The 115343-nt window shown below is 69.4% G+C and carries 91 protein-coding genes and 4 pseudogenes (1 of these 95 only partly in view); 49 read left to right on the forward strand and 46 right to left on the reverse strand.

Translation table 11 applies throughout. From position 1 onward, the window contains the following. A protein-coding gene (locus ACF088_RS09370; protein ID WP_392374804.1) for a family 2B encapsulin nanocompartment shell protein crosses the window boundary here: on the reverse strand, nucleotides 1-1296 show its 5' portion. Its footprint begins 87 nt before the window's first position; the window shows 1296 of its 1383 coding nt (coding positions 1-1296); the start codon lies at nucleotides 1294-1296; its stop codon lies off the left edge, out of view. Between the two features lie 905 nt (nucleotides 1297-2201). Further along, nucleotides 2202-2582, reverse strand: a complete 381-nt coding sequence (locus ACF088_RS09375) for a peptidase inhibitor family I36 protein (protein WP_392374806.1) — start codon at nucleotides 2580-2582, stop codon at nucleotides 2202-2204. A 755-nt stretch (nucleotides 2583-3337) separates the two neighbouring features. Here ACF088_RS09375 and putP point away from each other — a divergent pair. The 4 genes from putP (at nucleotide 3338) to ACF088_RS09395 (ending at nucleotide 9257) form a co-directional block, all read left to right on the forward strand. Continuing rightward, nucleotides 3338-4840, forward strand: coding sequence for a sodium/proline symporter PutP (gene putP / locus ACF088_RS09380; RefSeq protein ID WP_392374807.1), 1503 nt, complete (start codon nucleotides 3338-3340; stop codon nucleotides 4838-4840). 238 nt (nucleotides 4841-5078) lie between these two features. Next, nucleotides 5079-5750, forward strand: coding sequence for a hypothetical protein (locus ACF088_RS09385; RefSeq protein ID WP_392374808.1), 672 nt, complete (start codon nucleotides 5079-5081; stop codon nucleotides 5748-5750). Further along, nucleotides 5747-7060, forward strand: coding sequence for an ATP-binding protein (locus ACF088_RS09390; protein ID WP_392374809.1), 1314 nt, complete (start codon nucleotides 5747-5749; stop codon nucleotides 7058-7060). Before ACF088_RS09385 ends, ACF088_RS09390 begins: the two co-directional genes overlap by 4 nt. Nucleotides 7061-7190: 130 nt before the next feature. After that, nucleotides 7191-9257 carry a SpoIIE family protein phosphatase gene (locus ACF088_RS09395; RefSeq protein ID WP_392374810.1) on the forward strand — a complete coding sequence of 689 codons (2067 nt, stop codon included), beginning with the start codon at nucleotides 7191-7193 and terminating at the stop codon, nucleotides 9255-9257. A gap of 168 nt (nucleotides 9258-9425) precedes the next feature. Here the strand turns inward: ACF088_RS09395 and ACF088_RS09400 are convergent, their stop codons facing one another. From ACF088_RS09400 to ACF088_RS09455, 12 genes and pseudogenes are all read right to left on the reverse strand, one after another. Then, a complete protein-coding gene (locus tag ACF088_RS09400; RefSeq protein WP_392374811.1) occupies nucleotides 9426-10070 on the reverse strand; it encodes a LysE family translocator in 645 nt (214 codons plus the stop codon). Nucleotides 10071-10219: 149 nt separating this feature from the next. Continuing rightward, nucleotides 10220-10504, reverse strand: a complete 285-nt coding sequence (locus tag ACF088_RS09405; RefSeq protein ID WP_392374813.1) for a hypothetical protein — start codon at nucleotides 10502-10504, stop codon at nucleotides 10220-10222. A gap of 297 nt (nucleotides 10505-10801) precedes the next feature. After that, nucleotides 10802-11173 (reverse strand): nuclear transport factor 2 family protein, encoded by a 372-nt coding sequence (locus ACF088_RS09410; protein WP_392374814.1) that lies wholly within the window; start codon nucleotides 11171-11173, stop codon nucleotides 10802-10804. 171 nt (nucleotides 11174-11344) lie between these two features. Further along, on the reverse strand, nucleotides 11345-11659 hold the full coding sequence (locus ACF088_RS09415; protein ID WP_392374815.1) for a muconolactone Delta-isomerase family protein: 315 nt from the start codon (nucleotides 11657-11659) through the stop codon (nucleotides 11345-11347). A gap of 94 nt (nucleotides 11660-11753) precedes the next feature. After that, complete coding sequence (locus tag ACF088_RS09420) at nucleotides 11754-13142, reverse strand: amidase (protein ID WP_392374816.1); 1389 nt, start codon at nucleotides 13140-13142, stop codon at nucleotides 11754-11756. Next, complete coding sequence (locus tag ACF088_RS09425; RefSeq protein ID WP_392374817.1) at nucleotides 13129-13338, reverse strand: hypothetical protein; 210 nt, start codon at nucleotides 13336-13338, stop codon at nucleotides 13129-13131. Before ACF088_RS09425 ends, ACF088_RS09420 begins: the two co-directional genes overlap by 14 nt. Before the next feature lie 282 nt (nucleotides 13339-13620). After that, on the reverse strand, nucleotides 13621-14694 hold the full coding sequence (gene sbnA, locus ACF088_RS09430; RefSeq protein WP_392374818.1) for a 2,3-diaminopropionate biosynthesis protein SbnA: 1074 nt from the start codon (nucleotides 14692-14694) through the stop codon (nucleotides 13621-13623). A gap of 85 nt (nucleotides 14695-14779) precedes the next feature. Continuing rightward, a complete protein-coding gene (gene sbnB, locus ACF088_RS09435) occupies nucleotides 14780-15817 on the reverse strand; it encodes a 2,3-diaminopropionate biosynthesis protein SbnB (RefSeq protein ID WP_392374819.1) in 1038 nt (345 codons plus the stop codon). Nucleotides 15818-15849: 32 nt separating this feature from the next. Next, a complete protein-coding gene (locus ACF088_RS09440; protein ID WP_392375010.1) occupies nucleotides 15850-16854 on the reverse strand; it encodes a TauD/TfdA family dioxygenase in 1005 nt (334 codons plus the stop codon). A 165-nt stretch (nucleotides 16855-17019) separates the two neighbouring features. After that, nucleotides 17020-19491 (reverse strand): annotated as a pseudogene (locus tag ACF088_RS09445) (amino acid adenylation domain-containing protein); the annotation flags it as partial. Next, nucleotides 19482-22028, reverse strand: coding sequence for a Pls/PosA family non-ribosomal peptide synthetase (locus ACF088_RS09450; RefSeq protein WP_392374820.1), 2547 nt, complete (start codon nucleotides 22026-22028; stop codon nucleotides 19482-19484). The pseudogene ACF088_RS09445 and the gene ACF088_RS09450, both read right to left, overlap by 10 nt. A 1189-nt stretch (nucleotides 22029-23217) precedes the next feature. Then, the gene (locus ACF088_RS09455; protein WP_392374821.1) at nucleotides 23218-23577 is read right to left on the reverse strand and encodes a PRC-barrel domain containing protein; all 360 of its coding nucleotides are present in this window, start codon (nucleotides 23575-23577) and stop codon (nucleotides 23218-23220) included. A 721-nt stretch (nucleotides 23578-24298) separates the two neighbouring features. On the opposite strand from ACF088_RS09455, the gene ACF088_RS09460 reads away from it, so the two are divergent. The 6 genes from ACF088_RS09460 to ACF088_RS09485 all read left to right on the forward strand — a co-directional run bounded on the left by ACF088_RS09460 (nucleotide 24299) and on the right by ACF088_RS09485 (nucleotide 31265). Continuing rightward, entirely contained in the window at nucleotides 24299-24706 is a 408-nt protein-coding gene (locus ACF088_RS09460; protein WP_392374822.1) for a DUF6303 family protein, read from the forward strand. Nucleotides 24707-24891: 185 nt separating this feature from the next. Beyond that, entirely contained in the window at nucleotides 24892-25779 is an 888-nt protein-coding gene (locus ACF088_RS09465; protein ID WP_392374823.1) for a DUF2268 domain-containing protein, read from the forward strand. Between the two features lie 469 nt (nucleotides 25780-26248). Then, nucleotides 26249-27448 (forward strand): CaiB/BaiF CoA transferase family protein, encoded by a 1200-nt coding sequence (locus ACF088_RS09470; protein WP_392374824.1) that lies wholly within the window; start codon nucleotides 26249-26251, stop codon nucleotides 27446-27448. 176 nt (nucleotides 27449-27624) lie between these two features. After that, the gene (locus ACF088_RS09475) at nucleotides 27625-29364 is read left to right on the forward strand and encodes an amidase family protein (protein ID WP_392374825.1); all 1740 of its coding nucleotides are present in this window, start codon (nucleotides 27625-27627) and stop codon (nucleotides 29362-29364) included. A 525-nt stretch (nucleotides 29365-29889) separates the two neighbouring features. Then, a complete protein-coding gene (locus tag ACF088_RS09480; RefSeq protein ID WP_392374826.1) occupies nucleotides 29890-30405 on the forward strand; it encodes a tyrosinase family oxidase copper chaperone in 516 nt (171 codons plus the stop codon). 41 nt (nucleotides 30406-30446) lie between these two features. After that, nucleotides 30447-31265, forward strand: coding sequence for a tyrosinase family protein (locus tag ACF088_RS09485; protein WP_392374828.1), 819 nt, complete (start codon nucleotides 30447-30449; stop codon nucleotides 31263-31265). An 869-nt stretch (nucleotides 31266-32134) separates the two neighbouring features. Here ACF088_RS09485 and ACF088_RS09490 read toward each other — a convergent pair. Together ACF088_RS09490 and ACF088_RS09495 are read right to left on the reverse strand one after the other, a co-directional pair. Continuing rightward, nucleotides 32135-32401: a hypothetical protein gene (locus ACF088_RS09490; protein ID WP_392374830.1), complete on the reverse strand. Its 267-nt coding sequence runs from the start codon at nucleotides 32399-32401 to the stop codon at nucleotides 32135-32137. A 377-nt stretch (nucleotides 32402-32778) separates the two neighbouring features. After that, nucleotides 32779-33105 carry a hypothetical protein gene (locus ACF088_RS09495; RefSeq protein ID WP_392374832.1) on the reverse strand — a complete coding sequence of 109 codons (327 nt, stop codon included), beginning with the start codon at nucleotides 33103-33105 and terminating at the stop codon, nucleotides 32779-32781. Nucleotides 33106-33294: 189 nt separating this feature from the next. Here ACF088_RS09495 and ACF088_RS09500 point away from each other — a divergent pair, with 189 nt between their 5' ends. From ACF088_RS09500 to ACF088_RS09515, 4 genes are all read left to right on the forward strand, one after another. Continuing rightward, the gene (locus tag ACF088_RS09500) at nucleotides 33295-34122 is read left to right on the forward strand and encodes an APH(3'') family aminoglycoside O-phosphotransferase (RefSeq protein WP_392374833.1); all 828 of its coding nucleotides are present in this window, start codon (nucleotides 33295-33297) and stop codon (nucleotides 34120-34122) included. Between the two features lie 738 nt (nucleotides 34123-34860). Next, the gene (locus tag ACF088_RS09505; RefSeq protein ID WP_392374834.1) at nucleotides 34861-35445 is read left to right on the forward strand and encodes a TetR/AcrR family transcriptional regulator; all 585 of its coding nucleotides are present in this window, start codon (nucleotides 34861-34863) and stop codon (nucleotides 35443-35445) included. Beyond that, a complete protein-coding gene (locus ACF088_RS09510; protein ID WP_392374836.1) occupies nucleotides 35442-37004 on the forward strand; it encodes an MFS transporter in 1563 nt (520 codons plus the stop codon). The genes ACF088_RS09505 and ACF088_RS09510 overlap by 4 nt, the downstream gene beginning before the upstream one ends. Before the next feature lie 580 nt (nucleotides 37005-37584). Next, on the forward strand, nucleotides 37585-37980 hold the full coding sequence (locus ACF088_RS09515) for a hypothetical protein (protein ID WP_392374837.1): 396 nt from the start codon (nucleotides 37585-37587) through the stop codon (nucleotides 37978-37980). A 260-nt stretch (nucleotides 37981-38240) separates the two neighbouring features. Here the strand turns inward: ACF088_RS09515 and ACF088_RS09520 are convergent, their stop codons facing one another. After that, nucleotides 38241-38402: a hypothetical protein gene (locus tag ACF088_RS09520; RefSeq protein ID WP_392374838.1), complete on the reverse strand. Its 162-nt coding sequence runs from the start codon at nucleotides 38400-38402 to the stop codon at nucleotides 38241-38243. A 1159-nt stretch (nucleotides 38403-39561) separates the two neighbouring features. On the opposite strand from ACF088_RS09520, the gene ACF088_RS09525 reads away from it, so the two are divergent. After that, nucleotides 39562-40380, forward strand: coding sequence for a glutamate racemase (locus ACF088_RS09525; RefSeq protein WP_392375012.1), 819 nt, complete (start codon nucleotides 39562-39564; stop codon nucleotides 40378-40380). A gap of 335 nt (nucleotides 40381-40715) precedes the next feature. On the opposite strand, the gene ACF088_RS09530 is transcribed toward ACF088_RS09525, so the two are convergent. Beyond that, nucleotides 40716-41288 carry a TetR/AcrR family transcriptional regulator gene (locus tag ACF088_RS09530; protein ID WP_392374840.1) on the reverse strand — a complete coding sequence of 191 codons (573 nt, stop codon included), beginning with the start codon at nucleotides 41286-41288 and terminating at the stop codon, nucleotides 40716-40718. A 141-nt stretch (nucleotides 41289-41429) separates the two neighbouring features. Here ACF088_RS09530 and ACF088_RS09535 point away from each other — a divergent pair, with 141 nt between their 5' ends. Further along, a complete protein-coding gene (locus ACF088_RS09535; protein ID WP_392374842.1) occupies nucleotides 41430-41714 on the forward strand; it encodes an antibiotic biosynthesis monooxygenase in 285 nt (94 codons plus the stop codon). Between the two features lie 64 nt (nucleotides 41715-41778). Beyond that, nucleotides 41779-42891: a M20 family metallopeptidase gene (locus ACF088_RS09540; protein WP_392374843.1), complete on the forward strand. Its 1113-nt coding sequence runs from the start codon at nucleotides 41779-41781 to the stop codon at nucleotides 42889-42891. A 144-nt stretch (nucleotides 42892-43035) separates the two neighbouring features. On the opposite strand, the gene ACF088_RS09545 is transcribed toward ACF088_RS09540, so the two are convergent. Further along, nucleotides 43036-43887, reverse strand: coding sequence for a maleylpyruvate isomerase family mycothiol-dependent enzyme (locus ACF088_RS09545; protein WP_392374845.1), 852 nt, complete (start codon nucleotides 43885-43887; stop codon nucleotides 43036-43038). 537 nt (nucleotides 43888-44424) lie between these two features. On the opposite strand from ACF088_RS09545, the gene ACF088_RS09550 reads away from it, so the two are divergent. Further along, nucleotides 44425-45009, forward strand: coding sequence for a short chain dehydrogenase (locus ACF088_RS09550; RefSeq protein WP_392375014.1), 585 nt, complete (start codon nucleotides 44425-44427; stop codon nucleotides 45007-45009). A 199-nt stretch (nucleotides 45010-45208) separates the two neighbouring features. Here the strand turns inward: ACF088_RS09550 and ACF088_RS09555 are convergent, their stop codons facing one another. Then, nucleotides 45209-46231, reverse strand: a complete 1023-nt coding sequence (locus tag ACF088_RS09555; protein WP_392374847.1) for an RICIN domain-containing protein — start codon at nucleotides 46229-46231, stop codon at nucleotides 45209-45211. Between the two features lie 330 nt (nucleotides 46232-46561). On the opposite strand from ACF088_RS09555, the gene ACF088_RS09560 reads away from it, so the two are divergent. Both ACF088_RS09560 and ACF088_RS09565 read left to right on the forward strand, forming a co-directional pair. After that, the gene (locus ACF088_RS09560) at nucleotides 46562-46933 is read left to right on the forward strand and encodes a hypothetical protein (RefSeq protein ID WP_392374848.1); all 372 of its coding nucleotides are present in this window, start codon (nucleotides 46562-46564) and stop codon (nucleotides 46931-46933) included. 209 nt (nucleotides 46934-47142) lie between these two features. After that, on the forward strand, nucleotides 47143-50337 hold the full coding sequence (locus tag ACF088_RS09565; protein WP_392374849.1) for an ATP-binding protein: 3195 nt from the start codon (nucleotides 47143-47145) through the stop codon (nucleotides 50335-50337). On the opposite strand, the gene ACF088_RS09570 is transcribed toward ACF088_RS09565, so the two are convergent. From ACF088_RS09570 to def, 3 genes are all read right to left on the reverse strand, one after another. Next, the gene (locus ACF088_RS09570) at nucleotides 50258-51049 is read right to left on the reverse strand and encodes an ABC transporter permease (protein WP_392374851.1); all 792 of its coding nucleotides are present in this window, start codon (nucleotides 51047-51049) and stop codon (nucleotides 50258-50260) included. The genes ACF088_RS09565 and ACF088_RS09570 overlap by 80 nt on opposite strands. Further along, entirely contained in the window at nucleotides 51046-52023 is a 978-nt protein-coding gene (locus tag ACF088_RS09575; protein ID WP_392374852.1) for an ATP-binding cassette domain-containing protein, read from the reverse strand. Before ACF088_RS09575 ends, ACF088_RS09570 begins: the two co-directional genes overlap by 4 nt. A 228-nt stretch (nucleotides 52024-52251) precedes the next feature. Continuing rightward, a complete protein-coding gene (def, locus tag ACF088_RS09580; RefSeq protein WP_392374854.1) occupies nucleotides 52252-52914 on the reverse strand; it encodes a peptide deformylase in 663 nt (220 codons plus the stop codon). Nucleotides 52915-53018: 104 nt separating this feature from the next. Between def and ACF088_RS09585 the strand changes: the two genes are divergently transcribed. Beyond that, entirely contained in the window at nucleotides 53019-53594 is a 576-nt protein-coding gene (locus tag ACF088_RS09585) for a helix-turn-helix domain-containing protein (RefSeq protein WP_392374856.1), read from the forward strand. A 166-nt stretch (nucleotides 53595-53760) separates the two neighbouring features. Here ACF088_RS09585 and dnaE read toward each other — a convergent pair whose 3' ends face one another. Beyond that, nucleotides 53761-57363, reverse strand: coding sequence for a DNA polymerase III subunit alpha (gene dnaE, locus ACF088_RS09590; RefSeq protein WP_392374857.1), 3603 nt, complete (start codon nucleotides 57361-57363; stop codon nucleotides 53761-53763). A 353-nt stretch (nucleotides 57364-57716) separates the two neighbouring features. Here dnaE and ACF088_RS09595 point away from each other — a divergent pair, with 353 nt between their 5' ends. Both ACF088_RS09595 and ACF088_RS09600 read left to right on the forward strand, forming a co-directional pair. Continuing rightward, nucleotides 57717-58769: a LysR family transcriptional regulator gene (locus ACF088_RS09595; RefSeq protein ID WP_392374859.1), complete on the forward strand. Its 1053-nt coding sequence runs from the start codon at nucleotides 57717-57719 to the stop codon at nucleotides 58767-58769. Between the two features lie 49 nt (nucleotides 58770-58818). Continuing rightward, complete coding sequence (locus ACF088_RS09600; RefSeq protein ID WP_392374861.1) at nucleotides 58819-59019, forward strand: transposase; 201 nt, start codon at nucleotides 58819-58821, stop codon at nucleotides 59017-59019. 72 nt (nucleotides 59020-59091) lie between these two features. Here ACF088_RS09600 and ACF088_RS09605 read toward each other — a convergent pair whose 3' ends face one another. Beyond that, on the reverse strand, nucleotides 59092-59832 hold the full coding sequence (locus tag ACF088_RS09605) for a class I SAM-dependent DNA methyltransferase (protein ID WP_392374863.1): 741 nt from the start codon (nucleotides 59830-59832) through the stop codon (nucleotides 59092-59094). A gap of 1105 nt (nucleotides 59833-60937) precedes the next feature. Between ACF088_RS09605 and ACF088_RS09610 the strand changes: the two genes are divergently transcribed. The 4 genes from ACF088_RS09610 (at nucleotide 60938) to ACF088_RS09625 (ending at nucleotide 63576) form a co-directional block, all read left to right on the forward strand. Continuing rightward, complete coding sequence (locus ACF088_RS09610) at nucleotides 60938-61603, forward strand: class I SAM-dependent methyltransferase (protein ID WP_392374864.1); 666 nt, start codon at nucleotides 60938-60940, stop codon at nucleotides 61601-61603. Continuing rightward, on the forward strand, nucleotides 61600-62130 hold the full coding sequence (locus tag ACF088_RS09615; protein WP_392374866.1) for a DedA family protein: 531 nt from the start codon (nucleotides 61600-61602) through the stop codon (nucleotides 62128-62130). The genes ACF088_RS09610 and ACF088_RS09615 overlap by 4 nt, the downstream gene beginning before the upstream one ends. A 558-nt stretch (nucleotides 62131-62688) precedes the next feature. Then, nucleotides 62689-63300: a nucleotidyltransferase domain-containing protein gene (locus ACF088_RS09620; protein WP_392374867.1), complete on the forward strand. Its 612-nt coding sequence runs from the start codon at nucleotides 62689-62691 to the stop codon at nucleotides 63298-63300. Nucleotides 63301-63339: 39 nt separating this feature from the next. Next, nucleotides 63340-63576, forward strand: coding sequence for a hypothetical protein (locus ACF088_RS09625; RefSeq protein ID WP_392374869.1), 237 nt, complete (start codon nucleotides 63340-63342; stop codon nucleotides 63574-63576). A 227-nt stretch (nucleotides 63577-63803) separates the two neighbouring features. Here ACF088_RS09625 and ACF088_RS09630 read toward each other — a convergent pair whose 3' ends face one another. After that, complete coding sequence (locus ACF088_RS09630; protein ID WP_392374870.1) at nucleotides 63804-65963, reverse strand: SpoIIE family protein phosphatase; 2160 nt, start codon at nucleotides 65961-65963, stop codon at nucleotides 63804-63806. Between the two features lie 1080 nt (nucleotides 65964-67043). Here ACF088_RS09630 and ACF088_RS09635 point away from each other — a divergent pair. The 6 genes from ACF088_RS09635 (at nucleotide 67044) to ACF088_RS09660 (ending at nucleotide 71954) form a co-directional block, all read left to right on the forward strand. Beyond that, on the forward strand, nucleotides 67044-67253 hold the full coding sequence (locus ACF088_RS09635; RefSeq protein WP_392374871.1) for a hypothetical protein: 210 nt from the start codon (nucleotides 67044-67046) through the stop codon (nucleotides 67251-67253). After that, the gene (locus tag ACF088_RS09640; RefSeq protein WP_392374872.1) at nucleotides 67250-67837 is read left to right on the forward strand and encodes a sigma-70 family RNA polymerase sigma factor; all 588 of its coding nucleotides are present in this window, start codon (nucleotides 67250-67252) and stop codon (nucleotides 67835-67837) included. Before ACF088_RS09635 ends, ACF088_RS09640 begins: the two co-directional genes overlap by 4 nt. 13 nt (nucleotides 67838-67850) lie before the next feature. Next, nucleotides 67851-68651: a hypothetical protein gene (locus tag ACF088_RS09645; protein ID WP_392374873.1), complete on the forward strand. Its 801-nt coding sequence runs from the start codon at nucleotides 67851-67853 to the stop codon at nucleotides 68649-68651. A gap of 389 nt (nucleotides 68652-69040) precedes the next feature. Beyond that, nucleotides 69041-69916, forward strand: coding sequence for a hypothetical protein (locus ACF088_RS09650; RefSeq protein ID WP_392374874.1), 876 nt, complete (start codon nucleotides 69041-69043; stop codon nucleotides 69914-69916). A gap of 403 nt (nucleotides 69917-70319) precedes the next feature. Continuing rightward, nucleotides 70320-71069, forward strand: coding sequence for an SOS response-associated peptidase (locus ACF088_RS09655; protein ID WP_392374875.1), 750 nt, complete (start codon nucleotides 70320-70322; stop codon nucleotides 71067-71069). Between the two features lie 102 nt (nucleotides 71070-71171). Continuing rightward, complete coding sequence (locus tag ACF088_RS09660; protein ID WP_392374876.1) at nucleotides 71172-71954, forward strand: phosphotransferase; 783 nt, start codon at nucleotides 71172-71174, stop codon at nucleotides 71952-71954. Between the two features lie 388 nt (nucleotides 71955-72342). On the opposite strand, the gene ACF088_RS09665 is transcribed toward ACF088_RS09660, so the two are convergent. After that, entirely contained in the window at nucleotides 72343-74172 is a 1830-nt protein-coding gene (locus ACF088_RS09665) for a hypothetical protein (protein WP_392374877.1), read from the reverse strand. A gap of 372 nt (nucleotides 74173-74544) precedes the next feature. Between ACF088_RS09665 and ACF088_RS09670 the strand changes: the two genes are divergently transcribed. Together ACF088_RS09670 and ACF088_RS09675 are read left to right on the forward strand one after the other, a co-directional pair. Beyond that, nucleotides 74545-76395 (forward strand): beta-galactosidase family protein, encoded by a 1851-nt coding sequence (locus ACF088_RS09670; protein ID WP_392374878.1) that lies wholly within the window; start codon nucleotides 74545-74547, stop codon nucleotides 76393-76395. 329 nt (nucleotides 76396-76724) lie between these two features. Beyond that, nucleotides 76725-76982 (forward strand): hypothetical protein, encoded by a 258-nt coding sequence (locus ACF088_RS09675; RefSeq protein WP_392374879.1) that lies wholly within the window; start codon nucleotides 76725-76727, stop codon nucleotides 76980-76982. Nucleotides 76983-77334: 352 nt separating this feature from the next. Here the strand turns inward: ACF088_RS09675 and ACF088_RS09680 are convergent, their stop codons facing one another. Together ACF088_RS09680 and ACF088_RS09685 are read right to left on the reverse strand one after the other, a co-directional pair. After that, nucleotides 77335-77535: a hypothetical protein gene (locus ACF088_RS09680; protein WP_392374880.1), complete on the reverse strand. Its 201-nt coding sequence runs from the start codon at nucleotides 77533-77535 to the stop codon at nucleotides 77335-77337. 140 nt (nucleotides 77536-77675) lie between these two features. Continuing rightward, the gene (locus tag ACF088_RS09685; protein ID WP_392374882.1) at nucleotides 77676-78020 is read right to left on the reverse strand and encodes an STAS domain-containing protein; all 345 of its coding nucleotides are present in this window, start codon (nucleotides 78018-78020) and stop codon (nucleotides 77676-77678) included. 778 nt (nucleotides 78021-78798) lie between these two features. On the opposite strand from ACF088_RS09685, the gene ACF088_RS09690 reads away from it, so the two are divergent. Continuing rightward, on the forward strand, nucleotides 78799-79812 hold the full coding sequence (locus tag ACF088_RS09690; RefSeq protein ID WP_392374883.1) for a hypothetical protein: 1014 nt from the start codon (nucleotides 78799-78801) through the stop codon (nucleotides 79810-79812). A 781-nt stretch (nucleotides 79813-80593) separates the two neighbouring features. Here the strand turns inward: ACF088_RS09690 and ACF088_RS09695 are convergent. The 4 genes from ACF088_RS09695 to ACF088_RS09710 form a co-directional block, all read right to left on the reverse strand. Further along, nucleotides 80594-81679: an ABC transporter substrate-binding protein gene (locus ACF088_RS09695; protein WP_392375016.1), complete on the reverse strand. Its 1086-nt coding sequence runs from the start codon at nucleotides 81677-81679 to the stop codon at nucleotides 80594-80596. Between the two features lie 569 nt (nucleotides 81680-82248). Then, nucleotides 82249-85149 carry a SpoIIE family protein phosphatase gene (locus tag ACF088_RS09700; RefSeq protein WP_392374884.1) on the reverse strand — a complete coding sequence of 967 codons (2901 nt, stop codon included), beginning with the start codon at nucleotides 85147-85149 and terminating at the stop codon, nucleotides 82249-82251. Nucleotides 85150-85488: 339 nt separating this feature from the next. Further along, the gene (locus tag ACF088_RS09705) at nucleotides 85489-86301 is read right to left on the reverse strand and encodes a class I SAM-dependent methyltransferase (RefSeq protein ID WP_392374885.1); all 813 of its coding nucleotides are present in this window, start codon (nucleotides 86299-86301) and stop codon (nucleotides 85489-85491) included. A gap of 289 nt (nucleotides 86302-86590) precedes the next feature. Beyond that, nucleotides 86591-87373, reverse strand: coding sequence for an Asp/Glu racemase (locus ACF088_RS09710; protein WP_392374886.1), 783 nt, complete (start codon nucleotides 87371-87373; stop codon nucleotides 86591-86593). 386 nt (nucleotides 87374-87759) lie between these two features. Between ACF088_RS09710 and ACF088_RS09715 the strand changes: the two genes are divergently transcribed. Together ACF088_RS09715 and ACF088_RS09720 are read left to right on the forward strand one after the other, a co-directional pair. Beyond that, nucleotides 87760-88614 carry an alpha/beta fold hydrolase gene (locus ACF088_RS09715; RefSeq protein WP_392374887.1) on the forward strand — a complete coding sequence of 285 codons (855 nt, stop codon included), beginning with the start codon at nucleotides 87760-87762 and terminating at the stop codon, nucleotides 88612-88614. Nucleotides 88615-88873: 259 nt separating this feature from the next. Further along, a complete protein-coding gene (locus ACF088_RS09720) occupies nucleotides 88874-89467 on the forward strand; it encodes a pyridoxamine 5'-phosphate oxidase family protein (RefSeq protein WP_392374889.1) in 594 nt (197 codons plus the stop codon). 191 nt (nucleotides 89468-89658) lie between these two features. On the opposite strand, the gene ACF088_RS09725 is transcribed toward ACF088_RS09720, so the two are convergent. Then, complete coding sequence (locus tag ACF088_RS09725; protein WP_392374891.1) at nucleotides 89659-90633, reverse strand: helix-turn-helix transcriptional regulator; 975 nt, start codon at nucleotides 90631-90633, stop codon at nucleotides 89659-89661. An 83-nt stretch (nucleotides 90634-90716) separates the two neighbouring features. Between ACF088_RS09725 and ACF088_RS09730 the strand changes: the two genes are divergently transcribed. Next, entirely contained in the window at nucleotides 90717-91460 is a 744-nt protein-coding gene (locus tag ACF088_RS09730) for an alpha/beta fold hydrolase (RefSeq protein ID WP_392374892.1), read from the forward strand. Between the two features lie 217 nt (nucleotides 91461-91677). Here the strand turns inward: ACF088_RS09730 and ACF088_RS09735 are convergent, their stop codons facing one another. From ACF088_RS09735 to ACF088_RS09760, 6 genes and pseudogenes are all read right to left on the reverse strand, one after another. Beyond that, nucleotides 91678-92850 (reverse strand): FAD-dependent oxidoreductase, encoded by a 1173-nt coding sequence (locus ACF088_RS09735; protein WP_392374894.1) that lies wholly within the window; start codon nucleotides 92848-92850, stop codon nucleotides 91678-91680. 143 nt (nucleotides 92851-92993) lie between these two features. Next, on the reverse strand, nucleotides 92994-94688 hold the full coding sequence (locus ACF088_RS09740; protein WP_392374896.1) for an APC family permease: 1695 nt from the start codon (nucleotides 94686-94688) through the stop codon (nucleotides 92994-92996). A 369-nt stretch (nucleotides 94689-95057) separates the two neighbouring features. Next, on the reverse strand, nucleotides 95058-95816 hold the full coding sequence (locus ACF088_RS09745) for an Ig-like domain repeat protein (RefSeq protein WP_392375017.1): 759 nt from the start codon (nucleotides 95814-95816) through the stop codon (nucleotides 95058-95060). Then, a complete protein-coding gene (locus ACF088_RS09750; RefSeq protein WP_392375028.1) occupies nucleotides 95813-96211 on the reverse strand; it encodes a hypothetical protein in 399 nt (132 codons plus the stop codon). The genes ACF088_RS09745 and ACF088_RS09750 overlap by 4 nt, the downstream gene beginning before the upstream one ends. Before the next feature lie 139 nt (nucleotides 96212-96350). After that, nucleotides 96351-96416 (reverse strand): annotated as a pseudogene (locus ACF088_RS09755) (hypothetical protein); the annotation flags it as partial. A 154-nt stretch (nucleotides 96417-96570) separates the two neighbouring features. Beyond that, nucleotides 96571-96948 (reverse strand): annotated as a pseudogene (locus ACF088_RS09760) (IPT/TIG domain-containing protein); the annotation flags it as partial. A gap of 22 nt (nucleotides 96949-96970) precedes the next feature. Between ACF088_RS09760 and ACF088_RS09765 the strand changes: the two are divergent. From ACF088_RS09765 to ACF088_RS09785, 5 genes are all read left to right on the forward strand, one after another. After that, complete coding sequence (locus ACF088_RS09765) at nucleotides 96971-97507, forward strand: restriction endonuclease (protein WP_392374898.1); 537 nt, start codon at nucleotides 96971-96973, stop codon at nucleotides 97505-97507. Nucleotides 97508-97804: 297 nt separating this feature from the next. Further along, a complete protein-coding gene (locus ACF088_RS09770; RefSeq protein WP_392374899.1) occupies nucleotides 97805-98560 on the forward strand; it encodes a (5-formylfuran-3-yl)methyl phosphate synthase in 756 nt (251 codons plus the stop codon). A gap of 8 nt (nucleotides 98561-98568) precedes the next feature. Further along, nucleotides 98569-99975, forward strand: a complete 1407-nt coding sequence (locus ACF088_RS09775) for an aldehyde dehydrogenase family protein (protein ID WP_392374901.1) — start codon at nucleotides 98569-98571, stop codon at nucleotides 99973-99975. Continuing rightward, entirely contained in the window at nucleotides 99975-101078 is a 1104-nt protein-coding gene (locus ACF088_RS09780) for an NAD(P)-dependent alcohol dehydrogenase (RefSeq protein WP_392374903.1), read from the forward strand. Before ACF088_RS09775 ends, ACF088_RS09780 begins: the two co-directional genes overlap by 1 nt. 289 nt (nucleotides 101079-101367) lie before the next feature. After that, nucleotides 101368-102285 (forward strand): class I SAM-dependent methyltransferase, encoded by a 918-nt coding sequence (locus ACF088_RS09785; protein WP_392374905.1) that lies wholly within the window; start codon nucleotides 101368-101370, stop codon nucleotides 102283-102285. A gap of 41 nt (nucleotides 102286-102326) precedes the next feature. Here the strand turns inward: ACF088_RS09785 and ACF088_RS09790 are convergent, their stop codons facing one another. The 5 genes from ACF088_RS09790 to ACF088_RS09810 all read right to left on the reverse strand — a co-directional run bounded on the left by ACF088_RS09790 (nucleotide 102327) and on the right by ACF088_RS09810 (nucleotide 107786). After that, the gene (locus ACF088_RS09790; RefSeq protein ID WP_392374906.1) at nucleotides 102327-102677 is read right to left on the reverse strand and encodes a UBP-type zinc finger domain-containing protein; all 351 of its coding nucleotides are present in this window, start codon (nucleotides 102675-102677) and stop codon (nucleotides 102327-102329) included. Further along, nucleotides 102674-104158, reverse strand: coding sequence for an ATP-binding protein (locus ACF088_RS09795; RefSeq protein WP_392374908.1), 1485 nt, complete (start codon nucleotides 104156-104158; stop codon nucleotides 102674-102676). The genes ACF088_RS09790 and ACF088_RS09795 overlap by 4 nt, the downstream gene beginning before the upstream one ends. Beyond that, nucleotides 104155-105831, reverse strand: a complete 1677-nt coding sequence (locus tag ACF088_RS09800) for an FAD-dependent oxidoreductase (protein WP_392375019.1) — start codon at nucleotides 105829-105831, stop codon at nucleotides 104155-104157. Before ACF088_RS09800 ends, ACF088_RS09795 begins: the two co-directional genes overlap by 4 nt. A gap of 779 nt (nucleotides 105832-106610) precedes the next feature. After that, nucleotides 106611-106913, reverse strand: a complete 303-nt coding sequence (locus tag ACF088_RS09805) for an NUDIX domain-containing protein (protein ID WP_392374909.1) — start codon at nucleotides 106911-106913, stop codon at nucleotides 106611-106613. An 18-nt stretch (nucleotides 106914-106931) separates the two neighbouring features. Next, nucleotides 106932-107786, reverse strand: coding sequence for an ABC transporter ATP-binding protein (locus tag ACF088_RS09810; RefSeq protein ID WP_392374910.1), 855 nt, complete (start codon nucleotides 107784-107786; stop codon nucleotides 106932-106934). Between the two features lie 43 nt (nucleotides 107787-107829). Here ACF088_RS09810 and ACF088_RS09815 point away from each other — a divergent pair, with 43 nt between their 5' ends. From ACF088_RS09815 to ACF088_RS09835, 5 genes are all read left to right on the forward strand, one after another. After that, nucleotides 107830-108435: a hypothetical protein gene (locus ACF088_RS09815; RefSeq protein ID WP_392374912.1), complete on the forward strand. Its 606-nt coding sequence runs from the start codon at nucleotides 107830-107832 to the stop codon at nucleotides 108433-108435. A gap of 1254 nt (nucleotides 108436-109689) precedes the next feature. After that, nucleotides 109690-109896 carry a hypothetical protein gene (locus ACF088_RS09820; RefSeq protein WP_392374914.1) on the forward strand — a complete coding sequence of 69 codons (207 nt, stop codon included), beginning with the start codon at nucleotides 109690-109692 and terminating at the stop codon, nucleotides 109894-109896. A gap of 624 nt (nucleotides 109897-110520) precedes the next feature. Further along, nucleotides 110521-110706, forward strand: a complete 186-nt coding sequence (locus ACF088_RS09825; RefSeq protein ID WP_392374915.1) for a hypothetical protein — start codon at nucleotides 110521-110523, stop codon at nucleotides 110704-110706. Between the two features lie 169 nt (nucleotides 110707-110875). Further along, nucleotides 110876-112870: an ATP-binding protein gene (locus ACF088_RS09830; protein ID WP_392374917.1), complete on the forward strand. Its 1995-nt coding sequence runs from the start codon at nucleotides 110876-110878 to the stop codon at nucleotides 112868-112870. A gap of 1530 nt (nucleotides 112871-114400) precedes the next feature. Further along, a complete protein-coding gene (locus ACF088_RS09835) occupies nucleotides 114401-114868 on the forward strand; it encodes a GNAT family N-acetyltransferase (protein WP_392375021.1) in 468 nt (155 codons plus the stop codon). On the opposite strand, the pseudogene ACF088_RS09840 reads toward ACF088_RS09835, so the two are convergent. Further along, nucleotides 114869-115341, reverse strand: a pseudogene (locus tag ACF088_RS09840) (transposase); the annotation flags it as partial. It abuts the gene before it with no gap. Nucleotides 115342-115343: the final 2 nt, after the last annotated feature.

Below are 115343 nucleotides of genomic sequence, written 5' to 3' on the forward strand. Positions count from 1 at the left end.
CGTCATCAGGTACGACGTGACGCCCTTCTGGTCGACGCCCATGTTCCGCATCGACAGGCCGGGTTCCACCTCGTCCTCGACCTTCGCGGGCCGCAGGCCCACCACACCCTGCTCCGCCTCGCCGGTGCGCATCAGCAGGATCTCGGTGGTGCCGATGCCGGCACTGCCGGAGAACCGCACCTTGTCGGAGGGGAGCAGCGGGACGCCGCGCCAGGACAGCAGCGGACTGCCGAAGCGGTTGTCGATGACCGGGGGCACACCCCGGCGGGTACATTCCCGGCCGAATGCGGCGATGGCCCTGGGGTGTGCGAGGAAGAAGCCGGGCTGCTTCCAGACCCTGGTCAGCAGTTCGTCCAGGTCGTCGGGGGTCGGGGAACCGGTGCGCGCCTGCACCCGCTGTCCGGGGGCCACATTGTTGAAGAGGCCGAATTCCGGGTGGTTGAGCAGCGAGGCCTCCTGCCGCTCACGCAGGGCGTGCACGGTCAGGTTGGACTGGGCGCGAGTCTGGTCGATGGGCCCGTTGTAGAGGTCGGAGACCCGGGTATGGACGCGCAGCACCGTCTGGGCGAGGGTCATGTGGTACTCGCGGGGTGTGTCCTCGTAGTCGACGAACGTCATGGGGAGTTCCGGTTCGCCGATATGCCCGGCGCTGAGATCGACCGGTACCTCGGCGCCCGGCAGAACGCCGTCCGCCGAGAGGTAGGCATCCATCGCTCCCCGTACTGCCGTATTGCGGTCGCACAGCCCGGCGAGCACGCTCCGTTCGACACACAGGGCCACACCGGGGGTGAGCGCCCGGACGCGGTACGGCAGGGGCTCGGAGCGGGTCCAGGCGTCGAGATCGAAGAACTGGCCGTCACCGATCACTTCGAGTACGGCGTCCTCGCCGTAGCGGCCGCTGACCCGCTTCTCGGCGCGCCCCTGGGCGATGACCCACAGCTTGTCGTGCGCGTCACCGTCCTGGGCCAGCATTTCTCCGGCCTCGAAGGTGACTTCCGTGAAGGAGCCCGCCAGTTCGGAGAGCAGCGCGTCGTCGGCGTCCCGCAGGTACGGAAGCTCCCGCAGGTCTCCCGGAATGACGCGGGGCGAACCACCGTCGGTGTGGGTGCTGATGCGGTCGTCGCCGAGGACGTACGTGCGGCGTCGGTTGACGCGGAAGACACCCGATTCGACATCCACCCAGGGCAGGGCGCGGAGCAGATAGCGCGGGGTGATGCCGCGCATCTGCGGGGTGGTCTTGGTGGTGGTCGCCAGTTGCCGTGCTGCATCCGGGCTGAGACTCGTCTGGTTGTTCACAGGACCTCCTCGACGACGGGCGTGTCGGGTGGCCGGCACTCGGCCGAGCGACACGCGGGAATCTGATCGTGTTGTCGAGGCCCGTCACCCGCAACCAGCCGCTTGACGGTGCTAGGCCGGAAATATTCGCTGTACGAACTTCGCAATTACGGATATACGTGCGATTGCTTGGCCTTGAGGTGCCGCTATGGTGCGCGCCCATTCCGGAATCTTCGGAGCCGAGGCATCCCGGTCGCTTTTCCCTGCTCCTCTCGATACCGGATATGCGACGTGATTTGCTCTCATAACAGTCCTTGGTGATTCTTCAAGGATGGCTTATGCAGGGGGAGTTGACCCTCTTTGACGCCGCGTCAAACCACTCACGGGCTCTTCTTTCTGCGGTATCTCGCTGCCCACCGTGATGCCTGTGCCGGGTATCCGGGGCGACCTCCGCTCGCTGCGCCCCAGGGTGTCTCGGGGCGCCTCGGGCACGTGCGCCGTGGGGGGGGGCGGCGGTGGCGCAGCCGTGCAGCACGGGCAGGGTTCCCTGTGCGGGCGGGGTTCCCTGTGCGGGCAGGGCTCCCCGCGTGTTCACGGTGATCGCCCGCAGTGTGCCGGCCGCGGCGATGCGCAGATCGCCTGCCTCGGGGCGGGGTGTCGTGCCGGCTGCGCAGGGCAGGGGCGGCGCATCGCGCTCGTGGCACCAATTCGCCCCGCCATGACGTGCGTTGAGGTCGAATCGCCGGGCAAGGCGTCCGGCCTTTCGTGGGGCAGCCCGGGGTGCGCGGCCCGCTGAAGGGGCGGGTCCGGACCCGGGTCAGGGCCGAGTACGTGCCCCCGAGCAGATGCAGGAGCCGCCTTCCCCGCGGGCCGACGGGCCGCGGGGAAGGCGGCTCCTGCGCCGCGCCGGTTCCTCCTGCCGGGGCCTACTGGGGCTTGAAGGAACGGATCTGGTAGTTGCCCTGCAGGTTGCCACCCGCACCGGAGGGCGTGGACCCGACGCGCGCGTGGTAGTTGGTTTGCGTGTAGTACTGCACGCGGTGCCTGGTGTTGTTCCATACGGAGCGGACATTCTGTCCCCGCTGGATGAAGGAACAGTCGTCGGCGGTGTTCGCCTTGCTGGACTGTGACCACTGGCAGCGGGTTCCCCCGCCGTTCCAGTCGCTGTAGATGCAGAAGTACCCGGAGGTGCAGTGGAAGGCCGCCGGGCGGGCGGACGCCGTGGGAGTCGCGGTCGCGGTGGGTACGGTCCCCAAGGCGGCGGCCAGGGCGGCCGCGGCGACGATGAACGAGCGAAGACGGCGCATGGGAAGAACTCCTTTTCCTCGATGGTGGCCGGAGAGGGGCAGGGTCGCTGCGGACCGGCCGGGAAGGTCGCGTACGAGCAGGAAGGCCACACCACGCCGGACCGGCGGCAGCGGGCGGTCGGCTGCGAAGCGTCACCAGTATGGTTCGCAGTCGTGATGCCCACTCAGGGCATTTCTGGCCTCACCAGGGCCTGTTGAGGCGCGACGGCGCAGGCACCGGGCGTACGCCGCACGCACCTCCGCTCGTGCGAAGCACACTCACGCGGAGAGCGCACCCACGCGAAGAGAACGCCCACGCGAAGAGCGCACCCAGGCGAAGAGAACACGGCGTCGCCGGCCACCACCTTCACCACACCGGGGTTCGCGTCCCCTCGCTCGCAGTGCACGGGGGCGGCACCACCGCTGCCCATGCCACGCGGTTCGCAGTCGGCAGGCCCGGCGTCTGCGGGCGGACTTGCCGGAGCGCAGCCCTGTTGGCCCGGATCACCGAGTTCATGGGCGGTTGACGGGTTTTGCGTGTTGTGGGGACGTGCGCCCGGGTATGGCCCCGGTGCCCGGACCGCCGCAGGCCCGTGGGGCCTTTGATTGCAAGGGACATCCGGCCAAAGGGGTGCCGCTCCCGATGGCTGCTCCGTATTGTCAGCTCGCGCCGGAGCCTTCCCGTCCGGAATCTCCGTGTGGGATCCCTACGGGCCCGCGACACCTGGCAGCGCCTGCACCGAGGAGCAGTGGTGACACCCCTGATCGTACCGGTCATGATCATATTTGGAATATTCCTGCTCGCCATGGTGACCGTGGGCATCTGGACGTACCAGGACACCTTGACGTTCTCCGACTTCGCGCTGGGCGGGCGTCGGTTGAGTGCACCACTGGCGGCCCTGTCCGCGGGTGCCAGTGATATGTCCGGCTGGCTGTTCCTGGGGCTGCCCGGGGCCGTGTACGCGGCCGGGATCGGCGCCTCGTGGATTGCCGTCGGCCTGGCCGTCGGTACGTATCTCAACTGGCGTCTGGTCGCACCGCGTTTGCGTACGTACACCGAGCTGGCCGGCGACGCCAAAACACTGTCGGCGTACCTGGAGGAGCGCTTCGAGGACGGCAGCAGGATGCTGCGCCTGGTCTCGGCAACCGTCATCGTCGTGTTCTTCACCGTCTATGTGGCCGGCGGCCTCCTGGCCGGGGGAGTGCTGTTCGAGGAGATCTTCGGCGGCGGCTTCGAATTCGCGCTCACCGTCTTCGCCGTGGTGATCGTCGTCTACACCGTCCTGGGCGGCTTCCGCGCGGTGAGCGTGACGCACTCGGTGCAGGCCACGGTGATGTTCTGCGCGGCCGTTGCGCTCCCCGTGATCGGTATCGGGCTGCTCGGGGGATTCGGCGCGATGCACAGGCTGCTCGCCGACAAGACGTCGTCCCTGCTGGACATGGGAGCCAAGGCCCACTTCGACGGCACCCGGTGGACGTCCGGTCAGCCGCTCGGTGCGGTGGCCATCATCTCCCTGCTCGCCTGGGGACTGGGCTACTTCGGCCAGCCGCACATCCTGGCCCGCTTCATGAGCATCCGCAGCACCCGTGACATTCCGTTGGCCCGCCGTATCGGCGTGGGCTGGGTGGTCGTCTGTCTGGCGGGTGCCTCGCTCGTCGGGCTGCTCGGGATCGCCGCCCTCGACCAGCCGCTGGACAATCCGGAAACCGTCTTCATCGAGCTCTGCGCCCAGTTGGTCGATCCGTGGGTCGCGGGCATCCTGCTGGTCGCCGTGCTCGCCGCGATCAAGTCCACGGCGGACAGCCAGCTGTTGGTCTCGGCGATGGCCCTCACCGAGGACTTCTACCGGGCCTTCGTCAAGCGGCGGGCCTCGGACGCGTCGATGGTGCTGGCGGCTCGTGTGACGGTCGTGGTCGTGGCGCTGGTGGCCTACGCCATCGCACTCAGCGGCGGCGCCGTACTGGATATCGTCGCGTACGCCTGGGCGGGCTTCGGCGCCGCCTTCGGCCCGGTCATCCTGCTGTCGCTCTACTGGCCGCGCATGACGCGGGCCGGGGCGATGGCAGGCATCGTGACGGGGGCGGTCACCGTCGTCATGTGGAAGCAGATCGACCCGCTCCTCGGGCCGCTCCGGTCGGGCATCTACGAGATGGTGCCCGGCGTGCTCGCGGCCACCGCGGCGGCGCTGCTCTTCGGGAAGTTCCTCGGCCGCCCTCCGCGCCGCACCTGGGCGGGTCCCATGGAGAAGCAGGCCGCCGCTACGGTGCCGGCCGGCTGAGTCCGCGGGGAGGCGGCTGGGCACTGCGCCTGGTTCCGCGTCCCGGCCCGAGCGGCCCACCGGGCCCCGCCGGCCCCACCGGCCCACCGGGCCCCGCCGGCCCACCGGCAAACGCCCCCGGGGCGCACCTGTGCCGGCAGTGTGTCGCGCGCCTTATGATCCAAGAGGCTCAGCGTGCACCACGACGGGAAAAGATGTGCCTCTCCACCGTTCCTTGTCGCCCCCCGGGCTCCTACGGATGACGTCGTCCGCTCTGGCGGCGACGGGCCTGGTCGTGCTGTTGAGCAGCTGTACGCAGAGCGGGGAGCCGCTGAGCGCCGGCCACACGTCGGCCGCCTCCGCCCCGGTGCGGCTGTGGCCCGAGCGGAAGCCCGCGCCACAGCCCGAGCGCGGAAGGGGGGAGAACCTTCCCGCGGCGGTTCCGGGGGTGCCGCCCGTGCCGTCCGGGGACATCCGCAAGGCGAATCTGTTCACCGTCGTCACGGCACAGACCGCCGCGGGTTCCGCGCTCGGCGGCGGGCCGCAGTTCGATTCCGCCACCACGAAGAAGATCAACGACTGCGCCACGAAGCCGGCCCCCTGTCCGGTGCGAAAGCCCCAGTACCGGGATCTGACGGGCGACGGCAAGGCCGAACTCATCGTCGGCATCGAAGCACCGGACCGCTCCCTGGCACTGTGGGTCTTCACCCTCGACCACGGGCGGGTCACCCGGATCATGGACGCCGGCACGACACCGCTGTCGGTGGAGATCGCGAACGGCGATCTGATCCTGCGGGAGCCCACCGGCACGCCCGGCTACGACACCCGCACGGTCTACGCATGGGACCCGCGGACGCAGACCATGGCCCTGCGGTCGATGGAATTCGATCAAGCGCACTCCGCCACCCCCGCCCCGGAGCACACACCATGAGCGGCGGCCGGACCCGGACGCGGTTGCGCCTGCCCGCCTGGACGACGACGCTCCATGGGAAGTTCGCCGTCTTCGTCATCGTCATGTGCTGCGTCCTCGCGACGGTCGTCGGGGTCCTGGTGCACGTCCTGGTCGGCCGGCAGGCGGAAAGCCAGGCCCGCAGCACGGCTCTGTCGCAGCTGCACTCCGTCGGGGAGGCGTACGTCGCAGGGGAACCCCTCGGCCGCGACGCCGCGGTGAACCCCGCGGATCTCCCCGCCCCGCTCCGCGCCATGGCACTGCGGGGCGAGCGCGGCACACAGCTCGCCGACCACCAGGGCCGCCCGGCGATGTGGGCCGTCACCCCCGCCGACGGCAAGGCGCTGGCCGTCCATCTCGACTACACCCAGCGAGCCGCCGCGATCCGCGGACTGGACCGGGCCATCGTCGGCTCCTCGGCCTTTGCGATCGCCCTCACCCTCGCCGTCGGACTGTTCGGCGTCTCCCGTATTACCCGTCGGTTGCACCACACCGCCCAGGTGGCGCGCAGAATCAGCACCGGCGATCTCGACGCCCGGGTGGACGACCCCCGCGTCCTGTGTGCGCCCTATGCCCAGGACGAGACCGCCGCCGTGGCGGCCGCACTCGACGCGATGGCCGCCACACTGCAGTCCAAGCTGCACAGCGAGCAGCGCTTCACCGCCGACGTGGCTCATGAGCTGCGCACCCCGCTGACCGGCCTGCACGTGGCGGCGGAGCTGCTGCCACCCGGCCGCCCGACCGAGCTGGTGCGGGACCGGATCCGGACCATGAGCCGGCTGACCGAGGATCTGCTGGAGATCTCCCGCCTCGACGCGGAGGTGGAGCAGGCCGATATCGAGGTGCATCAACTGGGACCGCTGGCCGAGCGTGCGGTGCTGGCCACCGGGCTGCAGGCCGAGGTCCGTACCGAGCGGGACATCTGGGTGGAGACCGATCAGCGCAGGCTCCAGCGCGTGCTGGGAAACCTCGTGTCCAACGCCCACGGGCACGGCCGCCCGCCGGTGCTGCTGACCGTCGACGGCCGCGTCATCACCGTGCGGGACCACGGGGACGGCTACCCCGGCCGCCTCCTCGACCAGGGCCCCCAGCGGTTCCGGAGCCGGTCCGGAAGCAGCCGGAAGACCGGCCATGGCCTCGGGCTGACCATCGCCATGGGACAGGCCCGTGTCCTCGGTGCCACGCTGCGGTTCTCCAACGCGCCGGACGGCGGAGCCGTCGCCGAACTCGTCCTGCCGCCGTCGGTCCCGGGGCCGCCGCTCTCCCCGTCTACAGGGACCGGCGGCTCTTAGGCGGTGTCTCCCTGGCACCCGGCCCCCGCCGGAGTGTCCGCGCCTGGGCGACAAGCGCAGAATGAAGAGAGCCGCTCTGCCGTCCGGCGGGCGGCCCACCACGGTGCGCGGCGGGTGGAAGGGAAACCCGGTGCCAGCAGATCGGCCGAGCGACGCGAGGGCTCGTGGTCCGCTCTGGTCCGAGCCCGGTTCGCTGCTGGAGCATGTGGCCGTCGCCGTATTCGGCCTCGATGACGACAACCGGATCTGCTACTGGGGCCCGGGCGCCCGGGATCTCTTCGGCTACCACGCGGCGGAGGCCCTGACGAAGCCCGGCGCCCTCCTGCTCCCCGGGCCGCCCGGGGGAGAACCCGACGCCTGCGCGCGTATGGCGGAGCGGGGCCGGACCCTGGGGTACTGGCGTGGCCGCCTGCCTGCCACGCATCAGGACGGCACGGTTCTCGACTGCGGGTTCCGTGTCTTCCCGGTGACCGGCGTCGCGGGACGCTCGGTGATCATGGCGCTGGCGAGCCGTGGCGACGAGCTGGACCGGGTGAAGACCAACCTCGCCTTCCTCGACGCCCTCTTCGAGACCTGCCCCATAGGCCTGGCCATGTTCGACGCGGAACTGCGCTACCTCCACGTCAACCAGGCGCTCGCCGACATGAACGGACTCCCCATCGAGGAGCATCTCGGACGGCGCGTCGCCGAGATCATGATCACCTCGGACGGCGGTGAGTACGAGCGCATGCTGCGCGCCGTCGCCGCGGAGGGCAAACCCGTCACGGGCGTGCGGGTGGGGATGCGTACTCGGGGCCACCCGGACCGGGACAAGGTCCTCTCGGTGAGTTTCTTCCCGCTCACCCAGGCCGTGGGCACCCACCAGGGAGTGGGCGGCCTGCTGGTGGATGTGACCGACCGCGAGCAGGCCATCGTGGAGGCAACCGCCACCCGTCAGCGGCTGGCACTGCTGAACCGCGCCTCCGCCCGGATCGGCACCACCCTGGATGTGCAGGTCACGGCCCAGGAACTGGTCGAAGCCGCGGTTCCGGACTTCTCCGACGCGGCTGTCGTGGAGCTCGTGGAGTGGGGGGACGAGCATGCGGCGTTCGACCCCGCCCTGCCGGTGGACACCCGCCGCATCGCCTACGGCACCGTGCTTCCCTCTCCCGCGACGGAGCTGGTGAGCGGGGTGGAAGTCGTGCATTACCCGCCGGGCTCCGCCATCCATCAGATGCTGCGGACCGGCCGCCCCCTCTGCGTAGCGGTGAACCAGGAGTTCATGGTCCGCACCATGCTGAACGAAACCCGCGCCCGGCTGCTGGCCGACAGCGGTCTGGCCTGCCTCCTCCTCGCTCCGCTCATCGCCCGGGGCACGGTCCAGGGGATCGCGGTCTTCGGCCGGTCCGCGGCCAGACCGGCCTTCACCGAACAGGACCTCAGCCTGGCCGGCGAGCTCGCCTCCCGGGCGGCGCTGTGCCTGGACAACGCCCGGCTGTACAACCGGGAGAGAGACATCGCGCTCACCCTCCAACGGGCCCTGCTCCCCACCGCTTTGGTGACCGGCCCGTACCTGAGCATCGCTCACCGCTACCTGCCCGGCAGCCGCGTCACCGAGGTCGGCGGTGACTGGTACGACGTGATCCCCCTGCCCGGCGGTCGAGTTGCCCTGGTCGTCGGTGACGTCATGGGACACGGAGTGTCGGCGGCTGCGGCGATGGGCAGGCTGCGTATCGCCGCGAAGGCGCTGGCCCGGCACGACCAGGAACCGGACGGGCTGCTCACCGAACTCGACCAGTGCGCCGAAGAGGCCGGCATCGAGCTCGCGACCTGCCTCTATATCCGCTACGACCCCACCACCGGAGGCACCCGGATCGCCAGCGCCGGCCACCCTCCGCCCCTTGTCCGCCACCCGGACGGCCGGATCCAGCTCATCGACGACGTGCTCGGAGTGCCGCTCGGCGTCGGCGGCTGTCCCTTCCGGACAACGGAGATCGAACTGCCCGACGCCGCCACCCTCGTGCTGTACACCGACGGCCTCATCGAGTCACGAGGCCATGACATCGACGAGGGCCTGAACATCCTCCGCACGGAACTGGGCCGGATCTCCGCCTCGTTGGAAGCCACGGCGGACCGCATTCTCGCCCGCCTCCTCCCGAGTTCGCCGGCCGACGACACGGTCCTGCTGCTCGCCAAAGTGCGCCGTGCGCAGCCGTGACGTCCCGAATCGACAGCGAGCGGAGACCGGCGGGGGCGCATCGCGGCCCCGGCCCGCCACCGGGGAGCGGGCGCCTGCCGCAGCACCATCGCACCCTCCGGCAAGCGGCATCCCAGAGCCTCGACGGCGCAGTGGCCGCAGGCCGGTTGTCCGGGGCCGGGCCCGCGGTCAGTCCGCGCGGCCGGTGGCCGCCACCGTCACGCCCAGGCCGATCATGGCGAAACCGCCCGCGCCACCGATCATCGACAGCCGGCGTTCGGAACGTGCGAACCAGGCGCGGGCCGCCGAGGCCGTGAGCCCCCACACCGTGTCCGTGATCAGGCTGATGCCGATCGGCACCAGGCCCAGGACGAGCATCTGGGCGGGCAGCCCGCCCGCCGTGTGGTCCACGAACTGGGGCAGCACGGCGGCGAAGAACACGATGCCCTTCGGGTTGGTGACGCCGACCAGGATGCCGTCGGCGATCGTTCGCAGATCACCGCGAGCGGGCTGTGCGGGCACCTCCGCGGCACCCATCTTCATCTCCTTGCGGTGCCGGAACGCCTGGACTCCGAGGAAGACGAGGTAGGCCGCGCCGGCCAGTTTCACGGCGAGGAAGACAGCGGCGGACTGCTCGACCAACGAGCCAAGGCCGAGTGCCACCGCGGCCACCAGCAGATACGAGCCCAACACATTGCCCAGTACCGTTGCCAGCGCCGTGCGGCGGCCGTGCGCCAGAGCCCGGCCGATCACGAAGAGCACGCTCGGCCCCGGGATCGCAATCACCAGCAACGACATCACCGCGAACGCAAGCAGCCGGTCGGTCGACACCATGTCTCTCACCTCGGCGACCATTCAATCAGCTGAGGCACGGTGCCTTGCTCCCTCGCCCTACGCCCCACTCCCTGTGCTCCCTCATCCTGCCCCGGTGGATCGCGGCCTCGGCCCCTTCCCGCTTCGGCCGCGAACCGTACGGAACAGGGCTATGCCACGACGGGCAGCAGGCCCGCCACCGGGGCGGCGAGGTCGGTCACCTGGTGCAGCTGGCCGAGGTCATGGAGGTGCTGAAGGCCGGTGAGCTGCCCGGTGACCGTGGGCATCTGGCCCTGGTATTTGGCAGGTACGGGCGCGACGCCGAGGCTGTCGAGTGTGCTGAGCACGGAGATTCCCGGCCTGGTCGGCGGGGCGGGCGGGGCCGCGGGCGCGGCCGAGGCGGACGACACCGCGAGGCCCGAGGCGCCGGCGGTCAGGACGAGTGCTGCATACATGCGTCGAGTGGAGATCACGCATTCACAAACGGCACCGGCGCCGGGGCGGACACGGCTCCTCGCCGACTTCACCCGGCCAGACCACCTGGGCGCGGGCGGCCCGCGTGGTGCTCACCTGCCGTTAACGTTCCGCTGACGCGCGGAACCTCGCGTGCTCTCACCTCCGAGCGGTCCGCCGTGAATCCAGCCGTCCGGCGAACTGACCGCCCCGGTGCCGGCCGGACGCCGTCGACCGCACTACATCCCCGGGCGCGGAGCCAAGCCGGTCTGAACGAAGCAATGAAGCGACGCAGCGGCCTAGTTGCGGCGGGAGACGTGATAATGGCTGATGTACCAGCCGTGCTCCGTTTGCTGTAGCAGCACGGTGAGGTTCACGGCGATCGTAGGCCTGTCGGTGAACGAGAAGTCCACGTCCAGATAGCCGAGTACGAGGTCGTCGGCGGGCTGCCTGGTTTCGAGAATCCGGTACTCGGCGGTCATTCCGAGCGGCTGGGAAGCGTAGTACTCGGTGATGCCCTGCCGCCCGACGCTGTAGGGGTGCAGTCCTTGGAAGATCGCGTCCTCGGTGAAGTGGCAGGCGGCCCGCCGCGGTTCATGCGCGTCGACTGCCGCCTTCCACCGGTCGAGCACGTCGCGCAGGATGGCCCCGCTGTCTTGTGTGCTGTTCATCAGGGTTCTCCTGTGGGGGCGGCGCGGCGGCGGACTGCGCAGACCCGGCTGGGATGGAGAGGGGGTGAGGCGCGGCAATTCCTCTCGGCTCGATGACCACACCGCGCCCGGTTGTCCGCCGCCGCAGAGGCACAACCGAGGCCGCCCTTCCGGAACCGAGGTGGCTGCTCCTCAACGGCCCGGGTCATTCGGGTGCGGGGACAGCGGCGTCACCGTGTCGTGCCGCCACACCCGCAGGGGCATCGACGCGAGCACCTGCTCCAACTGCTCCGCGCCGTCCGCGCTGAAAAGGCCCCAGGTGCGCCACTCACCAGGGGCGAGCGGCGGCCGCCACAGCCGCAGCAGGCTTCCCTGCGCGGCCAATTCCCGCGACCGTACCGCCTCCCGGGCCCGGATCTCCGCCACGGCCTCCTCGGACGTGCCCTCCGGAACGGTGGTCACCATGTCGACCAGGAACTCCATCAGCGGCTCTCCTCGCCACGTCATGCCTGACATCGGGAACAGTAACGTCGGCCCCGGCCTGTTGGTGATCATGCACGGGCACGGCGCGCCGACCCGCAACGACGGCCGTGGCGCGCGCTCATACCGGCGGTCTCATCCAAGGATGGGCGGTCTCGTACGCGTGCCCCGTGCGCAGCACCGCCGCTTCACCCAGGGGCCGTCCTACCAGCTGCATGCCGATGGGCAGGCCCGCATGATCGCGGCCGACCGGCAGGCTCAGGGACGGCAGCCCGGTGATGTTCGCCGGGGCGCTGAGGCGGACATAGGCATCGGAGACGCTTTCCGTGGTGCCGTCCGGCCATGCGACGGAGGGCTGGTCTGATTTCGTGGCGGTCATCGGCACGGTGGGCGCCGCGAGTACGTCGATCCGGTCGAACATGCTCAGCCACGCCTGGCGCATGAGGGTGCGGGAGCGCTGGGCCCGCAGGTAGTCGCCCGCCGAAACCAGCTCGCCGGCCTCCAGGAGGACCCGCACGTCCGGCGCGTACAGCTCGGGGACCGACCGCAGCGTACGTTCGTGCGAGGCGGTCGCCTCGGGGACCATCAGGCCCCACTGGGTCGCCTGAACGTAACGCGTCATCGGGATCTCGACCTCGATGAGTTCGGCCCCCATGTCCGCCAGCTGTGTGTGGGCCTCGCGCACGGCGGCTTCGACTTCGGGGGCCACGCGGTCGAAGTAGTAGTTGACCGGTACGCCGACACGCAGGCCCGTCAGATCACCATCCCCTGGGGGCAGCGAGTAGGCGGTCGGCGCCGTGCGGAGACTCGCCGGGTCCTGAGGGGTATGGCCCACCAGCGCGGACAGTACGAGCGCTGCGTCCCGCACGGTGCGGGTGAGGGGGCCGACGTGGTCCAGCGACCAGGACAAGGCGACCACACCGTGCAGGGGGAGGAGGCCGTAGGTCGGTTTGAGGCCGACCAGTCCGTTCAGTGCCGCGGGCACGCGGATCGAACCTCCGGTGTCCGTCCCCAGGGCAAAGGTGGCGGTTCCCGCCGCCACGGCGACCGCCGAACCACCGCTCGAACCGCCCGCAATCCGGTCCTGGTCCCAGGCGTTGCGCGTCTGAGGCGTCGTCAGTCCGTAAGCGAATTCATGGGTATGCGTCTTCCCGATCAGGACCCCGCCCGCCGCGGACAGGCGTCCGGCCACGGCGCTGTCCGCCTGCGCGAGGTGGTCCGCCCTGACCCGGGAGCTGGCCGTGGTCGGCATCCCGGCAGCGTCGATCATGTCCTTGAGTCCGAAGGGTATGCCGTGCAGGGGGCCGTGATACCTGCCCGCGGCGATCTCGCGTTCCGCTCGCGTGGCCGAGTCGCGCGCCGTCTCGCCGGCCAGGGTGACATAGGCCTGCAATCGTTCTTCCACGGCGTCGATCCGCCCGAGTACGGACTCGGTCAGCTCCACCGGGGAGGCTCTTCTCTCCTCCACGGCAGCGGCCGCCTCGGCAAGCGTCAGCTCAAAGAGCTCCATCGGCCGTCTCCCCATCGACGATGTAGGCGGCAGCGGGCGGCGTCTCTCCGAAGTCCAGCTCGCGCAAAGTGCGGATGACGCTGTGGATGTGGTTCGCGGTGGCGGCCACATCGGTATGGCGCTCGTCCGGCAGCGGGAGTCCGGCATGGAGCGCCCACCGGGCCACTTCTCCGGCGGTGAGTTCGACGGATGTCATGCATGTCCTTGGTGTGGGTGTGTGGTGTGTGCGTCGTCGGTGCAGTGGTGAAGCAGCGTCGCAAAGGAAGCTAACGCAACTTCTTTGCGTTAGCTTCAGGGTACGGGATGGCGCAGCTTAAAGCAAACACGTAGCTTTTGAGCTGGATGCCGGCCGGCCACGCCGCAGGACGACGCGACCCGGCCGGCCGGGCTGTACCGGCCGGCCGGATCGCAAGCCGGCTACCGCGGCCGGCTTCCGGAGCGCACGGGCCCGGACCCATCCGGAGTGCGCGGGCCGGGCCTAGATGTCGCCCGCCTGCTCCTTGCGCTGGTGGCGCGGATACGGGTCTTCTGCGCGCCTCGGCGGTGCGGGGCGGATCTCCGGAGAATGGGCCGAGGCCGCTCCGCCGGAGGCACCGTCGGAGTCGAGCATGTCCTCGCCGTACAGGTCCTGTACCCAGTTGGCCTGGTAGATGGTGTCGAGGTAGCGCTCGCCGAGGTCCGGGGCGATGGCCACCGCGGTGAGCCCCCGCGTGTCGTGCCGGGACAGCCAGTCCATCGCGCCGCTGACGACCGTGCCGGTCGAGCCGCCGAAGAGGAAACCGTGTCGGGCCAGTTGGTGGCAGGCACGGACGGTGTCCGCCTCCGGCACGCGTACCGCCTCGTCCACAAAGGACTCGTCGAGCAGCGGGGGAGGGACGCTCATGCCCAGGCCGGGGATCATACGGCGTCCCGGTGCACCGCCGAAGGTCACCGAGCCGACGCTGTCCACCGCGACGATCTGCACCGGCCGGTGCCACTGCCGGAAGTAGCGCGCACAGCCCATCAGGGTTCCGGTGGTGCCTGCCCCGATGAACAGCACATCCAGATGCGGGAACCAGCGGGCGATCGCCGGTGCCGTCGTGCGGTAGTGCGCCTGCCAGTTACCCGGATTGGTGTACTGGCTGAGCCACACCCAACGGCCGTCGGAGGCGCACAGGTCCCGGACGTAGTCGAGCCGTGCGCCGAGCAGGCCGCCGCCGGCCCCGTCGTCGGCGACGACGTGCACCTGACTCCCCAAGGCCTCCATCATCAGCCTGGTCGACAGATTGCAGCGGGAGTCCGTCACGCACAGAAACCTGTAGCCCTTGCTCGCCGCGATCATGCTCAGCGCCACGCCGAGGTTTCCGGACGAGGACTCGACCAGGACCGATTCGGGAGTCAGGACGCCCTCCCGCTCGGCCGCCTCCACCATCTCGGTCGCGGCCTTCAGCTTGATCGAGCCGGCGAAGTTGAGGCCCTCGCACTTGAGGAACAGGGACTGCCCGAAGATCGCCTCGAGGTCGACGTAGAGTTCTTCCTCGTTGAAGGCGTAGGGAACAGATATGACTGGCATGATGGGTCCCTCCTCTGGAGGCAGAGCACCTTCGGAATGTCCATCCGACTAGTGCGGCGGACTCCTCATTGCGCCGGTGCCGGTCTCATCCGTACCGGCGCAGTTCATGGAAGAAGTTGTCGACGACCTGCAGTTGGCCGGAGCGGACCACCTCGTCGTAGACGTACTTTCCGACCGCGAGATCGAGCACGCCGAGGCCGAACGGTGAGAAGACCGCGGGCCGGTCCGCCGGCACCGTCACCCGCCCGTTCATCACGTCGTCCAACGTGCCGTGCAGGAAGTCCCGGTTGCCCGTGAGCTGTTCGGCCAGATGCGGCGAGGTGTCGGCGGTGAGGCAGTGCTCGACGTCGTCGACGATATTGGTCGAGGCCAGCAGGATCTGCGGAGCGAGGTCGCGCAACGACACGTGCAGGACCACGGGGTGGTGTGCGAACCACGAGGGGTCGTGGACGTGCGGCTCACCGGCGACGGTGGCGAAGACCACCAGATCGCTGAGACGGATCAGTTCCTCGGCGCTGGGGTGCACGGTGATCCGGCCGGCGGTGCCGGTCTGCTCCAGGTACAGGCGGAAGCCGGCCGCACTGTCGGCGGACAGGTCGTGCACGCCGATCTCGTCGAACGACCAGCCGGTGCCTTCCAGGAAGGTGTGGATGTAGCGGGCGATCAGGCCCGCCCCGAAGAATCCGACGCGCATCGGGCGCGGGCGGCCGCGGCTGAGCCAGTCGGCCGCCGACGCCGCCGATGCGGCAGTGCGGGTGGCGCTGATGATCGAGCTTTCGAGGCAGGCGAACGGGTAGCCGGTGGCGGGGTCGTTGAGGATCAGCACGGCAGAGGCCCGGGGAATGCCGGACGCCACGTTCTCCGGGAAGCTGGAGATCCACTTCAGCCCGTCCACCTGCGCCTCTCCGCCGATCGAGGCGGGCAGCGCGATCATCCGCGAGGAGCGGCGGTCGGGGAAACGGAGGAAGGAGGACGGAGGGTTCACCGAGGCACCGGCACCGTGCAGCCGGTAGGTGTCCTCGACCACCTCCACGATGTGCTTCTCGCGTCCTTGCAGGGCGGTCTGGACCTGCACTCCTGAGATCACCGCGAACGGGGGCACGGTGAGCGGCGGTTTGGTCATGGCGGACTCCGTTGCACTGGAGCGGATGGTGTTCACGAGGTGGTCACCTCGACGGTCGGTGAGCAGTCGGCCAGGCGCAGCGGATCGGCCATCGCCACCACCACCTCTCGCGGTCCCTCGAAGGGTTCCCTGCTGTGCGCGGTACGGACGTTGTCGACGAGGAGCAGGTCACCGGCCTGCCAGGGCCGGCGCACGGTGTGGGCCTCGTAGACCTTGTTGAGCAACTGGACGGTGTCCTCGGTGAGGGGGTCGCCATTGCCGTAGCGGGTGTTGAACGGCAGCCCGTCGGCGCCGTACTCGTCGATCAGGTACTCCCGGACCTCGGGGGCCATCGTCCACTCGTTGAGGAACGCGATCTGGTTGAACCAGCAGCGTCGCCCGCTGACCGGGTGGCGCACCACGGCGCTGCGGCGCTGTCGTGTGCGCAGTCCGCCGTCAGGCTGCCACGCGAACTGGATCGCGTGGGAGCGGCAGTAACTCTCGATGGCGCTCCGGTCGTCGGTGCCGAACGACTCCGACAAGGAGGCCCCGATCTCGTCGTGGTAGCTGCGGGTGAGCAGCCAGCCCTCCCGCTCGAACCGCTCGGTCAGCTCGGGCGGCAGCGCGTCGAGCACCGCCGTGGAGTCCGCGACACCGGTTGCCCCGCCCTCGGTGGGTGCGCCGAGGCACGCGAACAGCATCAGGCCGGGGAATTCGAGCGTGTAGCTCAACTCGTGGTGCATGCACATCGGCTGGTTCGGCGGCCACTTGGAGGAGGAGTAGACGCCTTCGGAGTAGGTCTGCCGGGGGGCGAAGGATTCCTTCTCCGTCACCGGAAGGAGGTCCAGCCGCTGCAGTACCGCGCCGACCTCGGCGGCGTGCTGGAGCTCCAGGCCACGGACGAGGACCGCACCGTGTTCGAGGACGGCGGCGCGCACCGCGTCCCGGTGCTCGGCCGCCCAGCTCGCCGCGTCGGCAGTGGTGTCGAGCTGCAGCATCGGAGTCCGGCCGGATGCCGACTCCAGGTCCGGCAGCGAGGTCGGGAGTGAGGGTGCCATCGTGGTGTCCTTTCGCTCTGCGTCGGCGGGCAGCCGGCCGGTGCCCTGCACCGTGTTGTGGTCCTGCACCGTGTGGTGGTCCTGCAGCGCGTTGCCCCGCCCGGACCCCGGCAGCGTCCGCGGCGGATCGGAGCCGGCCGTGGAGCGGCCCTCGACCAGCCGGGCCAGGTCGGCGAGTACCGGGTGCTGCAGGAGGTCCTTGGGCGAGACCACACGATCCAGGCAGATCGCGACGCGTACGGCCGACAGCGAGGTGCCGCCGAGGTCGAAGAAGTTGTCCCGACCTCCGATCCGGTTCTTCGGGATGCCCAGAACCTCGGCCCATGCGGCGGCGAGCCGCTCTTCGGCCGGTGTGCCGGGCGGACGACGGCCGTCCTGGGTGCCGCTCTCCTCGGTGGCGCCGCTCTCCTCGGCGAGTGCGGCCAGCGCCTTCTTGTCGGTCTTTCCGTTGGCCGTCAGCGGAAGGCTCTGCCGCCAGTGGAAGGCCGACGGAACCATGTACGCGGGCAGTGACCGGCTCAGCTGTTCCTGCAGTGCGGCGGCATCCAGCGGGCGCAGACCGGAGTAGAAGGCCACCAGCCGCTGACCGTGGCCGCCTCGTGGGGAGACCACGACGGCACCGTCGCGGATTCCGGGCACCCCGAGCAGGGCGTTCTCGATCTCGCCCATCTCGATCCGGAAGCCGCGGATCTTGACCTGGGTGTCCTGGCGGCCGAGGAACTCCAGCTTTCCTTCCGGTGACCACCGGCCGTAGTCGCCGGACCGGTAGAGCCGGCTGCCCGTGCGGTGCGGATCCGCCATGAATGCCAGCCGGGTGCGCTCGGGGTCGTTGACGTACCCGCGGCCGACGCAGACTCCGGAGAAGACGATCTCACCGGGGGCGCCGAGCGGCACCGGTGACAGGTACTCGTCGACGAGGTAGATGTGCACATTGCTGACGGGGCGGCCGAGCGGGATCCGCTCGCCGTCCGGCACCCGGTCCATGACCTCGTGGTTGGTGTCGTCGCAGGTCTCGGTCAAGCCGTAGGCATTGACCAGACCGATCCGGGGCCCGGCCGCGAACCAGCGGTGGACGAGCTCCCTCTTCAGCGCCTCGCCCGTCACCGACACGCAGCGCAGGGAGGGGAGTTCACGGGGGTGCTGTTCCAGGAAGGACAGCACGACGTCGAGGTAGGAAGGCACCACCTGGAGCACGTTGACCCTGCCGCCCACGATCGTGTCGAGGAACCGCCGGACGTCCAGGACGGCCTCCTGCCCCACCAGCAGGGTCCGCCCGCCGGCCAGCAGCGCGGAGAGCAGTTGCCACAGGGAGATGTCGAAGCACTGCGGCGCGGTCTGGGCGACGACCTGTCCCTCGGTGATCCCCAAGTCGTCGATCTTGGCGTACAGGTGGTTGAGCATCCCCTCGTGCTCACACATCGCGCCCTTGGGCTCGCCGGTGGAGCCGGAGGTGAAGATGACGTAGGCGAGGTCGTCCGGGGCGACGGGGACGCAGGGGTCGCCGTCGTCGCGGCTCTCCTCGCAGGCCGCGTCGATGAACAGCCGCTGGATCCCGGGCAGCGACTCCAGGGCCCGGTCGAGGGGAGCGGTGCTGCCGGGTTCGGTCAGCACCAGCCCGCACGAGGCACGGGAGAGCATGGTGGCCATGCGGTCGGCGGGGAAGTGCGGCTCGACGGGCAGGTACGCGCCCCCGGCCTTGAAGACCGCGAGGACGGCGGTCAGCCAGTCCAGATTGCGTTCGGTCACCACCGCGACAACGTCTTCCCGGCGCAGTCCTCTTGCCAGCAGAGCGTGGGCCAGACGGTTGGCGCGGATGTTGAGCTCGTGGTAGGTCCATTGCCGGTCGCCGTGCACGGCCGCGACGGTGTCCGGGTGCGCCCGCACCCGCTGCTCGAACAGTTCGTGGAACCGGCGGTCCGGCAGCGCCCGCCGCGGTCCGGCGAGCCCTTCGAGCTGGAGGTGGAGTTCCTCTGCGGACAGCAGACTCTGCCGCCCGTGCGCCGCATCCGGATCGGCGGCGATCAGCGCGAGCGCGGTGAGGTGGTAGCCGGCGATTCTGGCGGCACACGCCTCGTCGAGCACGTCGGTCCGGTAGTGCAGCCGCAGCAGGCGCCGGCCCTCCTGGCACACCACCGCCACCCGTAGCACGGTGCCCTCGGCCGTTCCACCGCCACCGGTCGGATCGAACACCGTCTCGGGCGACGGAACGGGCCGGTCCGGCACTCCGCCGGGGCCGTCGGCCGGAACGCCCTGGTGCGCCGGCAGGTGAGACGCGACCCGATGCGTGTCGCGCACCAGCGTCCGCCACGACTCGGCCGCGGTCGTCAGCCGGCAGGTCAACGGATTGCCGCCCGCCACGGCGATGTAGCCGGTCGCGACCGTCTGCTCACCGGTCAGCGCGCCGAGTACCTTGGCATGCGCGGCCAACAGCACCGAGTGCAGCGTCACGTCCCACTCCTGTGCCAACCGTCCCAGCGTCGGCAGCAGGTTCTCGGGTATCACCGACTCGTGTGCTGCGGTGCCCGGAACCGGGGTGCGGGTCCACCGCGGGACCGTGGCGAAGCCGCCGGTGGCGGGCTCGTCGCGCCGGACAGCCACGTCGTTCGTCAGAGGCGTTGCCATCGGAGCTACCTCCATTCCCCGCCGTCGCCCCGGCGGATCTGCCGGGCCGGATTTCCTCCCCACCACGCGTGGTGCGGGAGGACCTCGCCCTTCATGAGGAACGAGTCGGGCGCGAGCACTGCGCCGTCGCCGATCGTCACGCCGTAGTGCACGAAGGCGCCGACCCCGAGCGTGCAGCCGGAACCGATCGTGCTGCGGTCGGACTTGAAGGTGCCGTCCTCCTGCGAGTGGCACTGGACGACGCTCCCCGTGTTGAGCGTGCAGCCGTCCCCGATGGTGACCATCGTCCGCTCGGTCAGATAGCAGCCGTCGTCGAAGACCCTGCTGCCGATCCGGACACCCAGCATCCGCCAGATCACGCTCTTGAACGGGGTGCCGTCGAATATCCGCAAGTACGTCTCCGACGGCACCTTCCAGTAGCGTTCGCGCCGCCAGAAGCGGAGGTCGTAGATCGAGCAGAACAGCGGTCCCGTGGGATAGCAGGCCGTGACGGCACGTTCGATCAGCACGTAGTACACGGCGGTGAACAGCACGACGAGCACGTCGGCCAGCGCGATCGCCGCCGCACCGAAAGCGGCGTAGAGATCGGCGGCGGCCGAGACGAGCAGAGTGACCAGGAAGAAGTAGATCCACCGGACCAGCAGGTACCACGCCATGGTGGCGGCGTTGTGCCGGTTCTTGGCGGGCAGGCGACGGCGTAGCTGCTCGTCGCTCTTCAGCCCGTCGAAGCTGCTGTCGCGCTGGACCGACCGCGGAATCTCGAAGCTGGGCGAGCCCAGAAGCCCGACACCTTCCCGGATCTTCCCGTCGATGGGGACCATGACCTTCGTGGCGAGCAGGCAGTTGTCGCCCGTCCTGCCCCGCGAGGGGTAGGCGATCCGGTTCCCGAGGAAGTTGTGTGCTCCGATCGACGTCCGGGAGACGCGGAACGAGGTGCTCGAAAAGTCCGCGTTGTTGATCGACAGTCCGTCGGCGACCATCGTGCCGCTGCCGACGGAACTCAGGTACGGGGTCTCGTGCTTCACCTCCGTGCCGAAGTTCGACCCGGTCTGCTCGATCCGCGACATGTCGTACCCCAGGCACCGCAGGTAGTGGACGATGCAGGAGCTGTCGCCGAACAGACGCATCAGCGACCTCCTGTTGGTCATGAAGGTGATCGCCCGGTGTACCCCGTAGTGGAAGCCGTACAGGGGATAGACCTTGCCCGGTGTGATGGTCCGGTTCAGCAGGCGGGGGACCGTGGTCAACAGGAGGAGACCGAGGGGGAGGGCACCGAAGAAGACGACCAGCGAGAACGCCAGGGCGTCACCGTAGAACGTCCAGCTCGTCAGGGCCGCGGGGCCTGGCTCCAGGGCCGCGGCGAGCTGCGGGGCCGCGGCGAGCAGGATGCCCACGGCGCCGATCGCCAGCGGCACGTACACCAGCAGCACCGTCAGCAGTTGCAGGACGCTGTGGAGCAGCCTTCTCGTGGAACCGCAGTCGGCCGCACCCACCACCTGGTAGTCCACATCGGTCCGCTGCGCCGGTGACCCGTGCCAGTGCTCGCCGTCGGGCACTGCCTGTCCGCTGTGCAGCGAGGAGGCGTGGCCGAGCTGGGCCGCGTCGCCCAGCGAGGTATCGATGTCGAGCACGGTGGACTCACTGACGACCGCGTTCTTCCCCAGGGTGACCGTGCCGGTCTGGATCAGGCCGGCGTGGGCCCGATAGCCGGTGAAGAACGAGTCCTTGCGTATCAGTGCGCCGTCGCCCACCGCGAGCAGGTCCGTGCACACGGGGACGTTCCTGGAGAGAATCACGACACCCCGCCCGATCCTCGCACCCAGTGCCTTGAGGTAGAGCGCATAGAGCGGAGACCCGGCGAACAGGACCAGCGGATCGGAGCGGATCAGCGTCTTGACCATCCAGAAGCGGACATACGTCAGACTCCAGACGCGGATCTGCCGAGGCTTCCACCGGCCGACGAGTATCCACTTCAGCAGGACCGGAAGGGCGGACAGACAGACAAAGCTCGCCCCGCCGAACAGCACCGAGCGCAGGTACGCGTCGAACACGCCGGATCCGGCGGAGATCCACGCGTAGCCCCGGGCGGCGACGTATGCGACGAGGTAGGAGTAGCCGAGGAAAGCCAGCAGTTGCAGCGCTCCGCACAGGACGTACTGCGGTGTGCCCGTCGGAGCCACCGCCACCGCCACCGGCGCGGGTGCCGGTGATTCGGTGCGGGCGGCGGGGGTGGCGGGGGCCGCGGGCGCAGAGGCCATGAGCGCCGTCGCCAGGCTCCGGATCGTCGGGTTCCGGTAGACGTCCTTCATCGATACCGAGGGCAGGTCCGCATGCTTCCTGACCCGGGCGCAGAACTGCGCCATCACCATCGAATCGGCGCCCAGTTCGTCGAAGAAGTGGCTGTCGACCGATACCTGAGCGACGCGCACGACGTCAGCCAGCACCGCAGCGAGAACCCTCTCGATACCGGCGTCCGGGGTGGCAACCCCGGCCCGGTCCGTGGGGGATTCCCCCAGATCAGGGGGCAACGCTTCAAACGACTTTCCCGCCATGTGAGCTCCCTCGGGAAGTTCCGGCCGCCGTTGTTCAGTGCCCTGGCGCCGGGCGCCTTTGCTTGTTCCGGCGCCGGCCCGAGGGGGCGAACCGAGCGGTGGGTGAGGTGTCGGCACGGACGGCGGGGCCGCCAGCGGGAAGTCAGTCCCGCTTATCGCCTGCGCTCGACACTGGAGACGGTCAGACAGCACAACCTTTGTTCGATGCTAGCGTGGGAATCGGTTGGGGACATTTTGGAAAACCTTTCTCATATAGGCCACCTACTGGAAACCTGGATGCGAGCCCCTTCCCGACTGGGGGCTTGTGCGCCTGCAAGGGGATCGGTTCACCCGAATGGAGGTAACTGGGCGCCGCCCCTTCGCCCCGCACGTACGCCCCGCACGTACGACCACGCCACGACTCCTCAAAAGGATCTGATCCGCCTTTTCTCGGAAGTGGCGAGGTGCTTTACGGATTTACGGGCAATAACTTGGTGCACAGTGGGCCCGGATATGCAATGGAACGAAATGCACGGAACGGAACGGAACGGAACGCATGATGCATGCGATATCGCCCGGGCAAACTTCCCCGTCACTCGTTGCGGAAAATGGTGAGGAGGCTATGCATGCCGAGAAATTCGGTGCACAGGGGCCGTCGCTGCAAAGTGAACCGGCCGGCATTCGCTCATGCCGTTCGCCCGTGCAGTGTCGCCCGTGCAGTGTCGCCCGTGCAGTGTCGCTCGTGCAGTTTCGCTCGTGCGGTCAAGCGGTTCATGGTGAAGAACCGCGGGCGCGGAGAGGTGCGGCACCTGCAAGCGATGGCCGTCACCCGCTGTCCGCGATCCGTTGCGTCAACGCCGCGGGGCTGAACGCCTGATGCTTGAAGCTTGATGCTTCTGCAAGTGGCCCCAACCCCGGGGAATTTTTCGGCGGGTGGCGATCGTGGGGGAGACCGAGATGAGTCAACTTGCTGTGAGTCGGCGTATGTGCCGTCACGGCCGAAAGCCTGCCGTGACGGCACATACGCCCGCAGCGCCAGCGGGTGCTGAAGGGGTGCGGCGTTGATGCGGCGCTTCTTCGGGATCACCGCCCCGCCGTGCACGCGGCTGCGGCTGACCACCGAACCGAGGCCGCTGACGGCTTCACTCGCCCGGGAACCCGGCTTGACGCCCCGTGCGGGCAGTGGGGGTCCCGGTTTCTCTCTCGTTCCTCACAGAGCGGCGGGCTGTCCGAGCCCGGCGTAGTACCTGCCGACTTCGGTGAGGTAGCCGGCTTCGGTGGTCTGGCTGTCAAAGGCAAAGCGGGGCGCGGCCTTGATCTCGTCCCTGGCATGGGTGACCGTTACCGTTTTGGCGGCTGTGTCGACGGTGTGAACGATGCCGGCGGGGACCAGGAGGCTCTTGCCGAAGACCCACACGCTGGTGTCGACGATGAGATGCTGCCTGCCCGGCTCGTTCAGCTGACGTTCCACTTGCCCCAACGTCCCGTCAGGGGTCTCCACGGTGAACCCCGTCAACGGCTCCTGCCCCTGGTAGCCAATGTCTGCCGGGTACGCCCAGATGTTCTTCATGACGGTCGGTTCCTTTCTCTGTGCACTATCGGGCCGGGACGGTCCGCGAGGTTGACCGCCGCCGCAACACCGTCCCGGCTCGCCCCCTGCCCTACCCAGGTAACAGAACGTCACACGGGCAAGCATCCAGAGAGAGGCCAAACCAGGGATGGCAGCGGCTCGGGACGATCGGCTCGGCTGATGCTTGCCATGTGCTTCTACCTGCGACTTCGCCCACTCTCGCGGGCCATGTGCGAAGGGCGCTACGAGGATTCGTGGGGGTGAATCCCTTTCGTGGCCGGTGCGCTGGGTAAGCGCAGAGAACACCGCCCACGGCCACAGCTACAGCCGCAGCCACTGACAGGGAAGGGGTGGGCTGATCGGGTGGTTCGGGGTTCGCCGCTCGCATGGCGGGCACGCTCCCCGCCCGCAACGCAGCGACGTCACGAATGACACGAATGAGGTGAGCTCCATGAGCACCGCCGAGGCCCCACGGACGGCGCCATATCGCGCGCCGTGACCTACCGTGCCACGTGGTGTGCCGTGACCTCCCGAGCCCCGGTCCGTCTTCCGCGGAACTCGTGGAACACGTGGAACATGTGGTGCGCAGGCTGGTGCCGCCTGCCGTCACCGGGTGTCTTGGTCGTCGCCGGTGACGCCGGTGTCGTGGGTGCCGCCGGTGTCGTGGGTCGGTACCGGGGTCGTCGGTCGTGACCGCTGCCGCCTGAAGTGAGGAGAACTCGTGACTGCCGAATTTCCCGTCCCGCAGACCGATCCCGTTGGCCCGCAGGCCGAGGTCCCCGACCCGCAGGTCGAACTGCCCGGCCCGCAACCGGAGCCGACCGCCCACGGCCACCTCACCCGGGCACAGCTGACCCGGCCGCCCGGCGATGCAGGCTGGGAGATCGCTGTGGTCCTCTACGGCGTGCCCGCCGACGAGTGGCCCTCCACGGAGCTTCCCGGCCCGTACGTGCCGACTCTCACCGCACGCGGGCAGGCGCTCGCACGCTTGGGCTACGCCCAGACCGGCCCTGGCTCCCACTACTGGGAGTGGGCCGAATGCCAGGACGGCGACCACGACCCCGTACGGCTGATGGCGCACACCGAAGTTCAGCCCATCGGCCCGGATCGGTCCACTCCCCTTCGCTGAGGTAGCCGCAGAATCCGCGGACACGGACCATCATCGGCCCCGGTTCGGCTAGCCGGGCCGGGGCATCGCTCCGTCGAACACCTCTGCGCGCCGCACGCCACGGCGCGTGGCCTCAGGAGGCGCAAAAGTCCCGTCAGCATGCGTGCTTGACGTTTACGCAACGTGAGGCCCTACGGTCCCGAGCCATGAAGACAATCGTGCCCGACACGGCGTCCGCCATGCTCGCTCTCCTGCGGCGGCTCTTGGAGGAGCGGCCCGACGCCCTGCGGGAAATACTCCACCCGCTCCAGAGCGTGATGTCCACGGTGGGTGATATGAACCTGGTCCAGCTGCACCAGCTGGGCTGCGGCTTCCGAACCGACCGCGACGACCCACGCTACCTGCCCGCCCTGCGCCGGATGCAGGACGCGGGGGTGTGGACTCGGGTCGAGGACTCCCTCGCCGCCGCCTGGGCGCGACTCAACGGTGCGGTGCCCGGCATCAAGCACGCAGAGACCGTGCACGTCGTCGTGGTGCTCGGCGATCCCGACGACGACCACCTCACCGTCCGCAGTGCCGGCTACCTCGGCATGGGCGGCATCCCGGGCGCGATCCACCTGACGATGTGGCCCACCGACACGAGCCTGAAGAAGATCGGCTACGCCACCGCACACGAGCTCCACCACAACGTGCGCTATGCGAATGTGGCCTGGGATCCGAGCGCCGTCACAGTGGGCGAACAGGTGGTTGCCGAGGGACTGGCCGAGGCGTTCGTGCGGGAGCTGGCCGGCGAGCAGGCCATGGGCCCGTGGTCGAAGGGCCTGACCGGCACCGAACTGGACGACGCCTACGAAAAGATCACTGCCGGGATCGACGTGGCCGGGATGCAGAACCTTCCCGCGTACGTTTTCGGTGACGCCACCGCGCGACTCATGGGGCAGCGGCCCGTGGGACTGCCGGACTTCGCCGGGTACGCGGCTGGACTGCGGATCGTGGACGCCCACCTGGCGGCCTCCGGTTTGACCGCTGCGCAGAGCACCGCCCTGTCGGCGCGCGAGATCCTCGTCAACGCCGGCGTGCCGACCAGCGCGTGACGGGGGACGGGGGACGGGGGAGGGGGACGGGGAGGGGGAGGGGGAGCAATCCGCGTTGCCGAGGACGACACGACCAGGGGCCGGTCTTGTGACGGCGTTCTTCGAAGTAGGCGTGCCGGCCTCGAAGTAGGCGGGCCGGGCACCGGGAAGATGTGTGTCTTGGTGTGAGGGATGCGAGCCGCGAGCAGGGGGCGTTGTCCGGCGGGGGGAGCCGGTCCTGGGGCCGTGCAGGATCAGTGTGGACGCGCTGATCCGGGCTAGTGCGTCCCAGACGTCGTGCTCATTACGGGCCACCAGGCGTCCGCGCCGGGCATGCGGGGGCCGCGCCCGGGTCGCCGAGAGCCGTGTACGGGCCGGGATGTCCGCGAGCCGGGCCGGGGCACTGGAACCCGCACCGTACGCCGAAGCGTTGTGCGTCACATACCCGGCCGGCCCTGGAAGTCACCGGCCCTGCCCTGGAGGTCACCGCATGACCGAACGCACCGAAGACCTGCCGCTTTCCGGCATCACCGTCGTCAGTATCGAGCAGGCGGTGGCAGCCCCCTTCGCCACCCGCCAGCTGGCCGATCTCGGTGCCCGGGTCATCAAGGTGGAGCGCACGGGAGGGGGCGACTTCGCCCGCCGGTACGACACCACGGTCAAGGGTGAGTCGAGCTATTTTGTATGGCTCAACCGGTCGAAGGAATCCGTGACGCTCGACCTCAAGTCGGACCGGGGACGGGACGTCCTGGAGCGCCTGCTCGCCGAAGCGGACGTCTTCGTGCAGAACCTGGCTCCCGGCGCGGCGGCCAGGATGGGCCTGGGCGCGAAGGCCCTGGCCGAGCGCTTCCCGTCACTGATCTCGTGCTCCCTTTCCGGCTACGGATCCACCGGGCCATGGGCCGACCGCAAGGCGTACGACCTGCTCGTGCAGTGCCAGACGGGCCTGGTCTCCCTGACCGGCAGCGCCCAGGAGTCCGCCCGGGTGGGCGTGTCGATAGCCGATATCGCCGCCGGTATGTACGCCTACTCGGGCATCCTCACCGCATTGTTCACACGCGCGGTCAAAGGCGTCGCCCGCTCCGTGGAGGTCTCGTTGTTCGAGGCGCTCGCCGAGTGGATGAGCCAGCCCGCCTACTACACCTCCTATGGCGGCACCCAGCCCCCGCGGGTCGGCACCCAGCACGCCACCATCGCTCCCTACGGCGCCTACACCGCAGCGGACGGCAAGGATGTCCTGTTCTCGATCCAGAACGAGCGCGAATGGGCCGCACTGTGTGAGCAGTTCCTGGAGCGCCCCGACCTCGTCGAGGATCCGCGCTTCCTCACCGGCTCCGACCGCGTGGCCCACCGCGAAGAACTGAACACGATCGTTGCCGAGCGATTCAGGAGGTCGGACAGCGCAGAGGCGATGCAGCTGCTGGACAAGGCGGGTATCGCCAACGCCGGGGTCAACGACATCGAAGGGTTCCTGGCGCACCCCGTGCTCAGCGCCCGGGACCGCTGGCGGGACGTACGGATTCCCGGGGGAGATGTCGTGTCGGCGCTTCTGCCGCCGGTGGATCTCGCCGGTGCCACTCCGTGCATGGGTGCCGTCCCCGCCGTCGGCGAGCACACTGATTCGATCCTCACCGAACTGGGTTACGGCGCAGCCGAGATCGACGGCATGAGGGCCGACCACGTCGTGTGAAGGCCCGCCCGAGCCTCCCTCCGGAAAGGACCGCAACCGCATGAGCACCCATGGGGAGGGGCACGGGTGCACGGGTGGCAGGCGGTGGGCGGCAGGCCGTGGGGTGATGCGGCACGGCGTGCGGGCATGCTGCGGCACCCTTGTGCCGGACGCCGGGATGTAGTGCGCTAACCCTCATGCGGAAGAGGAGTGTTGTTGCCACACTGGCCGCCACCCTGGCGACAGGGTCCCTTCTGACGGGGTGGACGGGGTGGACGGGGTGGACGGGGTGGACGGGCAAGACGGGTTTGACGGGCGCGCCGAATCCGCGCGCGACAGTCACCGAAGCCGGCGTCGGCAGTGCGCCGCCGTCGACCGGCGCCTCCCCGAGGCTGGGAGTCGATCTCGACACGGTGACGATCCCGGAGCTGCAGAGCCGCATGGCGGACGGTTCGCTCACCCCGTCAGCGCTGACGACCGCCTACCTGCGGCGGATAAAAACCATCAACCCCGTGATCCACGCCGTGCTGCGCACCGACCCGACGGCCCTGCGCCAGGCTGCCGCCAGTGACGCCCGGCACCGGCACGGCGACACTCGCGGCCCGCTGGATGGCATCCCCGTCCTGCTCAAGGACAACGTGAACACCCGCGACATGCCGACAACGGCTGGGTCGTCGGCGCTGGCCGGGATCCCGCCGGACACCGATGCCCTACTGGTCACTCGGCTGCGGGACGCGGGGGCAGTGATCCTCGGCAAGACCAACCTGTCCGAATGGGCGAACTTCCGGGCGGCGAAGCCGACATCGGGATGGTCGGCGGTGGGCGGTCAGACCCGTAACCCGTATGTCCTGGACCGGAATCCATGCGGGTCCTCCTCCGGTTCGGCTGCCGCCCTCGCCGCAGCGTTGGCACAGGTGGCGATCGGCACCGAGACGGATGGCTCCATCGTGTGCCCGGCCGGGATGAACGGGGTGGTCGGCCATAAGCCCAGCCGAGGACTGGTCAGCCAGGCCGGCGTGGTGCCGATCTCCGCCGAACAGGACACCGCGGGGCCCATGGCCCGCAATGTGACCGACGCCGCGCTCACCCTTTCGGTCCTCAGCGGTGGCGACGCCTCGCTACCTGGCGGCGCCTCGCTCCCCGACAATCCCTTCGGTACCCTCGGCCCTGTCAGGCCCCCCGGCTCCCCCGGCTCCCTCGATCTCCTCGGTGAGTCGACGCACCACGGCAGTCTGCACGGCAAGCGGATCGGCCTGTGGCGGCTGCCCTCGCTCGGGCCGGAAGTGGACGCTGTGATGACCCGTACGGCGGAGAAACTGCGTTCCGCGGGAGCCGAGGTCGTGGCGGTGACACCTCCGTATCAGCAGCGTCTCGCCGAACTTGAATTCCCGGCGCTGTTCAGCGAGTTTCACCGGGACATCAACGCCTACCTCGCCACTCGCCGTGGGCCTCAGAACCTCGCGGCACTCATCGATTTCCACCGTACCCACCCAGAAGAGCGGACCTGCTTCGCCGGTCAGGAGCTGTTCGAGCGGGCCCTCGTCGCGCCTCCCACCACCGACCCCGCATACCGCGCCAGGCGCACCGAGTTGAAGGACCTTTCCCGGCGCTCTCTGGACGAGACCCTGAGCGCCCATCATCTGGACGCCATCGCCGCGCCGACGAACCCGCCCGCCTGGACGACGGACTGTGCCCGCGGCGACAACGATGTGATCCCGTCCTCGACCCCAGCGGCCGTCGCCGGGTACCCGTCGTTGTCGGTGCCCGCCGGGTTCGTGAACAAGCTGCCCGTCGGCCTGCTCCTGATGGCCGGTGATCAGCAGGATGCCAAACTCCTGTCGCTGGGTGCCGCGGTGCAGCACCGACTGGACGCCTGGCGGGCACCGGGCTACCTGCAGTCGGTGGGGCCTGATGCCTCCCGGGGAAGGGTCGGGTGACGGTGCCCGGTCCAGCCGCACGACGGTCCTGCCACGCCGCGCCGTGCCACTCCTCGCGGGTACCGCCTCGCCTTTGAGGTCTCGGCGTCCTCGACTGTCGCCGGATGTGGGGCAAGCGGTTCGGGCGGGCAACGCTCCTCACACCCATCTCCCCTGATGCGAAGCACAAGCCCCAAACACCCCCGTTCCAAGGCCCGTGCATTTGCGCCGAGTTCCGGCCGTGCGGCGTCTCACGGTTTCGGCCGCGCGAGGAAAGGATCTGCGGCTGACAGCGCTCCACAGCGCGGAATATCCGGTTCCGCACGCCGGTGCGCCGGGGCATGAGCACGATCACCGCCGTTGAACTCTGCACCTCCTTCCGGGTGTTGTCTCGTTCGTTGCCTGATCCGACGGTGCCACTTGATGATCCGTTCGTCCCTGCCAGCATGTGGCGGCGCGGGCCGAACTTCGGCACGCCGGCTGGAAGACCCCCTCCTCTGCTGCCCCGCCACAGAGGAGGAGCCGAGATGAACAGAGGAGTGGAACATGTCGCGTCCCACCCGACGCCAGGTGCTGCACGGTAGCGCCGCGGCCCTTGCCGGAGCGGCGCTCGCCGCGCCGGTTGCCCTTGCCGACACCGCCGCCGCTCGCCCCACCGGCCCTCACGGACACTCATCGGGCGACGGAAACCACGAGAGCAAGGGAAACCCCGGGGGCCACGAGATGCCGGAGCCCTTCGACGAGATGTACCAGGGCCGTCACATCGAGGGCTGGCCGGCAGACGAACAAGCCCCGAAGAACGGAAGCCACGGAAGTCACGGGGGTCACAGGAGCCATGGACATCATGCAGATACCGCTGCCGGCCAGGCCGGCGACCCGCACGACGGCATGGATTTCGTCGTCCGCATCGACAACGACGACCTCCATGTGATGCGGAACGCGGACGGTACCTGGATCAGCCTGGTGAACCACTACGAGACGTTCACCACGCCACGCGCCCTGGCCCGCGCCGCCGTTCGTGAACTTCAGGGCGCCGATCTGGTCCCAGTCGTCACCGGCTGAGGCCTGTCTCCCGACCGTCCCCCCACCGAGGAGTCCTCGACATGGCAGTCCGGAAGAACCAGGCGGACCTCACCGCCACCGAAAAGCGGAACTTCGTCGATGCGGTGCTGGAGCTCAAGCGCAGCGGCCGTTACGACGAGTTCATCAGCACCCACAACGCCTTCATCATCGGCGACACCGACAACGGAGAACGAACCGGCCACCGGTCCCCGTCATTCCTCCCCTGGCACCGCAGGTTCCTGCTGCAGTTCGAACAGGCCCTGCAGAGCGTCACACCGTCGGTCACCCTTCCCTACTGGGACTGGACCGTCGACCGCACACCCGGCAGCTCCCTGTGGGCTGACGACTTCCTCGGTGGCGACGGGCGGAGTGGTGACGGCCGGGTGCCTTCGGGCCCGTTTGCCTTCAGCAACGGCAAATGGCCGATGAACATACGCGTTGACGGCCGGACGTTCCTGCGCCGCTCGCTCGGCACCGGGGTCCGCGAACTGCCGACCCGGGCCGAGGTCGACCGGGTGCTCGCCACGGCCGTCTACGACGCCGCCCCCTGGAACAGCTCCTCCGAGGGCTTCCGCAACAACATCGAGGGCTGGCGCGGCCCGAATCTGCACAACCGCGTGCACGTCTGGGTCGGTGGGCAGATGACCACCGGTGCCTCGCCCAACGACCCCGTCTTCTGGCTGCACCACTGTTTCATCGACAAGCTCTGGGCCGAATGGCAACGGCTGCATCCCAAGGCGGGGTATCTGCCGACCGGCAACACACCCGACGTTGTCGACCTCCACGACACGATGAAGCCGTGGAACGACGTCACCCCGGCCGATTTGCTGGACCACACCAAGTTCTACACCTATGCATGACAGGTGCATGACAGATACACCGTTCGGCCGGCCTTCTCCGGTCTTCGTGACCTGATGCCGTCCGCCCCGGGCGCCTGGCTCGGCGTCCGGGGCAGCGCTCGGGGCAGCGCCCGAGGCGGCGCCCGAGTCAGGGGCACCAAGTCCCCGGAGACGGCCGCGATCTGCGGCCTCGCGTCGGATCGCGTGGCCCGTGGCGAGGGGAAGAGCTGGGTGCCCCACCCGGCCGGGCCAAGGCCGACCGGCCTGCAAGTCATGGGTGTCGAAGTCCACTCCCCGGCGCCGGAGTTCGCGAATCCGGAACGGGTCCTCGTCCGCGGTTGCGGGATTGTCCGACCGTGCCGGTTCGCACAGGTGCGGCACCACCGGGCACGGCCTCGCGCGCTGCGGCGCGGGGCCGTGCCGGTGCTCTGTGCAAGCGCAGCGTGACGGTGATGGTGGTGATCACGGTGTCCCGAGCCCGCCGTGCTTCCTTCTCGTCATGGATGAACCGGGTGAGCGGGCGGGCGGTCCGGTCGCGAACGGATCATCCAAGCTGCGTCGCGTCCTCGGCGGCCAGCTAGCGCCGGGCCACGTGCAGCGGCCCCCATCCGGCGGCCGCACGTGGCGGCAGAACTCGCTGTGCCGGCTCGCACACCAACTGTGCTCATCTGCCCCGGTCACGCGGTCACGCGGTCACGCAAATTCTGTGTATGACTGCGCCGTAGCGATGATGCCGCAGTTGTCCAGGCCACGCGGCAGTGCGCCGCCGCCCGGGCGGAGCGCTGTCCTGGCGAAATGGCGAAATGGCGGGTGCCCGGGATCGGGTATCCCGGGCACCAGGGGGTTGCATGGTTTGGCCGTCAGGAGTCGACGGCCATCAGCGGCCGCCGTCAGCCGTAGTAGACGACGAAGACAGTGGGGCCGAAGCCGTAGCCGTCGTAGCCGCCGTAGTCGTAGTAATCGCCATAACCGTAGCCATAGCCGTGGCCGTAGTGGTCGCCCCAGTCATGGCCGTCGACGTGGCTGGAGTAGCTGAATGGTGCATGTGTCGGGGCGGCGGCGGTAGCCGTCCCGGCAGTGGCGACCGCTGCGCCGCCGGCCAGCAGGAGTCCTCCTGCCGTCAGTGCGATGGCTCGCGTCAATCGATTGGTGGACATGGGTCCACACCTTCTTAGTGCTGGGGATTTAGCGGCCCGCCACCCGAAGGTGAGGCTTCGCAGCAGGCGAGAACCAGAGGTTCGGGAGCTACCCCGGCGCAAACCGCTTCGTGGCGGTTGCCTCAGGCGAGTCGGGTTTGCCGCATATGTACCTTTTACGTGGAGCTTACACCCCTCCCCTGAAGCGCCTCAAACCAGAGATGGGTAATACATCCACTGAATTTCGCTCAGCGCCTTGGGGAGCACAGGAGTGCTCCTCTGGGGTGGGACCCGTCCGGGAGGGTCGGTAGAAACGGCACGGCACGGCACTCGGAGGTCGGCTACCCCACCGGGGCGTCGGAGGCCGGCCGGCTCGGGATGTTCAGCAGGGTGGCCAGCTATCCGGGGCACTCTTCGACCACAAGGTCTCCGATCTCGGGGATCACGTCCCGGCCGGCGCCGAGGGCGGCGTGCACTGCCGGGCCGAGCCGTCTCGGAGGGAGGAAGGCGTCGTGCTCTCCAGTGACAGCCAGGCGGGGCATTGCCCGGCCGGGCAGGGCAGCGGCACCGGGCGCCCCGCTGGAGCGCGAGTGCCGGGCGACCAGCGTCATCCCGTGCACCAGTTCCTCGCGGGGCTGCCGGCCGGGCGCGAGCATGGTGCGCAGGAGCCGGGCGCTGTGCGTCGGCGAGGGGCGGAGGAACCAGGCGGCCGAGGCAGTCAGCACCGTGGGGGTCAACCTCAACTTGGTCGGCCCGCCGGGTGATACCAGGACGAGCCGGTCGATCCGGGGAACTCGCGACACGTGAACACGCGGGCCCACCAGCACCGCCGGCCTCGTGCGACGCGGCGGTGGGTGCGCCGTACGGGGGCTTCAGCCGGGGCGCCCGACCGCCGGCTGGCTAGAGTGGCCGCTATGAGCGAGCATCCCGCACCTCGGACCGTGTCGCCGGTGCTGCTCGGCGCAGGTGGCGGCGAAGGCGACTGGTTGCCCGTCACCGCGGGCGAGTCGGGAGCCGTTGTCTTTCGCAGTGCGGATGCTGCCCGGTACGCCAAGTGCGTGCCCGCCGCGGACGCGGTCGACCTGGAGTCCGAGCGCAACCGGGTCGCATGGCTGGGCGACCAGGGCGTACCGGGACCCCGGGTGCTCGACTGGCACTCCGGGAACGCGGGTGCCTGCCTGGTGACCAGTGCTGTCTCCGGCGTGCCCGCCGACCAGGTGTCCGCCGCGGATCTACGAGTCGCATGGGAACGCATCGCGGACGCCGTTCGCCGGCTGCACGAGGTGCCCGTGGGGGAGTGCCCGTTCCGCCGGGGCCTGGACGCCATGGTCGCCGCTGCGCGCGACGTCGTGAGCCGCGAGGCGGTGAACCCGGAGTTCCTCCCCGTCGAGCAGCAGCACACGCCGGCCGCGGAGCTGCTGGCCCGCCTCGCCCCGCAGGTTGCGCGGCGACGGGACCAGGAGGCCGCCGACACGGTCGTCTGCCACGGGGATCTGTGCCTGCCCAACATCATCCTCGACCCGGAGAGCCTGAACGTGTCGGGCTTCATCGACCTGGGCCGCCTCGGGCCGGCCGACCGTTACGCAGACCTTGCGCTGCTGCTCGCCAACGCGCGGGAGACGTGGCCGAACGAGGAGCGGGCGCGGGCCGCGGACGTGGCGTTCGCCGAGAGGTACGGCATCGCCCTCGACCACGACCGCCTGCGCTTCTACCTCCATCTCGACCCGCTGACCTGGGGCTAGTCGGTTAGGGCCGGTCTCAAAGTGAGGTCAGGAGCCCGTCGTTGATGACGGCGATGGGGAGGATGGCTTCGTCTCGGACGGCGAGTTTGCCGTATCCGGTGGCGACGGCGCGGTGGTGATCGAGTCGGTTGATTCGGCTTCGACGGCGGGCCGGGCTCGGTAGTCATCCGGGCTGAACCCGGCAGGGCGTCCACCTCGGCGGCCGCGGCTCTTGCGGTGTTGTTGTTGGTCCGCTGGTTCGGGAATGGTCCAGGCGAGGTCGCTTCGGCGCAGGTAAGCGCGGTGGGCGCGGGAGCTGTAGGACTTGTCGGCCCGGAGCTTGTCGGCCGTGGCCACACGCGAACCTCACGGGCTCCCGGCAGTGAAAACCACCCCGCGACCGTATCGGACGAGGCGAGCACGGGTGGAATGGTTTGAGGGCCGGCCCTGTCCGGACAGCCGGGCGAGGCCGTTGGCCATGCAGCAGGGAAGCTGACTTTGCGACATGACCCAGCCGGTTCCGTTGGGGACCATCCCGGCGGACTTGAGGAAGGCTCCCGCGATGTGCGGTCCGGCCAGGTGGATGGTCACGGTCTTACGGTCTTGCCCTGTTCACGCCAGGCGCGTCTTGGTGCATCACTCACGGCCCGTGCGACACCGTGGCGTCGGGTCCGGTGATCTGGTACCTGCTCCTGGCGTCGGCCGCGGGGATACACGAGCGCGTAGACACTGTCTACTCACTTCTGGTAGACAGTGTCTATGAACGAGCAAGACGCGGGCCTGCGGGCCCGGTTGATTGAGGTCGGCGTCGACCTGGTGGCCAAGGAAGGGACGCAGGCGCTGACGCTGCGGGAGATCGCCCGCCGCGCAGGGGTGTCGCACGGCGCTCCACGGCGTTACTTCCCGACCCATCTGGCGTTGCTGTCGGCCATCGCGCGGGAGGGGTTCGCCGACCTGGCCCAGCAGATCACCGAGGTGGCGGGCGACCACCGGGCCGACCCGCGCGCCCGGCTCATGACGCTCGGCCGGTGCTACCTCGACTTCGCACTGGACCACCGCGGGATGTTCGAGCTGATGTTCCGTCACGACCTGCTGGAGAGCAACCAACTCGGCCTGCGGGAGACCAGCCTGCCGCTCTTCCGGTTCCTCGTCGATCTGGTCGCCCGGGCACTGCCCGGGGCCGGGACCGAGCCGGCGGTACTCGCGGGTGCCCTGTGGGCGAACCTGCACGGCATGGCCCAGCTGTGGGCGTGGGGCAGCCTCCCACTCGCCACTGGAAGCGACGATATCGAGCCGCTGCTCCGAGCCATCCTGGACGCGCACCTCGGGTCGGCGGACCGGTGACCGCGCTGCTCCACCGGCGCCTCATTCTCGCCGGCAGCATCATCGGGGCCGTGCTCGTCGCCCTGGACGGCACCGTGCTGACCGTTGCCCAACCCACCCTCCAACGGGATTTGCACGCTTCGTTCGTGCAGGTCCAGTGGACCAGCACCGGCTACCTCGGCGCCGTGGCGAGCCTGCTCGTCTTCGCCGGCCGCCTCGGTGACCGGTACGGCCACCAACGGCTCTTCGCCATCGGGATCCTGGGCTTCGCCCTCACGTCGGCGGGAATCGGTCTGGCGCCCGGCGTCGGCTGGGTGATCGGCCTGCGGGTGGCCCAGGGCATCTTTGGCGCTCTGCTGCAACCGGCCACCTTGGGGATGCTGCGTGCCACGTACCCCCGCGACCAACTGGGCATGCCGATCGCCCTGCGCACCAGCGCCATCGGGTTGTCGGCCGCCGCCGGCCCCGTCATCGGCGGGGCGCTGGTCGCCCACCTGGGCTGGCGAGCCGTCTTCTTCCTCACGGTGCTGCCCGCGCTCGCGACCGGCGCACTGGCTCTGGCCGTACGCGTCCCGGTGGCGATGCCGGCTCCTTCGCGGGCCCCCTCGGCCGGCGCCGTGGACCGCTCTCTCGCCGCCCGCCTCGACCTCCCCGGGGCCTGCCTGCTCGCGGTGACGTTGCTGTGCCTGGTGCACACCCTCGTCGCTCTGCCGGATAGCGGTTGGACGGTGGTCACGGTGACCGGAGCGGTTGCGGCCGCGGCTGCCTGCGGCGCGTTCCTCCGTCAGGAGCGACGTGCCGCAAGTCCCCTGCTACCACTTGGGTTTCTGGGCTCGCCGCCCGTCGCCGCGGCCTTGGCCGTCCTGCTCTCCGCATCGGCCGTCATGTTCGGTGCACTGTTCGTCAGCACCTACTTCCTGCAGGACGTCCTTGCGCTGGACCCGCTGCAGAGCGCTCTGCGGGTGCTGCCCCTGGCCGTGATGATGGTGCTGGGGGCGCCGGCCGCTGCGGTACTTCAGCGTCGGTACGGCGCCCGCCGTACGACCGTGACGGCGATGGTCCTCCTCACCCTCGGCGTCCTGGTGCTGTCCCAACTCGACCAGGTATCGACGGCACCGGCCATCAGCGGTGGATTCCTGCTGCTGGGCGCCGGGTTCGGCACGGTGATGGTCACCGCGACAGCTGTCATCGTGCACCAGGCATCGGTGGAGCACGCCGGGGTGGCCGGCGGACTGCAGCAGACCGCGATGAACACCGGTCCGACGCTGGGCGTCGCCGTGGCAACCATGCTGATGACCCTCATGACGCCGACTGTGGCTGCCGAAGGGCCGTCCGTCGGCGGACCGCACCGGACCCCCGAGGCCTTCACCGCAGCCATGGGCACCACGCTGCTGGTCCTCGCGTCCCTCGCCGCGCTCGGAGCACTGGCCGCGGGTGCACTGCCACGTCGCACGAAGAAAACCGGGGCACCGCAGCGGCCGACGAGCACTGCCAGGGACGGCCGAGACGGCCAGGACGGCCGGGACAGCCAGGACGGCCAGGAACCCGCCGGAGTGGCCACCGTGACCGCTGCTGAATGAAGCTCGCACTCGCCCGGGGCGTCGGCGCGGCGAGCCCATCCCCGGCGCCGTACGGTCAGCGCAGGCGCCCTGCGTACCCTGCAGGCGCCCTGCCCTGCGATCAGCGCAACAGAGCGGTGACGCCCCAGTTCCTCAGGCGCTCGACGACCGCCTTCGGCGTAAGCCTCCCCGCCCTGCCGGTCCGGCCCGGCGGGGGCGGGGCCTCGCCACGCTTGCCCTGCGAGGCGATTCAGTCATCGTTGGACGGGGGTGAGGGGAGCGGGAAGGCGGGGCGCCCCCCAGCAGGAGTGAGGCCGCCACAAAGAAGGGCACACATGGCGTGCGCAACCGAACAAAAATGGAACACCCGGCAATGTAATTCCGTGAGGCGCAATCACGCCCATGAGTTCATCATCCGCCCAGGGTTCATGGAAAAGCGCCCACCCGGTCTGTAAATTGGGTATCTCCATCCCTGGAGCGCTCTACCTCCGACGAAGAGAGAGCAGGAACCCGCCCCTGCCAGAAGAGCCACTATCGGTCGGCCTGGACACGCCGTTCACGCAGTACCCATTCCATCACCCAAAGGATTCGGAGTAGGTCATTGTTCCGCAAGCGTGAAAAAGCCCTTGCAAGCTTCGCCGCCGCCCTCGCACTCGGCGCCGTCGGCTTCACGACCCCGGCACAGGCAGCACTGAACTGCCCGGAGGAAAGCCTCTGCTCCTATAGCGAGCCTGCCCTGTCGGGCGACGTCACCGTTATTCCCGCCTCGAACATCGAGAAGGCGGGAACCGATGGTGTGAAGCTTCCGACTTCGGCACAGTCATTCGTCAATGGGACACACTTCACCCTTCGTTACGGCCTCACCCGGCGGGCGATCTGCGTCCGTTTCCCCTGCTATCAGTACTCCACGCTCGGGAGAATTGCCCCCGGCGCCCAGCTGCCGTCTCTCCCCTACGCCGAGCGCGGCCTCACGGTGGGGCAGGACTTCGGCAACTGATCGACGCCTTCCCCGGAACCACACGTAAGCCGGGGAGATGCAGCCGGCCCGCCCGTCCGCCAGGGGCGGGCCGGGCGCGACGCAACGCACCTTCGCCTACCTACGGTCGGCCGGGGACACCTCAAGGCGGCAGTCGACACGCAACTCACGGAGACTCATGGAGACTCACGGAGTGGGAGACACGTGCCCGGCGTGCCCGGCACGTATGCCTTCCGTGGTGGTCGTGAGTGAACCGGTGCCCCATCGGTGCCGACGGTCACTCAGAACAGGTGGGACGCCATCCACATGACGAGCACGTACAGGCCCGCCCCGGCCCCGCCGATGACGGTGAGCCACAGCAGCGCCCCGACCGGCCACGGGGCAGGTGCCTCGGGCTTGGGCGGGGTGACGGGGCAGCAGTTCGAGCAGTGCGGATCGGGCATGCTTTATCGTCGCGCACCCGCCACGGCAGGGGGTAGGCCCGGGCGGGCCAGAACATACGAACGCACCGGCTGGTCGAAGCCAGGCGCACCAGGAAGGTCGGCGAGCTCCGCGTCGTCCAGTGAACCCGGACCGATCTGATCGTTGACCACACCGACCCGTCCGCTGACCGAAACCGGTGCCACATCGCTCGACGATCGATTCCCTGGAGCAGGCCGGCAGGTCGGATCGGTAGGCGTGGGCGGCGTGGTCTGTGTCTCATCGTGCATCGAGCATGGCGTGGTGGAGCCCGGGTACCGGCTGAGGACACCACAGAGCACCTCACACCACACAGCGATAAAGGAGGCACCTCAACTGATGTCCCGTCGTGACACGTCCAGCGAAGACGGCACTCCAGTGCCCCATGACCTGCCGAGCCACCAGGCTGATGCCGCCAGTGTGGTGCCTGATCCGTGGGATCCCGAACTTTCGGAGAGCGAAGGTGAGGGGCCTGACGAGACGGTCCCCGACACCGACCAGGCCGGCACCGGGCGGACCGGCGTTCCGAAGGCCCCGGGCGTCCGCTCCGACCAGCCCGTTCCGCATGAGCCGGTCGACTGACACCGGCCGCCTGTCCCGGGCGGTGCGCCTGCCCCGGGCGTGGGCCTGCCCCGGCGGTGGGGCCCGACCCGGCGGTGGGGCCAGGAAGCTCGACCGCCGGCGTACCGAGAACCCGCCGGGCGGCTGTCGGCATCCCTACGTGCCGGCCTGAGCACCCACGGGATTCCACACCGGTCTCCCGTGGGCCAGGCCGATGAACTCTGCGCGGGGGAGTGGTCGATGCCCGACGGTGGGCCGGATACTGTCCTGGCCCTCCCCGCTGAAACGGGGATCCCCAGGGCAGCAACTGCCCCTCGGAGGCTGCCAGTTGGGCCCATGGTGCCGGCCGGCGGCAGCTCCGTGGCGGGCGAAACCCTCCACCGAAGCCGTACCACTCTCCCGGGATTGGTCATGCTGTGGAGACCGATGACCGTACAAACTCTCCGCCAGTGGCATGGAGTGACAGGCACACGAGAGGCGACTGGCGTGGAGCAGGACATCAGGGATCGCTACGAGCGCGAACTTCGGCGCTGTCACGAGGAATACCCGGCAGCCGTACCGACACCGCTGCGCGAGGGCGGGGTGAAGATCGCGCTCATGGACGCGGGAATCGGACTGCTGGCGGCAGCCGCCGCCGTACGGCGTCTGCGGCCCGACGCCGACCTCGTCCTCTCCTCCGATCCCGATGGCATGCCCTGGGGGCCGCGCTCCCCGCAGGAGCTCACGGCCCGTGCCCTTGCCGTTGCCGAAGCGGCTGCCGCACAGCACCCCGATGTGCTGATCGTCGCCTGCAATACCGCTTCCGTGCACGCCCTACCCGCCCTGCGTGCCCGTCTGGAGCCGGACCTGCCCGTCATCGGCACCGTCCCAGCGGTCAAACCGGCTGCCGCGGGCGGCGGGCCGGTCGCCGTTTGGGCCACCCCCGCGACCACAGGCAGCCCCTACCAGCGCGGTCTCATCAAGGAGTTCGCAGCCGAGGTGAGCGTCACCGAGGTACCGTGCCCCGGGCTCGCCGACGCCGTCGAGTGCGCGGACGAAGCGGCCATCGGACGTGCGGTCGCCGCCGCCGCGGAGCGCACCCCGGACGATGCAAGGGCCGTCGTCCTGGGCTGCACCCACTACGAGCTCATCGCCGAACGCATCCGGGCGGCCGTGCAGCGCCCCGGTCGTCCACCGCTCGCTCTGTACGGTACGGCCGACGCGGTCGCCGACCAGGCACTACGCCGGATCGGCGCGGACCCCGCCCCCGCGACACCTGGCGAGGGCAACCTGACCGTGCTCCTCAGCGGGCGCGAGGAGGAACTCCCGCCGGCTGCACGGGCGTACGGCGAAGGCCGGCTACTGCAAGCCCGGCCGCTACGGCCGAGACCGGCCGCTCCTGTCGCCTGGAGCCGTCCGTGAACAGCGATGCTCGCAGTGATGCTCCGCATGCCCGTACCGACGATCTGGAACGCCGCACCACGGAGCCGGGACGCCGCACCACGGAGCCGGGACGGCGCACCGCAGAGCCGGGACGGCGCACCGCAGAGCCGGGACGGCGCACCGCAGAGCCGGGACGGCGCACCGCAGAGCCGGGACGGCGCACCGCAGAGCCGGAACGCCGCACCACCGAGCCGGAACACCGCACCACGGAGCCGGGACGGCGTCCGGCCCGCTCGGCTCCTCGATCTCCTTGCTGACTGCACCAGGGAGGGAGGATCCGTGCCGCCGAGTGGCGCGTCGGGCGCCGAAGTCCCTCAGGGGCGGTGGTCGTGGGGGCGTTTGAGTACGAGGTCGGCGGCGTCGGAGAAGACGTCGGCGCGGGTCCGGTTGCCGTGGTGTGAGGCGAGGAAGTGGTTGCCGACCGCCAGGCAGAAGGCGAGGAGACTGCGGGCCTCGGCCTCCTCGGGGTCCGAGCAGATGCCGGCGAACAGCTCACGCGCATAGTCCATGCGCCGGTTGTCGACACGGCGCAGGCGCTCGGCGACCGCTTCGTCGCGTCGTGCCCAGTCGCGGATGGCGAGGTCGATCGGCAGCAGACGGTCGCTGGAGAAGGCGAGCCGTCCCGCGTGCTGGATCTTCGCCCGTGCATCACCGCCTTCGCGCTCGACCCGGTCGCGGACTTCGTCGACGCTCTCGCGTTCCCACGTGTCGAGCATCGCCTCCAGCAGCGCATCGCGATGGGCGAAGTGCCCGTAGAACCCGCCCTTGGTGACGCCGAGCGCCCGGGCGAGGCTTTCGATCCGGACGGCGTCCGGGCCGCCGGCGGCCAGCGACGACAGGCCCTGTTCGATCCAGCTGTTGCGTGGTGTGCGGGTGACGGCAGGCATGTCCTCAGTATCGCGTGTGGTGTTGACAGCGTTTCGCGGTGGCCTATTCTTTGAAGTATACGGCACCGTATGCTTGATGGTGCGGGGGAAGTCACCGGGCGGCAATGCAACGCCCCGTGCCGACGAAAGGATGGTGACGGGATGACAGTCGGATTCGTAGGCATTCACTACCCGCACCCCACGCATTTCGACGACTTCATCGCGCGTGTGAACCAGGCCGTCGAAGTCCTGCGGACGACACCGGGCTGCCTGTCCGCCGCATGCTGGGTCACGGCCGACGACGACGCCGTTGTCTCCACGGCCCAGTTCGCATCCGACGAGGCCCTCATGGCGTCGTTCGCCGCCGCCGGCGAAGCAGGCGTGGACTTCGCCTACGACGAGCGTGAACGACTCCCTCGTCAGGTCCTCACTCTCCGCCCCCGGTAGGCCCCGGGTAGGCCTCGGTAGGCACTGGGCCGGTCCGCCACGGCGTGCCGACTACCCTTGCCACATGACGATGCACAAGACCGTCCAGGTACGTGTCGACGCGATGCTCGAGGACCTCAGAACACTCGTCGAGACCGAGTCTCCTTCGCGCGACCTCGACGCCCTGACGGCATCGGCCAAAGCTGTCGCCGCCATCCTTGAGAACCGCCTGGGCGGGCGGGCCGTGCTCGTCGAGAGCGAAGCCGGGCCGCACGTCCACTGGGCCGCTGGTGGCGATCCCACCGTACTGATCCTCGGTCACCACGACACGGTGTTTCCGCTCGGCACCCTTGAACGCCGCCCGTTCATGGTCGAGGACGGGCACGCCACCGGCCCCGGGGTCTTCGACATGCTTGGCGGTTTGGTACAGGCCGTTCATGGCCTGGCGACGCTCGACGACCGGTCGGGCGTCGAGATCCTGGTGACCGCGGACGAAGAGGTCGGCTCCCGTTCTTCCCGTGCTCTCATCGAAGAACGAGCCCTGGCTTGCGGCGCTGTGCTTGTGCTCGAGGGGGCCGCTGAGGGCGGAGCCCTGAAGACCGGCCGCAAGGGCTGCGGCACGTTCCAGATCTCCATCGCAGGCCGGGCCTCGCACGCGGGCCTGGAGCCCGCGGCCGGGGTCAACGCCCTGATCGAAGCCGCCCACCAAGTACTCGATATCGCAGCGCTCGGTCGCCCCGATATCGGTACGACCGTTACGCCGACCGTCGCGTCCGCGGGAACCCTGGACAACGTCGTTCCCGCCGAGGCGACCGTCATCGTCGACGTCCGGGTCGAGTCGGCCGACGAGAAGGAACGCATCGAATCCTCCTTCGCGGCACTGGCTCCGCGTCTCGATGAGGCGCAGCTCACGGTTCAGGGAGCTGTCGCCCGACCGCCGATGCCCGAGTCGGCGTCGGCGGAGCTCTTCGCGGTGGCACAACAGTTGCTTCCTGACCTCGAAGGCAAGGCAGTCGGCGGCGGAAGCGACGGCAACTTCACGGCCGCACTGGGGGTGCCCACACTCGACGGCCTGGGAGCAGTCGGGGGCGGTGCCCATGCCGATCACGAGTACCTGGTCGTCGACGCCATGGCCGAGCGGGCCCACCTTGTTGCCGGACTGGTGAACGCGATGCAGAACAAAGCGCAGAACGAGTAGCCGTAACCAGGAGAGGTAACGAAGGAGGTAACGAGAAGAGGTAACGAGAAGAGGTAATGAGAAGGGGGAACGAGGAGAGGCAAGGGCGAGAGACAGCGCGTGTGCGCGGCCCGGGCCGTACGCTGCGCGCGCTGTTCGTCGGGTTCAGGGTGCCTTGAAGAGAGCCGGGAAGCGGGGAGCGAGCCAGGGCTTGCGGCCTCGGACGAGGATTTGGCCCCGGGCGAGGGCGCTCCACTGGCCGCGGCGGCCGAGTGCCATCAGGAGGAAGGTGACCGGCTCGATGAGGATGGTGCAGTCCGGGCGGGCCGGCGGCTGTGAGCCAACGGTTACCGCACCGTTGGTCACCGTCACGCCGAAGCGGGCACCACTCCACAAGCGGATCGCGTAGCGGGCGGTGAGCCCGGCTGTGCGGGAGGTGTCGGTCACCCGCGGCATGGCCGTGATCAGGAACGGCAGGGTCAGCCCGACCCGGGTGCGGTCGATCATGTGTGGACGACCCAGTGCACGGGCGAGGTCGTAACCGTGGCCCAGCATGTGCGTGAGCAGGTACGACCCCAATACGTCCGGGCCCATCGGGCCCAGCGGCGTGACGACGGTACCTTCCGGGGCGCCCTCGTCCCACGCCTTGAGGTAAGCATCAGCCTGCGCCACGATCATCGCGGCCAGCGGCTCGGCCCTCCGCTCGTCGAACGCGGCGAGCGCTTGCTCATTGGCCGTGGCAAGGCTCTGCGGGGTGCCGTCCCCGTAACTGCGTGCGTGTCCGGCCGCAATGTCGGCCATCAGTTCATTGGCCTGCGCCAGATGCGCTGCCGCCTCCCCGACGGTCCACTCCGACCCGGGTACCGGAAGCCTCATGTCGGTACCCGGGCGCAGCAGGGCGGCGATGTCCCCGGCGGTCTCGCGTATGGCTGCACCGAGCCCATGGGGCAGTGTGCCCCGTACGCTCTGCCCGTCGGGCAGTGTGCCCCGTGCGTCTTGCCCAGCCACTGATTCCACGCCGCTCCACTCCTCGGTTTCGGTCTCGTGTCCGTACGCGTGCCCGTGTCCGTGTCCGTGTCCGTGTCCGTGTCCGTGCCCGTGCCCGTGCCCGTGCCCGTGCCCGTGCCCGTGCCCGTGCCCGTGCCCGTGCCCGTTCTCGGTCTCGTGCCCGTGCCCGTGCCGATGCCTGCGCCACCGGGCGGCCGCTGATGTTGCGATGTTGCGGTGTTGCGGCGTTGCGGATCAGGGAGTACAGGAGACCAGGCAACGGAGGCCGCGACAAGACCCTGGGCGGCGGGCGACGCCGGACCGCGGATGGCGCGGCGAGTGCGGGCCCCGCAGGCGGAGCCGTACAAGCCGTAGCCGCACTCCCCGAGCACCCATCTCCCAGAGCCCCACCACCATCGACCACCACACCCCAGACTTCACAGCACTACGGGCTCGGCCGTACCCCGCACTGTGGACGGGCATCCCGCACCACACGGTTCGCAGCACGGCCTTTCCCCGTCGAATAGTGCGGGCGCTCGTGCTGGCACCGCTGACATGATCGACGGCATGAAGGTACTTGTGATCGGGGCGACGGGAACGGTCGGCAGCGCCGTCGTCCGTGCGTTGGAGGCTTCTCATCAGGTGGTGAAGGCGTCGCGCAGCGGGCCGGTGAAAGTGGATCTGGAAGATCCGTCCTCTTTGGACGTCCTGTTCGCGGAGGTGTCGGAGTGCGACGCGGTGGTGTGCTGTGCCGCCGGCGGCCCGTTGGTGGACCTGGAGTCAGTGTCGGACGAGGAGATCGCCGCCGGCGTACGAGGCAAACTGTTGGGACAGGTCGCGCTGGCCCGGCGAGCCGTGCGCCATCTCCGGGATGGCGGCTCGATCACCTTGACCGGGGGCACGTTCTCCGCTCCTCTCGCGGGCGGATCGTTGGGAGCCCTCATCAACACCGGGCTGGAAGGCTTCGTCCGCAACGCGGCGGATGAGCTGCCGCGAAGCCTGCGTATCAATCTCATCAGCCCTGGATGGATCAAGGAGACCCTGGAAAACCTGGGTATGGACGGGGCTGACGGCACTCCCGTCTCCGAGGTGGCCCGGGCGTATGCGGAGGCCGTGGAAGGCGCCGCGCAAGGCCAGACCATACGTCTGTGACGTCCACCAGCCTGGCCGCCCGCTGCCCGTGAGCGCGGCAGGGCGTCGAGCTGCTTCCTTCCGGTGTGCGGCGGGCATGCCACGGCACGATCGGCGTGACCTCGCCGATCGTTGCCGTGGTGGCGTCGTCAGCCTGCATCGCCGAGAGCAGGGCGGGCCCGCAGGGTCGCTCGGGCCCGCCCCTCTTCCGGTTTCCGGTTCAGCTGTTGCAGGTCGTGAAGTCCGGGCTGGTCTGGGCCAGATAGATGCTGGACCGGCCCTGGTCGTCACTCTTCAGCGGAACGGTGACGGTGTCCCTCGCCTTCCAAGGGAACCCGCTCGCATCAAAGGTCCACTCACCGGTCACCTTCGTCGCCAGCTCCGACAGTGCCACCCACCCGTACTGGTGCGACGGAACGGTGATCGTCAGGCTGTTGCCGAGATCCTCACGCACGTCGTAGGTGACCTGTCCGGAAATGGTGAGGCTGACGCTGGTCTGTACAGGGCTCGCAGCACCGGTCCCGAGGCCCGAGGTGAAGGTCACGCCGAGCTGGCTCGACCAGCCGGTGGAGGTGTTCAGCGAGAACGTCCACGGCACCGGTGCCTCGGTGCCGTTGTACCAGACGGGGGAGACGCACTTCTTCGGGAGCGGCTCGGCCGGTGCCTGGGAGCCCTTGGTCCACGAACAGGTGGAGCTGTCCTTCTGGCAGCGCTTCGACGCGTAGTCGACGGCGGCCTTGAGCGCCGCGTCGCCTGCGCTGCTCGGGATCTTCCACTGCTGGGCCTTGGTGCCGTTGCAGCCATAGGTCTGCGTCCAGGCATCGTCGTACTGCGCGGCGCGGACCACGTCGAGGCACTTGTTGTCCCCGGCGCTACGGATCATGAATGTGTCCGAGGTGCCGTTGACGGGCTGGAAGTACCAGCGCTGCGCGGATGAGCCGGAGCAGGGCTGCTGCTTGAGCGGGAGCCCGGCCTCGATGCATTTGCCGGTGTCGTCGTTGACGAGGGTGAACGACGAGTCGGATCCCTGAAGGCGGGCGTCCCACTTCTGGTGATACCCGGGCGCGGAGTTGGTGACGATGAAGACGCCGTCTCCGGTGTTGCCGTTCTGCACATCCAGGTTCCGTCCGCCGTTGACCGACGTGAACGTCAGGCAGGACAGGCCGGAGCAGTTGTCGGCGGCCTGCGCGATACCGGTCTGGGCGGCGAGTCCCAGAGTGATACCGAGCGTGGCGATGAGCATGCTGAACGCTGTGGATAAGACCGCTGATCTGGGCGGTTTCATGCCAGTGCAACCCCTCTGTCGGACTACGGTGTTGGTGGTGCATTCCACCTTGTTGACCGCACTATCGCTGCTACCGGCGATTTTGAGTAGTGCGCCGCCTTCGGGGTGGTAGGCGAAGCCGCCCGCGGCGCTCTCGGGGGTATGGGGGATCGCGTACCGGAGGTGCGCAGGTAAGTCCAGCCGAGGCGACCGCCACCTATGACGCCATCAGCCCGGCGAAGGGCGTCCCGGCGGGCCCCGTAACGTCAAGTAGCCGAACGGGCTTGAATCATCCTGGAAGGACACATGATGGGATCCAGCTTTTTCGTCAGCGCCGACCAGCCGAACGGTGCCTTCTGGCCGTTCTCCACCGATCAACTGACCGACGCCGTAACCCGGTTGTGGCCCGGCAGCACCATCGGAGGCATGCGCAACGGCGTCCTCGAAATGGACATCCACGTCGATGACCGGACACTGCCCTTCGACTGGAACACCGCATACCAGGTCCTGCGCTTCCCCGACCAGGATCCCCTCGCCGCACCCGCACGGATCGTGCACCGGCTGCTACGGGAGGTTGCACCGGATGCCCCCGCCGTCTGGTGGACCGAGTATGACGCGACGATGGAACCGATCGACCTGTCGCCCGATCCTGAGGAATTCCTTCGCGCGTTCGTCGGCTGAGATCCCTCCAGACCCTCACACCCCCGCCCGCGATGACCGACCCGGAGTGGGCGGGACGACACACCTCGGCGGGTTCGAGTACCCGACGTTGCGGCGGGCAAGGGCCTTCCATACGGCGGGAGTTCGGCCCGCATCGACAGTTCGGCCCGTAACCGGAGTCCGGCCCGCGGCGGGAGCCCGGGCGCAGGCGCTTTGGCTAATCTGCACGGGTGACCATCGACCTGACCCTGCTGCCCCGTGTCGCCTATCGGGGAGAGGAGGTCACCGCGCCCCGGCTCCGTGGCCTCCTCGCGCTGCTCGCGGGCGACTTGCGCACGGGCTGCAGCACCGAACGGCTGGTGGAAGGGCTGTGGCCGGACGCATTGCCGGAGCGGCCGGGAAAGGCGGTGCAGGTCCTGGTGTCCAGGGCGCGGGCACGGCTGGGCGCCGGCGTCCTCGTCAGCACGCCGAGTGGATACCGGCTCACCCTCGCCGAGGATCAGGTCGACAGCTCCGCCCTGTTCCTGCACGCCGCCGCGAGTACGGGCCGGGCCAGGGCCGGTGACCACGCGGGATCGCTGGTGGCGGCCGAGGCCGGGCTCGCGCTGTGGGAGGGGACCGCTGACGGGGACGCCGGCACCGGCGACCCCGTAGCCGCGTTGCGCGCCGAGCGTGTCCCCGTCCGCGGCACGCTCGTACGCGCGCAGGCGCTCGCGCTCGCCCGGCTGGGGCGGCACACGGAGGCGGCCGGCCCGCTGGCCATTGCGGCCTCGGAGCATCCGCGCGACGAGGAGGTGCTCGCCGGGCTGCTGCGCGGCGAGGCGGCGACGGCGGGCCCGTCCGCCGCGCTGACGCGGTACGAGGCGTACCGCCGCGAGCTGCGCGACGAGCTCGGCACGGAGCCGGGCGCCGGGCTCAAGGCCGTACAGCAGGAGCTGCTGCGCGGCGAGGCACCGGTGGTCAGACACGGCGTGCCGCACGAGCCGAACCCGCTGCTGGGACGGGACGAGGACATGGCGGCGGTGGCGCGGCTGCTGCGCGCCTCCCGCGCGGTCACCGTCGTCGGCCCCGGCGGCCTCGGCAAGACCCGGCTCGCGCACGCGGTCAGCCGCCGGGCCGAGCAGCGCGTGGTGTATTTCGTGCCGCTCGCCGGGGTCACCGCGGACGAGGACGTGGCCCCGGAGGTGGCCTCCGCGCTCGGCGCGGGCGAGGGACGGCACGGCGTCGTGAACGGGCATGCCCCGGCCGACCCGGTGACCGGCATCCTCGGCGCGCTCGGCTCCGGGCCCGCTCTGCTGGTGCTGGACAACTGCGAGCAGGTCATCCGGGGCGCCGCCGCCCTCGTACAGGCCCTGGTCTCGTCCTCGAAGGACCTGCGGGTGCTCGCCACCAGCAGGGCCCCGCTGGGTCTCACCTCGGAGGCGGTGTACGCGCTGCCGGAGCTCGGTCCCGACACCTCGGTCGAGCTCTTCGCGCAGCGGGCCCGGGCCGCCCGGCCCGGCGTGGAGCTGCCGCCGGACGCGGTCGCCGGGCTGTGCCGCCACCTCGACGGGCTGCCGCTCGCCGTGGAGCTGGCCGCGGCGCGGGTGCGGGTGCTGTCGGTGCCGGAGATCGCCCGGCGCCTCGGCGACCGGTTCGCGCTGCTGCGCGGCGGGGCGCGGGATGCGCCGGAGCGCCACCGCACGCTGCACGCGGTCGTGGAGTGGAGCTGGAACCTGCTCACCAAGGACGCCCGGGCGGCGCTGCGCACGCTGTCCGTCTTCCCCGGCGGCTTCTCGGGCGAAGCGGCGGAACAGGTGCTGGGCGAGGAGGCGCTGATTCTGCTGGAGCAGTTGGCCGGCCAGTCGCTGCTCACGGTCGCCGACACTCCGGTCGGCGTGCGGTTCCGGATGCTGGAGACCGTACGGGAGTTCAGCGCGGCCCGGCGCGCGGAGGCGGACGGGGAAGAGGAGGCCGTCGGCCGGTTCCTCGCCTGGGCGCGGTACTTCGGAGTCGCCTATTACGACTGGGTTTTCGGCCCGGAACCGCGGACCGCCCGGGAGCGGATCAGGGCCGAGCAGGACAACCTCGTGTCGGCCCTGCGGTACGCCCTGGCCCGTACCGATGGCCCCGCCATCGCCGCCCTCACTGCCGTCCTCGCCGCGCTGTGGTCCACCGACTCCCACTACCCCCGCCTCGTCGCCCTCGCCGCGGACGCCGGCCCGCCGCTGTCGCACTACCGACCCGAGCCCGAGTACGTCGAAGTCGCCCGTGCCGCCGCGGTGTTGTGCATGGCGAGCCGGTTCATGGACTACGGCCCGCACGCCGGCGTCACCCGCCAGCTCGTCACCCTCCGGCGGCTGCCTCCGGCGCCGCCGGACACGCTGCTGCGCGCCACCGCGGCCGTGCTGAGCGCGGTCCCCGAGATGCTGCCTCCCGACTACGAAGTGCTGCACCAGCTCTGCGGCAGCGGGCAGCCGCTGGTCGCCGGCATCGCCGAGTGTGTCGCCACCTACATATGGGAGTACGAGCACGATCTCGACCGCGTGCTCGCCTCGGCCCGCCGGATGACCGCCGCACTGGCTCCGGTCGACAACCCGGCCCTGCAGCTCCTGGGGCATTCCCGGCTGAGCGAGCTGTGCTTGCGGACGGGGCAGGGCGAGGCCGCGTACCGACACCTCAAGGAGGCGCTCCAGGCGCTGCCGCGGCTCGGCGACGAGCACGACTACATCGGCATCCGCTCGGCCCTCGCCCTCGCCTGCCTGCAGCGCGGCGACTCCGACGAGGCCGAGCACTGGCTGCGGCAGGCCGAGGGGGACAACACCCCACAGCAGGATGCCTTCTACAGCCCCGATCTCGGCGCGCGGGCCGAGATCGCGCTCGCCCGCGGGCTGGCGGAGGTGGGGCTCGGGCTGTGGCGCAGCGCCGTGGAGCGGATGTCCGAGGCCGGCGCGCTACACAGCGGCGACCCCTGGCTCGACCCGTGGGCGCTGCAGATCCAGGCGGCGGCGGTGACGGCGCACGCGCACGCCGGCCGTCTTGAACCCGTCGCGGAGCTGGTCGTTCAGTTGCGGCAGCGGATGCGGACGCTGCTCTCCGGTCCGTCCCGCTCGCCCGTGGAGCTTCCTGTGTTGGGGACGGTGCTGCACGCGCTCGGCATGGCGGGGCTCGCGTCCGGCGACTCCGGTGCCCTGCGGATGATCGCGCTGGCCGAACGGCTGCGGGTGCTGCGCGAGTTCCAGCCGACGATGTCGGCGGCCCGCGCCCGGCAGGCGGCCGAGGATGCCGGCCGGGCGGCGTACGCCGACGCGGTGTCGGCGTACGCCGCCCTGGGGCGGGACGAGCTGCGGGAGGCAGCCCGCACGCTCATTTCGGGTCGCGGTGGAACAGCGACTTCGACCAGTGGTACCCGAGGGCGGCCAGACCCAGGCACCAGACGACCGTGATCCACCCGTTGTTGCCGATCTCGGTGCCGAGCAGCAGGCCGCGCAGGGTCTCGATGGCGGGGGTGAACGGCTGGTATGCGGCGATCGGCTGGAACCAGCCCGGCATCGCGTCGATAGGGACGAAGGCGCTGGAGATGAGCGGGAGGATGATCAGCGGCAGCGCGTTGTTGCTGGCCGCCTCGGCGTTCGGGCTGGCCAGGCCCGTGCCGACGGCGATCCAGGTGAACGCCACGGCGACCAGCGCGAGCAGCCCGAACGCCGCCAGCCAGTCCAGGGCGGTGGCGTTCGTGGACCGGAAGCCGATGGCCACGGCGACGGCACCGACGAGGACCACGCTGATGAGCGCCTGCAGCACGCTTCCGACGACGTGCCCGATGAGCACCGAACCACGGTGGATCGCCATCGTACGGAAGCGGGCGATGATGCCCTCGGTCATGTCCATGGAGACGGAGACCGCGGTGCCGGCCGGGGTGGCGCCGATCGTCATCAGCAGGATGCCCGGGACGAGATAAGCGAGGTACTCGGAGCGGTCGGCGCCGCCGCCACCGATGCCCGCGCTCATCACGTCGCCGAAGACGTAGACGAAAAGCAGCAGCAGGACGATCGGCATCAGCAGGATGTTCAGGGTGAGCGACGGGTAGCGCCGTGCGTGCAGGAGGTTGCGGCGCAGCATCGTGGACGAGTCGCGTACGGCGAGGGCGAGGGAGCTCATCGGACAGCCTCCTCGGGCTGGTTGGGGAGGCCGGGGCCGCTGGTCAGGGCGAAGAACACGTCGTCGAGGTCGGGGGTGTGCACGGTCAGCTCGTCCGCCTCTATACCGGCCGAGTCCAGCCGGTCGAGGAGGGCGCGCAGCTCGCGCTGGCTGCCGTGGCCGGGGATCTGCAGTGCGAGGGATTCGTCGTCCCGGGTCGCCTCGCGGAGCGTGATGGCGGCGGTCCGGTAGGTGGTCGGGTCGGTGAAGCGGAGCCGGACGTGTCCGCCGGGGACGAGCCGCTTCAGCTCATCGGCGCTCCCCTCGGCAGCGATCTTGCCGTCGCTCAGCACCGCGATGCGGTCGGCGAGTTCGTCGGCCTCCGCCAGGTACTGGGTGGTGAGGAAGACGGTGACGCCGCCGGAGACCAGCTCGCGGATGATCCCCCACATGGTGTGGCGGCTGCGCGGGTCGAGGCCGGTGGTGGGCTCGTCGAGGAAGATGATCCGCGGGTTGCCGACCAGCGTCATGGCAAGGTCCAGACGGCGCTTCATACCGCCGGAGTAGGTGGAGGCCGGCTTCTTCGCGGCCTCGGTGAGGTCGAAGCGCTCCAGCAGTTCGGCGGCGGTGCGGCGGCCCTCGCGGCGGGAGAGATGGTGCAGGTCCGCCATGAGGAGCATGTTCTCCTCGCCGGTGATCAGGCCGTCGACGGCGGAGAACTGCCCGGTGACGCCGATCGCGGCCCGCACGGCCTGCGGGTCGCCGGCCAGGTCGTGGCCGCCGACGTGCAGGCCGCCGGCTTCCGCGATGACGAGGGCGGAGAGGATCTTGACGGCGGTGGTCTTGCCGGCGCCGTTCGGACCGAGCAGGGAGAAGATGGTGCCGGCCGGCACCGCCAGGTCGATGCCGTCGAGGACCGTCTTGTCCCCGTAGGCCTTGCGCAGCCCTTTGGCCGCGATGGCGAGTGGGCGCGAGGCCGTTGTTGTTGTCGTCATGCGGCACAGGTTGCGGCGGGGCGCATTCAGCGCGGTTTCAGGAGGGTTTCAGTGCCCTGGAACCGGGATTGCCTCGGACGGCTCTGGTGCGCGGGCCCTCCGCAAGGAGCTCGCGGAGCTCGTGCACCGCCTCCCGGAGCCCGGCCGCGAAGACGAATCGCCGTGGTGACGCCGGTCCGGTCGCTCAGCCACCTTGGTGACGGCGGTTGCGCCCGGCTGTCCGTCGGCTCACCGGCCCAGGCCGGCGGCTTTGACCTGGCGTTGGGCGAGGACGTCCGCGCAGCGGTCGTCCATCTGCCGTAGTGCGTCGCGGCGGTCCCGTTTGGAGAGTCGGTCGAGATAGGTGTGCCCGAGGAGGTGATCGGTCTCGTGCTGCAGGCACCGGGCGAAATAGCCCGTTCCCTCGATCACGAGGGGAGCGCCGTCCTTGTCGAAGCCACGCACGACGGCACGATCGGTCCGTGGGACCGCCATGGCAGCACCCGGCACCGACAGGCACCCTTCGAAGTCGTCGATGAGCCGGCGGTGGCCCGCGTCGGGCTGGTCGAGAACGGGGTTGACGAGGTGGCCGACATGCCGGATGCCGTAGTCGTCCGGGCAGTCGTACACGAACAGCCTCAGGTCGACACCGACCTGATTGGCAGCCAGGCCGGCACCATCGGCCACCCACATGGTCAGGAACATGTCGTCGACCAGCGCCGACAGCTCGGCGGTACCGAACTCGGTCACCTCACGGCATGGACGGTTGAGGATTTCCTCGCCCACCACCGTGATCCGGCGTACCGAGCCCCGCTCGGCTTCCGGAGGCAGAGCCGGCCAGGAGTCGACCGGCTCGCCCTGAACACGGACTCGCCGGTCGGTGGCGCGAGGTTGATCGTGAGGAATGGGCATCGTGGTTCTTCCTTCGTGCGGGGCCAAGGCCGCATCGGCGGCCCGAAGTCCTGGCGGAGCACAGCCAGTTGCAAAGTCCTTTGCAAAGTAGCAGACTTTGCAAAGTGACTGAAGATGACGTCGACCGCCCGGCCGACCAGCCCCCCACGGCCGGCACGGGACTGCGCGAACACGAGGTCCGTACAGCCCTGCTCGACCTCCTTGCCGAGGTCGGCGCCGTCACGGCGACCGAAGCGGCCGCCCGCCTGGGCTATAGCTCCGGGCTCTGCTCCTTCCACCTGCGGCAGCTCGCCCGCCACGGACACATCGAAGAAGCCCCTCATAGGGGAGGCCGCGCACGTCCGTGGCGGCTGCGTCGGCCCGCTGCCGCGTCCGATCCGTCCACGGACGATTTCGGCGACCTCGCCCGCGGTCTGGAGGACGAGAGCTGGCAGCACTGGCTCGACCAACGAGAGGAGGCGCCGGCCGAGTGGCGCCGTGACGAAGCGTTCAGCGCCGTCGCTTATCTGACACCCGAGGAGATGCGCCGGATGGCAGCCGTGATCCGAGGGGCACTTGCCCCCTATCGGGACCGCGACCACCGACCTCTGGCCCGGCCCGAGGACGCCCGGCCGGTCGCCCTCATCACCCGGCTGTTCCCGCTGCTTCCCCGCCCGGCGGACGACGCAGACGAGGGCTGAGGAGCACCGGCCGTGGAGACGGTGCACTTCCTCGTCGACAGGCAGTCGGGTGCAGCCGCGAATCGGCAAGGGGAATGGGGAGGGGGAAAGGGGAGGGGGAAAGGTGAATGGGGAGGGAGAAAGGGGCCAGGGCCTGGGCGTCTGATGCCGGGGACCGGCCCCGGCATCAGACGCCCAGGCCCGCCCACGCGTCAGCTCCGAACGTGCCCTTCACCTCGGATGCGATGGTCGTGGGGTCCACCGTGGCCTGCAGGGCGTACACGGTCGTCTTGAGTGCGCCGCGGACGCTGAGGTGGACCGGGCTGTCGCCCGGGTGGTCCGCAAGGATGCGCTGCAGTTCCCTGACGGACTGTTCGGTGATCCGGTGGGCGGGGAGGGCAAGCCGCACGGGGGGTTTCCCGCCGCGCTCGGCAGAGGACACGTCCAGTACCGCGAGTTCTCTGCCGAAGACGTTCACGGTTCCGTCCCGGTCCTCCAACTTGCCCTGGACGGAGATGACGTTGTCTTCGGCCAGCGCGTGCTGTACGAGCTGGTAGGCGGCGGGGAAGAAGAGCACCTCGATGCCGGCATCACGGTCCGCGAGGTGCACGATGGCCCAGGCGTTGCCCTGTTTGGTCACCTTGAGCTGGATGCCGGTGATCAGCCCCGAGAGCCGCACCTCCCCGGTGGTGCGGCCGGAGGCGAGAAGTTCGGCGATGGAGCAGTCCCGGGCGCCGGAGAGGATGTGCTCGGCGCCGTCCAGGGGGTGGGCGGAGACGTAGAGGCCGAGCATCTCGCGTTCGGTAGCCAGGAGCTGTCTGCGGGGCCACTCTGTGTCGTCGACGGGGAAGTCGAGGCCGAAGGCCGGTGCGCCGCTTCCTTCACCGCTCCCCAGACCGGCGAAGAGATCGTCCTGTCCGAAGCTTGCCGCTTTTTTCACGGGGATGATCGCGTCGATGGCGTCCTCGTGGATGGCGGTGAGGCCCTTGCGGGAATGCTCCAGGGAGTCGAAGGTGCCGGCCTTGATCAGGGACTCCACAGCTCGTTTGTTGAGTGCGGGCAGATCGGCCTTGTCGAGGAAGTCGGAGAACGAAGTGAATTTCCCTTTCCGGCGGCGGGCCTCGACGATGGCCTCGATGACGTGGTCGCCGACGTTGCGCACGGACCGCAGCCCGAACCGTACGTCGTCACCGACGGCGGTGAACTCGGCGACGGACTCGTTCACGTCGGGCTGGAGGACCCGGACGCCGTTCTTGCGGGCGTCGGCGAGGTAGATCGCGGCCTTGTCCTTGTCATCGCCGACCGAGGTGAGCAGGGCGGCCATGTACTCGGCCGGGTAGTTGGCCTTGAGGTAGGCGGTCCAGTACGAGACGAGTCCGTAGCCGGCGGTGTGGGACTTGTTGAAGGCGTAGCCGGAGAACGGCAGCATGACGTCCCACAGGGCCGTGATGGCTTCCTCGCTGTACCCGTTGCCCCGCATGCCGTCGTGGAACTTGTCCCACTCCGCGGCCAGTACCTCCGGTTTCTTCTTGCCCATCGCGCGGCGCAGCAGGTCGGCGCCGCCGAGGGTGTACCCGGCCAGTTCCCGGGCGATGGCCATGATCTGCTCCTGGTAGACGAGCAGATGGAAGGTGTTGCCGAGGATCGGCTCCAGGGCGCCGCGCAGCTCGGGGTGGATCGGGGTGATCTCCTGGCGGCCGGTCTTCCGGTGCGCGTAGTGGGTGTGCGCGTTGGCCGCCATGGGGCCCGGCCGGTAGAGAGCGTTGACCGCCGCGATGTCCTCGAACCGGGTGGGTTCCATCTGCTTCAGCAGCACGCGCATACCGCCACCGTCGAGTTGGAAGACACCGAACGTGTTGCCGTCGGCCAGCAGCCGGTACGTCTTGGTGTCGTCCAGAGGGATCACGAGGGTGGACGGGTCGCCGTCCAGGGGATCTACGGTGGCCAGGCTGACGCCCCGGTTCTCGCGGATGTTCTCGATCGCCTGGTCGATGACACCCAGGTTCCGCAGCCCCAGGAAGTCCATCTTGATCAGACCCATGTCTTCGCAGGACGGGTAGTCGAAGCCGGTGATCTTCACGCCGTCCGAGGCACGCATGTGCAGCGGGATGCGGTCGGTGAGCTTCGTCTTGGAAAGGATGACCGCCGCGGCGTGCACGCCGGTGCCACGGGTGAGGCCCTCCACCCCGCGGGCGGTATCGATGACCCGCTTCACCTCCTGCTCGTTGTCGTACATCTGCCGGATCTCGCCGGCCTCGCCGTACCGCTCGTGGGACGGGTCGAAGACGGCAGCCAGCGGGGCGGACTTGCCGTTCTGGTCCGGCGGGAGTGCCTTGGTGATCCGCTCGCCATGCGCATAGGGGTAGCCGAGGATGCGCGAGGAGTCCTTGATCGCGTTCTTGGCCTTGATCTTGCCGAACGTGTTCACCATGGCGGTGTACTCCTCGCCGTACTTCTCGGTGACGTAGCGGACCATCCGGTCGCGCTGGCGGTCGTCGAAATCGAGGTCCACGTCGGGCGGGTTGATGCGCTCGGGGTTGAGGAACCGTTCGAACAGCAGGCCGTGCTCCAGGGGGCACAGCTCCGTGATGCGGGTGGCGTAGGCGACGAGGGAGCCGGTGGCCGAACCCCGGCCGGGGCCGAGCGGGATCTTGTTCTCCCGGGCATGGCGGCAGATGTCCGCCACAACGAGGAAGTAGGAGCTGAAGCCCATGGGGCCGATGACCGACATCTCGGTCTCGAAGCGGTCCACGATGTGCCGGGGGACCGGGTTCCCATAGCGCATCACCAGACCCTCGAGGGTTTCCTTGCGCAGCCACGACTCCTGCGTTTCGCCTTCCGGGACGTCCGGGAACTGCGGCATCTCGTCGACGTAGTCGAAGACCTCGTCATAGGACTCGATGCGCTCGGCGATCAGCAGGGTGTTGTCGCAGGCCTCCGGAAGCTCCGAGAACAGGCTGCGCATCTCGGCGGCGCTCTTGAGATAGTAGCCGGAGCCGTGGAAACGGAAGCGGCCCGGGTCGTCCTTGTTCTTGCCGACACCGATGCACAGCAGGCTGTCGTGGGCGTCGGCCTGGTCCGCGGTGACGTAGTGCGCGTCATTGGTGGCCAGGAGGGGGATGTGCAGTTCCTCGGCCAGACGCAGCAGGCCCGCACGGACCTCACGTTCGATGTCCAGGCCGTGGTCCATCAGTTCCAGGAAATAGTTCTCGCGGCCGAAGATCTCCTGGTAGGCCGCGGCCGCAGCCTTCGCCTCGTCATACTGGTTCAGCCGCAGACGGGTCTGGACCTCGCCGGAGGGGCAGCCGGTGGTGGCGATGACTCCGTCCGGCCGCTGCGCGATCAACTCCCGGTCCATGCGCGGCTTTCCGGCAGGGAACTGACCCTCATAGCTGGCCTGCGTACTGAGCCAGAGCAGGTTCCGCAGGCCCTGGGCGTTCCGCGCCCACATGGTCATGTGAGTGAAGCGGCCGCCACCGGAGACATCCTTCGACCCCTCACCGTCCGTGCTCGTGGCGCGACGGCCTCCCGGCCCCCAGAACTCCTGCTTCCGGACGAAACGAGAGGAAGGCGCCACGTATGCCTCGATGCCGATGATCGGCCTGATCCCCTCGAAGCCCTTCGCGACCTGCGCGAACTCGTAGGCGCCGAACATGTTGCCGTGGTCGCTCATGGCGATGGCGGGCATCCCCTGCCGGGCCACCTCGGTGAACATCGGCTTCACCTTCTGTGCGCCGTCCAGCATGGAGTATTCGGTGTGATTGTGCAGGTGGACGAAGGAATCCGGCACGTGTGGGTCGCCTCCGGGGTGAGTAGGGAGCCCCATCCCGGCCCGAGACGCGATGGTGGCCTTGTCGGTGGCCGACCGCACGCATCGGCAGATGGTGGGATGGCTCGACCCGTCGTGGTGTGGTCGCGCCGGCGGGGCGGCCAAGGGGGCGAACCGCCCGTGCGCGCGATCAGTCCGATCCCTTGAAGTGCAGGCCCGGCAGCCATCCGGCTACCGGGCAGCACGCCTCCCGTTGCGGCGTTTGCGAAACCACACGTTGATCAGAGACATCAAAGCGAGCGAGGAGTGGCGGAATCAAACAACTACTTCACCGACCGGACTCAACGATTGGTTGTCTGCCTAGAATGATCGGCGTGGACCTCATCGCTGTGCGCACCTTCGTCACCGCCGTGGACGCGGGACAATTCCAAGAAGCCGCCGCTACCTTGTCGATCACCCCGCAGGCCGTCTCCAAGCGCATCGCCGTGCTGGAAAAGGACCTCGGTGTGCAGCTGTTCAGCCGTACGGCCCGTGGAGCCCGGCTGTCCATCGACGGGCAGGCGTTCCTGCCTTACGCCCGGACTCTCCTCCAGGCCGAGGAACGGGCAGCCGCTTCCGTGCGGCCAGGGCGCCGGGCGTTGCGCGTCGACGTGATCGGCCGCCGGGTCTCGGTGGCGGGTCTGCTGCGCGACTTCCACCGTGCGTATCCCGAGACCGATCTCGATATCGTGACCCTGTTCGACTCCGACACGGCCATCGCCGCCGTCCGGGACGGGATGATCGACGCGACCTTCCGCGCCGTGACCATGCCGGGCCGGCAGCTCCCTGACGGAATCGAGGCCACCCCGGTCTTCGACGAACCGCTGCTCCTGTTCGCCGGACCGGCTCACGAGTTCGCCGCCGCCCGGGCTATCGCGCCCGCCCAGCTCGCCGGGCGCCGGATCTGGATGCCCGGCAACATGCCCGGCACCGAGTGGGCCGCCTACTATGACGAGCTCGCCGCCACGTTCGGTCTCACCATCGACTCGATCGGCCCCAACTTCGGCATCGAGCACCTCCTCGACACGATCGCGGACTCCTCGACGCTGGCCACCTTCGTCAGTGAGCGGACTCCGCTGGTCTGGCCTGCCGGCCACGACTTGCGGCTCATTCCCCTGCACGACCCGACACCGGTCTACCCGCACTCACTGATCTGGCGCACCGACAACCCGCATCCCGCCCTCACCGCACTGCGCCACCACCTCACTTCCGCATACCCCGGCCGCCCGGACAGCGGGACCTGGGCACCGAAGTGGGCCCAGCGCGCCACACCGCCGAGCTGGGCAGGCTCGTGTGGATCATTGAGCAGACCAGTCAAAGATGCCTGCGAGGGGGAGTCGGGCCAGGTAGACGCTCGCGGTCTTCTCTTGGGACCCCTAGCGAAATGATCTTCAAGGTGGTTGGACCACTCCGCAACGGATGACCCGGGGGTGTGCGGTGGCTCGGCCGAAGCTGTGGGAACTCGACGACGAGCGGTGGGCGGTGATCGAGCGGCTGCTACCGAAGGTGAAGCGTCGGCCCCGGCATCCCGGGCGAAATCGGCATCCGGACCGGCTGGTGCTCCACGGCCTCCTGTTGGTCCTGCACACCGGGATCGCCCGGGAACAGCTGCCGCAGGAAGCTTCGGCTCGGGCATGACCTGCTGCGTCTGAACTCCCGACAGGAGTTTCAGGACGGGCACGGCTCACCTTGCCAGCCCGGTGGCCGAGTTCAGGTCGGCTTGCGCCACACGGAGATGTGCTTCGCGGAGTCCTGGGTGAACGGCGCCCCGTCCCAGTCCGCGACGCGACGTTCCAGCTCGAGCCCAGCGATCCGTGCCATCAGGTCGAGCTCTGCCGGCCAGGCATACCGGTGCCGGGAGTTGCTGCGACGGTAGCGGCCGTCGTCGCCGTCGCGGGTGAAGTGGTGCGAGACGAGAATCTGCTCGGCCAGGTCGAAGGTGTCGAAGCCGAGATGCTGCTCGGAGACGTCGAACGGCACCGCGACCTGGCCGGGCGGAAGGAACCGCAGCGGTGGCACGCCCAGCTCGATGACGAATCGGCCGCCGGGCTCCAGATGACGTGCGGCGTTGCGGAAGCACTCGACCTGCTCGTCCTGCGTGAGCAGGTTTGTGATGGTGTTGTAGACGAGATAGACCAGGGTGAACCCGCCGGGGACGACGGTGGTGGCCATGTCCCCGATGGCTACCGGAAGCGCGCCCTCGTCGATCTTGCGCCGTAGCACCGCTGCCATGTGCTCGGACAGTTCGATGCCCACTACCGGCACGCCGCGTTCCCGGAGCGGGACGCCCACTCGTCCGGTCCCGATGGCGAACTCCAGTGCCCGGCCATCTCCGGCGAGCTCGGCGAGGAAGGCGAGAGTCGGTCCGAGAACGGCAGCCGAGGACGTTTCGGTCTCCTCGGCGTCGTAGCGGTCGGCGGTCGCACGGGTCCACAGCTCACTGCTCGTCACGGGCGGCCACTTTGCCGGGTGCCGAGGGGCGCTGTCGACGCATTTACCTTCCACCGGCTCCGATCACACAGTGCGGGGTGAGCCGGTACGGCCCTTCCTGGGCACCCTCCGGCTCGGGGGCAGTGGTGCGGTTGTCCTCCTCGGCGCAGCGGGCATCGCCCACAGCTCGTCGTCGACGTCCCACAACTTCGGCCGAGCTACCCCACCCCACAGCCCCGGATCATTTGGGGACGCACACGCGGGCCATCAGGCCGGCGAGGGCGGGGCGGCGCTCCCACGTCCGTCGACGGGCCATACGCGCCGCCGGTGATGAACGCCCCGTCAGTTGCCGTACGTCCCCGGCGGATGGACGCGCTGCGGTCGGTCCGGACTTCCAGGCGATCGCAGCGATGACCTCGCGCTGCTCCCGCTACCGGCGGCCATCCCGCTTCGGCACCCGGTGAGGAAGCAGCGGCTCGATCCGCGCCCACTGCGCATCGGCCAACGGCACACCCAGACCGACGACCAGCTGATCCAAAGGAACCCGTAGGTCCCAGGGCGGGCGGCCGTCCGTCCAGAGGATGACGCCGGGGCCAGTGGTGGCACTTCAGGACAGGCCGACTTTGGGTCCTTGCGGGGGAGGACGGGACTCACCAGTGCATTCGAGGATGGGGACGTCGAATCCCCCGCCAATTTCCAGGAGTTCGCATGCCCCCCACGGCAGCCGTTCCGGGTGTCGAGCGCTTCCTCGGAACCCCCTCAACCCACCGCGAGAACACCGCCGGCGCCATGGCCGACCTCTACGTCCTCGCGCCCTGGTTGCACTGACCACGACACGGAACCACGGCCGGTGTTGCGGGAGCTCGTAGTCGGCCGTTGCCTACCCTCCGCCTTCCAATTCCCGACTGAGCATGCACCAAGACCCGCCTCCTGAAGGCCAGGTGAAGACGAAAGATTTCGCCGATCAAGATTCCCCCTGGCTTCAAGACCCGATCTCCTTGACCACCATTGGCGGTTTGATGCACACGGCCGCTCTACTTCCTCTCAGGTAGTTCTTTTGCTAATGAATGAAAACGCCCCTCACAGCCGTGCCCGGTCTCAGCGTGCGACCGAAGGATGGACCTTCTTGGCTGAATCGGTACGGAATCATCGCACGGTCGGTTCCATCGCCCCCAGTAGTAAGTCGCTGGCCAACCTGCTGGCCGACCCGTTGCTGAAACAAGCGCCTCGGATCTCGAACGTCCTGGAAGTGGGAGCGGGGACCGGTTCGGTCACACGAGTCCTGATTCCCCGGATGTCCCGGGGAAGTCGCTTAGACATCGTAGAAGCTAACGCCCATTTTGCCGCACACCTGCGACGCCTGGTTCGCGGCCACCCGAACCTGCCGGAGAGGCAGGAGCAAGTGCGTGTCCATAACGTATGTGTCGAACAGCTCACCACCGACCGCCGCTACGACGTGATCGTCTCTGGCCTGCCGTTCACCAACTTCTCCCCCCGGCAGGTCGAGGACATCATGGGTCACTACTTCCATTTGCTACGCCCCGGGGGAACTCTCACCTATTTTTCCTATCGTGGCAGTCGCTGGGTCCGCGCCTTTCTGACCTCCCGTCCGGAGGCCCGCCGTCAACAGGGCGTCAAAGAACTGTTGAACCGGTATCACCACCAGTACGCGACCGGCTGTTGGACCGTGTGGGGAAATCTGCCACCCGCGAAGGTGTGGCAACTGCGCCGACCCATCGATGCTGTCAATCCCTCCGGTGTGTTGACCGTCCAGCCGCCCATATCGCGATGAATACCTTCGCCGGTCTGCTCAGTCAGATTCCGCCTGCCACCGCCTACACGGTGCTGGCCACGGCAATCATTGCGGAATCCATTTTGCTGGTGGGCGCCATCATCCCCACTCTCCCTCTCATGCTCACCGCGGGAGCCTTGGCCCGTACCGGCAGCATGAATCTGCCCTCGGTCATCGCAGTCGCCGCCGGCGCTGTCGTGATCGGGGACGCGCTTGGCCATCGAACCGGTCACCTGCTGGGTAATCGCCTACGCACCGGGAAGCTCGGCCGCCGCATTCCTGCCTCGGCGTGGCAGCGAGCCGAGAACCTCATGAACAAGCGCGCCGGCCAAACCCTCCTGATCTTTCGTTTTGTGCCGGTGATGCGGACCCTTGCCCCGCACCTGGCCGGCATTGTGGGCCTGCCTTACCGTCATATCGCCCCGTACAGTGCTCTGGCCTCGGTCGCGTGGGCGAGCGCGGAAGGCGGCGCGGGCTACACAGCAGCCTTCTCCATCCAGCACATCTCCGTGATCGGAGGCCCGTAGCCGGTCGGCGCCACATTGATGGTCCTCGGGCGCCGGCCTACGCGAACTCCGGTGCCGGACAAGGCTGGCCGCACTCATCCCAGCTGTGCAGCAGATCTGCGCGGGCGACTCGTCCCTCTGCCCCGTCGCCGGGCGGTGCCCGCTGTCCCTCTGCCGGGGACGGCCGGCCGTCCAGATCACCACGCAGCGGCCCCGCGGAGAGCTGCGCCGGGTACATCTGGGGGACGCTGCAGGTGCGCTCGCGTCCGGCCTGGAGCGCGCCGATCGACGCGCAGTTCAGGCGACCCGCGACTACGGCACCCCCTGTGTCCATGAACACGTAGGTGTCTGATGTCCTCAACTCCGGCTCGACGCCGGCCGGATGCCGGCTTGAGGAGATCCACGACAGCCTCCTCGAACGCCTGAAGGAAGCAAGGCAGCAAGGAAGCAAGGAAGCGAGGACCAGGGATGGCTCGGCGAGGTCGCCGCCGTCGAGAAGAGCGTGGCCGCTCCGTTCGAGCACCTGACTCCTGCAGGCCCTCAGCACAGCGAGGCAGCTTTCGGAACAGGATGGACGACATGACCTACGAGCACACCCCCTTGAACAGATGGGACCCCGCGCCCCTTGCCGAAGTTGCCGACCGGTTCTGTGACCTGAAGAGCCCCTGGTGGGTGGCGGGTGGCTTCGCCATCGAACTCGCGGTGGGCCACCGCATCCGAGATCACGGCGACATCGACATCCTGCTCCTGCGGCGCGACCAGCTCGCCGTGCAACAGACTCTGCCGGACTGGCAGTGGTGGGCCGCCGATCCACCGGGGAGCCTGCGTCCGTGGGCAGCTGGCGAAGTGCTTCCTGAGAGCGTCCATGACATCTGGTGCCAGCCGGCGCCAGACGGACCCTGGCGCATTCAGATCATGCTCGACGAAGCCCAAGACCAGGAGTGGGTGTCACGCCGTGATCCGCGAGTACGTCGTCCGATCGACACGCTCGGCCTGATCTCCGCCGACGGAATCCCCTACCTTGCACCGGAGGTGCAACTCTTCTACAAGGCCGCGGAGCCGCGGCCCAAGGACGAAGCGGATCTGGACGCAGTCCTGCCCACGCTCACCGAAATCCAGCGACACTGGCTCGTCCACGCCGTCACCCAGGCGTACGGACCGCATCCGTGGGCCGACCGGGTGCTGGGGTAATCCCCACCACGCGTTGGGCGATACGAGGAGTTCGCGGCGTTGCCGGTTCTGCCGGTTCTGCCGGCTCTGCCGGCGCGTGTCGGCGTGCCGCTCATATCGCTCGTGTCGCTCATGCCGCTCGTGTCGCTCGGCCCGATGGTGCGCTCGGTGGTTGACGGAGCGAAGCCACCGACGGCGCAAGGCCCGTTCCGGCTCGCTCCCGAGCTGGTCGCCGCGCGGTTCGACATGCTCACCGCGGCGGCCGAGAGACGTGACGCGCTGTTGGCACCGGCCTGATGCCGCCCGGCGCACGGGACGTGGCCGTCGTGAAACTGGGCATCTGCTACGTGTACGCGTGCTCTTTTTCCGCAGACCGAGTGGCGGTGCTGGAGCAGCGGTCCGAGCCCGGCGAGGGAACTGGACGTGGATCTGCGGGTAGCCCCGGCATCGGCCCGCGACGGCGGTAGGTGGCCGGTGACCCGTGACGGGTGATCGGTGATCGGTGATCGGTGTTCGGTACGACGTCAGGTTGCCCGATGCTGAGCGCCGTTCGCCGGGAGGTGTTCCTCTGCCCAGACGATCTTGCCGTCGGCCGTGTATCGGGTACCCCAGCGGCGGGCCAGCTGCGCTACGAGGAAAAGGCCGCGGCCGTCCTCGTCGGTGGTCCGTGCGTGGCGCATGCGTGGTGAGCTGCTGCTGGCGTCGGAGACTTCACAGATGAGCGCATCCTGCCGGATCAGGCGCAACCGGAGGTGTCCGTTGCCGTAGCGGATGGCGTTGGTGACGAGCTCGCTGACGATCAGCTCGAAGGTGAAGATCAGGCTGTCCAGTCCCCAGGCGGTGAGGCGGTCGGCTGTGAGGGAGCGGGCGTCCGCGACGACCGACGGGTGGGCGGTCAGCTCCCAGGTGGCCACTTGATCCTCGCCAAGGGCGTGGGTGCGGGCGAGGAGCAGTGCGACGTCGTCGTCGGGACCGCCGGTGAGCACGTCGTTCAGGACGGTTCCGCAGAGTGCGTCGAGCCGCACCTGGGGGGAGGCCAGTGCCGTACGCAGCCGGGTAAGGCCCAGGTCTATGTCCTGGTCGCGGGTTTCTATCAGGCCGTCGGTGTACAGGGCGAGGATGCTGCCGTCGACGATTTCGCATTCGGCGGATTCGAAGGGCAGGGCGCCCAGGCCAAGCGGAGGCCCGGCGGGCAGGTCGGGGAAGGTCACCGAGCCGTCCGGGGTGATGACTGCGGCAGGGGGGTGGCCGGCGCGGGACATGGTGCACGTGCGGGTGGCCGGGTCGTAGACGACGTACAGGCAGGTGGCGCCGAGCGCGGCGGGGGCCAGTGACGGGTCGGCGGTCTGTTCCTCGTCGATCAGGCGCAGTACCAGGTCGTCGAGGTGGGCCAGCAACTCGTCCGGGGGCAGGTCCATGTCCGCCAGGGTGCGAACGGTGGTGCGAAGCCGTCCCATGGTGGCTGCGGCGTCGATCCCGTGGCCCACGACGTCTCCGACGACCAGGGCCACCCGGGCCCCGGACAGGGGTATCACGTCGCACCAGTCGCCGCCCGCGCCATCGGAGGCATGGGCGGGCACATAGCGCCAGGCGACATCGAGAGTGCTGCCGCCGGTGAGACTGCGCGGGAGCAGGCTGCGCTGCAGGGCCAGCGCGGTGCTGTGCTGCCGGGTGTAGCGGCGGGCGTTGTCGATGCTCACCGCCGCGCGAGCCACGACCTCTTCCGCGAGGAGCAGGTCGTCCTGCTCGAAGGGGTCGCGCAGCTGCCAGCGGATGAATCTGACGACACCCAGAACATCACCGAGGGCGCGGATCGGGACGAGTATCAGGGAGCAGAAGCCGAACTCCTGGATTTTCGCGGTTCGCGCCGGGTCTGTTGCGAACCAGCTGCTGGTTGAGGCACCCGGCATGGCTTCCAGACGGGAGCGCCCGTCCTGCATGCACTGCATTTCGGGTGAGTGGGGATGGAAGTCGACGGCCTGTCCGGTCGCCGCGACCGACTCGGGACAGCCTGCGTGGATCGACTGCTGGCCCGCACGGCGCAGCTGCGGCGGATCGAGGTGGGCCCCGGGACGCGGTGTGTCGCCGCGTATCACCGATTCCAGGAGGTCGACGGCGACGAAGTCGGCCAGCCGCGGCACGCTGATGTCGGCCAGGGTCTGCGCGGTGTGCATGACGTCCAATGTGCTGCCGGTCTGTGCTCCGACCTCGTTCAGCAAAGCGAGCCGTTCCCGGGCCCGCCAACGATCAGTGATGTCCAGGACGATGAAGGACACGCCCAGCACCCGGTTCGCGCCGTCGTGGAGCCGGAAAACGGACAGCGAGTATGCGTGCGGCCGATGTGGGTGTGCCTTCGTGCCGCCGCGCAGCAGGTGATCGACCAGGGGCTGACCGGTATCGAGCACCTCCCGCGTACGCGACTCGATCCCCTCGGCATCCAGCCTGAGATCCAAGAGGGGCAGCACGTCCCGCAGGTGCTTGCCCCACCGCTGGTCACGGGGGACGCCCCCGAGGCGCTCCAAAGCCTCGTTGACCCAGACGAAGCGCAGATCCCGGTCCAGCACGGCCATACCTGCCGGTGACAGGGCGAGGATCCGCTCCAGCATCGACGGGTTCGCATGCCACCACTCGTCCGTCGGCTCCGGGCTGCGGCCGGCTGCACCTGTGCTGTCGGAGTTATCCATGTGCACTACACCGTCGTCTGTGAGAGGCAGCGCCTGACGTGTTGGGTGCGCTGGGGCTTCCAGATCGCGTCAGGGGCTCCTGATCCAAGGATCTCACCGGCCTCCGACGTCGTCGCAGCGTCTTCTGCCGCTCGTCCCGGCACGTGGCGCGCACGGTGAGCCGGTCCAGCACCTGTGACGCGGCGCCGGGCGAGGGCGGCGAGTCACCGGCCGGTGGTGTACTGCGCTCTGCCGGCTACGCGACGGGCGGTTCGAGGCCGGCGTCGGCGTCGCCGAGCCGAACTGCCGCAGAGCCCACCGATGAGGCTCTCGGCGGGCCCGTACAGGACGGCCCCTTCACCTCGCCGGGCGGCCGGGCAGGGCCGCGGGGAACCGTCTGAGAGGGTCTCGACCAGCTCACGGGCGAGCCGGCGGCGCCGCACCCGTGGCATACCGTCTGGAATACCGTCACGCTCGACGGCGACATCCGCCCCCACCCGGGTGCCGGCCCGTGCCCAGGGGGAACGGCGAGAGTGCGCGGCGGAGTACGGGGCGAGCGCGATGATCCGAGCGATGTTGCGCCCGGCGGGCTGACCTCGACAGCTGCGTCACCGCGAACGGCGTTCGGCCGGTCGCCGAGCGACTCGAAGAGCTTTGCCGTGGGCGAGTCATGTGTGATCTTTCGGCGGTCGGTGGAGCTTCGGCTCCCTCGGTCGTGGGCGCCGTGTGGCGCCGGGTGGTCCTCCGCGCGGGGCGGAGCCCACGCCTCGGCCTCCCCCCCCCGCGTGTGTGTGACGTACATCACTCACGTGCGGCCCGCTCCCGTGGCTCCGAAGGTAGGTGAGTCGGCGATTCCGGAAAAGCCCTGGTAGCAGTGCGTGTCTGAACGTTCGCTGTGTGTCTACCGGTCGGTAGGGGGTGTGGGGTGGGCGTCTTCGGAAGCTCAGCCGTCACGATCGGTCGAAATTCCTCCGAGGCGACCTCCACGTTTGCCACTCCGGACCGCTTAGCTGTTCCTTGAGGGCAGCGAAGTCCTCCGGCACACCACTTAGTTGGGCTCACGGGGGCTGGGCTCAGTGCCGACGAACGGAAGGAATCACCTTGTCCAATCTGCTCATCGGCGCGCTGGTGATAGCCACCGCTGTGCGCGTCTTCGCCCCCGATGCGGTGCGTCTGGCAAGGCGGGGACTCGCGGTGGGCGTCCGGGTGGGGGCCGCTTCGCTGGCCGATCACCGACGCGCCGACAGCCCGCCCCGTCTGCGCATGGAGATGTCTCTGCCCCTCCCGACCGGCGAGGGGGAGGACGCGTGACCGAGAACAGGAAGACCGACTGGACGGCGCCGAGCCCAGGCGTGCATGCACCGCAGCGGATCCCTCTGGCCTTCTGGGCCTTCCATGGTCGCTTCAATGGGGCCTACCGCAAATACGCGGAACTCCATCTCGGTGAGGAGCGGCTCGCCGGACGGGTCGTCCACGCGGTCTTCCTCAGCCTCCTGCAGGGCTGGACGCGGCTGATGGAGGAGGCCTCTCCCGCCGCCAGCGCCTGGGCGCATCTCAAAGAGACCGTCGACGACGTTCTCATCGCCCAGGGCCGGGACTCCGCCATGGCGGAGACGGCCGTGTTCCAGCGAGTCGCCCGCGCGGTGCTGGAGGACGCACGGGACGAGTTCGCCGCCATGGAGAGCAGCGTCGGACTCTATCCCGCAATCGCCCGCCTGCCCGGACGGCAGTTCGACGTGATGGTGCTGCACTACGTCCTCGACTGCAGCACGGCCAAAACCGCCGGCATCATGGGAATTTCCGAAGCCACGGTGCGCTCCCACCGCCTCCATGCCCGCAACCGAATAGCTCGCGAACTGGGCCTGGACCCCGACACCGAACACAACGAGGACTGAGGAGTACCGCCCCATGCAGCAGCCCCCGCGCACCCTGGACGACCTCCTGCACGATGCCCGTGCCTTTCCCGACGACGACTTCGGGGAAGAGACGGAAAGGGCATCTCGCCGCCGGCTGGAGGAGGACTTCACCGACGCGGTGCGGCACGGCTCTGCCTGGGGCGGCTACCCCCACCCCGCCATTCGCCAACCGCCTTTCGGCGCGCCCGGACGCCCCGCTTCGGCGGCCCGCCGGGAGCGGGCAGCCCGCCAGCTTCGGGCCCTGTCCACCTGGACGGTCCGCGGCCCCCATGCCGCACGGCACATCGCCAGCCTGGCCACGACACACCAGATCGACCCCGACAGTTCCATGGCCTTCGCCTGTCTGCTGCACCTGGCCGGCCGCGACGAGGAGGCCGAGTTTCTGTGGCAGTTCGCCGCCGGCGCCGGCAAGTCCGCCTCTGCTGAATGTCTTTACCTGCTGCACCTCACCCGCGGCGAACTGCGTCACGCGCGGCACTGGGCCCGCCAGGCAGCCGATCTGGACGCCGGCGATGCCGGCCCGAGCCACCACATCCCCCCATCGTCCCCGCGCCGGGATCTTGAGCCCCTGACCTCCCTGATGCTCCTACGGGCCCTGCGGCTCCTGGGACGCCGGAACACGTGCACCACCGACTGCTGGACCATGGAAACCTTCTACGCTCACGCGGGAACGCTCTCCCGGTCCCTGACCGTCGCTGTCCAAGGGCTCACAGCTGAACCCACTGCCGAAGCAGACGCCTTGGCCTGGCCCGACCTCGCGCTCGCCGACCAACTCCACGAGTGCCGGGCCTGAAACCAGCCCCGGCCGGCACGGTCGGGACCGACGTCACGCGCGCATGAGCGGGACGAAGAAGGCGACCGTACGGTGAAACGACGGCCGTATGGTGTGCGCACGGCTATCGTCGGCCCCGGTCGGTGACTGCGGCGCGGGCCCTCATCAGCGATGAGGGCGAGCAGACAGCCCCACAGCACAGCAGCCCTTGGGAGAGCAGTACGTTGCCCCGTACGACACCACCACGCCCCATAGACGTCACCGCAGTACTGCCCGAACTGGCATCCCATGCCAGGGAGACGACACGGCTGCATCCGAGGCCCGGCGCTCCGGAAGCGGCCGACAGCTCGATCGGCGGTCCGCTGCTCTGGCCCGCCGGCGAGCCGTGGCCCATGTGTACCGCGCCCCGTATGGTGCAGCGCAGTGAGCCGATAGCCCCCGCGCTCGTCACCGCGTTGAGGCAGGCGCAGGCCGAGCGGGAGGCGCAGCAGGGGGCGGCCCGCGGCGGGCGGCGCAGCCCGGAGGAGTTGGCTCTGCTCGGCGAAGCATCCGGCCGCCGCGGCGCATCCATCGACCTCCTCCGCTACACCACTCATTGGTACGAGTCCGAGGCGCATGAGGAGCCGAACCCTCTGGTGGCCGTGGCCCAGTTGCACGCGCGCGATGTCCCGACCATTCGCTTCCCCGCAGGGACCGACCTCCTCCAAGTGCTGTGGTGCCCCACCACTCACCAGGATCTGCCCGGCCAGCCCCGCTTTTACGGAGGCCCGTCGGTACACCTCGTCTGGCGGCGCGTGTCCGACGTCTCCTCCGCGTCCGGCATCGCGCCGCCGCAGCCCCGGGAGACACACGACTCCTACCTGCCCACCCCGTGCATGCTGCACCCTGAGCAGGTGACCGAGTATCAGTACTCGGATCTGCTGCCCGACGCGCTGTGCGAGCGCCTTGACGAGCAGGACGAGTGGTGGCTGGAAGAGACTGATTTCAATTATCAGGACGACCTGTCCATCGCCCCCGGCTGCAAGGCCGGAGGCTGGGCATCCTGGCATCTGACCGATCCGGCGCCCGTCAACTGCCGGTGCGGAGCCTCGATGGACCTGCTGCTCAGCTTCGACAGCGGCGAATGGGACGGTGGCTCGAAGAGCTGGCGCCCCGTGGAGGATTCCGAGGCAAACCACGTGAGCGCGTGCGAGCCAACCGGACTGACTCCTGGCCGATGGGGCGCACTGCGGATCTTCAGCTGCCCCCTCGATCCGACACACCCCCACCTGCTGAACATCCAATAGCGGCAGTCGGCCCCCTCGCACCTTGTGTCTGCACACTGCGCCCGTCCGCTCGCCGAGTGCGGCCCGCAAGGGCCCACGAGGCAGAGGGGAACCACGTGCCCAGTCTTGACGTCAACGGCACCACGCCCCACTACGAGGGCGAAGGGACCGGGCCTGACGCTGCTGCTTCCGCACGGCCGGGGCATCAGCGGCCGGACCGGGGAGGCCCAGCCGCCCGTTGCCAGGTCTGCCTGGAGCAGGTTCGCCGGGTCGCAGCAACGAACGCCGTCAGCATCCACCTGAGCCGGTCTCCCGGCCCGTGGGCAGCCCTGATGTCAGGCGGAGACGGAGACGGAGACGGAGGCGTGGGCGAGAAGGCGTGGGTGACCGGGCCCATGGCCAGTGGCGTGGCAAGGTGGACGGTATGTGCGGTCGATATGTCTCCACCCGCCGTCCGCAGGATCTGGTCGACCAGTTCGACGTGACGCGCTGGGACCCCGGCCAGGTGCTCGGCCCGAGCTGGAACGTGGCCCCGACCGATGAGGTGTGGTCGGTGCTGGAACGCGTCGAGCACGACACCGGTGAGGTCACCCGGCAGTTGCGGCCGCTGCGCTGGGGGCTGGTGCCTTCGTGGGCGAAGAGCCTGAGCGTCGGTGCGAAGATGATCAATGCCCGGGTGGAGACGGTCGCGGAGAAGCCGGCCTACCGCCGAGCCTTCGCCAAGCGCAGGTGCCTGCTGCCGGCGGACGGATTCTACGAATGGCAGGCCGTCGCGGCGACCGAGACGGCCAAGGCCCGCAAGCAGCCGTACTTCATCAGCGCCGAGGACGGCCAGGTCATGGCGCTCGCCGGCCTGTACGAGTTCTGGCGCGCCCCCGACGTCTCCGATGACCATGCTCCGGGGGCGTGGTGGACCACCTGCACGATCATCACCACCGAGGCCACCGACGCCGCCGGACGCGTCCACCCGCGGATGCCGCTGACCATCGCCCCCGGCGACTGGAACACCTGGCTCGACCCCGCCCACCAGGACCCCGGCGAGCTCCGAGCCCTGCTCACCGCCCCCGCCGCGGGACACCTGGACGCCCGCGCCGTCTCCACCGCGGTCAACGACGTACGCAATAACGGGCCTCACCTTCTGGACGAGGCCAACGACGCCCCACCCAAGGGCTGACGGCGAGTGGCTTCGTTCACCTTGAGCGGCAGCGCCCTGGGGGAGGGCCTGACAGGATCCCTTCGTATGAGCTCTAGCCGATGGGGAACCCACTCGATCGAGATGACCGGTGACCGTGTGATCAAGCGGTTCCCGAGGAAGGATGGCGGTCGCGCCAAGCGGGAGTGGAGGGCTTTGTCCTTATTGGCCACGTACGCTCCGGGGCTGGCTCCGGAACCTCGGGAGGCCGACCTCGCAGCTTCTGAACCGGTTGTGGTGATGTCTCGACTTGCCGGGGCCCCTTTGCGTGGCACTGCTGTGGAGGGCGAAAAGATCGAAGCCTTGGCCAAGGCGGTGACCACTCTGTATGAGGCTGTGCCGGCCGATGTCGTCTGCAGGCTCCCGCTCAGGCCGGGGCGCCAAAGCGAGCTCGTCGGCCACCTCGATGAGTGGGCGGTGAGGGTTCGCCCTCAAGCCGAAGGACGGGTGAGGCAGGCCATGGACGCCGGGTTGGACTGGCTGGCCCGGTCGGGGCTGGGAGCTGACGCTCGCGGTCAGATTTCACCGGTCTTCGGCCCGGGTGACGGCAATCTCGCGAACTACCTGTGGGACGGCTTCCGGGTCCAGATCGTCGACTTCGAGGACTCAGGCCGCAGCGACCGTGCCTTCGAGCTCGCGGAGATTACCGAGCATGTGGGCAGTTGGGTGGAGCACCCCTTTGACGTCTCGGCTTTCCTGGAGCATTTCGACCTGTCACCCGCGGAGACCGCATGTCTGTGGGAGAGCCGCCGACTGCTTGCCCTGGTCTGGCTGTTCCTGCTGGCGAGCGAGCAAACGGAGCATCCGAGGAATCCTCCTGGCACGGTGGAACGGCAAGCCGACCGGGTGCTGGAGCTATTGGCCTGATGAAAAGAGTCGCGGCCAGCGGTCGGCTCCCTCGGATCAGCTACCGGCTTTCCCGGACGGCTCGGTCCCGGCGGCGGTGTGGATTCCGCGGGTGAGCCGACCTGTCACTCGGTGAACGGTCTGCACCACCGTGCGGGCGGCAGACCGTCGAGCCAGGGCCTGTGGTCGTCGGACGGCCTGGGCGGGCTCGACGAGCTTGAAGGCCATCGCCGGCCCGTCGTCCCGGCTGCCGACGCCTTGGTGACCTTCGTCCGTAGTCGTCCGGTCGCGAACGTCGACTCCCGAAGCCGCAGGCGACCTCGGTCGCTGGCGGCCGGCCGAGGTCGCCTGCGGTTCCGCAACTCGGCGGTGTGTGCCGCGGGATCTGCGGGCGGTTGTGGCCGGGCGTTCAGGCGCTATCCGGCCAGGAGAAGCCGAGTTCTTCGGCGCGTTCGCGGGTGCCGCCGCACACCTGGCCGTAGGTTTTCGGGTCCTCCTCGGCCAGCCGGTTCAGGGCGGCGGTGGCCTGTGCCTCGGGTGGGGTGCCGTCGTCCGGCACGACCCAACGGAACCGGAGGAAAATGCCGTCCGGTTTCCCGGAGCCGAGTCCCGGCGCGTACACGAAGGTCACCACGGTGGTATCCGGGTCGTCGAAGCCGCTGCTGATCCAGCCCCGTTTCGCGTCCCACCGGCTCAGGAGGTCCGGCCGTTCCATCAGTCCGGCCTTGATCAGGCGGGCCGAGGTGCGGGCCGGCCAGGACCAGGAGCGGTCGGTCTCGGCCCGGGCGATCTCCGCGTCGTAAGCCGCGGCGTCGAACCGGTAGGCAGCTAGTTCGGGCGCCGGCGCCCGGGAACCCGGCATGGTGGACGGTCGCCGCCAGTTCTCCCACACCACCTGGTCTCCGTCGCGTCGGATGGTGACGTACAGCGCGCCGCAGCATCCCTCGGTACAGGATGCCTCCGCGAGCTGCACCTCGCTGGGCTCCGAACCGGCCCGGAGCCGGCCTTCGTCCAGCAGGTATTCAGGGCTGTGGGCGGGACCGCGGGCGAAGAACGCCGGGACCACGGGACGCCCGTCGAGGAGGATGCGCGTCTCGACGGGTTCCCGGTCCACGGGATCGCCCGCCACCACCTCGACGCGCAGCCTGCCGGTGGGCGCCGGGCGCCTGAAGGGTTGCCGACCGGTGCGCCGGATCCACCCGGCCCGCAGCCGCTGGTCCGCCCCGCCCGCTTCGGTCTCCGGCAGCGAGGCCCATCGGGGGTCGGCCAGCAGCCATCCCAGCGACGTCAACAGCGTCACACGCCGTCCGGGGGGCCAGTTCAGCAGCACGCCGGGACCACTGCTCAGGTCCAGGGCGAGCGAGAGCAGGGTGGCGCGGTTGTCGAGGGTGGGGGGCAGGAGGTCGGCCCGTGTCGCGACGCTCGCGTACAAGGTGAGCGCGTCGCGGTAGGCGAGGAGGTCGGTCGGGGCGTCACGCGAGCACCCCATCCGGACCAGGAGCCTGCCCGCCCGGGCGAGCAGAGCCGTGTCGGAGGGGTGTCGGCCGAGCAAGTCGGGCAGCCGGGCTGCCTCTGCGATCCGGCGGGCGACCGTGGTGTTGAGAAGTCGGGGGTCAGCGGGGAACGCAACCAACTCCGCACGGATGGCGTCCCGTTCGTCCCTCCACAGGGCGCGGAAGAGTGGCCGCAGCTCGTCACGGCGCGCGTAGACGGCGAGCCAGACGACGGCTGCGCTCCGGGGGTCCAGGGCGTCGAGGGCGTCGACAGCCGGGCGGGTGAACTTCCGGAGCAGGCCGAGAACGGAGAGGTACGGGATATCCTCGGGTGTGCCGAGGCGGGTGAGCAGGGCGAGGCCTGCGGTGACGGCGGGCGCGGAGGTGCCGGTCCGCGTGAGCTGCCGGGCCAGGGACCGGGCCGCCTCGCCCTGCCCGGCCGGCAACGGCAGCCCGGCGACGGCAGACCGGATCAGCATCAGGTGCATGTGGCAGTCCCGGATACCCAGCCGCGCGAAGTGGCGGTGCAGGGTGGCCGAGTCGTCCGGCAGAGGGTTGAGCGCGTCTTGGATGGCGCTCTGCGCCTCTTCGAGGGACAGCGGGATCTCAGCCGGTTCGGGCTGTTGAGCGAGGGAGAAACCACGCCGGGGCGGGACCCCTTCGGGGGACTCGCGCAGCACATGCAGAGCGTAGTCGTACAGGGCGGACGGGAGGGTGAGCGCGTCGCGCTCTTCCTGGGCGCTCACCGGGCGGGGGAGAACTCGATTCCGTAGGTCATGCCCGCAGCCTGCCACCCCGTTTCGTGCCCTGTCGAGGGAATTGGACGCGAGCGCCCTGCAGACGTTCCCGGTTTCGTGAACGACGGCGCTACGGGTGGGCCACCGCGTGTTCGGAAGAGTTGGGGCAGCCCGGTGCAGGTACGTAGCGAAGGGAACACCGCAGATCACGGGCGATGCCTTTCGTACACCCTCCGTTTCCCCGCCCACCGGGTTCACTGTGCTCCGTCACGAACCCTTGTGCTCGATTCTGTTCTACATAACACTCTCAATGCACAGAAGCGCGCACCACTGAACATGTTCGAACCTTGAGAGACGCCGGTCGAGTCGAGGAGAGCAGAGATGACGCAGTTCAGCCGACGTAGATTTCTGAGCGCGGCCGTGGTGGGGGGCGCGTCCGTGGGTGTCGCCCTCGGCGGCGGCCGTATGACCCTCGCCCAGGCCGACAGTCCCCGGGGGCTGACCATCCGCGGGAACGAATTCCTGCTGGACGGCGAGCCGTTCCGGATCCTCTCGGGCGCCTTCCACTACTTCCGTACGCATCCCAAGGACTGGCGCGACCGGTTGCTGCGGATGCGGGCCATGGGCCTCAACACGGTGGAGACCTACGTCGCCTGGAACTTCCACCAACCGCACGAGAAGAAGGCCGACTTCACCGGATGGCGCGATGTCGCCGCCTTCGTACGGACCGCGGACGAGGCCGGGCTCAAGGTGATCGTGCGACCGGGTCCGTACATCTGCGCGGAATGGGACTTCGGCGGCCTGCCGGCCTGGCTCCTCAAGGACAAGGATGCGCCGCTGCGCCGCTCCGATCCCGCCTACGAGAAGGCGGTTGACGCCTGGTTCGCCGAACTGCTGCCGCGGTTCGTGGATCTGCAGGCCACACGCGGCGGGCCCATCATCGCCATGCAGGTCGAGAACGAGTACGGCAGTTACGGCGACGACCACGCCCACCTGGAACATCTGCGGGACACCATGCGGGCACAGGGCGTGGACAGCCTGCTGTTCTGCTCCAACGGGGCCACCCAGGAGGCGCTCAAGGCCGGCAGCCTTCCCGACCTCCTGTCGACCGTCAACTTCGCCGGGGACCCCACCGGGCCCTTCGCGGAGCTGCGCAGATTCCAGCCGGACAAGCCGTTGTTCTGCACCGAGTTCTGGGACGGCTGGTTCGACCACTGGGGAGAACCGCACCACACCACCGACCCGGCGCAGACCGCTGCCGACGTGGAGAAGCTTCTCGAAGCGGGCGCGTCCATCAACTTCTATATGGCCGTGGGCGGAACGAACTTCGGCTGGACCGCGGGTGCCAACCTGACCGGCAGCGACTACCAGCCCACCGTCACCAGCTACGACTACGACTCCCCGATCAGTGAATCCGGTGAACTCACCGAGAAGTTCCACAAGGTGCGTGAGGTGCTGGCCAAGTACACCACCTTGCCGAGCACGCCCCTGCCGGCCACGCCGCGCCGCATGCCGGCCCAGAGGGTGGCGGTCCGCGAGTCGGTGCCGTTGATGGACGCGCTCGATGTGCTGGGCACTCCGCTACGGCATACCACTCCCGTCCACATGGAGGCGCTCGGGCAGCCGTACGGGCTGATCCACTACCGCACTCGGGTGCGGGGGCCGCAGGGGACCAGGGGCTTGAGGATCACGGGCCTGGGCGACCGTGCGCTGGTGTTCGGTGACGGCAAGCGCATCGGAACCTTCGACCGCAACCAGCCGGCCCACACCGTCGACTTCACCGTGGCCGGCGCGTCCAGCACCCTCGATCTCGTGGTCGATCCCACCGGACGGATCAACTTCGGCCAGGGACTCAACGACCCCAAGGGAATCAGCGGCAAGGTTCTCCTCGGCGACGAGGAACTGAGCGACTGGGAGATCCGCCGGCTGCCTCTCGACAACCTCTCGGTTTTGAAGTTCCGCAGCACAGACACGCCGACCGGCCCCGCGTTCCACCGGGCCCGGGTCCATGTCGACACCCCCGCGGACGGCTTCCTCGCCTTTCCGGGCTGGGACAAGGGCATGGTGTGGCTCAACGGGTTCGCGCTCGGCCGGTACTGGTCCCTCGGGCCGCAGATCACCCTGTACGCGCCGAGCCATCTGTGGCGGCGTGGGCACAACGAGCTCGTCGTCCTGGAAATGGAGCGGACGGGGGACCGGATCGAGGTACGGTCCGAGCCCGACATCGGTTAGGTTCTGCCTCTTTGATCGGCGATCAGTGATCAGTGAGCGCCGATCAGTGGTCGGTGATCAGTGACTAGCGATCAGTGACCAATGACCAGTGACCAGTGACCAGCGATCAGCCTGGGTGCAGATGAGGACGGTGGCGGCGAGGTGGGCGATGTGCGTCCTGCCCCTGCTCACCCGCACCACGTACCTCCGCCGCGGCCGGCGCATGCCGAAGGCACTCATTCGGCCCAGCAGTCCATCGAGGTCGCGCGTCGACGGCGGCACAGCACCGACCGACGCCATGCCGCGCGCCTGTCCCACGGCTGGTGGCACAGGCATTTAAATATCGGAGCGTGACTACAGAGCCGCAGCGCTTCAAGATCTTGTTGATCCCTGAACACATTGAGGACAGAGGCGGTGCCCCCGCGGAGGACTCAGCCGTACGATCGGCGGTCGTCGAGGCGACAGGCGAGACGGGCGCCTCGGGCTACCCCCGCTACGCCGGGAACGGGATCGTGGCCGACATCGACCCCCGTACGCGCACGGTCGAAGCGGTGCTCGTCGACGGTGCAGAGCTGGACTATGGTCTGACCGCCGCGGTCACTTCCTGATCGCGGTGTCGTCGACGAGCAGCGGCCAGTCGTGACACGGGCGCAGATCGAGCGGGGAAGGACTGCCGACGGCACCGCAGAAACCGGCGGACCAGCGCGGGCGGCAGCACTGTGCCGAGTGCGAACCTGTCCTGTCCCGCGTGCGAGATCGAACGGGAATCTCGTCCGCTTCGGCCGCGACCGATAGAGGGACACCGAGCGTGTCCCCTCTGGGCTGTAGGCAGGCGTGTCTCCTGGTCGGAGGCCCGGAGGTCCGCCTGCCGGTTCGGGGTGATCAGAAGCGCACTTGTGCTGTCCCGGGTGGCTGCCGGGACGGCGAGCACGGCATCGAACGCTTCAGGGACCTGGGTGCTCAGGTAAGAGCTCTGGGACCGGATCCCGTGGAGCAGTGGTGCCCCTGGGCGTCGCGCGGTGCGTGGCGCAGGTCGGTCAGGGTGATCCGGTCGGCGAATCCGGCGTCGGTGAGGGCGGACTCGACACCGCCGGGCTCGGCGGGCTCAAGGTGGGCTTCCGTGAGGGTGAAGCCGACGGCGGCGCTCTGGTCGGGGTTCATCGTTGCCCCCGTGCCTCGGGAGACAGTTGGACCGCGTCAGGTGAAGGGGGCCGCCGACGACATGACCGTGGCTCGGGACCCTTTCGGAAAGGGGGTCGCTGCCGCCGCCTGGCCGCAGTAACCGCCCTATGCCGGCTCCGCTACTCCTCGATGGTCACGACGATGTCGAGACCGGCATGCCGCAGGGTGCGCAGAACGGCACGGCGGGCACCGCGGATGGTGACGGAGACCGTCTCCGGCGCATGTGTGACCGCGCGGAGCAGGGCGTAGGCGCACGCGAGGCCGATCCGCTCAAGGCCGCTCATGTTCCACACCCAGGTACCTGCCTGCCGCAGGCGCCGGTCAATGAGGAGCTCTTCCAGTTCGGGCAGAGCCTGAGCGTCCAGGATGCCGGAGAAGGTCAGGACGGCATGCTGCTCGTCAGCCTCGGTGAGCGCTACGGGTACGCGCTCCGGCTGGGCGGACTGAGGGGGCAGGGCTGGCACGTCGACCTCCTGGCAGCACGTCGAGGACATTCCTCCATAGTCTCAATGAATGCGCATCATTCGCCAAGCAGCCGCCCGATGGCGCGTGCCGCCCCGGGAGCCGGACCTCCCACGGCGATGAGTGTGGCCGGGGCGGAGCCGGTCCAGTCGCCATGGCCCAGCGGGTGCAGCCGCGGCTCACCTACCGCGACGGTGCCTGGAGGCCACGGCGGTCGCACGATCCGCCAACGGCTTGGTGATGAGGGGGCGTTGAAGGCGTCGATCGATCTCCTCATTCCGGTGGTGGGTGTACGAGAATTTGCCCTACGAGGTGGCCTGAGAGGCAGTTACCGTCTGCGGATGGCTCGTGGCGAGAAGAAGGCCTGGCGCCTAGTTGATTTTGTTGATCGCTCATTCGACGGTGTTGCGTTTCCTGTAGCGCTCGGTGTCGAAACCGGGTGGTCGTCCCCCGCGTGAGCCTTTGCGCAGGCGGGCGGCCCGGCTGTCGATCACCTGCCGGTGATCCCGCCACCGGCCACAACGGTTGTTGCTGACCGGCAGGAACGGCTCAAGCCGTTCCCACGCCTTATCCGTCAAGTCACCCGCCCCATACCAGGGACAACGAACCGAACGTCAGACAGCCACATGATCAGGCGGACAAGCTCTGGTGCTCTGGCCGCGAAGGTTCGCCGGGTTGGTGGTTGGCGCGATTGGGTAGGTGGTGCGCCGGGCTGAGCCTTTTGATGCCAGGGCGACCTTCCCGCGACAACAATGGACGTTGTTGCACACACAGTTGGGGGTGCTGATGGTTGAGACAGTGGTTCAGATCTTCACGCAGATGGCTGGCGGGGCTCTGACTTCGGTGGGAACCGGGGTGGGACAAGCGGTGTCAGACATCGTGCGCGAGCGCTTCGCGACAGATGAACGTGGCCGTTCGGCAGTACAGGCAGTCGACGACCAGCCCGGAAGCCCGGAGGCGACAGCCTCACTCAGATCCGTGCTGCGAGCCGAGTTGGAGGCCGACCCGGAATTCGCCCGGAAGATCTCCGCCGCCTTGGAAGAGCCCCCGTCAGCCGCACCCTCACGCTCGGCCTCTGGCAGCATCACGATTGACGGCACAACGATGCGGGGTAACCAGACAATCGCCCTTGGACCCGTGACATTCCACAACACACGCAACGTCCGTCTGTCCCTGGCCGGAGCCGCCTTGGTCTTCCTCGCCCTGGTCATTCTGGGAATTTACGGCGGGACACGCCTGATCACCGGGGGCGATCCCGGTCAGGAAAGAGCTGTGACGGCGCTGAGCGCCGCGGATCTGCGTCAGGTAATTCCCGGCCCGGGAAGCCTGCCGGCAAAGTGGACACGGCCCAAACCACCCGAGCACCTGACGAGAAGCCAAGCTCCAGGGCTGGTCGCGGTCGAGGCCGTCGACTATCTGATGGGGGACCCGGACGCCGAGCTGTCCATTATTGCCGCCGGTTTCACGGACACGGGCAAGGCCAGCGACTTCCTCCGCGCCGTGAAGAAGTCGAGGGACCCGGACGGACAGGCAGAGAAGGAGGGCGCCAGCTTTCCGATGCCGAAAATCGGGGATGAACTCTGGGCCGTAGCTGGGCCCGCCAGCAGTACGCACCCCGGCGGCGCCTACCTAGTTGTGCGTGTCGGCACAGTTGTCGTGAGCATCAATGGCTATGACACCGACGACCAGGCATTCGCCACATCGCGGCTGGAAACGTTGACGAGAATGATGGCTGAACGGGCGCAGCAGGCGCAGAACGGCCAAGCTCCGACCGCCTATGTACGCGATGCCTGAATCGCACGTCAGCCCCGGCCGGCGAGCCGACTGCGCCCAGTTCGTGGCGGTGCTGGAGAAGATCCGCGTCCCCGGCTCGGGCTGGGCAGGTCCCGCAAGAAGCCCGATGGCATCGCGGATGATAAGGCCTACAGCACCGGGCCCTGCCGCCAGTACCTGCGTCGGCGGAGCATCCGGCACACGATCCCGGAGAAGAGCAACAGCCAGGCCGCCCGCCTACGGAGAGGATCACGAGACAGATGACCACCGGGCTTCGACGAGGACCGGTACAAGCAACACAACACCGTGGAGAGGGCCATCACCAAGCTCAAAACTCCCGAGCCGTGGCCACCCGTTATGACAGGCGCGGCTACGTCTTCCTCGGCACAATCGCCGCTGCCGCTCTTGTCATCTGGCTTCGTGGATGAGCGGCCGGACGAGAGTGCGGCATCCGGAAGCTACGAGCCGGGTTTGGCCGACAGGAGGATTCGGGACCGTTCGAAATCGACGGTGATGATCCGCACGGAGATCTCCTGGCCCTCACGGAGGGCCTCCGTGGGATCCGCAACAGGCCCGGAGAGTTCGGTGAGCGGAACACAAGTCCCTCGACACAGTCGGCGATGCGGACGAAGGCCCCGATCGGTGCGATCTTCGTGACATGTCGTACGCCTTCGTAGTTCCTTCGTCGCTGTCGCTGTCGCTGTCGCTGTCGCTGTCGCTGTCGCTGTCGCTGTCGCTGTCGCCGTTGTCGTCGCCGGCGTCTTCGTCCTCTCTTCGTCTTCGCCGGGCCGGCGATGGTGGATCAGTTGCCCACGGTTTTGGCCCAGTTCTCACGGACGGTGCGGAGCGCCTGGTTCAGCTGGGCCTCGGTCGGGAACTGCGGTGTGCCCTCGATGGTCGGCAGCCGTGCGGCCAGGGCCTTGTCGAGGGTGCCGTTCTTCGCCATGACGGCCATCAGCACCGGGCGGGCGTAGTCCACCAGGCGGAGATTCTGGCCTTCCGGACTGAAGAGGTACTCCTCCCACAGCCGCGCCGCGGCCGGGTGGGGGGCGTCCTTGTTGATCGCCTGCGCGTAGTACTGCGAGAAGCTGCCGTCGAAGGGAATGGAGACCTTCCACTTCACGTCCGTACCGCGCAGTTGGTCGATGTGCTGCAGGTTGAGGTAGTCCCACTCGATACTGATCGGCGTCTTTCCCTTGGCAATCGCGGCAGGGTTGGGGTCGGCCCGGTTGTAGTTGCCGCTCTTGTCGAGCCGGGCGAAGAAGTCGATGCCCGGCCGGATGTCGTCGAACGACCCCCCGTTGGCCAGTGCCGCCGCGTACACGGCGGCGAAGGCAGATCCCGCGATCGTGGGTTCGCCGTCCATCGAGACCAGGCCCTTGTACTCCGGCTGGAGCAGATCCGCGAAGGACGCGGGGCAGGTCCGGACGCGGGCGGCATCGCAGCCGATGGAGATGTAGCCGCCGTAGTTGTTGTACCAGCGGGCGTCGGCGTCCTTCTGCTCCGGTGGGAGCTGGTCGAACTGGGCGACCCGGTAGGGGGCCAGCAGGTTCTGCCGCGCCGCGGTCTGGGCGAAGGAATCCCCGAGGTCGACCACATCGGGGGCGCGCTTCTGGCCACGGCGGCGCTTCATGGCATCGATCTCCTGGCGGCTGTGGCCGTACGGATTGTCGACGACGACCTTGATGCCGTACTTCTTCTCGAAGCCGTCGATCAACCCGCCGTAGTTGGCCCACTGGCGCGGCAGCGCGATCGTGTTGAGCCTGCCCTCCTTCTTCGCCGCCTTGATCAGTGCCGCCGTCCCGCCCACCTCCGCGGCGGACCCGGCCCGGGAGGGTTCGACCGGCCGGGTGGGTCCCGCCTCCTGGCAGGCACCGAGACCGGGCATCGCAAGGCCGAGACAGCACAGGAGGGCGCCTGCGCGGACCCGGTGATGTGTAGCCACGACGCCTCCAACAGGGCCGGGTGGGGGAGCGGTCCGCCGGGCGGGTGGCGGACGCGGACCAGGGCAGGCCATGACACGGTGCGTTCGCATGGCCCGTACAGCGGCCCCACCGTCGGCGACGGCGCACGCCAGGAGGTGGGGCGGAACGCCGCCGGGGCCTCGCAGGCTCACCGAGGGGGCGTCCCCGGCACTCCCGCAGGGCCGCCGATTCCTTGCCATGCGGGCGGTCCTGGCGCCACCCCGCCGCGACGGTCACCGCCCGAAGCTTCGCTCTGCAGGAATGGTCCCGATCAGCCTACTCTGCCCCCTTGCGGGCACCGGCCAGGACGGTGATCGGGCCAGGTCGTAGCGGCGAGTAGGCCCGGCGAGCAGGCACCACGCGCCCGGCGAGCAGGCACCACACGCGCGGTCGGCAGGCCCCACGCGCGCAGCGAGCAGGCGGCCACACCCGTACGGAGGCATGCCGTTCTTCCGCGGGCGTGGGTGCGGGGCGTGGGCGCGGCGCCACGGCCTCACCACTCCCCGTCCTGCGCCCAACGGCTGAGGAGGTGCTCCGGTGACTCCTCCTCCGGGGGCAGGGCGTCGGGGCCGATCGCTTGTGAGGCCCAGATCGTCTTGCCCCTGGGGGAGTAGCGGGTGCCCCAGTGCTCGGCGAACTGCGCGACGAGGAAGAGGCCGCGGCCGTCTTCGTCGGTGGCCTTCGCCTGGCGGATGTGCGGGGAGGTGCTGCTGCCGTCGGAGACCTCGGAGATCAGGGTGCTGCGGGTGTGCAGGAGCCGCACGTGGATGGGCTCGGCGCCGTATCGAATGGCGTTGGTGATCAGTTCGCTGAGGATGAGCTCGGTGCCGTAGGCGATGTGCTGCAGACCCCAGGCCTCCAGTTGGCGGACGCAGGCGTTGCGGACCGGGCCCACCGCCGCCGGGTCGCGGGGCACGTCCCACTCGGCGACGTCTGCCGGGTCCAGCCGCCGTGGCCGGGCCACCAGCAGCGCGACGTCGTCGGTGGACCTGGCGGGCAGCAGCGCTTGCATGACGGTGGCGCAGGTGTCCTCCGGCGTACGGTCCGGTCCGGCGAGTGCCGCACGCAGTGCCTCCAGTCCCGCGTCCAGGTCGCGGCTGCGGTTCTCGATCAGCCCGTCGGTGTAGAGCACCAGCCGGGAGCCCTCCGGCAGCGACAGCTCAGCGGCCTCGAAGGGCAGGCCGGTGCTCAGGCCCAACGGCGGGGAGACCGGAGGGTGCAGGAACTCCACCCTCCCGTCGGGGTAGGCCACGGCCGGCGGCAGATGACCGGCCGTGGCCGCGGTGACCCGCCCGGAGACGGAGTCGTAGACGACGTACAGACAGGTGGCGCCGGTGATCGCCGGTCCCTCGTCGTTGTCCTCGTCCTGGACGTCGAGGCGGGTCACCAGCTCGTCCAGATGGCCCAGCAGTTCGTCGGGGGAGAGGTCCAGGGCCGAGAAGTTGTGCACGGCGATGCGCAGCCGGCCCATGGTGGCCGCCGCATGCAGGCCGTGGCCGACGACGTCGCCGACGACCAGCGCCACCCGGGCGCCGGGCAGCGGGATGACGTCGAACCAGTCCCCGCCCACTCCGGCCTGGGCGGGGAGATAGCGGTGCGCCACCTCCAGGGTGTCCTGGTCGGGCAGGCCGCGCGGCATCAGGCTGCGCTGCAGCGTCATCGCCATCGTGCGCTCGCGGGTGTAGCGCCGGGCGTTGTCGATCCCCACCGCGGCCCGCCCCGCCAGTTCCTCGGCGAAGGACAGGTCCTCGTCGTCGAAGGGCGGGGTGTCCCCCGACCGCCAGAAGTCCACCAGTCCCAGCACCACCCCCCGGGCGCGCAGCGGTACGACCGCCAAGGAATGCACCCCGTGGTCCAGGATGCGTCGGGTGCGTTCCGGGTCCTGGGACCGCCAGGCGGACGAGCCGGCCAGGTCGGGCTCCACCATGGAGCGGACCCGGTCCATATTCGCCGCCACCGGGGCGCCCGGGACGGACCGGATCAGCTCGCCGACGGGGTAGAGGGGATGGTCCGGCGCCAGGCCGGCGAGGGCCGTCCGGCGCAGCCCGGTACCCGCCACGGCCGGCTCCTCGCCCTTCAGGACCGGGTCCAGCAGCTCGACGGTGACGATGTCGGCGAACCGGGGGACCGCCACCTGCGCCAGTTCCTCGGCCGTGCGGACGACATTGAGCGTGGAGCCGATCCGTACCCCGGCGTCGTAGAGGAGCCGGAGCCGCTCGCGCGCGACCTCGGCGCGCCCTGACAGCCACCTCAGTTCGGTGGTGTCGCGCAGGGTCACCACGCTTCCCTGGTGGGCTCCGTGGGTGGTGGTGGACCGCTTGTTGAGCGCCAGCAGTCTGTCCTGGGCCAGGTGCACCTCGTCGGTGGCGCTGCGGTCCGACGCCAGGAGTTCGGCGGTGCGGGGGGCCAGCCCCAGGTCGCCGACATGGCGTCCCTCCGCTTCCGCCGGCAGGTCCAGCAGCCGCCGTGCCTCGTCGTTGGCCAGCAACAGCCGCCCGTCGCGCCCGACGATGAGGACACCCTCCCGCACCGCATGCAGGACGGCATCGTGGTGCTCGTACATCCGGGTCATCTCGGCCGGTCCCAGACCGTGGGTCTGTCGGCGCAGCCGACGGCTCACCAGCCCCGCGCCGCCGCCGGCAAGAGCCAGTGCCACGACTGCGATGCCCAGGAACATGGGCAACTGCCGGTTGACCGACTTCTGCACCTTCTCCACCGTGACCGGCGCGGCGACGAGGGCGACGACCCTGCCCGAGGCGTCCTTGACGGGGGCCGCAGAGACCACGGAGAGACCCAGGGCGCCCTGGAAGGTCCGGGTGAAGGGCTTGCCCCGGGCGGCCTCGGCATACGGGCCGATGACGTGCTTGCCGATCTGCCGCGGGTCGCTGTGGGTGAGGGTGATCCCGTCGAGCTTGTACACGATGAGGGCGTCGACGCCGGAGGCCTTCCGGGCCGCCTCGGCGAGCGGTTGGAGCTTCGCGGTCGGATCGTCGCTGTTCAGCGCCTCCTGAAGCCCCCAGGAGTGCGCGAAGGACTCAGCGGCGGCGAGCGTCCGGTGCCGGGCGTCGGTCATGGTGTCCCGCCGGGCCTGGACGACGAGGGCCACCACTGCCGCGGCGACCAGCAGCACCGCGAGCACCAGCTGGAGGAGGAAGACTTCCCGGGCGACGCTGCGCGTGGTCACGGAGGGGCGTATGCCCTGCGGACTTCCGGCACCCGCACGACCCCCGGCCTCCGCTGGGTGTTCGTCCTCCGCAGGAGCTCCTCCGGCCCCCGCAGGGTGTTCGTCCTGCTGGTCGCCGGTGCTGTTCCCGGCAGGGGGCGTGCCCGGAATAGCGGAACGGCCGGGCGTGCGGCTCAGCCAACGCCGGAAACGACCCGGATTTCCGCTCATGCTCCATATTTATCCTGCTTCGCCTGGACGCTGGCAAGGCGTGCTACGGCAGTTGCCCCACGGGAGGGCGAGAGGCCGCCAGGCTGTGGCCGTACCGGCCCTCGCCGCCCGACGGTGTGCCGGGGAGGAGGGCAGGCGCGGCGGCGGGGGAGGCCGGGGAGGTGGGGGAGATGGGGGAGGCGGGGGAGGCGGGGGAGGCGGGGGAGGTAGGCGAAGCCGGGCCGGGACCCCAGGGGCAAGACGAAGGCGGTGGCCACTGTCCCGTGCCCTTCCCTGTGCCTGTGCCGTTGCCTGTGCCCGAGCTGCAAGCGGAAGGCCGGGGCCGGTCGGCTTTCCTGCTCAGGCCGGCGTGTTCGGGGTGGCGCCGGGGCGGCGGCCCCAGGCGGAGATGGTGACCTGCGGGATGTCGATGAACGCCGGGTCTTCGAGCAGGGTGGCGAACTCGGTCAGGTCGGCTTCGGTGATGAGGCCGTCGGCGAGGAGGCCGGGGGCCGCCTGGGTGATGAGCGGGAGCCAGCGGTCCTTGCCGAGCCCGCCCATGCAGCCGAGGTTTCCGGCGAAGGCCACCTCGGTCAGCGCGTTGCGGGCGAGGAGGGCGGGCAGGGCCCGGGCCCAGGTCATATCGGCGCCGTGTTCGCGGTATGTGCGCTGATAGGCGTCGAGGATGCGCTGGACCAGGGGGAAGGGCGAGGTGTCGGCCGGCAGGTGATAGGGCTCTTCGATGACGAGCCAGCCACCGGGGGAGAGCCAGCGGGTGGCCCGCGCGATCATGTCGTCCCGTTCCGGGAGATGGCAGAACAGGTAGCGGGCGTGGATCAGGTCGAAGCTGCCGGGCGCATAGTCCTCGTGCGTGATGTCGGCTTCCTGGATCTCCAGGTTCACGGCCCGGTCCGCATCGAGGTGGCGGGTGTCGAGGTCGGTGGCGACTACGTGTCCGTCCGGGCAGCGTCCGGCGAGCCAGTAGGCGATGGAGCCCGTGCCTGCGCCCAGTTCCAGGCAGTTCCAGGACGCTTCCACGGGAAGGCGGTCGAGTATGCCGGTGGTGAATGCGTCGACGCTGCGTTGGATGGACTCCAGGCGGTCACGTTCGCGGTGGGCGTCGTTGCTCAACAGGCCGCTGTTGTACGGGGTGGTGGCAGGCCGCTGTGTCATGGGTGCGCCTCTCTCGTGCGGGGTGGCAGGGGTGAGTTGATTGCGGCGGTCCGGCATGACCCGTGCCGACATCGTCGCGCTGGTGAATCAGCCGGCCCAGGAACGGCTCGGCGCACTGCACGACGCTGGAGGCGGGTCTGCTCCGGACAGTGGGCAGCGGAGACACCAGTGCTGGTGGGCGTTCCATGGCCGACCGGGCAGGAAGAGGTGGAGCGGCTGCGTCGCCTTCGGAGCCGGCAGCGCAGGGCCGCCGGCCTGCATCGGACCGGGGCGGCCCTGCGGCCCGGGGTCACACGGTCAGCAATTGTTGGCGAGGCCCGACGGCACGCTCGCCCACCGCGCGCAGGGCCGCCCAGATGGTGGCCTGGTTGACCGTGACGACGGGCTTGCCGAGCTCTTCCTCCAATGGGGCGATGAGGTCGTAGGTCGGCAGCGCCGTGCAGCTGATGAACACGGCATCGGCCTGCGGGTGGACGCCGGCCCGGACCGCCGCGGTCACCTGCTCGTAGGACACCTCGTAGATCTCGTGGACGGAACCCAGGCCGAGGTCGGTGAGGGACAGCACCTCCAGTCCCTCGCCGGTCAGGTACTCGTGCAGCCGCCTGCCCACCGGCGGCTCGTAGGGATGCACCACGGCGATGCGCCGTGCCTCCAACGCACCTAAGGCCGCCACCACCGACCCGGCCGAGGTCAGCGCCTGGGGGGCACCTGCGCTGCGCATGGCCTTGCGAAGTGCCCGTTCGCCGGCGGCTCCCCCGACAAAACTGCACGCCGTGCAAAGGTAGGTGACGACCTGGGAGCCGATCGCGCAGACCTCACGGGTGGGCCGGTCCACGCACCGAGGGCGGTTGAGGGACGAGACCAGTTCGAGGTTGTCGGAGAACGTCACAGGGTCGGTACGCGCGATGAACAGCGATGCCGTCTCCGGCGCCCAGCGCCAGATCTCCCGGTCCCGGTCGAAGTCGAACGAAGCAACCACGCCCACTCTGGACCGGGGGTGCGAGACGCGCGCACCCTGCGCGGTGTTCGGTGCTGTCACCTCTGTGTAGTTCCGGTCTGTCACATCCGCCATGGCTACTCCCACGTCTTGTGCCGCTGGTCCGGCTGGTTCAGCTGGACCACTCACAGTAGAGCGGGGGCCGGATAAGGTCTCCGGCCCCCCACCACCCCTGCCCCTGTGTGCGAAGGGGGAACAGGACCTGGCGAACCGGCCATTGGCGAACGGGTCCCGGCGGCGTTCCCGAGCTTGGCTTTCTCACTGCGGAGCGCGTCCTTGGCCTTCTTCGTGGCCGCGCGCGGGCCGGTGCGGTTCGGTCCGGCACGGCCTGGCGCGGCCTGGCGGGAGTGGCGATCGGCTGGGCCCTTGCTCAAGTGGCACCACGGAGTGCGCACTTCGCGGCCGACGAGGACCCTTAACCCGGTGCTCGGAGTGCTGTGCGCCTTCTACATTGAAGCCCAATGACACTCTTACACGTTCATGACTACGGCGGCGATGGCCCTCAACTGGTTCTCCTGCACGGTTACACGCGGTCGCTCACCGACTGGGACGCCTCGGCCGCCCTGCTCACCTCCGGGCACCGCGTCCTCGCCGTCGACCTTCCCGGGCACGGCCGCTCTCCCGGTATCTCCCCTTGGACCACCCCCGCCGTGGTGCGCCACATCGCGGACACGCTCGACGCGCATGGCGTGCCGGAGGCCGTAGTGGTGGGCCATTCCCTCGGCGGACTGGTCGCGGTCGAGTACGCCCGGGCGCACCCGGACCGTACCCGTGCCGCCGTGAATCTCGATGGCTTCTGGTGGGGACGGGAGTACCCCGGCGCTGAACGGGTGAGTGAGGGACTGCTGGCGTCGGCCGGGGGCATCGAGCCACCCGAGTACATCGAGGAACAGGTCCTCAACTGCGCCCGGTTCGGGATTCCCGCGGACCGTGCGGAGGCCGCTGCCCGCGCGGCCGCACGCCCGTTGCCCGACGGTACGTGGCAGACGCTGCCCGAACGGGCGGAGGCGCTGGAGATCGTCGACGAACTCCACAGGCTCGGCGCGCTCGGTGTCACCGCATGGCTGGACGGGGTCGACTGCCCGCTGCTGCTGGTACAGGCCGGCCGACGGCTACCGCCTGCGCCTGGCATGGAGTGGTTCGGCGAATTCAGAGCCCGGTTCGCACGAGGGGTCTTTGATGAACTGGCCGCGCTCTCCCGCACCCGGTCGACGGTCAGTGTCGACCGGATTGACGCCACCCACCCCATGATCATGGAGACTCCGGAAACGGTGGCGACGCTGGTCGCCGGGTTCGTTCGAGGACTGCCCGACTGAAGAATCCGGCACCGTTCACGACCCCCGCTTTCGTCTGCTCTCCCGCTGCTCGAATGCGGAGGTGAAGAAGCCCCGTTGCCCTGTCTGTGCAGATCAACGGGGCGGTCTGCCGTGAACTCGTGGCCCATGAAAGGGGGTTCGCGGACCTGGGAGCCTCCGCAGAATCCGTTGTCCCGGTGCCGGCGGTGGTCGACGCCTCGGCGCGTGATCCCTGCCGTCTGCCGCGCGGGAGAGATCTCCGTCCTGCCATCATCGGCCCATGGGAAAGAGCTACGAGCGGATAGCGGGCAGACTGCGTGCCTTCATCGAGGCGCAGCACATCTTCTTCACCGCGACGGCGCCACTGGACGGCGGCGGCACCGTCAACCTTTCACCCAAGGGCTTGAACGGCTCGTTCGCCGTGCTTGACGAACTCACCGTGGCCTACCTCGATTTCGCCGGCAGCAACGCCGAAACGATCGCCCATCTGCGCGAGAACGGCCGCATCACCCTGATGTGGTACGCCTTCGACGGTCCGCCCAACATCGTGCGCGTGCACGGCCGCGGAGAGCCGGTCTTCCGCGACGATGCGCGTTGGGCGGAGCTGATGGAGTACTTCCCGGACATCGAACCGACCCTGCACGGCCTGCGCGCGATCATCGTTGTGACCGCTGAGAAGATCCGCGACACCTGCGGGTACGCGGTCCCGTTCATGACCTATGACCAGGACCGCCCGCTGCACGCGTCACGCTTCGCCCGCGAGTCCGATGTCTCGCTCGGCGTGTACTTCCAGAAGAAGGAGCACATCGCGACCAGCATCGACGGCCTGCCGGGGTTGCCGCTGCCGCTGCCACCGCTTCCGCGCGCTGAATAGAGCCCAGTCGTTGGGGCGGACACCACTGCGGATCTGCCCGGAAGGAACCCGGACCGGCTGCCCGACCACCATCACCATCACCATCACGAAAAGCCCGTCTCGGCGATGGTCTGTCGCGCTGCGGCCGGGCACCGCACGCTCCGCCCCGGGCCCCGCCGGTCGGCGCCGCCCTGGGTTCGATCATTCGATGTCTACTCTGCCGTGTCCCCGGATGGTCGTTCGGCGGCGGCCGTGAGCTGTTGGGCCAGGTCTTTGAGCGATTGGCGCAGTTGGTCGGGGCTGTGGACGGTGAAGGGCCATTCCAGGGAGGCGAGCAGGCGAGCCACGCTGTCCAGCCGTGCGGCCTGCGCGCGCATCAGCACGCCGGTGGGTGTGGCGGTGAGGGTGGCGATCGTGCGGGGCAGCCGGCGCGCGATGTCCTCGATGGGGCCCTCGATCAGTACCTCGACCCGCCATGGTGCGGGTGTCCGGGCCAGGGAGGCGGTGAGGTGGGTAACCGGGTCGAAGTCGTCGGGGGCGGTGAACGTTGCTGCGCCGGGTGTGGCGGAGGCGATCCGGTCGATGCGAAAAGTACGCAGGCCGTCCCGGAGATGGTCGTGACCGACGAGGTACCAGCACCCGGAGTGGAAGACCACGCCGTACGGGTCGACATCGCGCTCCGTGTGTTCCCGGTGCCAGGAGCGGTAGCGCAGGCCGACGGTGTGACCGGAGCGGCATGCCTGCGCCAGGGTCAGCAGGACGCCCGCTTCGGGGGCCTGTGCGAGCACGGTGTCGGTGGTGAAGGACAAGGTGTCCCGCATGGCGGCCAGCGGTGCACGCAGCGGATCCGGGAGCACCCGTTCGAGCTTGGCGAGGGCGCCGGCGCCGGCTGGAGCGGTGGTGCTCATGCCCAGGCGGTCCCCGGCGAGCAGGCCCAGCATGATCACCAGGGCTTCTTCGTTGGTGAGCATCAGCGGTGGCATCCGGTAGCCGCGGGCCAGCCGGTAGCCACCGAAGCGGCCTCGGTCGGATTCCACCGGGATGCCCAGCTCGCGCAGGCGTGCCGCGTAGCGCCGCACCGTGCGCACATCGGTCCCCAGGCGGTCCGCCAGCTGTGCACCGGTCAGGCCTGGGTGTGTCTGGAGGAGTTCCAGCAGGGCCAGTACGCGCGTCAAGGGGTATGACATGGATCACTCGGCATTTCAGGGCGGAAACTGTCCTGTATGGACTCTACTCTCGCCGCAACCCCTTAAATCCAAGGAGAAACCGTATGGCTACCTTCGTACTCGTCCCTGGTGCCTGGCTTGGAGCCTGGGCGTGGGAGGACACCGCGCAGGCGCTGCGGGAGCGCGGCCACCCGGCGCTGCCGGTGACGCTGACCGGCCTGGGCGAACGATCCGCCCTCGCCACCCCGGAGGTGGGCCTGGACACGCACATCGACGACATCACCGCGTTCGTGGTGGAGCAGGACCTGCGCGATGTCACCCTCGTGGCGCACAGCTACGCGTCGGTACCCGTCACCGCCGCTGCGGGCCGCCTCGGGACGCGCCTGGAACGGCTGGTCTATCTCGACAGCGCTCCCTTTGCCGAGGGCATGTGTCTGCTCGACGTCATGCCGGAAGACGTGGTGAACCAACTGCACCAGCAGGTTGCCGAGTACGGAGACGGATGGCAGCTGCCCTTGCCGCCGGTCGAGCTTCTCGGCACGCTCAGCTCCCTCGAAGGGCTCGACGAGGGCCGGCTCGACCTCATGCGCACCCGGGCCACGCCCCAGCCCTTTCGCACCTTCGCACAGCGGCTGAACCGCCCTGGTGAGCTCGCCCCCGACGTCGACCACGTGGTGGTCGCCTGCCACGATGCCCAGGCCCTGCTGGATGCCGGGATGCCGGAGCTGGCCTTCCTCAGCCAGTCTCCGTGGCGGCGCTTCCATCTGCCCACCGGACATTGGCCCATGCTCTCCACACCCGTCGAACTCGCCGAGACCCTCGACACGGTCGTCTCTTCCGGACACTGACAGCCAGGGCCTGCTGCGCCCGCTTCTCGGCCGCCCCGCCCGACGACCGAAGAGGAGAAGATCAAGCGCTGCGGCAACAGCTGCGGCAACAAGAGCCCCTCGTGAGGTGTCGGCCGCACAGCACACCGCCCGCCACCTCCTTTCGGCGGCGGGCGGCACGGGCCTTTTCCCGGCCTGCGGTACGGAGCACGGGCCGGGCCGGGGTCGTATGCCCGGCTCAGTCCGTGTTGCCGGAGGCGGCGTTCAGATCGAGGTCCCAGTCCAGTTGGCGGGCCAGGGTGTCGTCGCCGGGGCGCTGGGGGGAGGGTGCCCGGCCGGTGCGCGAGGGGGTGCGGGTGCCGCGGGAGATCTCTCCGCTGGCGGTGATGTTGTGCTCCACGCGGGGGCGGCGGCAGGCCTCGTAGAGGGAGAGTGCGCTGTCCGGGTCGGGGGTGTCCCGCAGGGACTTGGCGAGGATGACGGCGTCCTCCAACGCCATCGAGGCTCCTTGCCCCGTTGCCGGTGAGGCCGCGTGCGCGGCGTCACCGATGATCAGCGTCCGTCCGGAGCGCCAGGGGGTGGTGAGCGGGATCTCGGTGGCGTTGGTGGCCATGATGCCGTCGGTGGAGGCCGCGACGATGCTCGCGGCGGGGGTGGCGTCCTTGCCCAGCAGCTCGACGAGTTGCTCCCGCCAACGGGAGGGCGTGGGGTGTGCGAGTTCATCGGCGGGGAGGGCTTGACCGGCGACGCGGGCGAACCAGGAGGTCTCTCCGTCCGGCGAGACCGCGTAGCCGAAGGCGGCGGCACTGCCCCGCACCATCGTGATGTGCCCCGTCTCCTCCGCCACCGGCGCGCTGTGCGTGTAGCCGTAGAAGACGCTCTGCCCCGCGTAGACGGGATCCGCGCCGGGCGCGATCGATCGCCGGATGGTCGAGTTCAGGCCATCGGCGCCGATGAGCAGATCACCGGTCGCGACGCCGCCGTCGGCAAAACGCGCGGTCACCGTGCTCGGGCCGTTCTCGACGGACACCAGCCGCGCCCCGTGCGACAGCTCGATTCCCCGGCGGAAGGCCTCGGCCTGCAACGCAGCGGTCAACTCGCCACGGCGCAGGCACCGGTACCGCAGGGCCGCGTCGTCGGCCTCCCCGAGCGGCACGTGGGCCACCTCACCACCCTGGTCGTCGAGCACCCGCATCGAGCGCAGTGGAAAGCCGAGCGCGGTGACCGCATCCGAGGCGTCGAGCTGCGCCAGCGCGCGCATCCCGTTGCTCGCCAAGGTCAGAAACGCCCCGATGTCCTCGGCGGTGTCGGGATGCGCCTCGTGCACGGCGACGTCGAACCCTGCCTTGTGCAGCGCCAGTGCGGTCGCCGTACCGGCGATCCCGCCGCCGATGACCAGTATGCGTGTCACGTGCCGCTCCCATCTTCTGCGCAGCCCCCCTCGGGCCTCCGGGTAAATGATGTACCCGGTCGGCCCGGCGTTTCAGGAATCCGCGGCCAATGGCTCGTGCACGTTTCGAGGTTCCCCGGACGGAGGCCCTCAGACGGACGCCCTCAGACGGAGGCCTTCGGGCGTGCGTCGTCGGGGGCGCCGGTGGGGTGCGGGGTGGCTTCGGCGGCGGACGGAGCGCCGGTCAGGCCCCGTTCGTGGGCCCTGACCCCGGAGCGCACCGCCCAGAAGTAGAAGACCGGAGCGGTGACCGCGATCAGGGCGGTGCCCAGCACGCCGGGCAGGATGCCCCGGCCGCCGAACTCCTGGCCGCCCAGCGCGGACACCGTGGCCGTCCACACCAGGAAGGTGATCATCCACCAGGCCGGAGCGAATTGCCGCAGCAGGCTCGCGCCTCGCCCGCCCTTGCCGGACGCTTCGCGGTCCCTCCCGATCTCGCCCCGGCGCCACAGCACCAGCGCCGCCACCGGTGCGGACACCAGCGTCAGCAGGGTGATCTTGCCGGTCTCCGGCCACTTCGACCAGTACAGCGCGCAGGCGGCGAAGGCGAAGGTGACCGGGCACAGCACCCCGGCGGCCGGCAGCCGGAAGGGACGGGGCAGGTCCGGGCGGGTCCGCCGCAGCACCCCCACCGCGACCGGGCCGATCAGATACGAGATGACCATGGCCGCGGACACCACCCCGGCCAGCGCCTGCCAGCTGCGGCCGATGGTGAGCAGCAGCACGACGGAGAAGCCGAGGTTGAGCCACATTGCGGGGCGGGCGGTGCCATAGCGGGGGTGTACGGCCGCCAGCTTCCGGGGGAAGAACCCGGTCTCGGCGAGGTTGGTGACCATGTACGCGGCCGAGGCGACATTGGCGATGTTGGACCCGGCCGGCGAGATGAACGCGCCGAACTGCAGCATGGTGACCACCCAGTGCAGCATCAGCAGCCCCGCCAGGTCGGCGAACGGCGAGTTGAGATTCACGCCCTGCCAGCCGCCGGACCGCTCCAGCAGCTCCGGCGGCACCGCGCCGAGGTACGAGACCTGCAGCGCCAGATAGATCACCAGGCCCAGGGCGAGCGCGCCGGCCAGGGCGAGCGGGATGGCCCGGCCCGGGTTCTTGGCGGCTCCGCCGAGGTTGACCACGGCCTGGAACCCGTTGAAGGCGAAGACCACGCCGCAGGTGGTGACGGCGGTGAGCACGGCCGGCCAGCCGTACGGGGCGAAGCCGCCGTGGGCGGTGAAGTTCGAGGTGTGGAAGCCGGACCCGACCAGGGCGAGTACCGCCAGCACCGGGATGGCGAACTTGACCAGCGTGAGCACGGTGTTGGCGCGGGCCAGCAGCTGGACCGACCAGAAACAGGTCAGCCAGAGCGCGAGGGTCAGGACCAGCGCCACCGCCGTGCCGGAGAGGGTCAGCTGGTGGGTGCCCGGATCGACCAGGCCCCTCGCCCAGTCGAAGCTCCAGGACGTCATGTACTGGGTGGCCGCGATCGACTCGATCGGGACCAGCGAGGCGGTCGCGATCCACACCGCCCAGCCGGTGAGGAAGCCCAGGACCGGGCCGTGCGAGAGGTGCCCGTAGCGGGCCATGCCGCCGGGGATCGGGTAGACCGAGCCGATCTCCGCGTACGACATCGCGATCATGCCGATGAAGACGACGCCGATCACCCACGCGACCAGCGCCGCGGGGCCCGCCACCTGGGCGGCTGCGCCGGCTCCGAAGAGCCATCCGGAGCCGAAGATCGAGCCGATGCCGATCATGATGAGGGCGAAGAGGCTGAGCCCCTTGCGCTCGCCGGCGCTCATATCCATGGGAAGTGTCGTCCGTCCTGGTATCGCGCACGCCCCCGCACTGTCGAGGGGCCGCTGTCCTCTGCTGCCGACCACCCTATTTCCGGCCCGATGACGGGAACGCCGCTGCGCTGCGGGAACACCCTGCGGACCGGCCCCGCCAGACCACGCGCCCAGGTCCAACGGGTCCGGCCCCACGGCCTGTTCACTCCCCGCCCGCAGCCCGTCGGCCGCCCGGGAGGTCCCTGCATGAGACGCGTCACAGCGAGGGGGAGCGAGTGCCCGTCCGCGAGGCCGGTGACGCGGGTTCCGAGGGCCCCGGTGCCGCAGGTGGGGCCCGTCGGCCGGGTGCCAGGTACCACGTGGCCGACGGGCCTCTGCGGCGGCGCCTCAGTTGGTGACCACCTGGATGGTGGTCCCGCTGGACGGTGCGTAGCTCACCTCGCCGTTGTAGTTGCCGGTGACGAGGTGGGTTCCCTTCGGCAGGGGGTTGAACACCGCGCTGGCCCGGCCGTCGACCAGGGGCACGGTCTGGGGGGTGCGCCCGGCGATGGCGAGGGTGATGGAACCGGTGGGGGTGCCCGTTCCGGGGGCCACCGTGGTGACCGTCGCGGTGACGGTCACGTGGTCACCCGTTGTCGAGGGGTTCGGCGTGGACAGCACGACCGTGGAGGTGGCCGCTTTGTTGACCATCTGGGTGTCGGTGCCGCTCGACGCCGTGAAGCTGTCGTTCCCGCCGTAGGCGGCCGAGAGGGTGAACGGACTGCCCGTGGTGCCGGTGTAGGCGTGGGTGACGGTCGCGACCCCGCCCGACACCGGTGCGGTGGCGGAGCCGGTCCCGTCGCCGAAGGTGAAGGTGACGTTGCCGGTGGGCGTGCCGGACGCGGCGGACACCGTCGCCCTGACGGTGACCGACTGGCCGGAAGCGGAGGGATCCGGGGTCGAGGTCACCGTGGTCATGCTCTTGCTCTTGCTGAGGGTCTGGGTGTCGCTGCCGGTGGAGGCGGTGAAGTTGGAGTCCCCGTTGTAGGTGCCCGTGAGGGGGTACGGACTGCCGGAGGTGCGGGTGTAGGTGTGCGAGGTGGCGGCGGCCCCGTCGGTGAGGGGGACGGTGGCCGGCGCCGTGCCGCCGCCGAAGTCGAACGTCACCGTGCCGGTCGGCGCCCGTCCCCCGGCGGTACGGGGGCGACCCGCGCGACGAGGGTGACGGCCTGCCCGGCCACCGAGGGGTCGGGGGAGGACAGCACGGTGGTGGTGGTCGAGGCCGCCTCGACCACCTGGGTGTCCGTCCCGCTGGACGGGGTGAACAAGACATCGCCGCCGTAGGAGACGGTGACCTCGTAGGGGGCCACGGACGCAGCGGTGTAGACGTGGCCGACCGACGCCGTGCCGCCGGTGAGGGCCGCCGGCAACGGGCGCCGAGCCGTCCCCGAAGTCGAAGGTGACGGTGCCGGCCGGGGTGCCGGTGGTGGGCGGAATCCAGTCACCACGGCGGTGGAGGTGACCGCTTCCCTCACGACGGAGGGGGCGGGCGCGGAGCTCACGGCCGTCTCCGTGGGCGCCTGGTAGCCGAAGCCGCCGGACACGGTCACGCTGCCGCCCGGGGTGGTGATGACGAGGTCGGCCGGACCCGGCGGTCCCCGGGGGCGTCACCACCAGCAGCAGGGTGTCGGAGTACGTGCGGAAGGACACCGTGGGCAGACCGCCGACGGTGACGGCGGTGACCTGGCCGAGTCCGGTGCCGCTCACGACCGGGGTGGTACCACCCGCGATCGGCCCGGTGGCCGGGCTGACACCGCTCACCGACGGCGCCGCGGCACAGGTGTAGCGCAGTGGGTTGCTCACTCCGCCGATGGTGGTGACGTAGACCGGGACGGTACCGGCCCCCGCGACGGGGGGCGGACACCAGCAGCTGCCCCTCGGAGACCGCGGTGGGGAAGGCGAGCGCGTTACCGAAGTGCACCAGCACCGCGGTGCTCAGGTTGGCGCCCACCAGCTCCACCACATTGCCCCCGCCGACCGGGCCGGCGGAGGGGATGAGCCGCGAAATGCTGGGCACCAGTACAGGTAGAAGAAGTACCCGACGCGGGCGCTGCCGCCGGGTGTGGTGACGGTGACCGGGACCGTCCCGCTGCCCGCGGGGGTCACCCGGCGCCCGGCGCCCGACCCGACCGAAGCGCCCGACCCGGCCGAAGCGCCCGACCCGGTCGAAGCGCCGGCCCCGTGGCCGAGCCGCCCGGCGCCGTGCACACGAAGCCAAAGCCTTCGCGCTTCTCCTCATCGGGGCCTTCGCCCTCGCGGCCGTGAGCGCCTACCCCGTCACCAGCACCCTCGTCATCGTCCTCGCGGCCGCCGCGGCCCTGACCGTCCACCTCGCCCGCACCGGCAGGCTCCGCCTCCCCGCGGGCCCGGCCGGCGCAGCGGGAACCGGTCCGCACCGGGACTTCACCCACACCATCGCCGCCTACCAGGCCATGGGCTCCACCGAGTTCGAACACGCCATGGCAGACCTCGCCCGCCGCGACCCCGCCGTCCGCGGGACCGACGTCTCCGGCGGCAAGAACGACCGCGGCCTCGACGTCCTGGTCCATCTCCACAGCGGCGACCGCTACCTCCTCCAGTGCAAGCGCTGGAAAGGCCGCGTCGGCTCCGAAGAGGTCATGAAGATCAACGGCACATACCGGGACATCCACCACTGTGTCGGCGCGGCCATCATCACCACCGGCGCCTTCACCGCAGACGCCGAGCGCACCAACGCCATGCTGCCCACGGCGCTGCGCCTCATCGACGGCCGCGGCCTCGCCCGCTGGGCCTCCGGCGGCAGGCCGCCCTGGGCGTGAGGCCGCAGCAGGCGGGAGAGGGGCGGAGCGCGGACGAAACCGTGCTGCCGGAGAGCGCGTCCCGCCGGCCGTGTGCCAACGGGCGCACCTGTGCGCGGCCGGTTCGAAGCGGCGTAGACGGCGTGCTGGGGGCGTGGGCACCTCATGGCAATGACCCGTTCGGACTCCGCGCGCCCTGCCGATCGCCACGGGCCGCAGCAATGATGAGCAGACCGCACGTGATCCAGGCGCCTCCGCACACCTGCCCGTTGACAGGTGGAGATGTAGCGGGGGACATGCAGTGGAAGGGAATCCACGTTGTTGCTTCTCATCTCCCCGGACGGCGTCGAGGAGGCCCTCGACTGCGCGAAGGCGGCGGAGCACCTCGACATCGTCGATGTCAAGAAGCCCGACGAGGGCTCGCTCGGCGCGAACTTCCCCTGGGTCATCAGGGAGATCCGCGACGCGGTCCCGGCGGACAAGCCGGTGTCCGCCACCGTGGGAGACGTACCGTTCAAGCCCGGCACGGTGGCCCAGGCGGCGCTCGGTGCCGCTGTCTCCGGAGCCACCTATATCAAGGTCGGCCTCTACGGGTGCACCACGCCCGAGCAGGGCATCGAGGTCATGCGAGGGGTCGTCCGGGCAGTGAAGGACCATCGGCCGGACGCGTTCGTCGTCGCCTCGGGCTACGCCGACGCCCACCGGATCGGCTGCGTCAACCCGCTCGCGCTGCCCGACATCGCCCGCCGCTCCGGCGCCGATGCGGCCATGCTCGACACTGCGGTCAAGGACGGGACACGGCTGTTCGACCACGTTCCGCCCGACGTCTGTGCGGAGTTCGTCCGGCTGGCCCACGAGGCTGATCTGCTCGCCGCCCTCGCGGGCAGCGTCAAGGTGGGAGACCTCGGCGCGCTGACCCGCATCGGCACGGACATCGTGGGGGTGCGCGGGGCGGTCTGCGAGGGGGGCGACCGCAACACCGGAAGGATTCAGCCGCAGTTGGTGGCCGCCTTCCGGGCGGAGATGGACCGGCAGGCCCGGGAATGCGCAGCCGCCGCCGTTGCCGCGAGCTGACCGCCGGCATGCCGACGCGTCCGTCCCGTCGCCCGCCTCGGACCCTCGGCGAGCGTTTCGCCGTCCTCGATCCGGCCACGGGCGAGGCCTTCGACGAGGCTCCCGACCAGCAGCCGGACGAGTTGGACGCCGTCGTCGGCCGGGCCCACGAGGCCTGGCGCGACTGGCGGGCCGACCCCGTCGCCCGCGCCACCGCGTTGCGCGCGGCAGCCGATGCCGTGGAGGCGGCCGGGACGGACCTCGCTCCGCTGCTCACCCGTGAACAGGGCAAACCCCTGGCCGAGTCGTACGCGGAGATCGCCCGCGTGGCGGCCCGCCTGCGCTACTTCGCCGACCTGGACCCCGGTCCCCAGCCGATCACGGACGGTCGGCCGGTACACAGCGAGGTCCGCTGGCGGTCGCTCGGGCCCGTCGCCGCGATCGTGCCGTGGAACTTTCCCCTCCAGCTCGCGTCGGCGAAGTTCGCGCCCGCGCTCGCCGCAGGCAACACGATGGTGCTCAAGCCCTCCCCGTTCACTCCCCTCGCCACCCGGCTGCTGGGCTCCGTGATCGCCACCGCTCTCCCCGAGGACGTCCTGACGATCGTCACCGGTCGCGAACCCCTCGGCGCCCGCCTCGCGTCCCATCCGGGGATCCGCCATGTGACCTTCACCGGTTCGATTCCCACCGGGCGGGCCGTCGCGGAGGGCGCGGCGGCCTCGCTCGCCCGGGTCACCCTGGAACTGGGCGGTAACGATGCCGCCATCCTGCTGGAGGACGTGGAGGTGGAGCGGATCGCGGACCGGCTGTTCTGGGCGGCGTTCCGCAACTGCGGGCAGGTCTGCATGGCGGTCAAGCGCGTCTACGTCCCGGCCCGGCTCTACTCCCATGTGGTCGAGGCCCTCGCGCAGCGCGCGAAGACCACCGTCGTCGGAGCCGGGCTCGACCCGGGCTCGCAGCTGGGGCCGGTCAACAACGCCCCCCAACTGGCCCGGGTGGAGCGCTACACGGCCCAGGCCCTGGCCGACGGTGCCCGAGCCGTGGCCGGTGGTCACCGGCTGGAGGGGCCGGGCTACTTCTTCGCCCCGACGATCCTGGCCGATGTCCCGCCCGACAGCCCGGTGGTGACGCAGGAGCAGTTCGGCCCGGTCCTGCCGGTGCTGCCGTACGGGAGCCTCGACGAAGCCGTCGAGGCGGCCAACGGGACCGGCTTCGGGCTGGGCGGCTCGGTATGGGGGACCGACCTCGACCGGGCCGAGGCGGTGGCCGGCCGGCTGGAGTGCGGCACGGCGTGGATCAACCACCATGCCGAACTGTCCCTCGCCCAGCCGTTCACGGGCACCAAGCAGAGCGGTGTCGGCGTCGCGGGCGGGCCGTGGGGGCTCTACGGGAACCTCAGGCCGTTCGTCGTGCACCGTCCTCAGGAGGCGTGTTGATGCGGTTCGGTGCGGCGGTGCTGCGCTCGTACGAGAGCCGGTTCGCCGTCGAGGAGGTGATCTTGAACGCGGGGCCGGCCGACGGCGAGGTCCTGGTCAAGATCGCGGGCTGCGGGATGTGCCGGACCGATCTCGCGGTCCGGCGTTCGGCGGGCCGCTCACCGCTGCCGGCGGTGCTCGGCCACGAGGGGGCCGGGGTCGTGGTGGATACGGGCGGCCCGGACACCGGCCTGAGCGTCGGCGACCATGTCGTGCTGAGCTTCGACTCCTGCGGACACTGCCGGAACTGCAGGGGAGCGGCCCCGGCCTACTGTGACTCCTTCGCCGCGCTCAACCTCTTCGGAGGGCGCAAGGAGAACGCGGCGCGGTTCACCGACGCGGCCGGGGGCGCACTGGCCCCGCGGTGGTTCGGCCAGTCCTCCTTCGCCGAGTACGCGATGGTCCCGGCCCGCAACGCCGTCCGGGTCGACCCCTCGCTGCCCATCGAACTGCTCGGACCGCTCGGCTGCGGCTTCCTCACCGGCGCCGGAGCGGTCTTCCACTCCTTCGGCGCCGGCCCCGGCGACACCCTCGCGGTCTTCGGTGCGGGAGCGGTGGGCCTGGCCGCGGTGATGGCGGCCACCGCCGCCGGGGCGGTGACGGTGGCCGTCGACCGGCACCCCGAACGGCTGGCCCTCGCCGAGCGGCTCCGCGCGATCCCGCTGCATGCCGCATCGGCCGGCCTGCCCGACCGCATTCGGCAACTGACCGACGGCGGCGCGCAGTACGCGCTGGACACCACCGGCTCCGCTCAGCTGATCAACGACGCACTCCGGGCCCTGCGCCCCACCGGCCACCTCGGCCTGGTGGCACGGCTCCACACCACGCTGCCGCTCGAACCGGGGGCACTGGACCGCGGCCGGAGGATCTCCCACCTCTGCGAGGGGGACGCGGTGCCGGCACTGCTGATTCCGCGGCTGATCGGGCTGTGGCAGGCCGGGCGGTTCCCGTTCGACCAGCTGATCCGCACGTACCCGCTCGCCGACATCAACACGGCCGAACGCGACTGCGACGCGGGCCGCGTGGTCAAACCCGTCCTGGTTCCGGAGGGGAAGGGCCGATGAGCGAGGCGTGCAACGCGGCTGCCGCTCCGCTCGACGCTGCTCCTCGACCGCCATCCGGCAGCCGGCCACGGACGCCGCACCGCCGCGGCCGGCCCGCGCGGGGCACTGACCCACGCCGGGCCGACCGGACTGATGAACCGGACGGCCGCAGGGCCGCGCGCCCTCGACCACACCCCGGGGAACGGGCGCTCAGAGCTGAGCTGTGGCGTCGTGCGTCGTGCAGTCACCGCGGATCCAACGTCCGTACTCCTCGCTGTTCGTGGTCTCGACTCGCACCAAGGGAGAACACATGGTCGGCACAGCGCCTCGGAACACCGATGTGGAAGACGTGCACGGGGGTGTCGGCCTGACCGCTCTCCTGGTCGCCGCGGCACGGGCGATCGAGACCCACCGCCACGACAGCCTGGCACGGGACGTCTACGCAGAGCACTTCGTGCTCGCCGCACCGGCGTCCGCGGGCTGGCCGGTCCGCATGCCACAGGTACCGGACGGGGACGCGAACCCGCTGTGGGGGCGATTCGCGCGCTACTTCGGTCTACGGACGAGGGTCCTCGACGACTTCCTTCTCCGGTCGGTGCACACGGGCGCCCGCCAAGTGGTCCTGCTCGGCGCGGGGTTGGATGCGCGGGCCTTCCGGCTCGACTGGCCGCCCGGCTGCGTGATCTTCGAGATCGACAGGGAAGGCGTGCTGGCGTTCAAGCACAAGGTGCTCGGCGGACTGTCGGCCACCCCGAAGGCGGCGCGCGTACCGATCCCGGTCGATCTGCGCGCCGACTGGGTCGGGGCACTGACCGACGCCGGCTTCGACACGGCCGCACCGAGCGTCTGGCTGGCCGAGGGGTTGCTGTTCTACCTGCCCAACGCCGCCGAGACGTACCTGATCGACACGGTGGACCGGTTGAGCGCGGGGGGAAGTGCCCTGGCGTTCGAGGTCAAGCTCGACAAGGACTTGCTGGAGTACCGCGACAGCCCGCTCTACACCTCGACGACACAGCAGATCGGCATCGACCTGCTCAACCTGTTCGACACCGAGCCACGGCCCGACTCCGCAGGTCAACTGGCGGGCAAGGGCTGGTCCACATCGGTCCACACGCCCTTCGACTTCACCCGCCGGCACGGACGCGGTCCGCTGCCCGAGCCGAACGACGCGCTGGCGGGCAACCGGTGGGTGTTCGCGAGCAAGCCCGGGCGGACGGAAGGCGACTGACCGGCAAGGCGGCCCGCGAGGAGATCTCGGGGCCCTTCTGCCTATCCCAGGCGGTTGGCCCAGTCCTCGGGGACTCGTCCCGCAGGGCCGGGGGTGGGCTGATCGGCCGGGTGGCTCTCCGGGGGAGCCAGGTGCGGGCCCGAGGCGTACAGCTGTGAGGTCTCGTAGTTCCAGAACCAGGTCTCGCCCGGTTCGAAGCTGCGGATCACCGGGTGCCCGGTGGCCCGCGCATGGGCCGTCATGTGCTTGGCGGGGGAGTCGTCGCAACAGCCGATGTGGCCGCACTGTGCGCAGCGTCGCAGGTGGAACCACCAGCCGCCGTCGGCGTCGCACTCGGCGCACCCGGCCCCGCTGGGTGGGGCTGAGGGGTCGATTCCGTTCGGGGATTTCATGTCGGCTCCTGTGGCTCCTGTGGGGTCTCTGGGGTCTCTGGGGGATGGGGGTCGGCGGAGGCCAGCGGGAGGCGTACCTGGAAGCGGGTGTCGCCGGGGACGGAGTGGAACCGCAGGTCCCCGTTGTGCTTGTTGATGACGATGCGCCATGAGATGTCCAGACCGAGACCTGTACCCTCACCCACCGGTTTGGTGGTGAAGAACGGGTCGAAGACGCGGTCGCGGATCTCTGCGGGGACTCCGGGGCCGGTGTCGCAGATTTCGACGAGCAGATGGTCTCCCTCGCGGGCGGTACGCACGGTCAACGTGCCGTCGGCGCCCGTGCTGTTCATCGCCGAAAGGGCGTTGTCGATCAGATTCGTCCATACCTGGTTGAGTTCGCTGGGGTAGGCCGGGATCTTCGGCAGACTGCGGTCGTAGTCCTTGACGACGGTGATGTGGGGGCCGATCTTCGCGGAGACCATCAGCAGGGTGCTGTCCAGCAGTTCGTGCACGTTGGCGACCTGGTAGGGCGCTCGGTCGAGTTGCGAGTACTGCTTGGCCGCGGTGACGAGCGTCGAGACGCGGTGGGTCGACTCCTCGATCTCGTTCATCAACAGTTCGGTCTCCACGGTGTAGTTGAGCCACCGCACGGCACCTTCGAGGGTGTCCGCGTCCACGGTTGCGGCGATCTGGTCCAGCCAGTCGGTATCAAGGCCGGCCTGTACGAAGATCGGCGCGAGCTGCCATCCGTCCCCGATGCCGTGGTCCTCCAGCCAGTCGGAGAGGGTGTCCTCCCGGTCCGAGGCTTCCAGCGGGCTCAGGGTGGTGGCCTTGGCGACGCGCTCGGCCGTGCGCTCCTGGACGTCGATGAGTGTCTCCAGGCTGTCACGCCGATAGGTGCGTGCCGCGATGATGCCGAGCTTGTGGCGCATTCCGGCAACACGCTCGCGGAGCGCGGAGGTGGCCCGCACGGCCGCGGTGGCGGGGTTGTTCAGCTCATGGGTCAGCCCTGCGGACAGCGATCCGAGAGCCAGCAGCCGTTCTCGCTGGCCGACGGCCTCCTGGGTGCTCTTGGCGCCGAAGAAGAGGCCTTCGAGCAGGTGCACGGCCATGGGAAACCACTCGCGCATGATCGCGGCGAAGGTCTCCGCGGGCAGCACGAAGAAGCGTGAGGGCGCGATGACCTGCAGGGAGCTGTTGTACACCTGCCGCAAACGGTCACCCAGGTAGGCCTGGAAAGCTCCCGCGTACACCCCGCGGCCGGAGCTCCGGGTGATCTCCACGTCGTAGTCCCCGATCCGGCGCGAGAGCACGAGGGTCCCTTCGAGCAGCACATAGAAGCACGTGGCGGCATCGCCCTCCCCGTACACGGGCCCGGGTGCGAACTCCTCCACACGGCCTTCGCGGCAGAGCCGGGCGAGCTGGTCGGGGGCCAGCTTCTCGAACAGGAACAGCGAGCCGAGTTCTTCCTGACTGCAGGGCATCGGCCGGCCGTTCATGACTGCTCCAGATATCGGTGCACGAGCATGACCGCCATGGCTCCTTCTCCCACTGCGGAGGCGACGCGCTTGGCGGACTCGGCGCGGGCGTCTCCGGCGACGAACACGCCCGGGACGTTCGTTTCCAAGTGGTAGGGCGGCCGGTCCAACTCCCAGTCGGCCGGCGGGCTCCCGTCCGCGGTCAGATCGGGGCCGGCCAGGATGAACCCGTGGGAGTCCCGGAGCACCGTGCCCGCCAGCCAGCCGGTCAGCGGGGCCGCTCCGATGAAGACGAACATCCACTGCGCGTCGACGAGTTCGGTGTGGCCGGTCGTGGTGTCGCGCAGGGTGATCTGTTCCAGTTGATGCGAACCGTGCGCGGCGTCGACGACCGTGTTGGTGCGCACCGAGATCGTGGGCGTCTCGTCGACCTGCTGGACGAGGTAGTGCGACATCGACGTGGACAAGGACGGCTTACGCACCAGCACGGTGACCGACTTGGCGCTCCGGGCCAGGTATATCGCGGCCTGGCCGGCGGAGTTCGCGCCGCCGACGATGTACACGTCATGGCCCTGGCACGCGGCCGCTTCGGTCAACGCCGAGCCGTAGAACACTCCGCAGCCGGTCAACTCGGGCACGTGAGGCGCATCCAGCTGCCGGTACGACACGCCGGTCGCGAGAATCACGGAGTGCGCGGCGACAGCGGAGCCGTCCGAGAACCGGACGACGCGTGATGCGCCGTTGATCTCCAGCCCGGTGACCTCGCGCGCGGTCAGGATCTCGGCACCGAACTTCGCCGCCTGACGCCGGGCCCGGTCGGTGAGCTGTGCCCCGGACACGCCGTCCGGAAAGCCGAGATAGTTCTCGATGCGCGAGCTCTGCCCCGCCTGGCCCCCGGTCGCGGACCGTTCCACGAGGACGGTCCGCAGCCCCTCGGAAGCCCCGTACACCGCTGCACCCAGACCGGCTGGTCCGCCACCGATGACGATGAGGTCGTAGAAGTCGGTCGCCGGGGTCGTCGCGAGGCCGACCCGGGCGGCGAGCTCCTGGTCCTCGGGCTCGATGAGGGCCGTGCCGTCCGGAGTGATCACCAGCGGAAGCCGCAGCCCCTCCTGCCCCGCGGCGCACAGCAGCCGCCGGCCTTCCGGATCGTCGGACGAGTACCAGCGGTAGGGCACCTGGTTGCGGGCCAGGAACTCCCGCACGGCCGACGACCGTGCCGACCAGCGGTGCCCGACCACCTTGGTGACGGCCACCGGCCGGCGATCGGTGGCCCGCCAGGCCTGCAGCAGATCGTCGAGCACGGGGTAGAGCTTCTCCTCGGGCGGCTCCCAGGGCTTGAGCAGGTAGTGGTCGAGGTCGACGACATTGATCGCGTCGATGGCCGCGTTGGTGTCCGCGTACGCGGTCAGCAGCACCCGCCGGGCGCCGGGGTAGATGTCGAGAGCCTGCTCGAGAAACTCGATGCCGTTCATCTTCGGCATCCGGTAGTCGGCCAGGATCACCGCGACGGGGCCGCCGCGCAGCTTCAGCTCACGCAGGGCGGCAAGGGCGGACTCGCCGGACTCCGCGCGCACGATCCGGTACGACGCGCCGTAGTGTCGCCGCAGGTCGCGGGCGACGGCACGCGACACGCCCGGATCGTCGTCCACGGTCATGATGACGGTCCGGGCCGGATCGGCGGCCTGCTCCATAGGCATCCCGTCCCCGAGTCGGTTCCCCGAGTCGATCACCGTTCCCGAGTCGCTCGCGCTTCCGCACCGGCTTCACATTCCTGTCCGGCACGCCAGTGCGTCGGCTAATCCCATCTTATGAGTGATTTTCCTGCTTTGCAGGGCAGGTCAGCGCCTCGGAGTGCACCGGCACACTGCCGATGATCAGCAGCCCGTCACCGTTGGTGGCGGAGGCGGGCCGCTCACCCTCACCACGTAACCTCAGCCGCGGGCAGCGCCCGCCGTCTGCACTCATTCGACCCGGCAGTCCAACGACGTCGCGGCGCCGGCCTGCCATCCTGGAACCGTCCGCCGGCAGCAGGCGCCTTGCCCCCGCGCCTCTGGCCTGTCCAGGCGGCCACGGCCGCGCACGCCTCCGCCACCAGGGCTCCGACGACCGCGTGCCGGACCTGCCGCCGGGCGCGCAGCCGCCTCACGAGGACGAGCACGGCGGTCACCGTTGCGGCGGCAGCTGCGGGCCGCACACCGCGGACCGCCGATCCCGTTTGCGGCCGGAACGCCAGTGCGGGTGCCCCTGTCGTAGCCGTAGCCGTAGCCGCAGTCGCAGTCGCAGTCGCACCAGTGGCAGTGGCCACAGGCGTGGCGCGTGGTGTCGTCGTCATCGCCTCGGCTCGGCGGCGTCGGCGCCATCATCGGAGCGGCGTCGGCCGGTGACTTTTGAGGACGGAGGCGACCGGCCTTGGAGGCACCGGTGAGCGTGTCGCCCTCGACGGTGACGGCGAAGGCCAGGCCGACGCGTATCACCCGGGGTCGCCGGTCCGCTGGCCGGCGAAGCCCTGAATCGGGACGAGGGTGTCGTCGCAGCTCCCTGCTTCTTCCACGGCGAAGGGGACGATGCCGGGGATGCCGAGGCCGGCCTCTTCGCGCAGTTCGCGCCGGACCGTCTCCTCCAGGGACCGGTCACCCGGTTCACGGCCGCCGCCGAGCAGGGACCACGACCCCCGCTCCCAGACCCCGGGAATCTCGTCCAGCAGGTCCAGCAGGTCCAGCAGGTCCAGCAGGTCCAGCAGGTACGCGCCGGCCCGCCCCGTAGTGGATCTCACGCTGCAAAGTCCGCTCGTTCACGGGTGCACCGTCCTGGAGCCGTGTTCGGAAGCTGCGGACGCGGTCTGGTAGCCGGCCGCCTGGAGGGTGAACATCTGGGCGTAGTCGCCCCCGAGGGCCATGAGTTCTTGGTGGCATCCCGCTTCGGTGATGCGCCCGCCGTCGAAGACGTAGATGCGGTCGCAGTCGACGACGCTGGCCAGCCGATGGGAGATCAGCACGGTGATCTGGTCATCGCGGAGCTTGCCGCGCAGCACGGCCTGGTAGACGTCGTGTTCGGCGCGCGGGTCCATGCTCGCGGTCGGTTCGTCCAGCAGCAGCACCGGTGCGTCCTTGTAGAGCCCGCGGGCCACGGCGATCTTCGCCCACTGTCCGGCCGACAGCTCCTGGCCGTCGCGGAACCGCTTGGACAGCAGCGCCTGCCAGGTGCCGGGCAGGCCGGCGATGACCTGATCGGCACCGGAGGCCCGCGCGGCGTCCAGCGCCCGCTGAGGGTCGGCCTCGGTGAGCGTGCCGCGCGAGACCGTGAGGTTCGCCAGCGCGCTGAAGGGAAAACGCACCGGATCCTGCAGCACCGTGGCCACACGCCTCTGAAGGGGTTCGGTGTCCAGATCCGCGGCATCCACCCCGTCCCACAGGACCGACCCCTCCTGCGGGTCGTAGAGACCGGCGATCAGCCGTGAACAGGTGCTCTTTCCGGACCCGTTGAGGCCGACGAAGGCAACGGTCTCCCCGGCACGCAGGGTCAGTGAGACGTCATCGAGCGCCGGGGTGTCTTTGCCGGGGTAGGTGTAGCGGACGTTCCGCAGCGTGATCGCTTTGACGGTTTCGGGTGCCGCCTGCTTTCCACGGCGGACGGCGGTGGGCGCCATGATCGGATATGCCTGGCCGACGAGGGCGGTACGGGGAGGGCGAGTGGAGCACTACACGGCCGACCAGATCCAGGTGGTGACGTTCGCAGAGAGTGTGCGGGCCCGTCCGGCAATGTACTTCCGGGTCGGCCGGGACAGCCCTGAGCTCCCCACGGAGGTGCTGCAAACGGTGGTGTGGGACGCGCTGCACCGTGGTGACGGCACACATGGACGGATCCGTGTCGAAGTCGTCTCTGACCTCAGCTTCACGGTGGTGGACGATCGACGTCCTACCATCGACGAGCTGGGAAATCCCCTTCCGGGCTTCTTCAATTCCCTGCTCGACAAGGAGCGGTGGGCTCCCGCCGCCGCAGCAGCACTCAGCGTTCGTACCGTCATAGAGGTCTGGCTGGAGGGCCGTGGCTTTCGCCAGGAGCTGGCCGGTTCGGTGCCTACCGGACCGGTGGAGGAATTCACGGCGCCGGTGGCAACCGGAAGCCTGGCCACCTTCGAGCTGGATCCCGCCTACTTCGCTCCAGGAGAGGCCCTCGCATGGGCTCTGCTACCGAGTGAATTGCACGGAGAAAGATGCGGCCAGCTCCCTTCAACCGCAACGTTCCCCATACGTGCTCTTCGAGCGGACGACGAAGGATTCTCAGCCGTCGGGTAGCACCGTGTGCGCAGGAGGGAGAAGCCTGCTCGGCCGTACATATTCCGCTTGAGCATTTTGATCCGGCCGATATGGCTGCACCAGATGACACTCGCCACCACTTCCGGCAGTACCTCGGCACCGCCAGTGGCGCCCAGCCCACCCGGTCCCACCAGTTGGAGCGGGTGTTGGGCAACGCCCCCGTCGGCCGGGTCGCTGTTCCTGGCCTTCCGTACGGGCCTGGACCGCATCGGCGCTGACCCGGAGGAGGTCGTTGCAGCCGGCGTCGAGGCGGGCTCGCTGCACCGGGTATTCGGTCCATGTTCCCCGGCCCAGGCGGGGGTGTCTCCGGGCGCGGGGACGCCGACCCAAGCCACGGCGAGCGGGCAAGCAGGTGCCCCCGCGCCCGCGGGGGATGGTCCCGAGTCACCGGCTACGACCGTCACGAAGCCCATGGCACCGCCACCCCGCTGCATGGATGAGGACCACAGAGGGCGGGCGCAGCCGACGTCGGGGATTCTCGTGTTCGGCCCTGCAGCGCGGGAGCCGCAGCACTGCAGCGAGTGGTCATGCGGGGCGACGCTAGGACCTCGGGGACCGTCCGTAAGCCAGAGTGAGGGCATTGCGTACTGCGACGTGTCCGACCGCTTGGAAAGCCTTGGCGTGAGAATCCAGTTCGTGGACGCGCATGCTGCGCAGTACAACCGCTACCGCCACAGTGGTGGCGACGCCCAGCTCAGCCAGCTCTTCGCGGATTCCCCTATCGAGCGCAGTTCGGAAGGTGGCCATGTCTGACGGGCTGATGCCAGATCGATGGTCCCACCCGTGTATGTCCAGATCGGCGGCTACCTGGAACGCGATGCCCTCCTCCCCGGGATCGAAGTCCACGGTGACCATCGCGAAATCGGCGGGACAACTGCTCTGACGCGCATACACAGCCTGGACACCACGGATGGGGCAGGGAGGGAACGCTCTGGCCTCGGAGTCCACGCGACTACGGTAGCCCGGGAGGTGACAGATCTGGCCTCCCCCCTGCATCTTGCTGATCGAAACAGCGACATGACTGCTCTCTGTGGCAATTGCCGTGCTTCCGCTCTCTCGGAACGAAGCATCGAGAGAAGACGCCCTCTTGAGGACGTGGCCGGCCCAGATCGGCCACATGGCCGGGCAGCGGCAGCGGCTGCTGGCGTTGCTGCCTGGCCGCGGGACGTTGGCCTGCCCGGGTCCACTTGCCCCGGGGGGCTGGCAGGGCACTGGGGGGGAGAGCGGTCAGACATGGTGCTGCAGGTTCCCGAGCCGATACCGTCCGCGCCGTTCGCCGCGCTGCCGACGGCTGGGGTTGCGTACGAGGGCGAGTGGGACGGCTACCGCTGCCTCCTCGCCCGGCACCCCGATGGCCGGGTGGAGATAGCAATCGCACCACCCGGCAGCAACGCATGCAACGGAGCGTCATGGTTATGGGCTCGCCCCGGCTGCAACTGATACGACAACAACCCATCGGCACCCCGGGGGGTGCCTCGTGGCCGCCAACATGCGGCCCGGACAAGCGACGCTCACCCCGCCACCGCCCGCTTCGCCAACACCGGCTCGGCCCCCACGAGCGCCTCCCGCTCCCGCCCATGGGCCTGCTCCAGCCATGACTCCTTCACTCCAGGTTGACCTCGTCGACCGTGCCCACAGCGCGGCAATGCCAGAATCGGCACGGCTTTCGGAGCGGTACTCAAGGGAGGCGTTGCCTGCTGGACACCACACTGCAGCGGCCGCCGGGACCCCTCCGACCAGTCCGAGACCGACGAACACGATGCCCTCCCTGACCTGGAAGTCGGGAAAGCCCGGTCAGGGGCGTCCTTTCTTCCGACTCGGAGAGCAGCTACGGCCAAGGGCACCATCCGTGCCGACCGGGAGCCGGCCGGCCAGACATCGATACGAGGCCTCTCGCCCTGTATCGGCGCGCAGGCGGTAAATAGGTGTTCCCGCTTGCGCGGGAACACCCCGTTCCCGGCCGGGAACACCCGCTTGTCCCGGCACACTGGCCAGATCGCTGCAAGATGTGGTGCTCATATCCGTTCACCGGGTGGGGCGCCACCGTTCATTCGGAGGGTTTGCGTGAACCGGTCTTTGCTGACCATGCGCGCTGCACTGGTCCTGCTGCTGGGCGTTCTTGTCGGGGCAGGTGCGGGAACGTTGACCGTCCTGTCGGGCCGTGGGGGGCAGGCGGAGGCGTGGCTGGTGGGTACGGCGGCCTGTGCGGGCGCGGTGACGTTCTTCAACTGGGTCATAGATGAGGACTAGCCCTAGGCTGCGATCACTGAAGGCCGCCCACGCCGGTGGACGATGGCGGGCCCTCAGCATGATGAAGCCCGCAGTGCCTGCAGCAACTCGCGGATAGGTATGAGCCGTTGCTCGGGACGCGAGCACGAAGTCTTGTTCGAGGGCGGACGTTCGGGGGAGAGAAGAGTCGGTGACGAAAGAGGACGGCCGAAAGCGTTCGGCTTTCGAGGATGCGGACGGTTTCAAACCGCTGTCGGAGCAACTACTCCCTGAGATACGTGAGTTGGCGCTGGCGCTGCGGCATCTGTTGAAGATCTCGGGGAAGTCGCAGCGTCAGTTCGCCGCCGCGTATCACACCAGTGTCTCCTCGGTGTCGCGCTACCTCAGCGGAGAGCGCATACCGGAGAAGCACTTCCTCGATGGGCTGTTGAAATCGGCTTGCAGGGCTCACGACAGGGAAGTTCCCGCCGACCTCCAGGGCCGTATCTACCAACTGCACCGCGACGCTCTGCTGACCGACAATCCTGCCCGCTACCGGGAGCAGATGGCCAGCGACCGCCTGGAGGAAGCCGTCCTGCGCGAGGAGGAACTGGAGCTTGCCTCCCGAGACCTGCACCGTCAGCTGCAGGGGCGCATGGTGCAGCTGAAGGCGCTGGAGTCACAGCTTCACGAGGTCACGGCAGCGCAGCGGCAGGAACAGCCTGCGCCCGGATCAGATGTCGAACGCCACAGGATGCGCAGGGAGGAACTTGAGGAAGAGTGCGCTCGGCTTCGGGGAAAGGTCGCGCTCCTGGAAAGATCCCTCAAGGACGCGGAACGGGCAAGGGACGCAGCGCGCCTGCGATGCCGGGCACTTGAGGCGGAGCTGGCCACTGCCACCCAGGCTGCAGAGCGTGCCGATCTTGAGCGGCAGGCTCGTGAGGAACGCTTGCGCCTGGCGAAAGCCGTCGACGTGGCCGAACACCGTCTCGCGGACCTCGACCGCGTCCATCAGGAGGCAGAACGCGTACGCACCGAGGCCGACCTGGAGGCCGCCAGGCAGGTGGAGGCGGCCCGCGCGGAGGCGGACGAACTGCTGAAGGACGCCGCGCTGAAGGCGATGAGAGTCAGGCCGGCGGTTCTGAGGAGATCGGACGCGCTGCGTCAGTTGAGGGAAGCGGCGCTTGAGATGGCCGACCGGCGCCTTCCTGAACTGGCTCAACATCTGGCCTCTGAGGTCCCGCACGGACTAAGGGCTGAGTCCTTTACCCAGATCATCGGGCTTCAAGGATCAGGTGACATCGGACAGACGGCCCGGGCACTTGAGGCGGCACACCGCGCGTGTGTCGAACTCGCCGTCGACCAGGCGCATCTCCGGCAGAACTCTGCTGTCATCGTCCGCAGCCTCGCGCGCCGCTGCCAGGGACTTTTGTACCGACAACTGTCACGCATCACCGAGATGGAGGCCGCCGAGCACGACCCGCAGCGACGTGCTGAACTGTTCGAACTCGACCACCTGGCCACCATGATGCGCCGCATCTGTGAGAACCTCCTCACGCTTGCCGGCACGGAACCCGGCGGCACAGGGACCCACCCGATGCCGCTGGTCGACGTACTGCGCGCCGCCGCGTGCGAAGTGGCGAGCTACGACCGCATCGAGCTGATTGCCACCCCCGCCTCCAGTATCGCCGGATCTGTTGTCAACGACCTGGTCCACCTGCTTGCCGAACTCTTCGAGAACGCCCTGGCGTTCTCCCCGCCGCAGGCCCCCGTCACGGTGACAGGCCACGCATTGCCCGATGGCAGAGTGCTGATCGAGATCCACGACCGTGGAATCGGGATGACGGCCGAAGATCTCGCCGGCGTCAATGAACGACTTGCCGCTCCCCCCACGACGGTTGGTCTGGATGGCCGAGTGGGTCTTGCAGTGGCCTGCCTGCTCGGAGCCCGGCACGCGTTCCGTATGCAGCTGCGTCCCTCCGATTACGGAGGGCTGACCGCTCTGGTCATGCTTCCCGTCTCCTCCGTTGACCGCAGCAACACGCTGGACAGGCACCAGGACCTGGCTGTGACCACGGACGGACTGTTCGGAACCGAACAGCTCGGCCAGAGCAAGCCGCACGGGTCGCAATACAGCTCGGAACCCGTCCTGCATCTCTTCACCATCTGCGACTCCGGCGGTTTGTTCATTGAGCGCCAGATGTGAATGCTGCGCCGCAGCCAGGAAACACGTACTGCTGGCCAGGACGTCCCCGGACGGGTACGCCGCCCCGCTGGCCAGGGGTGCCGCATGGTGTTCTCCGTCAGTAGTCGTTCTCCAGCTCCCCGTCCTTGCACGTACATCGTGCTTACCTGCTTGGAGGTCACACAGTCGTATGCTCTCTACGCGGTCGGGGTGACATGGGGTTCGTTCATCCGACTGTTATGAGCGGCGTTCAGTGGCCTCGGTCTCGGGAGCCGTGAGCTTGTGGCCGGGGCATCTGACAAATCCGTTAGTGATCACTAGGTGGATGACTCGTTGACCTGGAGATCTAGTGATCGCTTCAGGATCTGTTGCTGTGGTTTGGCGTGGCTCTGACCTGAGGCTTCCACGGAGCTGCGGAAGCTGAAGGGTCTCTGAGGTGCAAGTTCAGTGATCGTCTCGGAATGTAGTGATCGGCGCGGGAGTTTGTCATCGCTGCGTGGTTCGGGCGGATTGGTTTGTGCTGTCAGGGGGCTGGCGGGATCGTGCCTGAGCGGCGGTTTCGGCGCCGTGCTGGCGGCAGGGCTGCGTCGTCTCAATGAGATTGCAGCCTGCAAAACGTTGAGACGACCGTGTAGGTGTGGGCCGGGTTCGTAGGTCGCGGGCGGCACCCGGCCAGTCCTGTGCCGTCAGGCTTGCCGTCGAGGCGCGGCACCAGCGACTCCATTGTGCTGCCAGCCGAGCGCACCAAGGTCGGCGGCAAAGTCGGATCAGGGGTGATGTACCAGGTGAAGGGCGCCGCCGGCCCCGTCCACGGCGCTGTCATCGCCATCGTGGTGACCAACGGAGCCTTCACCCGCGATGCCAAGGCATGGGGCGAACGCCACCAGGTCCACCAGGTCCAGCGCGTCGACCGGACCGGCTGCGCACCTGGGCCGAGCACGGCACCCCACTCCAAGACCTGCTGCGCCTGCCGCCCAGGCTCGCGCGGCGAGATGTTCGTCGGCGCGTATCCCGAACCACCCCGATCGCACACTAACGGGCGCACCAGGAAAGGAGGGCCGATGTACGGCGACGGCTCTTTCGAGCGGTGGTTGAAGTTTGGCCTCGGGGTCTGTTTGCCTTGGCTGCCGCCAAAATGTTCTGGCACTGGCTCACACAGGACGTCAGGAACCGGATCACGGTGGACGTGTGGGGGCGGATTGTGCCTCTGCCGGCAGGGGCGAGCCGCCTGCCATCGAGTGCAGGGCGAGGGCGGCGTGGGCTCGCGCGTCTTCGCGGCCGGCTTCGGCGCGCGGCCGCGGCGTTGCGACCTCTGGGACGAGGGGTGGGACGCCTTTGCTCGTGCTCCGACCGGGACGGTTCGCCGGTGCGCGCGTAGGGCCGAGTGGACAGGCCTCAATGCGGTCGGAGTGTAGGGGCCACTGCGAAACCCCTTGGACACATCCGTGATGCCCCACGACGATTCGCACTGTGACAGACAAAGCCAAACTCCGGCCCTCAGTCCCCACCAGCCCAAAAGCAGTGCGATTTGTCGAGTTGTCGACCACGGCCATGACTGCCTTGCTGGACGACGACCTTGCTCAAGCCAGTGCCGAAGCGGGGGTCGCTCTCACCGAGTATTTCCTCACGGACCGGGCGAAATGGGTGTGGCAGTATCGCGTCAACCAGTTGACCTTGGACCCGGGTAGCGCGGGGTGGCTCACGAACGCCGTGGTAGCCGAGCCGGAAAGTGCCGTCGTGGGTTATGCCGGGTTCCACGGGCCGCCGGATGAGGCAGGCATGGTGGAAATTGGCTACTCCGTGGCCCCCGGCTACCGTCGCCGGGGGTACGCCAGGGCGATATTGACCGAGTTGGTGCATCGAGCCGTTGCCGAAGCTCGGGTCAGGACCGCGCGGGTGACGATCAGTCCGGACAACGCCGCGTCCCTGGCGACGATTTCCGGGTTCGGCTTCGTGGAGGTCGGAGAGCAGTGGGACGAGGAGGACGGCCTCGAACTCATATTTGAAGTCCCTGCCTGATCACGCCGCTGCCGAAAGCGGTCGGCCTCCCCAGCGGATGCCTTTCTCACTGCGGACGCGGGCACGTTCGCAGCGTTCGGCGGCCAGGACGTCCCGGTGGCGGGCGTTGGCGTTGCGCCAGCGGAGGTAGGCGTGCAGGGCCCGGGGCTACACGGTGTGGTTGGGGTGGTGGGAGTTGGCGATGGCGAACTGCCGCAGGGGTCCGAAGTGGACCTCGATCGGGTTGGCCCAGGATGCGTAGGTCGGGGTGAAGCACAGCTGGACCTTGCGTTTCTCTGCCCAGCGGCGGATGTCGGCGCCTTTGTGGGCGGACAGGTTGTCCAGGATCACGTAGATCGGGGCGCCGTCGGGCTGGTCGGAACGGATCGATTTCAGTGCGGCCAGCGTGTTGGCGTGCCCTTCCTGCGGCGGTCGACGCCCCACAGGGCGTCGTGGCCGACCGAGTAGCAGCCGTGGAAGTACCGCACACGGTGGC

The sequence above is a fragment of the Streptomyces sp. NPDC015125 genome, from assembly GCF_043080045.1.
In the GTDB taxonomy this organism is placed as follows: domain Bacteria; phylum Actinomycetota; class Actinomycetes; order Streptomycetales; family Streptomycetaceae; genus Streptomyces.

What these genes read in the sequence shown, in the direction of transcription:
- ACF088_RS09375 (WP_392374806.1), bottom strand. Translation starts at nt 2,582, where the DNA reads ATGCGCCGTCTTCGCTCGTTCATCGTCGCCGCGGCCGCCCTGGCCGCC.
- putP (WP_392374807.1), top strand. Translation starts at nt 3,338, where the DNA reads ATGATCATATTTGGAATATTCCTGCTCGCCATGGTGACCGTGGGCATC.
- ACF088_RS09385 (WP_392374808.1), top strand. Translation starts at nt 5,079, where the DNA reads ATGACGTCGTCCGCTCTGGCGGCGACGGGCCTGGTCGTGCTGTTGAGC.
- ACF088_RS09390 (WP_392374809.1), top strand. Translation starts at nt 5,747, where the DNA reads ATGAGCGGCGGCCGGACCCGGACGCGGTTGCGCCTGCCCGCCTGGACG.
- ACF088_RS09400 (WP_392374811.1), bottom strand. Translation starts at nt 10,070, where the DNA reads ATGGTGTCGACCGACCGGCTGCTTGCGTTCGCGGTGATGTCGTTGCTG.
- ACF088_RS09405 (WP_392374813.1), bottom strand. Translation starts at nt 10,504, where the DNA reads ATGTATGCAGCACTCGTCCTGACCGCCGGCGCCTCGGGCCTCGCGGTG.
- ACF088_RS09410 (WP_392374814.1), bottom strand. Translation starts at nt 11,173, where the DNA reads ATGAACAGCACACAAGACAGCGGGGCCATCCTGCGCGACGTGCTCGAC.
- ACF088_RS09415 (WP_392374815.1), bottom strand. Translation starts at nt 11,659, where the DNA reads ATGACGTGGCGAGGAGAGCCGCTGATGGAGTTCCTGGTCGACATGGTG.
- ACF088_RS09420 (WP_392374816.1), bottom strand. Translation starts at nt 13,142, where the DNA reads ATGGAGCTCTTTGAGCTGACGCTTGCCGAGGCGGCCGCTGCCGTGGAG.
- ACF088_RS09425 (WP_392374817.1), bottom strand. Translation starts at nt 13,338, where the DNA reads ATGACATCCGTCGAACTCACCGCCGGAGAAGTGGCCCGGTGGGCGCTC.
- sbnA (WP_392374818.1), bottom strand. Translation starts at nt 14,694, where the DNA reads ATGCCAGTCATATCTGTTCCCTACGCCTTCAACGAGGAAGAACTCTAC.
- sbnB (WP_392374819.1), bottom strand. Translation starts at nt 15,817, where the DNA reads ATGACCAAACCGCCGCTCACCGTGCCCCCGTTCGCGGTGATCTCAGGA.
- ACF088_RS09440 (WP_392375010.1), bottom strand. Translation starts at nt 16,854, where the DNA reads ATGGCACCCTCACTCCCGACCTCGCTGCCGGACCTGGAGTCGGCATCC.
- ACF088_RS09450 (WP_392374820.1), bottom strand. Translation starts at nt 22,028, where the DNA reads ATGGCGGGAAAGTCGTTTGAAGCGTTGCCCCCTGATCTGGGGGAATCC.
- ACF088_RS09455 (WP_392374821.1), bottom strand. Translation starts at nt 23,577, where the DNA reads ATGAAGAACATCTGGGCGTACCCGGCAGACATTGGCTACCAGGGGCAG.
- ACF088_RS09465 (WP_392374823.1), top strand. Translation starts at nt 24,892, where the DNA reads ATGAAGACAATCGTGCCCGACACGGCGTCCGCCATGCTCGCTCTCCTG.
- ACF088_RS09470 (WP_392374824.1), top strand. Translation starts at nt 26,249, where the DNA reads ATGACCGAACGCACCGAAGACCTGCCGCTTTCCGGCATCACCGTCGTC.
- ACF088_RS09475 (WP_392374825.1), top strand. Translation starts at nt 27,625, where the DNA reads ATGCGGAAGAGGAGTGTTGTTGCCACACTGGCCGCCACCCTGGCGACA.
- ACF088_RS09480 (WP_392374826.1), top strand. Translation starts at nt 29,890, where the DNA reads ATGTCGCGTCCCACCCGACGCCAGGTGCTGCACGGTAGCGCCGCGGCC.
- ACF088_RS09485 (WP_392374828.1), top strand. Translation starts at nt 30,447, where the DNA reads ATGGCAGTCCGGAAGAACCAGGCGGACCTCACCGCCACCGAAAAGCGG.
- ACF088_RS09490 (WP_392374830.1), bottom strand. Translation starts at nt 32,401, where the DNA reads ATGTCCACCAATCGATTGACGCGAGCCATCGCACTGACGGCAGGAGGA.
- ACF088_RS09500 (WP_392374833.1), top strand. Translation starts at nt 33,295, where the DNA reads ATGAGCGAGCATCCCGCACCTCGGACCGTGTCGCCGGTGCTGCTCGGC.
- ACF088_RS09505 (WP_392374834.1), top strand. Translation starts at nt 34,861, where the DNA reads ATGAACGAGCAAGACGCGGGCCTGCGGGCCCGGTTGATTGAGGTCGGC.
- ACF088_RS09520 (WP_392374838.1), bottom strand. Translation starts at nt 38,402, where the DNA reads ATGCCCGATCCGCACTGCTCGAACTGCTGCCCCGTCACCCCGCCCAAG.
- ACF088_RS09530 (WP_392374840.1), bottom strand. Translation starts at nt 41,288, where the DNA reads ATGCCTGCCGTCACCCGCACACCACGCAACAGCTGGATCGAACAGGGC.
- ACF088_RS09535 (WP_392374842.1), top strand. Translation starts at nt 41,430, where the DNA reads ATGACAGTCGGATTCGTAGGCATTCACTACCCGCACCCCACGCATTTC.
- ACF088_RS09540 (WP_392374843.1), top strand. Translation starts at nt 41,779, where the DNA reads ATGACGATGCACAAGACCGTCCAGGTACGTGTCGACGCGATGCTCGAG.
- ACF088_RS09550 (WP_392375014.1), top strand. Translation starts at nt 44,425, where the DNA reads ATGAAGGTACTTGTGATCGGGGCGACGGGAACGGTCGGCAGCGCCGTC.
- ACF088_RS09555 (WP_392374847.1), bottom strand. Translation starts at nt 46,231, where the DNA reads ATGCTCATCGCCACGCTCGGTATCACTCTGGGACTCGCCGCCCAGACC.
- ACF088_RS09560 (WP_392374848.1), top strand. Translation starts at nt 46,562, where the DNA reads ATGGGATCCAGCTTTTTCGTCAGCGCCGACCAGCCGAACGGTGCCTTC.
- ACF088_RS09570 (WP_392374851.1), bottom strand. Translation starts at nt 51,049, where the DNA reads ATGAGCTCCCTCGCCCTCGCCGTACGCGACTCGTCCACGATGCTGCGC.
- ACF088_RS09575 (WP_392374852.1), bottom strand. Translation starts at nt 52,023, where the DNA reads ATGACGACAACAACAACGGCCTCGCGCCCACTCGCCATCGCGGCCAAA.
- def (WP_392374854.1), bottom strand. Translation starts at nt 52,914, where the DNA reads ATGCCCATTCCTCACGATCAACCTCGCGCCACCGACCGGCGAGTCCGT.
- ACF088_RS09615 (WP_392374866.1), top strand. Translation starts at nt 61,600, where the DNA reads ATGAATACCTTCGCCGGTCTGCTCAGTCAGATTCCGCCTGCCACCGCC.
- ACF088_RS09620 (WP_392374867.1), top strand. Translation starts at nt 62,689, where the DNA reads ATGACCTACGAGCACACCCCCTTGAACAGATGGGACCCCGCGCCCCTT.
- ACF088_RS09630 (WP_392374870.1), bottom strand. Translation starts at nt 65,963, where the DNA reads ATGGATAACTCCGACAGCACAGGTGCAGCCGGCCGCAGCCCGGAGCCG.
- ACF088_RS09645 (WP_392374873.1), top strand. Translation starts at nt 67,851, where the DNA reads ATGCAGCAGCCCCCGCGCACCCTGGACGACCTCCTGCACGATGCCCGT.
- ACF088_RS09650 (WP_392374874.1), top strand. Translation starts at nt 69,041, where the DNA reads ATGGTGCAGCGCAGTGAGCCGATAGCCCCCGCGCTCGTCACCGCGTTG.
- ACF088_RS09655 (WP_392374875.1), top strand. Translation starts at nt 70,320, where the DNA reads ATGTGCGGTCGATATGTCTCCACCCGCCGTCCGCAGGATCTGGTCGAC.
- ACF088_RS09660 (WP_392374876.1), top strand. Translation starts at nt 71,172, where the DNA reads ATGACCGGTGACCGTGTGATCAAGCGGTTCCCGAGGAAGGATGGCGGT.
- ACF088_RS09670 (WP_392374878.1), top strand. Translation starts at nt 74,545, where the DNA reads ATGACGCAGTTCAGCCGACGTAGATTTCTGAGCGCGGCCGTGGTGGGG.
- ACF088_RS09680 (WP_392374880.1), bottom strand. Translation starts at nt 77,535, where the DNA reads ATGAACCCCGACCAGAGCGCCGCCGTCGGCTTCACCCTCACGGAAGCC.
- ACF088_RS09695 (WP_392375016.1), bottom strand. Translation starts at nt 81,679, where the DNA reads ATGCCCGGTCTCGGTGCCTGCCAGGAGGCGGGACCCACCCGGCCGGTC.
- ACF088_RS09700 (WP_392374884.1), bottom strand. Translation starts at nt 85,149, where the DNA reads ATGAGCGGAAATCCGGGTCGTTTCCGGCGTTGGCTGAGCCGCACGCCC.
- ACF088_RS09705 (WP_392374885.1), bottom strand. Translation starts at nt 86,301, where the DNA reads ATGACACAGCGGCCTGCCACCACCCCGTACAACAGCGGCCTGTTGAGC.
- ACF088_RS09710 (WP_392374886.1), bottom strand. Translation starts at nt 87,373, where the DNA reads ATGGCGGATGTGACAGACCGGAACTACACAGAGGTGACAGCACCGAAC.
- ACF088_RS09715 (WP_392374887.1), top strand. Translation starts at nt 87,760, where the DNA reads ATGACACTCTTACACGTTCATGACTACGGCGGCGATGGCCCTCAACTG.
- ACF088_RS09720 (WP_392374889.1), top strand. Translation starts at nt 88,874, where the DNA reads ATGGGAAAGAGCTACGAGCGGATAGCGGGCAGACTGCGTGCCTTCATC.
- ACF088_RS09725 (WP_392374891.1), bottom strand. Translation starts at nt 90,633, where the DNA reads ATGTCATACCCCTTGACGCGCGTACTGGCCCTGCTGGAACTCCTCCAG.
- ACF088_RS09730 (WP_392374892.1), top strand. Translation starts at nt 90,717, where the DNA reads ATGGCTACCTTCGTACTCGTCCCTGGTGCCTGGCTTGGAGCCTGGGCG.
- ACF088_RS09740 (WP_392374896.1), bottom strand. Translation starts at nt 94,688, where the DNA reads ATGGATATGAGCGCCGGCGAGCGCAAGGGGCTCAGCCTCTTCGCCCTC.
- ACF088_RS09775 (WP_392374901.1), top strand. Translation starts at nt 98,569, where the DNA reads ATGCCGACGCGTCCGTCCCGTCGCCCGCCTCGGACCCTCGGCGAGCGT.
- ACF088_RS09780 (WP_392374903.1), top strand. Translation starts at nt 99,975, where the DNA reads ATGCGGTTCGGTGCGGCGGTGCTGCGCTCGTACGAGAGCCGGTTCGCC.
- ACF088_RS09785 (WP_392374905.1), top strand. Translation starts at nt 101,368, where the DNA reads ATGGTCGGCACAGCGCCTCGGAACACCGATGTGGAAGACGTGCACGGG.
- ACF088_RS09790 (WP_392374906.1), bottom strand. Translation starts at nt 102,677, where the DNA reads ATGAAATCCCCGAACGGAATCGACCCCTCAGCCCCACCCAGCGGGGCC.
- ACF088_RS09795 (WP_392374908.1), bottom strand. Translation starts at nt 104,158, where the DNA reads ATGAACGGCCGGCCGATGCCCTGCAGTCAGGAAGAACTCGGCTCGCTG.
- ACF088_RS09800 (WP_392375019.1), bottom strand. Translation starts at nt 105,831, where the DNA reads ATGGAGCAGGCCGCCGATCCGGCCCGGACCGTCATCATGACCGTGGAC.
- ACF088_RS09810 (WP_392374910.1), bottom strand. Translation starts at nt 107,786, where the DNA reads ATGGCGCCCACCGCCGTCCGCCGTGGAAAGCAGGCGGCACCCGAAACC.
- ACF088_RS09820 (WP_392374914.1), top strand. Translation starts at nt 109,690, where the DNA reads ATGGTGCTGCAGGTTCCCGAGCCGATACCGTCCGCGCCGTTCGCCGCG.
- ACF088_RS09835 (WP_392375021.1), top strand. Translation starts at nt 114,401, where the DNA reads ATGACTGCCTTGCTGGACGACGACCTTGCTCAAGCCAGTGCCGAAGCG.